The organism is Paraburkholderia sp. Cy-641, from assembly GCF_011752945.1.
Taxonomy (GTDB): domain Bacteria; phylum Pseudomonadota; class Gammaproteobacteria; order Burkholderiales; family Burkholderiaceae; genus Paraburkholderia.
In genome coordinates this window covers 1-115,343 of sequence record NZ_VWWM01000018.1, presented here as the reverse complement: position 1 = coordinate 115,343, position 115,343 = coordinate 1, and the positions used below count along the sequence as shown (strand labels likewise).

The 115,343-nt window shown below is 58.5% G+C and carries 100 protein-coding genes, 2 tRNA genes and 9 pseudogenes (1 of these 111 running past the window's edge); 60 read left to right on the top strand and 51 right to left on the bottom strand.

Features of this window, described 5'->3' with window-relative positions:
• A protein-coding gene (locus F3J20_RS12205) for an undecaprenyl-phosphate glucose phosphotransferase (protein WP_167283487.1) crosses the window boundary here: on the top strand, positions 1-1,362 show its 3' portion. It extends 48 nt beyond the left edge of the window; 1,362 of the gene's 1,410 nt are visible here — the last part of the coding sequence; its start codon lies beyond the left edge, outside the window; the stop codon is at positions 1,360-1,362.
• Positions 1,363-1,706: 344 nt separating this feature from the next.
• Here the strand turns inward: F3J20_RS12205 and F3J20_RS12200 are convergent, their stop codons facing one another.
• Together F3J20_RS12200 and rpiA are read right to left on the bottom strand one after the other, a co-directional pair.
• Positions 1,707-2,129 (bottom strand): transcriptional regulator, encoded by a 423-nt coding sequence (locus tag F3J20_RS12200; RefSeq protein ID WP_167038636.1) that lies wholly within the window; start codon positions 2,127-2,129, stop codon positions 1,707-1,709.
• 1,015 nt (positions 2,130-3,144) lie between these two features.
• On the bottom strand, positions 3,145-3,840 hold the full coding sequence (gene rpiA, locus F3J20_RS12195) for a ribose-5-phosphate isomerase RpiA (RefSeq protein ID WP_167283486.1): 696 nt from the start codon (positions 3,838-3,840) through the stop codon (positions 3,145-3,147).
• Between the two features lie 211 nt (positions 3,841-4,051).
• Here rpiA and F3J20_RS12190 point away from each other — a divergent pair.
• The 4 genes and pseudogenes from F3J20_RS12190 (at position 4,052) to F3J20_RS12175 (ending at position 6,252) form a co-directional block, all read left to right on the top strand.
• A pseudogene (locus F3J20_RS12190) lies at positions 4,052-4,890 on the top strand (RNase A-like domain-containing protein).
• Positions 4,891-5,184, top strand: a complete 294-nt coding sequence (locus F3J20_RS12185) for a contact-dependent growth inhibition system immunity protein (protein ID WP_240162771.1) — start codon at positions 4,891-4,893, stop codon at positions 5,182-5,184.
• Between the two features lie 221 nt (positions 5,185-5,405).
• Positions 5,406-5,696, top strand: a complete 291-nt coding sequence (locus F3J20_RS12180; protein WP_167283484.1) for a contact-dependent growth inhibition system immunity protein — start codon at positions 5,406-5,408, stop codon at positions 5,694-5,696.
• Positions 5,697-5,937: 241 nt separating this feature from the next.
• The gene (locus F3J20_RS12175; protein WP_167283483.1) at positions 5,938-6,252 is read left to right on the top strand and encodes a hypothetical protein; all 315 of its coding nucleotides are present in this window, start codon (positions 5,938-5,940) and stop codon (positions 6,250-6,252) included.
• Positions 6,253-6,356: 104 nt separating this feature from the next.
• Here the strand turns inward: F3J20_RS12175 and rlmB are convergent, their stop codons facing one another.
• Both rlmB and rnr read right to left on the bottom strand, forming a co-directional pair.
• Positions 6,357-7,100, bottom strand: a complete 744-nt coding sequence (gene rlmB / locus F3J20_RS12170) for a 23S rRNA (guanosine(2251)-2'-O)-methyltransferase RlmB (RefSeq protein ID WP_167038645.1) — start codon at positions 7,098-7,100, stop codon at positions 6,357-6,359.
• Positions 7,101-7,329: 229 nt separating this feature from the next.
• Positions 7,330-9,825 (bottom strand): ribonuclease R, encoded by a 2,496-nt coding sequence (gene rnr, locus F3J20_RS12165; RefSeq protein ID WP_167283482.1) that lies wholly within the window; start codon positions 9,823-9,825, stop codon positions 7,330-7,332.
• 374 nt (positions 9,826-10,199) lie between these two features.
• Here rnr and F3J20_RS12160 point away from each other — a divergent pair.
• From F3J20_RS12160 to F3J20_RS12150, 3 genes are all read left to right on the top strand, one after another.
• A tRNA-Leu gene (locus F3J20_RS12160) sits at positions 10,200-10,286 on the top strand.
• Between the two features lie 224 nt (positions 10,287-10,510).
• Positions 10,511-10,597: transfer RNA gene (locus tag F3J20_RS12155), tRNA-Leu, on the top strand.
• Between the two features lie 163 nt (positions 10,598-10,760).
• Positions 10,761-12,053 carry an integrase arm-type DNA-binding domain-containing protein gene (locus F3J20_RS12150; RefSeq protein ID WP_167283481.1) on the top strand — a complete coding sequence of 431 codons (1,293 nt, stop codon included), beginning with the start codon at positions 10,761-10,763 and terminating at the stop codon, positions 12,051-12,053.
• Between the two features lie 88 nt (positions 12,054-12,141).
• Here F3J20_RS12150 and F3J20_RS12145 read toward each other — a convergent pair whose 3' ends face one another.
• Positions 12,142-12,408, bottom strand: a complete 267-nt coding sequence (locus F3J20_RS12145; protein WP_167283480.1) for a hypothetical protein — start codon at positions 12,406-12,408, stop codon at positions 12,142-12,144.
• A gap of 152 nt (positions 12,409-12,560) precedes the next feature.
• Positions 12,561-13,505, bottom strand: coding sequence for a LysR family transcriptional regulator (locus tag F3J20_RS12140; protein ID WP_240162770.1), 945 nt, complete (start codon positions 13,503-13,505; stop codon positions 12,561-12,563).
• Between the two features lie 460 nt (positions 13,506-13,965).
• Between F3J20_RS12140 and F3J20_RS12135 the strand changes: the two genes are divergently transcribed.
• Together F3J20_RS12135 and F3J20_RS12120 are read left to right on the top strand one after the other, a co-directional pair.
• Positions 13,966-15,690: a carboxylesterase family protein gene (locus F3J20_RS12135; RefSeq protein ID WP_167283479.1), complete on the top strand. Its 1,725-nt coding sequence runs from the start codon at positions 13,966-13,968 to the stop codon at positions 15,688-15,690.
• Positions 15,691-16,984: 1,294 nt separating this feature from the next.
• A protein-coding gene (locus tag F3J20_RS12120; RefSeq protein WP_167283478.1) for an IS5 family transposase occupies positions 16,985-17,802 on the top strand; the annotation gives its coding sequence in 2 pieces (ribosomal slippage) (positions 16,985-17,333 and positions 17,333-17,802; 819 coding nt in all).
• A 15-nt stretch (positions 17,803-17,817) separates the two neighbouring features.
• Here the strand turns inward: F3J20_RS12120 and F3J20_RS12115 are convergent.
• The 7 genes and pseudogenes from F3J20_RS12115 to F3J20_RS12085 form a co-directional block, all read right to left on the bottom strand.
• Positions 17,818-18,468, bottom strand: a pseudogene (locus F3J20_RS12115) (transposase).
• Positions 18,469-18,605: 137 nt separating this feature from the next.
• Positions 18,606-19,703 carry a porin gene (locus F3J20_RS12110; protein WP_167283477.1) on the bottom strand — a complete coding sequence of 366 codons (1,098 nt, stop codon included), beginning with the start codon at positions 19,701-19,703 and terminating at the stop codon, positions 18,606-18,608.
• A 292-nt stretch (positions 19,704-19,995) separates the two neighbouring features.
• Entirely contained in the window at positions 19,996-20,637 is a 642-nt protein-coding gene (gene maiA / locus F3J20_RS12105; protein WP_167283476.1) for a maleylacetoacetate isomerase, read from the bottom strand.
• A 33-nt stretch (positions 20,638-20,670) separates the two neighbouring features.
• Complete coding sequence (locus F3J20_RS12100) at positions 20,671-21,369, bottom strand: fumarylacetoacetate hydrolase family protein (RefSeq protein WP_167283475.1); 699 nt, start codon at positions 21,367-21,369, stop codon at positions 20,671-20,673.
• A gap of 75 nt (positions 21,370-21,444) precedes the next feature.
• Entirely contained in the window at positions 21,445-22,491 is a 1,047-nt protein-coding gene (gene gtdA / locus F3J20_RS12095; RefSeq protein ID WP_167283474.1) for a gentisate 1,2-dioxygenase, read from the bottom strand.
• Positions 22,492-22,577: 86 nt separating this feature from the next.
• Positions 22,578-23,936: an MFS transporter gene (locus tag F3J20_RS12090; protein ID WP_167283473.1), complete on the bottom strand. Its 1,359-nt coding sequence runs from the start codon at positions 23,934-23,936 to the stop codon at positions 22,578-22,580.
• 344 nt (positions 23,937-24,280) lie between these two features.
• Positions 24,281-24,784 carry a MarR family transcriptional regulator gene (locus F3J20_RS12085; protein WP_167283472.1) on the bottom strand — a complete coding sequence of 168 codons (504 nt, stop codon included), beginning with the start codon at positions 24,782-24,784 and terminating at the stop codon, positions 24,281-24,283.
• Positions 24,785-24,969: 185 nt separating this feature from the next.
• On the opposite strand from F3J20_RS12085, the gene F3J20_RS12080 reads away from it, so the two are divergent.
• Positions 24,970-26,220, top strand: a complete 1,251-nt coding sequence (locus F3J20_RS12080) for a flavin-dependent oxidoreductase (RefSeq protein WP_167283471.1) — start codon at positions 24,970-24,972, stop codon at positions 26,218-26,220.
• Between the two features lie 143 nt (positions 26,221-26,363).
• Here the strand turns inward: F3J20_RS12080 and F3J20_RS12075 are convergent.
• Positions 26,364-26,561: pseudogene (locus F3J20_RS12075) on the bottom strand (transposase); the annotation flags it as partial.
• Between the two features lie 128 nt (positions 26,562-26,689).
• Positions 26,690-26,892, bottom strand: a pseudogene (locus tag F3J20_RS12070) (LysR family transcriptional regulator); the annotation flags it as partial.
• Positions 26,893-27,199: 307 nt separating this feature from the next.
• On the opposite strand from F3J20_RS12070, the gene F3J20_RS12065 reads away from it, so the two are divergent.
• Positions 27,200-27,412 carry an AlpA family transcriptional regulator gene (locus F3J20_RS12065; protein WP_167283470.1) on the top strand — a complete coding sequence of 71 codons (213 nt, stop codon included), beginning with the start codon at positions 27,200-27,202 and terminating at the stop codon, positions 27,410-27,412.
• Positions 27,413-27,427: 15 nt separating this feature from the next.
• On the opposite strand, the gene F3J20_RS12060 is transcribed toward F3J20_RS12065, so the two are convergent.
• Genes F3J20_RS12060 through mobH form a run of 4 tightly spaced genes read right to left on the bottom strand, consistent with a single transcriptional unit; the run spans position 27,428 to position 32,968 of the window.
• Positions 27,428-27,874 carry an SET domain-containing protein-lysine N-methyltransferase gene (locus tag F3J20_RS12060; RefSeq protein ID WP_167283507.1) on the bottom strand — a complete coding sequence of 149 codons (447 nt, stop codon included), beginning with the start codon at positions 27,872-27,874 and terminating at the stop codon, positions 27,428-27,430.
• Between the two features lie 55 nt (positions 27,875-27,929).
• The gene (locus F3J20_RS12055) at positions 27,930-28,628 is read right to left on the bottom strand and encodes a DUF4400 domain-containing protein (RefSeq protein ID WP_167283469.1); all 699 of its coding nucleotides are present in this window, start codon (positions 28,626-28,628) and stop codon (positions 27,930-27,932) included.
• A gap of 11 nt (positions 28,629-28,639) precedes the next feature.
• A complete protein-coding gene (gene traD / locus F3J20_RS12050; protein WP_167283468.1) occupies positions 28,640-30,781 on the bottom strand; it encodes a type IV conjugative transfer system coupling protein TraD in 2,142 nt (713 codons plus the stop codon).
• Positions 30,782-30,805: 24 nt separating this feature from the next.
• Positions 30,806-32,968: a MobH family relaxase gene (gene mobH, locus F3J20_RS12045; protein ID WP_167283467.1), complete on the bottom strand. Its 2,163-nt coding sequence runs from the start codon at positions 32,966-32,968 to the stop codon at positions 30,806-30,808.
• Between the two features lie 703 nt (positions 32,969-33,671).
• Here mobH and F3J20_RS12040 point away from each other — a divergent pair.
• Genes F3J20_RS12040 through F3J20_RS12025 form a run of 4 tightly spaced genes read left to right on the top strand, consistent with a single transcriptional unit; the run spans position 33,672 to position 35,957 of the window.
• Positions 33,672-34,118 carry a lytic transglycosylase domain-containing protein gene (locus F3J20_RS12040; protein WP_240162768.1) on the top strand — a complete coding sequence of 149 codons (447 nt, stop codon included), beginning with the start codon at positions 33,672-33,674 and terminating at the stop codon, positions 34,116-34,118.
• The gene (locus F3J20_RS12035; protein ID WP_167283465.1) at positions 34,115-35,164 is read left to right on the top strand and encodes an ATPase, T2SS/T4P/T4SS family; all 1,050 of its coding nucleotides are present in this window, start codon (positions 34,115-34,117) and stop codon (positions 35,162-35,164) included. Before F3J20_RS12040 ends, F3J20_RS12035 begins: the two co-directional genes overlap by 4 nt.
• Positions 35,157-35,579 (top strand): hypothetical protein, encoded by a 423-nt coding sequence (locus F3J20_RS12030; protein ID WP_205299270.1) that lies wholly within the window; start codon positions 35,157-35,159, stop codon positions 35,577-35,579. The genes F3J20_RS12035 and F3J20_RS12030 overlap by 8 nt, the downstream gene beginning before the upstream one ends.
• A gap of 12 nt (positions 35,580-35,591) precedes the next feature.
• Positions 35,592-35,957, top strand: coding sequence for a VirB3 family type IV secretion system protein (locus F3J20_RS12025; RefSeq protein WP_240162767.1), 366 nt, complete (start codon positions 35,592-35,594; stop codon positions 35,955-35,957).
• 233 nt (positions 35,958-36,190) lie between these two features.
• Here F3J20_RS12025 and F3J20_RS32105 read toward each other — a convergent pair whose 3' ends face one another.
• Positions 36,191-36,430, bottom strand: coding sequence for a hypothetical protein (locus F3J20_RS32105; protein ID WP_240162766.1), 240 nt, complete (start codon positions 36,428-36,430; stop codon positions 36,191-36,193).
• Between F3J20_RS32105 and F3J20_RS12020 the strand changes: the two genes are divergently transcribed.
• From F3J20_RS12020 to F3J20_RS12005, 4 genes are read left to right on the top strand one after another with little or no spacing between them, the layout of a single operon-like run.
• Positions 36,422-38,635 carry a conjugal transfer protein TraC gene (locus F3J20_RS12020; protein WP_240162765.1) on the top strand — a complete coding sequence of 738 codons (2,214 nt, stop codon included), beginning with the start codon at positions 36,422-36,424 and terminating at the stop codon, positions 38,633-38,635. The genes F3J20_RS32105 and F3J20_RS12020 overlap by 9 nt on opposite strands.
• Entirely contained in the window at positions 38,628-39,428 is an 801-nt protein-coding gene (locus F3J20_RS12015; protein WP_240162764.1) for a conjugal transfer protein TrbJ, read from the top strand. The genes F3J20_RS12020 and F3J20_RS12015 overlap by 8 nt, the downstream gene beginning before the upstream one ends.
• Before the next feature lie 11 nt (positions 39,429-39,439).
• Positions 39,440-39,721, top strand: a complete 282-nt coding sequence (locus tag F3J20_RS12010) for a hypothetical protein (RefSeq protein WP_167283463.1) — start codon at positions 39,440-39,442, stop codon at positions 39,719-39,721.
• 34 nt (positions 39,722-39,755) lie between these two features.
• Entirely contained in the window at positions 39,756-40,784 is a 1,029-nt protein-coding gene (locus F3J20_RS12005) for a type IV secretion system protein (protein WP_167283462.1), read from the top strand.
• A 2-nt stretch (positions 40,785-40,786) separates the two neighbouring features.
• Here the strand turns inward: F3J20_RS12005 and F3J20_RS12000 are convergent, their stop codons facing one another.
• Complete coding sequence (locus tag F3J20_RS12000) at positions 40,787-41,053, bottom strand: hypothetical protein (protein WP_167283461.1); 267 nt, start codon at positions 41,051-41,053, stop codon at positions 40,787-40,789.
• A 75-nt stretch (positions 41,054-41,128) separates the two neighbouring features.
• On the opposite strand from F3J20_RS12000, the gene F3J20_RS11995 reads away from it, so the two are divergent.
• From F3J20_RS11995 to F3J20_RS11980, 4 genes are all read left to right on the top strand, one after another.
• A complete protein-coding gene (locus F3J20_RS11995) occupies positions 41,129-41,875 on the top strand; it encodes a VirB8/TrbF family protein (RefSeq protein ID WP_167283460.1) in 747 nt (248 codons plus the stop codon).
• A gap of 116 nt (positions 41,876-41,991) precedes the next feature.
• Positions 41,992-42,903: a TrbG/VirB9 family P-type conjugative transfer protein gene (locus F3J20_RS11990; RefSeq protein WP_345889877.1), complete on the top strand. Its 912-nt coding sequence runs from the start codon at positions 41,992-41,994 to the stop codon at positions 42,901-42,903.
• 2 nt (positions 42,904-42,905) lie between these two features.
• Complete coding sequence (locus F3J20_RS11985) at positions 42,906-44,240, top strand: TrbI/VirB10 family protein (RefSeq protein ID WP_167283458.1); 1,335 nt, start codon at positions 42,906-42,908, stop codon at positions 44,238-44,240.
• On the top strand, positions 44,237-44,662 hold the full coding sequence (locus F3J20_RS11980; protein ID WP_167283457.1) for a TrbG/VirB9 family P-type conjugative transfer protein: 426 nt from the start codon (positions 44,237-44,239) through the stop codon (positions 44,660-44,662). Before F3J20_RS11985 ends, F3J20_RS11980 begins: the two co-directional genes overlap by 4 nt.
• Before the next feature lie 583 nt (positions 44,663-45,245).
• Here F3J20_RS11980 and F3J20_RS11975 read toward each other — a convergent pair.
• Positions 45,246-46,190: a reverse transcriptase domain-containing protein gene (locus F3J20_RS11975; RefSeq protein WP_345889876.1), complete on the bottom strand. Its 945-nt coding sequence runs from the start codon at positions 46,188-46,190 to the stop codon at positions 45,246-45,248.
• 89 nt (positions 46,191-46,279) lie between these two features.
• On the opposite strand from F3J20_RS11975, the pseudogene F3J20_RS31840 reads away from it, so the two are divergent.
• Positions 46,280-46,598, top strand: a pseudogene (locus F3J20_RS31840) (IS5/IS1182 family transposase); the annotation flags it as partial.
• A 116-nt stretch (positions 46,599-46,714) separates the two neighbouring features.
• On the opposite strand, the pseudogene F3J20_RS31835 reads toward F3J20_RS31840, so the two are convergent.
• The 7 genes and pseudogenes from F3J20_RS31835 to F3J20_RS11945 all read right to left on the bottom strand — a co-directional run.
• A pseudogene (locus tag F3J20_RS31835) lies at positions 46,715-46,810 on the bottom strand (IS5/IS1182 family transposase); the annotation flags it as partial.
• Between the two features lie 148 nt (positions 46,811-46,958).
• A complete protein-coding gene (locus F3J20_RS11970) occupies positions 46,959-49,112 on the bottom strand; it encodes an alpha-amylase family protein (RefSeq protein ID WP_167283456.1) in 2,154 nt (717 codons plus the stop codon).
• 72 nt (positions 49,113-49,184) lie between these two features.
• The gene (locus F3J20_RS11965) at positions 49,185-49,970 is read right to left on the bottom strand and encodes an N-acyl homoserine lactonase family protein (protein ID WP_167283455.1); all 786 of its coding nucleotides are present in this window, start codon (positions 49,968-49,970) and stop codon (positions 49,185-49,187) included.
• A 9-nt stretch (positions 49,971-49,979) separates the two neighbouring features.
• Complete coding sequence (locus F3J20_RS11960; protein ID WP_167283454.1) at positions 49,980-51,332, bottom strand: MFS transporter; 1,353 nt, start codon at positions 51,330-51,332, stop codon at positions 49,980-49,982.
• A gap of 216 nt (positions 51,333-51,548) precedes the next feature.
• Positions 51,549-52,877 (bottom strand): histidinol dehydrogenase, encoded by a 1,329-nt coding sequence (gene hisD, locus F3J20_RS11955; protein ID WP_167283453.1) that lies wholly within the window; start codon positions 52,875-52,877, stop codon positions 51,549-51,551.
• A 533-nt stretch (positions 52,878-53,410) separates the two neighbouring features.
• Positions 53,411-54,499 carry a LacI family DNA-binding transcriptional regulator gene (locus tag F3J20_RS11950; RefSeq protein ID WP_167283452.1) on the bottom strand — a complete coding sequence of 363 codons (1,089 nt, stop codon included), beginning with the start codon at positions 54,497-54,499 and terminating at the stop codon, positions 53,411-53,413.
• Between the two features lie 543 nt (positions 54,500-55,042).
• The gene (locus F3J20_RS11945) at positions 55,043-55,462 is read right to left on the bottom strand and encodes an ACT domain-containing protein (protein ID WP_167283451.1); all 420 of its coding nucleotides are present in this window, start codon (positions 55,460-55,462) and stop codon (positions 55,043-55,045) included.
• 172 nt (positions 55,463-55,634) lie between these two features.
• Between F3J20_RS11945 and F3J20_RS11940 the strand changes: the two genes are divergently transcribed.
• The 15 genes from F3J20_RS11940 (at position 55,635) to F3J20_RS11870 (ending at position 69,726) form a co-directional block, all read left to right on the top strand.
• Positions 55,635-55,865, top strand: coding sequence for a helix-turn-helix transcriptional regulator (locus F3J20_RS11940; protein WP_167283450.1), 231 nt, complete (start codon positions 55,635-55,637; stop codon positions 55,863-55,865).
• 436 nt (positions 55,866-56,301) lie between these two features.
• Positions 56,302-56,961: a DUF3577 domain-containing protein gene (locus F3J20_RS11935; RefSeq protein WP_167283449.1), complete on the top strand. Its 660-nt coding sequence runs from the start codon at positions 56,302-56,304 to the stop codon at positions 56,959-56,961.
• A gap of 262 nt (positions 56,962-57,223) precedes the next feature.
• Positions 57,224-58,447 (top strand): IS110 family transposase, encoded by a 1,224-nt coding sequence (locus F3J20_RS11930; RefSeq protein ID WP_167283448.1) that lies wholly within the window; start codon positions 57,224-57,226, stop codon positions 58,445-58,447.
• Between the two features lie 543 nt (positions 58,448-58,990).
• Positions 58,991-59,458, top strand: a complete 468-nt coding sequence (locus F3J20_RS11925) for a hypothetical protein (RefSeq protein ID WP_167283447.1) — start codon at positions 58,991-58,993, stop codon at positions 59,456-59,458.
• Positions 59,459-59,926: 468 nt separating this feature from the next.
• Complete coding sequence (locus tag F3J20_RS11920; RefSeq protein ID WP_167283446.1) at positions 59,927-60,157, top strand: hypothetical protein; 231 nt, start codon at positions 59,927-59,929, stop codon at positions 60,155-60,157.
• Between the two features lie 154 nt (positions 60,158-60,311).
• Entirely contained in the window at positions 60,312-60,731 is a 420-nt protein-coding gene (locus tag F3J20_RS11915; RefSeq protein WP_167283445.1) for an antirestriction protein, read from the top strand.
• 75 nt (positions 60,732-60,806) lie between these two features.
• Positions 60,807-61,349, top strand: coding sequence for a hypothetical protein (locus tag F3J20_RS11910; protein WP_167283444.1), 543 nt, complete (start codon positions 60,807-60,809; stop codon positions 61,347-61,349).
• A gap of 98 nt (positions 61,350-61,447) precedes the next feature.
• Positions 61,448-61,996: a hypothetical protein gene (locus F3J20_RS11905; RefSeq protein WP_240162763.1), complete on the top strand. Its 549-nt coding sequence runs from the start codon at positions 61,448-61,450 to the stop codon at positions 61,994-61,996.
• A gap of 117 nt (positions 61,997-62,113) precedes the next feature.
• Entirely contained in the window at positions 62,114-62,674 is a 561-nt protein-coding gene (locus tag F3J20_RS11900) for a DUF3275 family protein (RefSeq protein ID WP_167283443.1), read from the top strand.
• A 69-nt stretch (positions 62,675-62,743) separates the two neighbouring features.
• Positions 62,744-63,850 (top strand): DUF6094 domain-containing protein, encoded by a 1,107-nt coding sequence (locus F3J20_RS11895; protein ID WP_167283442.1) that lies wholly within the window; start codon positions 62,744-62,746, stop codon positions 63,848-63,850.
• Between the two features lie 86 nt (positions 63,851-63,936).
• Complete coding sequence (locus F3J20_RS11890) at positions 63,937-64,389, top strand: hypothetical protein (protein ID WP_167283441.1); 453 nt, start codon at positions 63,937-63,939, stop codon at positions 64,387-64,389.
• 301 nt (positions 64,390-64,690) lie between these two features.
• Positions 64,691-65,302 (top strand): hypothetical protein, encoded by a 612-nt coding sequence (locus tag F3J20_RS11885; RefSeq protein WP_167283440.1) that lies wholly within the window; start codon positions 64,691-64,693, stop codon positions 65,300-65,302.
• A gap of 133 nt (positions 65,303-65,435) precedes the next feature.
• Entirely contained in the window at positions 65,436-67,733 is a 2,298-nt protein-coding gene (locus F3J20_RS11880) for a DEAD/DEAH box helicase (protein WP_167283439.1), read from the top strand.
• A gap of 123 nt (positions 67,734-67,856) precedes the next feature.
• The gene (locus tag F3J20_RS11875) at positions 67,857-68,204 is read left to right on the top strand and encodes a DUF3085 domain-containing protein (protein ID WP_167283438.1); all 348 of its coding nucleotides are present in this window, start codon (positions 67,857-67,859) and stop codon (positions 68,202-68,204) included.
• Between the two features lie 250 nt (positions 68,205-68,454).
• Positions 68,455-69,726: a conjugal transfer protein TraB gene (locus tag F3J20_RS11870; RefSeq protein WP_345889875.1), complete on the top strand. Its 1,272-nt coding sequence runs from the start codon at positions 68,455-68,457 to the stop codon at positions 69,724-69,726.
• 9 nt (positions 69,727-69,735) lie between these two features.
• Here the strand turns inward: F3J20_RS11870 and F3J20_RS11865 are convergent, their stop codons facing one another.
• From F3J20_RS11865 to F3J20_RS11855, 5 genes and pseudogenes are all read right to left on the bottom strand, one after another.
• Positions 69,736-70,020 carry an HU family DNA-binding protein gene (locus F3J20_RS11865; protein WP_167283437.1) on the bottom strand — a complete coding sequence of 95 codons (285 nt, stop codon included), beginning with the start codon at positions 70,018-70,020 and terminating at the stop codon, positions 69,736-69,738.
• Between the two features lie 257 nt (positions 70,021-70,277).
• Positions 70,278-70,400: a hypothetical protein gene (locus F3J20_RS32380; protein WP_275691456.1), complete on the bottom strand. Its 123-nt coding sequence runs from the start codon at positions 70,398-70,400 to the stop codon at positions 70,278-70,280.
• Positions 70,401-70,486: 86 nt separating this feature from the next.
• Positions 70,487-70,530, bottom strand: a pseudogene (locus F3J20_RS32550) (hypothetical protein); the annotation flags it as partial.
• A 4-nt stretch (positions 70,531-70,534) separates the two neighbouring features.
• Positions 70,535-71,074, bottom strand: coding sequence for a DNA methyltransferase (locus F3J20_RS11860; RefSeq protein WP_275691452.1), 540 nt, complete (start codon positions 71,072-71,074; stop codon positions 70,535-70,537).
• Positions 71,075-71,224: 150 nt separating this feature from the next.
• Positions 71,225-71,521 carry a hypothetical protein gene (locus F3J20_RS11855; protein ID WP_167283436.1) on the bottom strand — a complete coding sequence of 99 codons (297 nt, stop codon included), beginning with the start codon at positions 71,519-71,521 and terminating at the stop codon, positions 71,225-71,227.
• A gap of 86 nt (positions 71,522-71,607) precedes the next feature.
• Here F3J20_RS11855 and F3J20_RS11850 point away from each other — a divergent pair, with 86 nt between their 5' ends.
• On the top strand, positions 71,608-72,357 hold the full coding sequence (locus F3J20_RS11850; RefSeq protein ID WP_167283435.1) for a hypothetical protein: 750 nt from the start codon (positions 71,608-71,610) through the stop codon (positions 72,355-72,357).
• A 206-nt stretch (positions 72,358-72,563) separates the two neighbouring features.
• Here F3J20_RS11850 and F3J20_RS11845 read toward each other — a convergent pair whose 3' ends face one another.
• Positions 72,564-73,442 carry a hypothetical protein gene (locus F3J20_RS11845; protein WP_167283434.1) on the bottom strand — a complete coding sequence of 293 codons (879 nt, stop codon included), beginning with the start codon at positions 73,440-73,442 and terminating at the stop codon, positions 72,564-72,566.
• 69 nt (positions 73,443-73,511) lie between these two features.
• Positions 73,512-74,318, bottom strand: coding sequence for an adenylate/guanylate cyclase domain-containing protein (locus F3J20_RS11840; protein ID WP_167283433.1), 807 nt, complete (start codon positions 74,316-74,318; stop codon positions 73,512-73,514).
• 742 nt (positions 74,319-75,060) lie between these two features.
• Between F3J20_RS11840 and F3J20_RS11835 the strand changes: the two genes are divergently transcribed.
• Positions 75,061-75,882 (top strand): TIR domain-containing protein, encoded by an 822-nt coding sequence (locus tag F3J20_RS11835; RefSeq protein ID WP_167283432.1) that lies wholly within the window; start codon positions 75,061-75,063, stop codon positions 75,880-75,882.
• Between the two features lie 346 nt (positions 75,883-76,228).
• Here F3J20_RS11835 and F3J20_RS11830 read toward each other — a convergent pair whose 3' ends face one another.
• The 10 genes from F3J20_RS11830 to F3J20_RS11785 form a co-directional block, all read right to left on the bottom strand.
• Positions 76,229-76,489, bottom strand: coding sequence for a hypothetical protein (locus F3J20_RS11830; RefSeq protein WP_167283431.1), 261 nt, complete (start codon positions 76,487-76,489; stop codon positions 76,229-76,231).
• A 64-nt stretch (positions 76,490-76,553) separates the two neighbouring features.
• The gene (locus tag F3J20_RS11825; RefSeq protein WP_167283430.1) at positions 76,554-77,126 is read right to left on the bottom strand and encodes a single-stranded DNA-binding protein; all 573 of its coding nucleotides are present in this window, start codon (positions 77,124-77,126) and stop codon (positions 76,554-76,556) included.
• A gap of 132 nt (positions 77,127-77,258) precedes the next feature.
• On the bottom strand, positions 77,259-77,735 hold the full coding sequence (locus F3J20_RS11820; RefSeq protein WP_167283429.1) for a hypothetical protein: 477 nt from the start codon (positions 77,733-77,735) through the stop codon (positions 77,259-77,261).
• Between the two features lie 16 nt (positions 77,736-77,751).
• Positions 77,752-78,813 (bottom strand): PFL_4669 family integrating conjugative element protein, encoded by a 1,062-nt coding sequence (locus tag F3J20_RS11815; protein ID WP_167283428.1) that lies wholly within the window; start codon positions 78,811-78,813, stop codon positions 77,752-77,754.
• Between the two features lie 225 nt (positions 78,814-79,038).
• Positions 79,039-80,592 carry a hypothetical protein gene (locus tag F3J20_RS11810; protein WP_167283427.1) on the bottom strand — a complete coding sequence of 518 codons (1,554 nt, stop codon included), beginning with the start codon at positions 80,590-80,592 and terminating at the stop codon, positions 79,039-79,041.
• Positions 80,589-81,053 (bottom strand): hypothetical protein, encoded by a 465-nt coding sequence (locus F3J20_RS11805; protein WP_167283426.1) that lies wholly within the window; start codon positions 81,051-81,053, stop codon positions 80,589-80,591. The genes F3J20_RS11810 and F3J20_RS11805 overlap by 4 nt, the downstream gene beginning before the upstream one ends.
• Complete coding sequence (locus tag F3J20_RS11800; RefSeq protein WP_167283425.1) at positions 80,995-81,717, bottom strand: hypothetical protein; 723 nt, start codon at positions 81,715-81,717, stop codon at positions 80,995-80,997. Before F3J20_RS11800 ends, F3J20_RS11805 begins: the two co-directional genes overlap by 59 nt.
• Entirely contained in the window at positions 81,714-83,417 is a 1,704-nt protein-coding gene (locus F3J20_RS11795) for a ParB N-terminal domain-containing protein (RefSeq protein ID WP_167283424.1), read from the bottom strand. The genes F3J20_RS11800 and F3J20_RS11795 overlap by 4 nt, the downstream gene beginning before the upstream one ends.
• On the bottom strand, positions 83,414-84,292 hold the full coding sequence (locus tag F3J20_RS11790) for a ParA family protein (protein WP_167283423.1): 879 nt from the start codon (positions 84,290-84,292) through the stop codon (positions 83,414-83,416). Before F3J20_RS11790 ends, F3J20_RS11795 begins: the two co-directional genes overlap by 4 nt.
• Positions 84,293-84,327: 35 nt before the next feature.
• The gene (locus F3J20_RS11785; protein WP_345889874.1) at positions 84,328-84,588 is read right to left on the bottom strand and encodes a helix-turn-helix domain-containing protein; all 261 of its coding nucleotides are present in this window, start codon (positions 84,586-84,588) and stop codon (positions 84,328-84,330) included.
• A gap of 220 nt (positions 84,589-84,808) precedes the next feature.
• Here F3J20_RS11785 and F3J20_RS11780 point away from each other — a divergent pair, with 220 nt between their 5' ends.
• Entirely contained in the window at positions 84,809-85,174 is a 366-nt protein-coding gene (locus tag F3J20_RS11780) for a helix-turn-helix domain-containing protein (RefSeq protein ID WP_240162762.1), read from the top strand.
• A 129-nt stretch (positions 85,175-85,303) separates the two neighbouring features.
• The gene (locus F3J20_RS11775; RefSeq protein WP_167283421.1) at positions 85,304-85,513 is read left to right on the top strand and encodes a hypothetical protein; all 210 of its coding nucleotides are present in this window, start codon (positions 85,304-85,306) and stop codon (positions 85,511-85,513) included.
• Between the two features lie 412 nt (positions 85,514-85,925).
• On the opposite strand, the gene ltrA is transcribed toward F3J20_RS11775, so the two are convergent.
• Complete coding sequence (gene ltrA, locus F3J20_RS11770; RefSeq protein ID WP_240162778.1) at positions 85,926-87,170, bottom strand: group II intron reverse transcriptase/maturase; 1,245 nt, start codon at positions 87,168-87,170, stop codon at positions 85,926-85,928.
• Between the two features lie 761 nt (positions 87,171-87,931).
• On the opposite strand from ltrA, the gene F3J20_RS11760 reads away from it, so the two are divergent.
• The 11 genes and pseudogenes from F3J20_RS11760 (at position 87,932) to F3J20_RS11710 (ending at position 100,906) form a co-directional block, all read left to right on the top strand.
• Positions 87,932-89,134: an aromatic ring-hydroxylating dioxygenase subunit alpha gene (locus tag F3J20_RS11760; protein WP_167283418.1), complete on the top strand. Its 1,203-nt coding sequence runs from the start codon at positions 87,932-87,934 to the stop codon at positions 89,132-89,134.
• Between the two features lie 3 nt (positions 89,135-89,137).
• Positions 89,138-90,586: an aldehyde dehydrogenase family protein gene (locus F3J20_RS11755; protein ID WP_167283417.1), complete on the top strand. Its 1,449-nt coding sequence runs from the start codon at positions 89,138-89,140 to the stop codon at positions 90,584-90,586.
• Between the two features lie 30 nt (positions 90,587-90,616).
• Complete coding sequence (locus F3J20_RS11750) at positions 90,617-92,023, top strand: FAD-dependent oxidoreductase (protein ID WP_167283416.1); 1,407 nt, start codon at positions 90,617-90,619, stop codon at positions 92,021-92,023.
• Positions 91,990-93,357 carry an FAD-binding oxidoreductase gene (locus tag F3J20_RS11745; protein ID WP_240162761.1) on the top strand — a complete coding sequence of 456 codons (1,368 nt, stop codon included), beginning with the start codon at positions 91,990-91,992 and terminating at the stop codon, positions 93,355-93,357. Before F3J20_RS11750 ends, F3J20_RS11745 begins: the two co-directional genes overlap by 34 nt.
• A 29-nt stretch (positions 93,358-93,386) precedes the next feature.
• Positions 93,387-93,764, top strand: coding sequence for an ethanolamine utilization protein EutQ (locus F3J20_RS11740; protein WP_345889873.1), 378 nt, complete (start codon positions 93,387-93,389; stop codon positions 93,762-93,764).
• Between the two features lie 185 nt (positions 93,765-93,949).
• Positions 93,950-94,846 (top strand): LysR substrate-binding domain-containing protein, encoded by an 897-nt coding sequence (locus F3J20_RS11735; protein ID WP_167283414.1) that lies wholly within the window; start codon positions 93,950-93,952, stop codon positions 94,844-94,846.
• A 266-nt stretch (positions 94,847-95,112) separates the two neighbouring features.
• The gene (locus tag F3J20_RS11730; protein ID WP_345889872.1) at positions 95,113-96,495 is read left to right on the top strand and encodes an MFS transporter; all 1,383 of its coding nucleotides are present in this window, start codon (positions 95,113-95,115) and stop codon (positions 96,493-96,495) included.
• Positions 96,496-96,626: 131 nt separating this feature from the next.
• Positions 96,627-97,976 carry a Xaa-Pro peptidase family protein gene (locus F3J20_RS11725; protein WP_167283413.1) on the top strand — a complete coding sequence of 450 codons (1,350 nt, stop codon included), beginning with the start codon at positions 96,627-96,629 and terminating at the stop codon, positions 97,974-97,976.
• Between the two features lie 72 nt (positions 97,977-98,048).
• A complete protein-coding gene (locus tag F3J20_RS11720) occupies positions 98,049-98,291 on the top strand; it encodes a cyclic nucleotide-binding protein (RefSeq protein ID WP_167283412.1) in 243 nt (80 codons plus the stop codon).
• Positions 98,292-98,508: 217 nt separating this feature from the next.
• On the top strand, positions 98,509-98,877 hold the full coding sequence (locus tag F3J20_RS11715; RefSeq protein WP_167283411.1) for a cupin domain-containing protein: 369 nt from the start codon (positions 98,509-98,511) through the stop codon (positions 98,875-98,877).
• 350 nt (positions 98,878-99,227) lie between these two features.
• Positions 99,228-100,906 (top strand): annotated as a pseudogene (locus tag F3J20_RS11710) (phage integrase family protein).
• Between the two features lie 499 nt (positions 100,907-101,405).
• Here the strand turns inward: F3J20_RS11710 and F3J20_RS11700 are convergent.
• Positions 101,406-101,957, bottom strand: a complete 552-nt coding sequence (locus F3J20_RS11700; RefSeq protein ID WP_345889871.1) for a hypothetical protein — start codon at positions 101,955-101,957, stop codon at positions 101,406-101,408.
• Positions 101,958-102,613: 656 nt separating this feature from the next.
• On the opposite strand from F3J20_RS11700, the gene F3J20_RS11695 reads away from it, so the two are divergent.
• The gene (locus F3J20_RS11695; protein WP_167283409.1) at positions 102,614-103,561 is read left to right on the top strand and encodes a fatty acid desaturase; all 948 of its coding nucleotides are present in this window, start codon (positions 102,614-102,616) and stop codon (positions 103,559-103,561) included.
• A complete protein-coding gene (locus tag F3J20_RS11690; protein ID WP_167283408.1) occupies positions 103,558-104,796 on the top strand; it encodes a sodium:solute symporter in 1,239 nt (412 codons plus the stop codon). The genes F3J20_RS11695 and F3J20_RS11690 overlap by 4 nt, the downstream gene beginning before the upstream one ends.
• Before the next feature lie 6 nt (positions 104,797-104,802).
• Here the strand turns inward: F3J20_RS11690 and F3J20_RS11685 are convergent, their stop codons facing one another.
• The 3 genes from F3J20_RS11685 to F3J20_RS11675 all read right to left on the bottom strand — a co-directional run bounded on the left by F3J20_RS11685 (position 104,803) and on the right by F3J20_RS11675 (position 110,732).
• Positions 104,803-105,702 (bottom strand): HTH-type transcriptional regulator ArgP, encoded by a 900-nt coding sequence (locus F3J20_RS11685; protein WP_167283407.1) that lies wholly within the window; start codon positions 105,700-105,702, stop codon positions 104,803-104,805.
• Between the two features lie 243 nt (positions 105,703-105,945).
• Positions 105,946-109,491, bottom strand: coding sequence for an indolepyruvate ferredoxin oxidoreductase family protein (locus F3J20_RS11680; RefSeq protein ID WP_240162774.1), 3,546 nt, complete (start codon positions 109,489-109,491; stop codon positions 105,946-105,948).
• A 281-nt stretch (positions 109,492-109,772) separates the two neighbouring features.
• Positions 109,773-110,732 (bottom strand): LysR substrate-binding domain-containing protein, encoded by a 960-nt coding sequence (locus F3J20_RS11675; RefSeq protein ID WP_167283405.1) that lies wholly within the window; start codon positions 110,730-110,732, stop codon positions 109,773-109,775.
• A 536-nt stretch (positions 110,733-111,268) separates the two neighbouring features.
• Here F3J20_RS11675 and F3J20_RS11670 point away from each other — a divergent pair.
• The 3 genes and pseudogenes from F3J20_RS11670 to F3J20_RS11660 all read left to right on the top strand — a co-directional run.
• Positions 111,269-112,150, top strand: a complete 882-nt coding sequence (locus tag F3J20_RS11670; protein ID WP_167283404.1) for an alpha/beta hydrolase — start codon at positions 111,269-111,271, stop codon at positions 112,148-112,150.
• A gap of 631 nt (positions 112,151-112,781) precedes the next feature.
• On the top strand, positions 112,782-114,530 hold the full coding sequence (locus F3J20_RS11665) for an alpha/beta fold hydrolase (protein WP_167283403.1): 1,749 nt from the start codon (positions 112,782-112,784) through the stop codon (positions 114,528-114,530).
• Between the two features lie 680 nt (positions 114,531-115,210).
• A pseudogene (locus tag F3J20_RS11660) lies at positions 115,211-115,343 on the top strand (dihydroxy-acid dehydratase); the annotation flags it as partial.

Genomic DNA, 115,343 nt, shown 5'->3' with positions numbered 1-115,343 from the left:
GGCGGCCTGCTCGCACACTGGATGCGTTTTTCGTCACCGATCGCGTTGCCCGATACCGAGCGTCTGCTGATCGCCTTCAGCTGCGTACTCGTACTGCTGCTGTTTCCGGCCTTCGGCGTCTATGAAACATCGCGCGGCAAGGCGCTGACTCCCGTGCTCGGGAGAATCGCCGCCGCCTGGTTCATGGTGGTCGCCACCACGCTCATGCTCGCGTTTTCGCTGCATCGGATGGACGCGGTATCGCGCCTGTGGTTCGGTTATGCGACGCTGATTTCCGGCGCGTTGATCATCGCGACCCGCTGCATCATGCACGTGGTGCTGCATAGCGTGCGCCGCCGCGGCATGAACACGCGCACGGTCGCGATCGTCGCGACTCCCGGCTTCGCGCGCATGCTGCTCGCGCATCTCGAACATGCGCCGCAGGCGGGCTTCAAGCCGGTCTGCGTGTTCGATACCAGCATCGACACCAGCCTTGCCACGAACGTCGAGCACGCCGCTGCGTCTTGTGCGCGTCTGAAGCGCCTGCCGGTGCTGACCGATCTGAACCTGTTCGCCGACAAGGTGCGAGACGAACGCGTGAGCGAAGTATGGCTCGCGTTGCCGCTTTCCGAAGAGCATACGATCTATCGCTTCACGCGCATGTTCAGACATGACTTCGTCAACCTGCGCTTCATTCCCGACGTACGCGGCCTCTCGCTGTTCAATCACGCGCTCGTCGACGTCGCCGGATTGCCGACACTCAATCTGAGCGCGCCGTCGTTTTCGCCGCCGCAGATGTGGCCCAAGCTGATGTTCGACCGCCTGTTCGCGGCGCTCGCGCTGCTCATGCTCGCGCCGGTGTTCCTCGCGCTCGCGATCGGCATCAAGCTCACCTCGCCCGGGCCGGTGTTCTTCCGCCAGGTCCGCAAGGGCGTGGACGGCCGGCCGTTCGCGATCTACAAGTTCCGCTCGATGACCGTGCACAAGGAAGCGCACGGCCAGCTGACGCAGGCCACCCGCAACGACAAGCGCGTGACGAGGCTCGGCAGCTTCATGCGCCGCACGAGCCTCGACGAGCTGCCGCAGTTTCTCAACGTGCTGCTCGGACAGATGTCGGTGGTGGGTCCGCGTCCGCATGCGATCGAACACGACGACCTCTATAAAGACCAGGTGTACGGCTATATGCACCGTTACCGTATCAAGCCCGGCATCACAGGCTGGGCTCAGGTCAACGGCTATCGCGGCGCGACCACCAAGGTCGAGAAGATGGAAGCGCGCGTGAAGTTCGATCTCTTCTATATCCACAACTGGTCGTTCTGGTTCGACATGAAGATCGTGTTCATTACGATCTTCAAGGGCTTTGTCAGCCGCAATGCGTTCTGACCAAGTCGATACGGAAACGGCCACGCGTTTGCGTACACGTCTTCGGGTCGGCGATTCGCCGGCTATTCATGCGGTGAATGCTTCAAGCTTGAATGTGGAGTAGAAAAAAGGCTGCGCCTCGATCGGGGCGCAGCCTTTTGTTTCGCAGAGCATTCATTTAATTTAGTCGGCGCCGCCGCGGTAAGCGCGAAAGCAAGCGCATGCATGCAGGTACAAACGCCAACGCGGGCGGCTGGATCATGAGCCGCCCGCGTTGGCGCGTAGGGACAGAACCTTCCGCGAACCGCGGTCACCGGTCAGCCCTGCAACGCAGCGCACGGCCCACGGCCGGCGCCGCGCCGTTTTCACAAAAACGCGCTGACGTCGGTCTGAAAACGCACCGCGAGTGCCTTGGCGACTTTTTTGCTGATCGCGCGCCGCCCCGCGAGAATGTCGCTGACGACGGTCGGTGACGCGATTCCGGCGAGGTCCTTCTGCTTGAGTCCGTGCGTGACCAGCAGATGGCGCAGGACCTCGCGCGGCTCCGCTTTCGGCAGCATCACGTTGTGCGCTTCCCAGTGGCGGATCAACTCCCGCACGATCGCATGCAGATCGACGAGCGGGTCCTTGTCGGTGCCGTTCAGACGTTCGGCGAGCGAGTTCGCGACTTGCAGCATCTGCTGATAGTCCTCTTCGCTGTGAATCGGCTTGATCGGCAACTGAGCCTGCAACGCAGCCCAAGCCTCGGAAATGTCGGGAAAAGATCCCGCTAGGCGATCGGCGTTCATGAGTTTAAATTCGTCCTCGTCCAAGATCGCATTCGCAATACGTCAGCACCTGACGAACGAATGGCGACTGCCTGTTGTAGTGAATCGCCGTCGCACCCTGTACCGTCTACATCTAAAACGATACGGCGAAGTAGCCCAGAGTCCTTGCCGGCGAGCCGTCTGCTTCAGGTCGTTATGGCCACGCGAGGCATGCCGGCGCCGATGAATCCCACTTCAACCGCGCACGGCGCGCCTCTCAATGCTGGCTGATGCAATCCAGCCATGCTCTCTCTTAAAGGGTCCGCCGCGGATGATCCCGCGCGTGAAGCGCACATCGACGATGCGCGCCCCGCGTGCAAGACCACACGAAACGAACCGGCACATCAATAGCCGCCCAGACACGCCGGTCCGAACGGCTGACTGCTACTCATTGCGAAGTCACTGCGTTACGACGAAACCGATGTGCGGCCGGCACGCTTCTCACGCGCGTGGCGCATCGGCGAATGCACAGCATCGACGGCAGACAGGCGCAATCGCATCTGTGCGCAAACAGCAGACGCGAGATCGACGACGTGGTGACAGGTTTGCCGGCAAGCGGTGCGCGATCTTCGAGAAAATCGGCGAGACTGGGAAGGCCGGTGTCGAGAAGGCACTCGATGATTCTGTCGAGTCTCTTCCTGGCACCACCGGGAGCGACGAACCGGTTGCACTCGATCGCCGCTCATCTCGCGTCCTGCCTGTCAAAAACGCCACCTGTCACTAGCAAAGAGTGTAGGTGGCGCGTTCATCGCTGTGCGTGCGGGTGCCCACATTCGACGCCTGACAGTACGCGAATAATTCAAAGTGCCGGTTCACGGCCTGGAGCCGATGGGCCTTGATTGATTCGACTGCTTATTTTCAGGTTTATTTGCGGGTTTATTTGTAGGTTTATTTACCCGCTCATTTGCCCGTCCGATCCTTTCCGGAAGAGCCATAAAAAACGCGTGTGAGCCGGCTGAACGGCTCACACGCGTTGGAGCGAATAGAAACGCTTCGCTTACTTCTCGCCGTACGTGATCGTCTGCACGCCGGTGTCGGTGCCGAGCAGGCACAGGTTCGCGCCACGGCCCGCGAACAGGCCGACCGTAACGACGCCCGGCCATGCGTTGATGTGTGTTTCGAACGTACGCGGATCGCTGATGCTCAAGCCCTTCACGTCGATGATCTCGTTGCCGTTGTCGGTGATGAACGGCACGCCCTCTTTCGTTACGCGCACGACCGGCACGCCGCCGAGCGCCGTCACGCGACGGCCGATCGCGGTACGCGCCATCGGCACGACTTCGATCGGCAAGGGGAAGTTGCCGAGCGTGTCGACGAGCTTGCTCGCATCGGCGATGCAAACGAATACGTCCGACACCGACGCGACGATCTTCTCGCGCGTGAGCGCGCCGCCGCCGCCCTTGATCATCGCGCCGCTGCGGTCGATCTCGTCGGCGCCGTCGACGTACACGGGCAGCGAATCGATCTCGTTGAGATCGAGCACCTTGAAGCCATGCGATTGCAGGCGCTCGGTCGTGGCGAGCGAACTCGACACCGCGCCGCGATAGCGGGATTTGACGGCGGCCAGCGCGTCGATGAAGCAGTTCGCGGTGGAGCCCGTGCCGACGCCGATCACCGAGCCTTGCGGCACGTTGGCGTTCACGTAATCGGCGGCGGCCTGGCCGACCAGTTGCTTGAGTTCGTCTTGAGTCATGAGAGAGGCGGGAAAAGCGTGAAAAAGCGTTAGTTTACCGGAGTGGCTCGGCGAGCACCCGTTTGGGCCACTTGCGCGCCGCGCATCGAGCGAAGCTGTGTCGATGCCCATGATAAAAAGCAACGGAAGCGCAGAATCATCCCCCGCCCATTCCGCATCCTCCTGTCGCTTGCTAGTTTCGCAGGTCCACTCAATGACAGAGGACTTTCGAATGTCGCAAGAATATGGCTCGAATGGCGTGCGTGTGGTGCTCAGCGCGCCGCAACTGGCCGCAATACTGGCCGCGCGTCGATCAGCCACGCGGAGATGCTTTCCAACCGGCTTTGGGGCGGCCTGCAGGTCGCCGCCGGCGTGGTGGAAATGATCGGAGCGAGCACGCCATGCGTGCTGCCGGAGCCGACGATGGCAGGCAAAGCCGGCTGCGTCGTGTTCGGCGTGCATGGTTCGGACACCGCAGCGGCCGGACTGCGTCAGGTTTTGACGGGGCTGAACATCGCCACGCTAACGCAGCAGAGTGCGACGAAACTCGCCGAAACGCTCAAAGCCCGCCCGGACATAGCGAATCAGATCGGTCTGTCGCTCGATATCGCTGTACCGTTCGGATTCGCCAGTTCGATCAAGGCGGCGCGGGCGGCGCGGATTACGATCGGGCGTATTAATCTGCATGCGCATGAGGCGAAAATGGGTAGTTCGATTGGCGGGCATACGATACTGAAGCACGTTGAAAGAACGGAGGCACAGTTGCGGGAAAGGCTGCAGCTTGAGCCAAGGCGGCAAGTCGTATCGTCTTTTGCCAGTCTGGAACGAGCCGAATGGGCGATATCGGAAGTTATAAGCGCCAATACGACAAGAATCCAAACCTGGGCGAAGACCGCAGTTCGAAATTCGACGCTCGATCTCGTTAAAACAGTTCCGGGGGAAATTGGTTACGGAATAACAAGATCGACGGGGAAGCTGACATCAATGAATAGGGTGATCGTCGTTTTGAAATACCAGGTCTACAATGGCATGCCATATTACATTTTTACTGCCTACATCAATGAAAGGTGAATGATGCCTTCGGAACACTACTCACAGATGAGCCTTGTTTTTCGGGCCTACTTCGGTCAGGACTTCGATTTGTTTGGCAATACAATCCCGGAAATTGTTTCCTGCTATAAAAAAGATAATCCACAAGAACGCCATAACGAACTAATCAATGAAATAAATTATTTTATGGACGAACACCCGAATGATCTTGATTCTACATTTGAAACTAAATATGGCACGGAATTTGATCCGGCATTGTGGGGTCATACAACCGCTTCTTTTCTGGATGAATTAAAGCGGCTTTTGAACGAGTAACCTGTCGCTTATCATATCGCTCCCAACCCGCCCGGAAACACTAGCATGACCCGGGCGCAATCAATTAAATGATCGACAAAACACCATACCCGCAGTCCCAGATTCTATTTAGTAAGCATCTCGATTAGGATTCCGACCTGCGGAGTGAAACTGTGAAAATTGTCTCCTTTTTCAAAATAAACCGAGAAAGACAGGTCGCATGCATTGATCAAAGGTAAAACATGCTATCAGATCACTATCCACGGATGCATGAACTCTTTGGAGCATATTTTAATCAGGATTTTGATTTATGTGGAAATACAATTCCGGAAATCATTTCATGCTACAAGAGAGATAGCCCACGAGATTACCATTACGAAATGATCAAAGAGATAAATTTATTCATGGATGAACATCCAGTGGATCTTGATTCAGCCTTTGAAAAAAACTATAACAATGGCTTTTATCCAAAACTTTGGGGTCACACAACTACTTCTTTTCTCAACGAATTAAAGTGGCTATTGAGCCAATAGTCAACTTGCCTGCCACTTTGGCAGGCAAGTTGACGCGATAATAAGGAGTAGCTGAGCCGCCGGATTATCGCCTACGATGCGTATGCAGGGCCGATGGCTATGGTGTAGTCTGCGTAACAAGGATCGGATAACGCAGCACAATCTAAAAATTTCTCGTTAACGCGGCATTACACCATGACGCAACATTTTACATCAAATAAAAATCATCTTTTACAATAGATATTTTTCAAATAACATATCCATGCAAGTAATATCAGCACGCCACATCGACAGCAGCGACTCCGATGAAAATGAAATGTACGATTATTATTACGAATACGACATTTACGAGTTTATCGACGAAAACGTTCACTATATAGCCAGAGCCTACGTGGACGAACCATTCAACGCTCATTTTCTGAAAATGAAATCAGAAGGCGAAGATCTGTGGCGAATAATAGAAGAACAGGATATGAATAATCCACTGTTCAGAAACGCAGTCGCCTTCCTGAAAGAAAAAGGGAAAACCAATATCCAATATCTGAGCAGTGGCCCCCGAGGTTATCTGGATATTTAGAATACGTCATTACCCACATCAATCAACAGAATCTCTCGCTACATCACGAGCAACCCGCCCGGAACACCAGTGCGCTCCGGGCGGAAGCCATTGACCAACAGGAATTACTTCTTCACCGCTCTCTGCCGCACCGCCTCGAACAGACACACGCCGCTGGCAACCGAAACATTCAGACTCTCCACCGTCCCCGCCATCGGAATGTGCATGATCACGTCACACGTTTCGCGCGTCAGACGCCGCATGCCCTCGCCTTCGGCGCCCATCACGAGCGCGACCGGACCGTCGAGTCCGGTTTCGTAGACGCTCTTCTCTGCCTCGCCGGCCGTACCGACCACCCACACGCCCGCATCCTTCAGCTCGCGCAGCGCGCGCGCCAGATTCGTCACGGTGATGTACGGCACGGTATCGGCCGCCCCGCTCGCGACCTTCGCCGCGGTGGCGTTCAGGCCCACCGCGCGATCGCGCGGCGCGATCACCGCATGTGCGCCGGCCGCGTCGGCGACACGCAGGCACGCGCCGAGATTGTGCGGATCAGTCACGCCGTCGAGCACGAGGATCAGCGGCGAACCGGTGATGCCGTCGAGCAGTTCGGCAAGGTTCTGCGCGAGCGGCAGATCGCCGGCGCGCGCGACCACGCCCTGGTGGCGCTCGGTATGCGCGAGCCCCCACAGCCGCGTTTCGTCGGCGGCAATCAGGCGCACGCCCGCTTCCTTCGCGGCATGCAGGAACTCGGTCATACGACGGTCCTTGCGCGTCGCGTCGTAATAGACATCTTCGACCGTCGACGCATCGTGCCGGATACGCGCGGTCACTGCGTGGAAACCATATAAAACCTTGAGACGTGCCATGACTGAACAACCTTTGATTGGGCGCGCGTCAAACGCGCCGCTGTGATGAAGATAAAAACCTGTGTCGTGCCGAGGTCGTACTGCGTAGTGTGCACGCGCGCCACCGCGCGTACGGCGTTGTTGCGCCTCGCACTTCAGCCGCCCAAACCGCTGCCCGCCCAAATGCAGACCGCGCGCAACCGGCACGCTTCACGTGCCCGCTGCGCGCGGCCCGGACACTGCGACGACCTCAGCGCTTCTTGCGTGCCTGCTTCGACGTCGCCTTCGTCGCGGCGCTACGCTTCTTCGCCGCGCCGCGCGCCGCGCGCGCTTCCTTGATCGCCGCGCTCTGCGCCGGCGCGGCCTTCTTGCGCCGCGGACCCGGCACCGGCACGCCGTTGTCCTCTGCCGGCAATGCACGTACGCGCGGCCCGCCGCCTTCGCTGCGGTCGGCCGATGCGCCGCGCGACGCGGGCGGCTTGATCGGCGTGTCGCGCACGAGGCGGAAGTCGATCTTGCGCGCGTCGAGATCGACGCGGCTCACCTGCACACGCACGCGATCCGACAGGCGATAACGAATACCGGTACGCTCACCACGCAGCTCGTTCTTGATCTCGTCGTACTGGAAGTAGTCCGAACCGAGTTCGGTCACATGCACGAGACCTTCGATAAACAGCGAATCGAGCTGCACGAAGATGCCGAACGACGTCACGCCGTTGACCATGCCGCCATACTCTTCGCCGAGCTTGTCGCGCATGAAATAGCACTTGAGCCAGGCTTCGACGTCGCGCGATGCTTCGTCCGCGCGACGCTCGTTCGCCGAGCAGTGCAGACCGAGTTCCTCCCAGATCGCGACGTTGTTCGCCCGCGCGCGGGTGCCGCGCTTTTCCTCGTCGGCCTGCTGCATCGCGCGGGCACGCGGCGAGAGCGCGGTATTGAGTTCGACGCCGTGCGGCGGCTCGGGCTGATACTTACGGCCCTGCAGAATCGCGTAGATCGCGCGATGCGTGAGCAGGTCCGGGTAACGGCGAATCGGGCTCGTGAAGTGCGCATAGGCCTCGTACGCGAGACCGAAGTGGCCGATGTTGTCGGGGCTGTAGACCGCCTGCTGCATCGAGCGCAGCAGCATCGTCTGCAGCATCGGCGCGTCGGGCCGGTCGCGGATCTGCGCCATCAGCGCCGCGTAATCGCTCGCGTGCGGCGTGTCGCCGCCGCCGAGCGTCAGGCCCATGCCGCGCAGGAACGTACGCAGATTCTCGAGCTTTTCCGCGCTCGGTCCCGCATGCACGCGGAACAGGCCAGGATGTTTGTTGCGCTTGAGGAAGTCGGCCGCGCACACGTTCGCGGCCAGCATGCATTCCTCGATCAGCTTATGCGCGTCGTTGCGCGTGCGCGGCACGATCTGCTCGATCTTGCCCTGCGCATTGCAGACGATGTACGTCTCGGTCGTATCGAAGTCGATCGCGCCGCGTTTCTGGCGCGCCGCGAACAACGCCTTGTACACGCCGTACAGATTCTGCAATTGCGGCAGCAGCGTAGCGCGGCGCGTCGCCTCGGGGCCCTTGGTGTTCTTCAGCACCGCGGCGACTTCCGTATAAGTGAGCCGCGCGGCCGAATGCATCACGCCGGGATAGAACTGGTAGGCCTTCACGTCGCCGCGCGCGGTGACGATCATGTCGCACACGAGCACGCAGCGGTCCACTTGCGGATTGAGCGAGCACAGCCCGTTCGACAGCTTCTCCGGCAGCATCGGAATCACGCGGCGCGGGAAATACACCGAGGTGCTGCGCTCGATCGCGTCGGTGTCGAGCCCGCTCTTCGGATGCACGTAGTGCGACACGTCAGCGATCGCGACGATCAGGCGGAAACCGTCGCCACGACCGACCTTGACCGGCTCGCAATAGACCGCGTCGTCGAAGTCGCGCGCGTCTTCGCCGTCGATCGTGACGAGCGGCACGTCACGCAGATCGACGCGATGATGAACGTCGGCCGGACGCACTTCGTCGGGCAGGCGCGCGGCTTCGTCGAGCGCGGCCTCGCCGAACTCGTGCGGCACGCCGTACTTGCGCACCGCGATTTCGATTTCCATGCCGGGGTCGTCGATATCGCCGAGCACTTCGACCACGCGGCCGAGCGGCTGCGAATGACGGCTCGGGAAATCGGTCAGCTCGACCACCACGACCTGGCCGACCTTGGCCTTCTTGGTGTTCTGCGTGATCAGGATGTCGTGGCCGATGCGCTTGTCTTCGGGCGCGACGATCAGCGCACCGTTCTCGTTGAGCAGACGCCCGATCACGCGCTTGTTGGCGCGGTCAGTGACCTCGACGATGTGCCCTTCCGGGCGCCCGCGCCGGTCATAGCCGACGATGCGCGCGAGCACGCGGTCGTTGTGCATGACCTTTTGCATTTCGCCGTTGGGCAGGAACAGGTCGTCCTGGCCGTCGTCGCGAATCAGGAAGCCGTAGCCGTCGCGATGACCCTGCACGCGGCCCGCGACGAAGTTCGACGGATGGGTGAGTTGATAGAGGTTGCGCTGATCGAGCCGGATCTGGCCGTCGCGCTCCATCGCGCCGAGACGCTTGAAAAATCCTTCGCGCTCCTGGCGCTTGATCGACAAGGCTTCGGCGATGTCGTTCGCGGCAAGCGGCGTTTCACTCGTGCGCAGCACGCCGAGGATTTCTTCGCGGCTTGGAATCGGATACGGAAATTTGCTCAAGGGCTTGTCGATGATTTTTTCTCGTTGCATGGACGTCGGCCGACGTGAGGGCCCGGCCTGTTAGACGTTTGCGATATGCGCTCGGTTGCAAGCTGCAACTGCACAGCGCCTCTCGTTGCATCGGTTGTTGCGCCTGCCGTGCTCTACTGCGACTGCGTTGCAAACTCACCGGAGACGGCGAAGCGCCGGCTCCCGCTCGAGGCCCTGCCGATATGCCAACGAACGACAGAGGCCAACGCAGTACTGCGAGGCATTCTAACACCCGTGCCGCGCGCCAAGCGGGGCGTCTGCGACCTCTGCCGGACATGGCGCGACAGCTTGCGCCGGGCTTCAATCGACTTTGGTGCGATGCTTGACAGACCTGAATCGGTCGCTATAATGGCGTTCTTTGCTGTTCATCACCTGCCCAGGTGGCGAAATTGGTAGACGCACTAGGTTCAGGTCCTAGCGGTGGCAACACTGTGGAGGTTCGAGTCCTCTCCTGGGCACCAGATTCAAAAGTAGAGCCGCCTTCTGGGCGGCTCTACTTTTTTGTGTAAGACCCGGTAGTCCGACAGGCTGTTTTACGATCAGTCGGCCGGATGAGCAGGACGGGGGATCGGTCGCGAAAGCAACTTCGCTGCGCGATTCGACCGGGCGGACAGGAAAGTTTGTTTGAAGCAGGGATTGACAAACTTGATCGTCACGCTAAAATAGCGGTCTAGCTTGAAGACGTGCCCAGGTGGCGGAATTGGTAGACGCACTAGGTTCAGGTCCTAGCGGTGGCAACACCGTGGAGGTTCGAGTCCTCTCCTGGGCACCACAAAGCTGTTCAAGGTAGTACAACGCAGTCCAGCAAGACCCCGCAAAGCCTTATCGCAGCGGGGTTTTTGCTTTTTGCGGTCCATCCTGATCCAGTTGAAGCGCGTGTCAAAGTAGTACACTGGGCAGTACATCGAAAGTTCGAGCTGACTGGATGTACTACCATGCTTCTGACTGCCCGACAGGTCCAGCTGGCCAAGCCTGCCAGCCGTGACCACACGCTCAAGGACGGACGCGGCCTGTTCCTTTTTGTGCCCACCGACGGCCCTAAATGCTGGCATTTCCGGTACAGCTTCGCCGGGAAACAGCGGCGCATCTCCTTCGGCACCTATCCGGCGCTTTCGCTTCAGGATGCCCGCGAACTCACTTCTACGGCTCGCACACAACTGGCGCACGGCACCGATCCAGGCCAGCATCGACGCACAGCAAAAAAGCTCTCGAAGGAAACTGACGAGGAGAAGCTCTTTCGTTCGGCTGCCGAGCGGTGGTACAAGCGCAAAGAGGTTGCTGGTCGCGCAAGCTCAACGCTTGGCAAGATGCGTGCGTACCTCGACAAGGACATCCTGCCCGTGCTCGGTTCGATGATGCTCCAGGACATTACCCGTGGAGACTGCGCTCGCGTCCAGGAGCGCTTCGAGAAACGGGATGCCCTGAACGTGTCGAAGAAAGCCCGGGGCTGGTTGCGTGAGATTTTCAGCCAGGCCATCGCTGAGGGGCGCTGTGAATTCAACCCTGCCTCAGAATTGAAAATCATCGCGCAAGCGGCACCGAGGTCTAAATCGTACCCACACCTGCTCGAACCTGAACTCCCCGAATTTCTTCGCTCGCTCGAGAAATCAACCAGTCGCCTCATTTCCTACACCGCAGCCTGGATGACGACTTGGACGGCCAGCCGACCCGGCATGGTGCGCTACGCGGAATGGGCTGAAGTGGATCTGGACTCCGCCCTGTGGACGATATCGGCAGAGAAGATGAAGATGCGGCGTCTGTACGTCACGCCCCTGCCCTCGCAACTGGTTAGTGCGTTGCGTGAACTCAAGAAGCTGACCGGGCGCCACCGCTACCTCTTTCCAGGTATCGGAACGAAGAACGAAGTCATCAGCGAAAACACCATCAACCTCGTGTTCTCGAAGATTGGCTACAAGGGCCGTATGGTTGGCCACGGCACCCGCCATACCGCGAGCACTCTCCTTCGCGATCACGGCTGGAAAAAAGACCATGTCGAAACTCAGTTGTCGCACCTTGAAGGAGGCATCGCAGGCGACTATAACCACGCAAAATATCTCCGACAACGTCGCGCGATGATGCAGTGGTATGCGGATTATCTCGACGGGCTGAAAAACGGGATGTCTCCAATCCAACAGGCAACGTTTGCCCGCCGGGTCAATAGAATGCTCCCTCATCAGTTAGCATCAACTCCGCCACCTCACAACGAAACTGATGAGATTGCAGCCTAAAGCACCGGCCGTCACGTAAGCGTTCGATTGTTAATAGCACCAAGCAAAATCTGACCCAGGGGAAACTGGCCGCATTTTTCCGCCGATGCTAACCCAAAAGCGAGCAGTAGAAATCAATGTATTGGAAAAGCTCGTTCAGGCGTGCCACCACCTCGGACATCGCGCGGTCAGGCATGTCGATGCAGAACTCATTGACCTGACGCTTGACCTCATTCGAGGCGGCCAAGCCAGCGAAGACAGCGTCCCTCCAGAGTTCCTCAGAGCCACGAACCCGCTCAGGCCGACCAACGGGCGCAGTACGGGGTTCGTCAAGAACGGTGATGGTCGCTGGCGACCCTCCCAGCGCAATCACCAACTTTCAGGCTCGGCAACAAGTTGATTCAGCGAATCCATCGCGATGGGCATGATCATCCAACAATGCGAAAACTAAGGCCTCAATCTGACCCCGCACACAGCGGCCCGCCCATGACACATACATCGAAAAATTGCGCGACCTCCATTCGTGCTCTACGGAGACGCGGGCTTCGCCACCATTCTCGCTGCGGTGCTCCTGAGCACCTGGGTAAATTCGGATGCGATAGCCTTCGGCTCGACACCCCGACGTGTGGCACCGATTAAATCGATGCTGACGGAAGGTTCGACAAGCATCGATACCATCACTTGCCGCCTCAAGCATTCTGGAAGCGCAAAAGATGGAATAATGGCATTCCCGAGTCCGGCTTCAACCATCCCCACTAAGGTTCCTATGAAGTTCATGGTCGGGCGTCTCTCATTGGCCCGATTGATCCGCTTCAAGTGGGTCTCGATCAAGTACTGAATCGGGTTGTCGGGCGGTAGGCTAATCAAATCCAATCCTGACAGGCTATTCCAGTTTCGAGACTGTCCTAGCCCCGCACGACCAGATACTGACGAGCCGAACGATTGAACCGGACTGATCAACATCAGTTTGAACTTGCAGATGGGCGTTCTGCCCAATCCGACTGCCGGCCTGATAAAGAAACCCAAGCCGATGTCGACGTGCCCCTCCAGGACTGCTTGACGAACGCCTGTCATCTCCACATCTTCCAGTTCGACCTTCACTCCCGGGTGACTGCTCCGAAAGTCATTCAATGTCGCAGGCAGAAGATTGGCAGACACCATCGGAGTGGCCGCTAGCGAGAGTCTGGATGTGCGCTCGACACGAGTACCCGCAAGAGACTCTTCGAGGTCTGCGTAGTCGAGCAAGATCTGCTTAGCGGCGACTTGGAGCTTTCTACCAGCGTCGGTGGGTACGACCAATCTGGTTGTTCGATCGAACAGGCGCGCGCCAATGGTTGTCTCGAGATCCCTGATGAGCATGCTAATGCCGGACTGCGACATTGGAATCTTCTCGGCAGCCTTCGAAAAGCTCTGCAGTCTACAAACTTCCAGGAAAGCATGCAATTGTCTCGGTTGAACGTTCATCAGCGACATTTGAATAATCTCCATCATAGGGCCTACGCGCCAAACATGACTCAAAAAATCTGCCGTAGGCCTCTTTCGGTGTTCATGAGTTTTCGCTTCCAGCGTTTGAGCGGAGCGAACCACGAACAGGTACCACGAATTATCGGAATCAGAGTCTCAGTTCAATATCAAAGCTTGCTTCCGGTTTCGTGCAACTGTAAACCCGACACTCGTCCGAGGTCAGCTGTATGAGCTGAGTCTCAGAACATCTCCCTCGAATTCATTTATCAGTGTATCTGAAGAATTCATCAGAAAGTTCCGCTTGCTTGATGCAATCAGAATCGTTTCAATAGCGTGACGAGGCTGATATCACACTGCATGAATTCCTGTGCCAAGGGGGATTCAGAGCCTCTGCGGGTGACCGCGTAGTAGACAAATCATTGGAGCGGGAGCAGCCGTTGGCATCAGTTGCAACCTGCCGCACTCAGCCTTGAAAGAGGCTAAATCACGGAGACATTCCTTAATGACATCAATTCGCCGCAGCATTCGTGCTTCGGGCAATGCCCGATTCACCGCTTCCCTCCCTTTCAAAAGTGGATGTGGTTTCTCTGTTCGCCTTTCGTCCGCGCTGGCGAGCTGCGCATTTTTGTCTCTCACGGCCTGCGGAGGAGGAGATATTGGTTCGCAAGCTGCTTCCCAGGCGCCTGACCCGACCATTGCGATGACACAGCAAGGTGAAGTCACCGGCACGGCTGCGAACGGCGTTATATCGTTTCAGGGTATTCCATACGCGGCCCCTCCGGTTGGAGCGCTGCGCTTTCAAGCGCCGCAACCTGCCGCACAGCGTAGCTCTACGCTGGCCGCCAGTGCTCCCAACGCCGGCTGTGCCGTACAGGAGGATTGCCTCTACCTGAACGTGTGGAAGCCAGCTGATGTGGTTGCTGGCGCAAAGACCCCCGTGTTGTTCTGGATTCACGGAGGGGGGTTCGCCAACGGTTCCGGAGGGATCTGGGACGGTACCGCCTTAGCAAAGGAAAATCGTTTCGTCTTGGTAACGATCAACTACCGACTGGCTGGGCTTGGCTTCTTTGCCCACCCCGCACTGACCGCCGCCAACCCGGCCGCAGCCACTGACTTTGGCCTGCTCGACCAACAGGCCGCAATGAAGTGGGTTCAGGCGAATATTGCGGCATTCGGAGGTGACCCTTCGAATGTGACCGTCTTTGGCCAGTCGGCTGGTGGAATGTCGGTGACCACGCACCTAGCGTCGCCGTCATCTGCTGGACTGTTCCAGAAAGCTTTGGTGATCAGTAATGGACCAGTGCGGCTCGATATCCCTCTTGCCTCAGCCGAGCAGCAAGGCGTGAAAGATGCCACCGCACTCGGATGTCCGGGCACAGACTCGTCAGTTCTCGACTGCCTTCGCAAGATCCCGTTTGCAACTCTTCGGGCGGGAACCCATGCATCGACAGGCGGAAGTGGCTGGCAACCCATCATCGATGGGCATTTCTTGGTCGAGTCGACATCGGACTCTTTCGCTGCTGGCCGCTTCAACAAGATGCCAATCATTTTTGGCGGCATGCACAACGAACGGAGCCTGTTGGCGAAGAACTACGCATCGGCACCACTCACGGATGCTAACTATGCGACTACTGTTGCGACACTCCTCAATTCCGTGTCGCCAGTCACGACGCCGTCTGATGTCCAGCAGTTGTACCCGTCAGGCAACTTCGTGAATCCCACCCATGCCGCAACTGAAGCGGTTGGAGACTATGCCTGGTATTGCGGAACGATGATCGACGCGGCAAACCTTTCGAAATACTCCGCGTCAATCTGGCGATACGAGTTCGCGGAGCAGAATCAGGCACAGATCATTCCCGATGGTTCTGCGAGTTACCCCGGCCCTGTTCTCCCGTTCTACGGACCTTGGGGGAATTTCCATTCGGCTGATAATCCCTACTGGTTCAGTCAGTTCGGAAGCACGGAACGCACGGCATCAAATCTGGCCCTGTCCTCAACCATGCGACAGTACCTTCAGAACTTCGCCGCAAATGGTGATCCCAATGGAGGAACTCTTCCCAATTGGGCCAGTGTGAGTGCCGGCGGCGGCACGGGAATGCAATTCGCAACGCCCATCCGACCAAACGTCGACATTACGACTGCACATCACTGCGACTACTGGGCTACCAAACCTGCCAGTGGACAATCGTACTAGTACTCCTCTCTCACGTCGCCGTCAGCTTGCACTCGAAATGCTAACTGAAGCTGCGACTGGTACGCTCGGGCGCGTCGGCGACGTGTGAGGGTAGCTCCATCCATTAGGATAGCGTAGGTGCGACAATGCTCCTCGCAAAAACGTTACGGCCTCGTCCAAATATTCAGGGTCTCCGCTTCTCCTTTGATCCAGCTCGATCCGTGGGTCGCCCCGCGCGACCCAGCTTCCTCGACACGTCGAAGAAGCTGGTCAGTAAATCAAAGCCGCCTCACTGTAAGCGTCCGGCGGACCTTGCAATTATCCACTTCTCAGCCACGAAACCTAGTAACCTGGCTTACGTCATGACCAGTGCTCAAGAAAGATGGCGGGAAAATAGCAAACGGACGAGCGAGCCTAGCTTGAGAAGAAGTCGAGACAAACGAATTTCTGGATACCAGATTACGCCAGCGTTTTGACATAGTACTGGAACAGTTGTGGTCAGGCATCGGCCAAACGATTCCCTTCACATGTCTGGAATGGTCCTCCGTCAAATCCGCTTACCTTGTACACGAAATGACATTGATCCACGTGTCTATTTGGACTATGTACTAACTCACATTACCGCTCACAAAATCAATTGCATCAGCGAACTCCTGCCCGGACGTGTAGCCAACAACCTGCAGACGCCAGCCAAGCTGTCGAATCCTGCTGAGCAACCGGCAACTCCAGTTCACCATCATATCTCTCGCACACACGAATGGACGAACGGTCCAGTTGAGTCGCTTACGATGGACGGAAGTGCGAACGTCCTCTATTGTCTTCTCGTTTTCAATCTTGCCGTCGCAAAGAACGACATATTAGCCAATTGCGTCCGGCAGCGACCGGCGCATTGGTATCCAAAACAATTGAGGCGGTTACCGATGACTTCGGCATACGTTACACAGATCGTACAAAATTATCTGCTGGGTGTGAACTGAACGGCCGCGATTTTCGCGCAAGCGATTAACGAGTGGCCTGTGAAATGGATTCCGTTAGCCGAACATGCCGGCGATCGTGTCCTCCAGCGCCCACCATGCCATCCGCTACGACTGGTGCGATTCGATAATCGTAGCATGGCAGGCCTCGCGAATTAACATCCGAAACGCGAGCGAAAATCGAACTTCAACTATGCAGGCGACTTACGCGTCCATCGGATCCGAGCTCGTCAACATTCATGAGGAACGCTTAAGAGACAGTTTCAAAAAGAGTTCATAGAGGCTGTTAACCCATAACGGAACCTGTTAACCTCGATCGTCGTATCCACAGAATCGAGGAGATGGGCCAACCAATCATCGACGACGAACTGTGGGCACTGATCGAGTCACTGCTACCACCAGCGAAGCCACGGCGCTTCAAGTATCCGGGCCGCAAACCAGTACCGGATCGGGCTGCGCTGACCGTCATCTTGTTCGTGCTGAAGACGGGTATCCGCTGGCGAGATTTGCCAGCGGAGATGGGGTGCGGCTCCGGCGTCAGTTGTTGGCGCAGGCTACGCGATTGGCAGCAAGCCGGTGTATGGGATCGATTGCACGTAGTGCTCCTGGCGAAGTTGAGGACGGTCGACAAGATCGATTTCTCGCGCGTGATCGTCGACTCGTCGTCGATTCGCGCAGTTGGGGCGGGCGAAAAACTGGCCCGAATCCCACCGATCGAGCACGACCCGGATCCAAGCACCACCTGGCCACCGACGCCCACGGAACACCGATCGCGGCAATCCTGACTGGCGCCAATCGTAACGACGTCACCCAGCTTGTTCCGCTGATTGAGGCCATCGTACCGAGTGGCGGCGTGCATGGGAGGCCTCCGAGCCGTCCCGGCCGCGTTTACGCGGACCGGGGTTACGACCACGACAAATACCGACGCATGCTTCACGAGCGCAGTATTCCCACCAGCATCGCGCGACGCGGCCGCCCCCACCGCAGTGGCCTTGGAAAGATCCGTTGGGTCGTCGAACGCACACATGCCTGGTTGCACAATTTCCGCCGTCTGCGTATTCGCTTCGAACGTCGCGCCGACATTCACGAAGCGTTTCTCAAGCTCGGCTGTTGCCTGATCTGCTGGAACACTCTTCAGCGAGCTCAACAGTCTTTGTGAAACCGTCTCTAAGCCTCAAGCGGCGTACGGATTGATCGACGCGGACTCGAGTTTACCGGCGGCCAGGAACAGAACTGTGCGCATGGTTTCGAGGTTTACGTAGCCACGAATGCGTCGCTTGGCCACGTGGAACAAGCCGTGGAGTGCTTCCAGAAAGCCGTTGGTTTGGTGCGTCTGGGTCCATGTAACGATACCGTCATGTTTGCAACCACCTTCGTGGGTTCAACCTTGGGGCACATCACGTTGGCACACCGTTGATCTAGCATCTCACTGACAACATTGATCTACTTGCGATCAAGGGCGTCTCGCAATTGCTCGCGATAGAGCTAGGCGCGAACGGTACGCTTGGTCGTGACGTCGGCGACCTGCGAATCGAGGTTGACCGGCTGGGCCACGCTCAGCCGGTCGCGGTCTTTGAGCAGCGGTCAATACAGGCTTTCGAGCTCCGGGCTTGATGCGCAGCGCTCGGACTTCGAGGTAACAATCGTGCTCGAAGAAGTTCAGGTGCCGATAACGCTTGACGATGGTGTCACGCACGGGATGCACGCCAGTCATCTCAGTATGTGTGAAGCTGCTTCCAGCCGTGACGTCGATCTGGACGGTCAGCCTCTTGGCGGCCACGTCAAAATCGACGCCGCTTAAGGACCATTGATCCCTCACACCCAATTGTGGCTTCGAGCAGCTTGCTGAGCGTGACCTGCCTTCGTCTTGTTTATGCAGAACCTATGACGATACCATCCACTCGAAATTCAACCGAGGCATGATTTACACCACATCCAGAGCCAATTTTCAAATGCTCTCTCTCAGAACTTGTGCATCACACCGATCGCAGCCGCCAACTGGTTCGCGCCAGTGGCAGTGGTTGTTGTTGCGATTGGCGTGCCCCAGCCCGTCGCGCTCATCGCGGCTTTTGAACTGTTGATGACGTAGATGATGTTGATGTACAGCGCTGTACGCTTTGACAGCCAGTAATCCGCATTGACACCAGTACTGAGTGCGTGCGCGGAAACGTCGCGATACGAATGATAATAAGATGCGGCTGCCACATCGAACGCTGGGGTTACCAGATAGCGTATGCCCGCAAATGCCATGTACTGCGGCGGTGAGGCGACGAGCGTCGTCTTGATATCGTTCAACAACAATTCGTAGCCGCCATATAGCGTCGCTTTGTCGATCTTGTACGAACCGCCAAGCAGATAACGACGCTCACTGTTGTCAGCAGATGCGACAGCCAAACCTTGCCGCTGTTCATACGTGAAAGTCAGGTTGAGCGGTCCCTGAACGTAGCGGGCACCGATGTCAAATTGCTTGCCAACACGAAACGCACCAGGCACCGGCACACTAGCTGCAACAGCTTCGTAGCCAAAGCTGTATAGCGCGTTCAGTTCGAACGGACCGTAGTGACCAAGATACGACACCGCATTATCCGCGCGGCCAACGAACTGTGCATCCTGAGCAGAGAAACCGAAACTCGAATAATTCAACGGATCGAGCGCGAGGCCGTAGCGATACATGGGTACCTGCTGACGACCGAACATCAGCGCGCCGTAGCTGTTCGATTCCAGGCCGACAAACGCCTGACGACCAAACAGGCGCCCGCCTTGCTGCAACGCGCCCGTATTCATTGCCATGCCAGATTCAAGGGTGAAAATCGCGCGCAAACCGTTACCCAGGTCTTCCTTTCCGGTAAAGCCCCAGCGTGAATTTTGACGATTACCTGTGCCGAGGGCGAACTGCGTTCCCGACGATCCTTGCGGCACCGCGCTATGGTTAGCGAACGTAACCCCCGAATCGACAATGCCGTACAGCGTAACGGATGATTGTGCATGTGCTACGCCGCAAAATCCGATGCCACACGCAAGAAATGCCTTGAACGACCACGTGGAAGACTGGTTCTTCATTGGATATTTCCTCCTGTAATTTTTTTGTACTGCGAAATAAACTTTCACTAACTGTCATCACGCGAGGGATGACGCGTAGACTTCCCAGCTTTCCCGACGTTATCTCGAAATCTTTCCGACTTCGGATTACGCTACCTGTTATTCGCGCGAAACGGCTTGCCCGCTAATGGCAACTCCACCGCGTGGGCACGCGAGTCAATCGTTTAGTTCGTCAATCTGCGTGATGCGGATCCGTCATACCTGATGGCACCTGCGGGATCGTCTTTCCGTCCAGCGATCCGCCAGATGGCTCCTACTCAACATAGTCAGGCTGCATTGCGGGTGAGGCGCGTATAAACGCAGGATGCTCGGCGGCTTGCGAATACACCGCCAGGCTTCGTGGAAACGCGCTCAAATCGCAACCCATGCGCAACGCGTTAGCAACCTGTGGCACGAGGCACACATCGGCGAGCGTCGGCTGTTCGCCGAAGCACCAAGGTCCGGAGTTGCTGTGCTCAAGAAGTCGCTCGACGCCTATCATCCCTTCGGCAATCCAGTGTCGATACCATGCGCTTTTTTGCTGCGGTGTGATGTTCAACTCCGTATCCAGATAGCGCAGCACGCGCAGGTTGTTAATCGGATGCATGTCGCAGGAAACCAGCATCGCCAACTCGAGCACACGAGCACGCATGTGCACCTCGATCGGAATCAAACGCGGTTCAGGATGCAGGTGGTCCAGATAATCGATGATCGCGATGGACTGGCCGAGCCTAAAATCCTCATCGACCAGAGCAGGCACCGATGCCGATGGATTCGTGTTGGTCACATAGTCCGCCGCTCGATGCTCGCCGACTCTGATGTTGACGGGCCGCGTCGCGTATGCGAGCCCCTTGAGGGCAAGCGCGATGCGGACGCGATACGAGGTCGAACTGTTGAAGAAGCTGTAAAGTTGCACGACGCGATGTCCCTTCAGTATCAGAGTGTGCCGTTAAACGACGCGCACCGTAAGCTCGCCAAGTCGGTCGACACCGACCTTCATAGTGTCGCCTGTCCCTACCGCTCCCACTCCTTCCGGCGTTCCGGTGAAAATTACATCGCCCGGCTCGAGACGAAAGAATTTCGACAGATAAGCCACTGTCTCGGCAACCGACCAGATAAGGTGCGAAACATCGCTCGTCTGTTTGGTCTCGCCATTGACGGTTAGCCACAGCGCTGCTTTTTCGAAATGCCCCACCGTGCTCGCGGGGTGGATCGGGCCCATTGGAGCGGAGCGGTCGAATGCCTTGCCGATTTCCCACGGACGCCCCATTTCGCGCATCTTCATCTGCAAATCGCGGCGTGTCATGTCGAGCCCGACGGCATACCCCCACACGTAGTCGTTTGCCTGTTCAACGGAAATATCTGCACCGCTCTTGCCGATTACCGCGACGAGTTCTGCCTCGTAGTGGTAGTTCTGCGTTTGCGACGGATACGCGAGATCGAGCGTTTCGCCATAAGCGACGGGCACAACCGCATCGGTGGGCTTGCAGAAAAAGAACGGCGGCTCGCGATCTGGATCGAAGCCCATTTCGCGCGCATGCGCGGCGTAGTTTCGGCCCACACAATACACTCGGCGCACGGCGAATTGAGCGTCGCTTCCGGCAACAGGAACAGCGACAGGTGTTTCGGGGGGGAAAACAAATGACATGATGGAATCGCTTGAATAGATGGAAAAATGGAACGCAACCGTTGCTGCGACGCACTGCAACGAAATCAGGAAGCCTTAGCTGCGTTCTTCGCGCAGCAGATTCAGCGCGGCAAGAACCGGGCGATCCGAATAACTGAAAAGCACGCTTTCCGCCGATGCTGACAATTGCACTGGTACCCACGATGGCGTGACGAACACATCGTGCGGTTCGAAGGTAAATTTGTCTTCGCCAATCTTCACGGAGCCTTTTCCTTCGACGACGCAATAGACCGTTGCATCTGTGCTGCGGTAGGTGCGTCCCTCGAAGCCGGCAGGCAGGTACTGCATGAACGTCGCGATGGTAGGCATGGGCCAGCCTCCCGTCGCAGGATTAACGTAGCGGAGTTTCACCCCATCCCACTGGTCCAGTTCGCCACCGCGGTACAATGCCTCAAGCGCCGCGCGGCTGCGCTCATAGGGATAGCTGAAGATTGGCGAAGTAGGATCGGACACGCGATGCCGTACTGGTACCATGTTGTGCCCGAAGCGTGCAAAGCTATCACCCTCCGGACGGGCAACCGGCTGCGTAGACTCGGGATAATTTTCGGCAAAGCCGGCGTCCATCTGCGCCACAAGCGGAATATCAAGGCCGTCGAGCCACACGACCGGCTCACCGCCGTCTTCGATCGAGAGATTGCCGTGGTCATGCCACGTCCACGATGGCGTAATGATGAAGTCGCCGGGATGCATCGTCGTACGCTCGCCATTGACGGCCGTCCACGCCCCTTTCCCTTCGACGATGAAGCGCAAAGCCGATTGCGTATGCCGATGGCTCGGCGCAATCTCTCCAGGTAGAATTAATTGCAACCCAGCGTATAGATTTGGGGTCATGCTGGACTTCCCAGGAAGACCCGGATTTTCGAGCACAAGTACCCGACGTACGGCTTCTTCGGCGCTGATCACGTCACCTGCCTGCATCACGAGGTCGCGCACCTGCGAGTACTTCCAGATTGCAGGGCACGCTTTCGGTTGCGGTGACTTTGGTACGAGGTTGTGCAGCGACTCCCAAAGCGGAGCCATGTCGCTGCGCGCGATCTTCTCGTAATAAGTCACGCGTGATGTGACGGGATGATTGATCGTCATGTACATTTCCTTTTGGTGCTTCGTGGTTCGCACGCACTACCCGTCACGTAAGACAGATCGGTAACGCCCACTGGAGTCGAGGTCATTCAGATATTTCGCGACTGCAATGTCTCTTGCGCCGGCGCTGCGTCATGTATCGCACTGCGCGAATGAAGCACCATGGCAGCAACGCTGGCGACGAGAGCTGGAATGCATCCGAGAATGAACACGTGTGCGGGATCCCACTTGAGCGCGAGCAGTGCGCCACCAAGGAGTGGCCCGACGATTGAACCCAGTCGTCCGACACCGAAAGCCCAACCTACGCCGGTTGCCCGAATCGCGGTGGGGTAAGTGCGAGCGGCGAGTGCGTTGGCGGCAATCTGACCACCAACGATGCAGAATCCCGCGGCCAGGATCGCGAGCGCCGATGCCACGTATCCGCCCCGCACGCTCAAACCAAGTAGCACGACCGAAGCCGCCGCTCCCAGATACACAACCGACAACATGATGAAGGGGCGGAGTCGGTCAATGAAGCGCCCGAGCAGCAATGTTCCTGCCGTACCACCGATCTGAAAGAAACTGCTCGTCGTAACCGCTGCGCTGACAGTAAGACCGCTCTCGTGGAGCAGAATCGGTAGCCAGCTGGAGAACAGATAAAGCTGCAGGAGACTCATAAAGAAAATGAGCCAGAACATCAAAGTGGTTGCTGCGCGCCCGTTTGAAAAAAGCTGGGCTACGGACGATACAGGCAGGTCTGTCGTATGACGAATAAAGTTTGCGTCCGGCGTGAGCACGGTTTCCGGAGCAATGCGCGCGATCGCCGCCTCGATTCGCGTACGCGGGACGCATTTCGCTACCATGAAATCAAGCGACTCTGGCAGGTAAATCAGCAGCAGCGGCACGAGGACAAGAGGGGTGAGCCCGCCGACGATCAGCACACTGCGCCAACCCAATTCGTCGATCAGTGCACCGGCTGCGATTCCACCCAGCGCGGCTCCCAGTGAGAAACCGCAGAACATGCACATCACGACGGTGCTGCGGATACGCGCAGGTGCGTACTCAGAAGTAAGTGCGACTGCATTCGGCATTACGCCGCCAAGACCCAGACCAGTGAGAAAACGCATCGCGAGAAGCGCTTCGACGGAATTCACGGTTGCGGTGAGCAAAGAGAACATGCCGAATATGGCGACGCTGATGATCAACGCGGTTTTGCGTCCCTTCCGATCGGAAAAGGGGCCGAAGATCAATGCACCGAACATCAGTCCGATCAGGCTCGATGCAAATACCGGGGCAAGTACTGGCTTCGCTATGTGCCATTCGGAGACCAAGGCTGGTGCAATGTAGCCGATAGCCTGGGTATCGAATCCATCGGTAAAGACAGCAAGACAGCAAAGTAGCGCGACAAGAAAGCGTGTCCTTCCGAACGGCCCTTCATCGACAAGCCGTGTGATATCAACGTATTGCATCAGGTCTCCAGTAACGCGATCAGGTGCGTTTTCTCATACCATTTGATTTCGATCTCTTCATTCGCTTCGGATAACGTATGGTTCTCATCATTCGAAGCAGGCAATGTCAGCCATATGTGACATGCCTAATGATCGACGTTCGAATCTTGTCATTTAGACAGACGTCTGTCAAATGATATGCACCAAGGTTTACCCGAGGAGTCGCGCAAACTAGGTGCTAGCTGCTATGGAGTTTGATGTATTGAGTGGAGGCTCTGCAGGAGTGACGTTGAGGCGCCAGCTCCCGTTGCATGATCGATTGGACCGAGGAAGTATCGATAATCTCTGGTGCTAGGAGCTGGATGCTACGAATCGATCGATCCCGCGATAGTAACGCGCGTATTTGCATTGTGATAGCTGACGAACTTGTCCAGCAGCGAGAGAAATATACGGCTTTCCTCTCCAGAGAATGGCGCGAGAAGTGACTGCTTCTCGCTTTCGGCCAGTGCGGAGGCTTGCCGAAGCACCTTTTTCCCCTCAGCAGTTATCAGAATTTCGACTTTGCGCGCATCGATCGGACTGGGGGATTTCATCACGAGGCCGCGCTCGGTGAGCAGTTTGATTACGAGCGCCGTGGTCGAACGGTCGAGGCCAATGAGGCGGGAGACGCCGATCTGACTGACTGGACCAACCAGATTCAGGATGTACAACGCACCGTACTGGCTAGGCGTGAGATCGAGAGGCCCACATGCCTCGATGAACATATGCATCGCGATCTGATGTGCCCTCCGAATAAGGAAACCCGGACGGCGGTACAGTTCGTCCAGCAGGAGGTTAGAAGGGGACTGAAGAGTGTTCTTTTTTACCATACCCGGTCAGGACTCGAGAAAGTTTATCCCAATCGATTTTAGCTCAGCTCGGCCGCCCCTTCTTCTGTCACCCCGACTATATTCATTTGCATGATTGACAGTCAGCGTTTTGGGCCATAATATTAGACAGACGTCTGTCAATTATTACGGAAATTCTTAATTGCACGCAGGTGCAGGAGGCTGGGATGTCGAAAGAATGTGAAGTGTTGGTGATCGGTGCCGGCATCGGTGGACTGACACTGGCGCTTGCGTTGCATGAAGCTGGCATTAGTTGCCGGGTTTATGAATCAGTTCAGGAAATTCGTCCGTTGGGTGTAGGGATTAACGTTTTGCCACACGCGACACGCGTGCTGGGACGTCTCGGCCTGAATGACCCTCTAGGCAAACTCGGGGTTACAACCGAAGAAGCGGCATTCTTCAATCGGCATGGGCAACTCATCTATCGCGAACCGGCAGGAACGGCAGCAGGCTATAGCACGCCTCAGTTCTCGATTCATCGTGGCGATCTCCAGCTCGCTCTGCTCGATGCGGTGCAGGAACGTCTCGGCCCTGACGCCATCGTGCTTGATCGGCGATGCGTTGGTGCGACGAGTTCGGATACTGAAGCCTCCGTCAGCTTCGTCGATTCAAATGAGAACTCCTATACGGTAAAGGCCTCAGTCGCAATATCATGCGACGGCCTTCATTCGGCCCTTCGCAAACAGTTTTACCCGAATGAAGGCATGCCCAGATACTCTGGCGTTAACATGTGGCGTGGCGCGGTTCATTGGAAGCCCTTCCTGAGCGGCGCAACCATGGTACGCGCGGGTGCACTGGTACCGGGTGTCGGCAAGATGGTAATCTACCCCATTAGGGACAATGTAGATGAACAGGGTCGGCAACTGGTGAACTGGGTTGCGGAACTCGATTCGCCGCAACCGGCTCGCCGCGACTGGAATGGTGCTGGCCGTCTGGACGACTTCTTTCCGGCATTCAAAGACTGGCACTTCGACTGGCTCGATGTCGCAGCAATGATCGAGGCAACGAGCGGGATACTGCAATTTCCCATGGTTGATCAGGATCCACTCCCTCGCTGGACCTTTGGCCGTTTGACCTTGCTCGGCGACGCCGCGCATCCCATGGTGCCTCGCGGCTCCAACGGCGCAGGTCAGGCAATCGTGGATGCAGATGTGCTCTGCGCATATCTCGTCGAACTTGGCGTTGGACCGGACGCGCTTCTGGCTTATGACAAGGAGCGCGTCAAGGCAACGGGTGACGTCGTACTCACCAACCGGAAGGCGCCGCCAGACAAGATCTTGCAGATCGTTCATGAGAGGACGAACGGTCAACCATTCTCGTCACTTTCGGGCATCATTGATGAAGTGGAGTTGCAAAGTATCACTGCAAGTTACAAGGAAGTCGCAGGCTATACCGTGGAAGGGCTCGGAGCCGAGTGACACGCGCAACGACATTACTCCTCGCATGCAGTTCGTGGTGGTGCAATATTTCGCGGATCGGCCAGCGAGGCTAAATCAGGCCTGACCACATCAAGTCGTCTCAGAAACGTATTCACCATACACAAACCTTGACTAGATCCTGTTCACATTCTCACGAGCGGCCCAAAGGCGCAGGCAAGCACCGCGAAGGCGAGATAGTTGCGGGCGAGCTTGTCGTAACGAGTGAAGACGCGACGAAAATGTTTGATGCGATTGAAGAAGCGTTCGACGATGTTCCGAGTTCGATACAGCAGGCGGCTGTATCGTCGCTTGGTCTTTCGATTCGAGCGCGGCGGGATAACGGCCTTCGCACGCGCAGGTGGATGGTGTTCACGAAGGCATCCGAGTCGTAGCCTTTGTCAGCAATCACAGCACCTGTGTGCAGATGCTCGACCATGATGCATGGGTGCCCGGTAAGGCCGTTCGGCGTTCTCGGTGCGGGTGCACCGCAAGATACATGGGCGACGCCACCACCGCCAGACGCATCGGCGGCCCGATCGGCACCGCGATCATGTCCCTGTCGATGTCGCTCCCGAGACGCACGCCCGCGTCGAACCGGTCCGCCACGATGTCGCGGAATCCGTAATTTGCGTCGAACTCCAGCTTGATGTCCGGGTATTCCGGAAGTAACGGCCGATGCGACCACAATCCGCCGTGCAAAACGCCTCTCGCTGAAGCGTTCCCTGCGGCTGAAGACGCCGCAGGCCTTCGTGTCGTTCAGCCCTGTCAACCGGATCTGTTTGAGACGTCTTTATCCCGAGCTCTGCTCAACGAAGCGGTAACAAAGTGTAAATCCGAACTGTCACAAGGCGCGATCGATACGTTCAGCAAGCTCATTGTTCCACCTGTTCCATCACGATGCTGATTTGGTACATCCATTGCGGCGAGACGGCCTCTATGGATAATCGAACATGACTAGGGCATCCCGGAGTCGTGCGAAATGGACCAGATAATGCGGATGAAGGACGTCGTCAAGAAAATCGGCCTCTGTCGAGCCACCATCTATTCGATGATCAGCCGCGGAGAATTCCCGCGCCCTATACGCATCGGTGAGCGTGCGACCGGATGGCGTGAGTCCGAACTGGAAGCATGGCTTGCCAGGCGATCAGCGGCGAGAGAGCAAGCGGGACGGACGCTCCACCGAAGTCACTGATTCCCGCTGCTGGAATTACGGCTCATCGACCGCCAGCATCGTTCCCCTGCATCCGGGAGCGCCGCATCGACAGACATAGCCCAGCCTGATCTCGTCGTCGGCCGGTTCGTCTGTGACCAGTTGGTAATCGAGGAACAGTTCATCGCCGGGCAAAATCACGACCGACGCGTGAATGAATACGCGATCGCCGATCTCGATGGCCTCGCAATTCGCATCGCACGAGTGATTGAGCCATCGCGCGCTGTTTCCCCGTTGGCCGCCATCAATCACGCGTCCGTCAGATAGCCCGAAGAAGTAAGTGTGACCAGACACGCCCGACTTCCGGTGCTGCCTGACCGCTGTTTGCCATCTGATCAGATCACCCTTGTATTCGAGAATCCGCTCGCCGGGTTCGAGCGCCTGAAGCGCGAATACGCCTCGCCCGTGCACGGGCGAACGCCGAACCACCACACGTCGCTGCATCAACTGTCTTTCCCCTCTTCCATTGTTGAAGCGAAGTATAGGGGGCCCTTACTGCCTATGTGTATTTCTTGAAGTACTTGGCCATGTTCCATACCGCGAGCAGCATCAACATAGACACCGGCCAGAACAGGAGATACACCGGCAGAGGCAACGGTACCACCAGCCAAACGGTGGCCGTCAACGGAATCACGCCGAATGCAAGCACGTGTTTTGCACGGTGATAGCGGGTCGCAGACTCGTGGCCACCCTGTGCCCGCCTGATGTGGCGCGTCACCAGCCCATCTGTGAGTGCGATAGCGATCGCCAGCACAAACTGCGGGATCGTCATCAGCAGCATCGAGACGCGAATGCCGAACAGCTTCATTCCGACCATGGCCACGATCAACACCTCGCGTGTTGATCCGGTAAATGCGGGCCGCAGCATGGAGCCGAGGCCCTCAGCCGGTAATGCCCCGGCCTGCCAGGCACGCGCGGAGGCATCGACACCCGTCCAGCCGAACCAGCTCCAGTACGCGAGGTCTGCGGCACACCTTGCGAGTTCGCGATCCGATGCCTGTTCCAGGTAGTAACGGAGCAGCGCCTCGATCCCACCCACCGGATCGTCCCGCCAGAAAAAATGGGCTGCCGCGATATCGGCCAGCACCGACAGGAGCGATGCCAGCAGCAGCCACAGGAACGCATGGATCGCCAGGTCGACGATCCAGAAGAACGACTTCACGCCATCCGCGTTATTATCCCGACGCGTCGCGTTCATGCCCGCTCCTCTCAGAACCCGGCGCCCTTGCCTTCGACCGCCCAGGGGTCACTGGCCGACGGCTGGGCGGGATTGCCGACCGGCAGGAAACTGCCCACTACACCTCCAATAGTGTCCGGCGCCACGCCGCCGCCATCGTCGAACGGCGACACGGCTTGCACGTAGGACGCGTATTTCGCCCGCATATCGGCCACCACCTCGTCCAGTCCTGGCAACATGATGGGATCGTTCTTCTCCAGCAGCGGCAGCCGTACCTTGACCAGTTGACCGCCTTCGATGAGCGCAAACGCCTGCCCCTTCGGCAACTGCGTGAGATCGGATGGCTGTAGCATCGGCACAGGGCACACCGAGATCTGGTCGTGGGTCTGCGCCGTGAAATGCACGCCCTCCCCGCGTTTCACTGCATCCGTCGCCGACGACGCCAGTGTCAGCGTCTTCACGTCGACCATAGGCAACTGGTCGGTGAGGATTTTCGCGGTCGTCACGTATTTCACACGCAGCATCACGAGCGTGTTGAAGTTGCCAAAAATCTGTTCGGCCTTGGCCCGCGAGCCGGTCTTCGCCTCCAGATCGGCGCTGGTCTGCGTGTAGGCCGTCACCTGGTAGCCCGCGCCGCCCGCCTTGTTAACCAGTGGCACGAACTCGTCACCCACCAGTTCGTTGAACTCATCCGCATGGATCGACACGCGACGCTTTCCGCCAGCGGCACTCTGCCCATAACCGTGCCCGTACTTGTAGATCCGGCCCGCGGTCGATGTGAGATCCGCGAACATCGCATTACCCACTACGCCCGCGACCTCGAAATCGGACAACGCATCAAGACCGACGTACACAATCCCACCGCGGTCCATCACCCGGTTCCAGTCGAACACGGGGCGTGGGTCGCCCGGATCGCCGTAGTCAGGCGACAGCAACTCTGACGTACGTCCCGTGGTGAGCTTTTCCAGGAGAGGATAGAGAGACGAGATCAGCTTGTCGAAGTACGAGCGCTCGTTGCTGATCACCGAAAGCAGGCCGTTCGCGATCGGATCGGTCCAGCCCTGCTGACGGATCAGGTTCGCGACCTGCAGCACTGCCTGGTTGCGCTGCAGTCGCATTGCCTGCTTCGCCTCTTCCCTCTCGAGCGCCTCCAGCCCATCTTCCCAGCCCGGGTGATCCCGATTGAGCCAGAAGCGGAAATACCGCAGTGCCAACCCGTCGATGTTCACCGCATTCTGGTAGATCATCTCGTAGGTCGGACGGATGCCGAGCGCGCTCATCGCACGTGCCATCACATTCACAAAGCGCCAGACGAAATCGCGAAACGCGGCCGACTGCCCTTCTTTCGGCAGATTACCCGCGATGCGGGTTGCGACCTCCGTGATCCGCGAGTAGGTACCGATCGGGCTGTACCGTGCGGATTTGTCGGGATAGCCCAGATGGAAGAACGTGAATTCGCCCTCGCGACCGCATCGCCTCGCCTCCGCATACATGCGCAGCAGCAGATCGACGTCGCCCTTCGGATCAAACACGATCACGACGTCGCCCCGGCGAATGTCCTCGGCAACCAGAACCTCGCACAGCCGGGTTTTGCCCACACGCGTGGTGCCAAGCACGGCCATATGGCCGACGCGCTCGCCAAGGTCGAACCAGACATCACGCTCTTCGGGCTCGACACCGTGCAAGGCGGGATCGCCCCCAACGGGTGGCAATGGTGCGACGGGATTCCACCAGCCCTGGCGACGTGTGATCTGCGCGAGATGGCCATCGGGATGCCGCCGCTCGTAATCCCGTGCGTGATCGTAGAAGTCGTTGCGGGCAAGCAGTCGCCGGTTCTCGGGAAGACGGGCCTGATACAGGCGCTGCGTGTGAATGCCGCTCCACCGGAAACCGCGACCGAGAAACACCTCCCTGTTCGAGCACGGAATCGCGTCGGCCGGAATCACGTACTGCGGCAGACGCCGCAGGTTGCGCTGGAAGCGGATCAGTTGCCACGCCTGCCTGGCGCGCACCCCGGCCAGTACGAGCAGCCCGAGGGTTGTCACACCACCTGTCGCGGGGGTGACCAGAAACAGCGCGGGATGGGACCAGAGCACGCCCGTTGCGGCAAGCGCGACAACGGACGACAGCAGTTCGACAGGTCTGCGGAAGCGGTTCTCGACTGGATAGCCCATCGCCTGTCCGCTCGCACCCAACGTCTATGGCCGCGACGAATGCGGCACGCCGTCGGCGTCCTGCACCGGCTTCTGCTTAGACTGGATCATCGCGTTCGGAGACGGAACGGGATTAAAGAACCGCTCGGGCTCGGGCACGAGCATCACGGACAGTTGCCGTCCGCCCGCACCCTTGATCGTGTAATGAAGCAGGTAGGAGCGCGCGGCGCCGCCCGAATCCACCACCACCGGATAGCCCGACTTCTGGAAATCGCGCTGCACCTGCTTCCACGGCTCGGGCGTTCTGCCATCCTCAGCAGGCGTCTGTTCGATTGCCTCGGGGTGCGCCTGCGCGAAATCACGGAAGACCGCAGGTGTCACGAGCAGCATGCCTTCCGGCACGAAATGCACTCGCGCCATTGACTCGTTGTACGGCAGTGCGCCTGTTGCAATGCCCTCCTGCACCCAGGCCATGAAACGCTCGGCGTTTGGTCGCGGCTGCCGGCCACCCTCACGCGAAACCACGGACCGTACCGGCGCCTTCGTTTTCTGTTTCGGGCGCATGGGTGAGGTGACTGCGTCGGGCACAGGGCGATCTGCCGTATGCGCCTTCCCGTCGCGAACGGCTTCGCCCTGCAACGTCGATGCGCTTTCGACGTCAGGCAGAAAATCTGGCGAATTGATGTGCGACACCGGCTGCGGGACATTTGCGGTTGACGCCTGTATGGGCTCATCGATCGCCGCGCCAGGCAGATCAGGCATCACGAGCAGCATAGACACCGCTGCATCTGGTTCTGCCGGGGGCGCATCCCCATCGACTGCCATCGCCGCCACCGGTCCCAGTTGCTCCGGCTCGCCCGCGTCCGGCGAAGCGGACTGGACATCTATCGTATTGCCAGGCGGTGGCGGCGACATATCCCCGACCGGCGGCGGCTCCGCGTCCATTCCAGCCTCGACGACCTCGACCACCTGCACTGCGCCAGATGGGAGCGAACGAGGATACTGGCGTGGGTCAGCGTACATCCTGTCGAGTGGAAAACGCAGGACCGTAAAGGTCTGCTTCCAGGTCCCCACCGTCACCTCGACGGTCCAGATCGCACCGCCTTCCGGTGTGGGAATAAGCGCACCGTACTCCTGCCAGGTGTCGAAAAGCCGGTTGTTATCAGCCGGGATACCAGCCGCACCAGGCTGCTGCTGCTCGTTGCGGGCCAGCCACGCACGCACGGCCTCGGCGAGCGTCTTCGCGACGCACCACAGGAATTCGCCATCGCAGTATCCGGTGGCGCCTGCACGGTTCATCGGCAACTCGCCTTCGGCGAGCAGGCGGCGCAGCCCACCCATCAACCGCTCGATCAGCGGAACCGTCCGGGCCGTCGCAAACCGGGTGCGTGGCCCTGCGAGCAGATTCTGTGCAACCGAGCGCCGGTCTGCCTCGCCGACAATCTTCGCGAGCGCCCCGTCCTTTGCACCGGCGTCGCCGGATAGGTACGCGGCAAGTTCATCGACGACTGGCGGATACTGCGCGAGCCAGCCGAGCGATGCGGATGGAACCAGGCGCTGGAGCAGCACGATCGACAACCGCGCGTGTGCACCATAGTCGCGCTGGGTCGGCTCCGGAAAATCCACCCGGTACCACTCGCCACCCTGCCCGTTCATACTGCCCGCCAGCGGGACCCATGGCCGCGCCACCATACCGCTCACGAGCTCAACCTTCAGGTCCGCCAGGGGTTTGCCGATGTCGTGCAGCAATGCTGCGACCAGCACGGCATAGCTGCAACGCGCACCATGCTGCATCTGGTCCTCGGGACTCGCGCCAAGCGGCAGGCGGTACCCCTCGCGGAAATGCAGCGCATACCGCGCCACCTCAAGCAGATGGATCAGCAGGCCACCGGACTGCGCGTGGTGATGGGATTCCGATGCGGGCAGCAGTTGAACGAATTCGGAGAGTTGCTGGATCAGCGGTTCGACGTCCCGTCGCTCGCTATCAACCGACAGACTCAGGCTGCTTCCAATATGGCGGACGGCGCCCTGCATACCGGTTCGCGCAATGAGCTCACCGGACCCGAGTACCGGCAGATGCTGGGCAGACGGAGGCCGCCGCCGCGATGTCTGAGCGGCAACGGATGCAGAAGGTGACGCTGGCTGGGACGGCCTCGCAGACGCCGCGGAAGAGAGTCCCAGCCAGGTCAGAGCAGTACTGAGTGCCATGCAGGGTTGCCGTGGTAATGGGAAATCGGGAAATCCGGTCGAGTGGACTGCGCAACGCCCCGCTTCATGTCCCCACAGTACGCAGCCACCCTCACTCACGGTCCGGAATGACTGCATGGCAAGCGGTCATCGCATGCAGTCATGTCGCACGTGCGGATACTGGAAATTACGGTCAGCCAGGCAGTCCTTTTCTGGCCTTGTGCGGCGCGCGCCGCAGCGTTTTTCCCCTTTGCCACAGCCCCTTTTTTGCCCTTGGCTCTTTGCGCCTTTCAGCGGGTGAAGCGTCTCATTCCAGGCTTCACCCGCGGCCTTTGGATAAGGCCCTTTCCTTTTCGCAATCCTTTATTCCCCTTGCCTTCGCAGCCTTCTCCAGACCCTTTTGCATTTCACTGGACAGTCCACATGGAAATGATCGGACTGCCGGGCGGTTCGCAAAAAAAAAGCTGCACTGCTCGCGCACGCGGGCAGGTATCCGGCCCATCCGCGAACCGTCCCTGTCTACAGTGAACCTGTCGGTCCGCTCCCCCAGGGCCGACGCGCGCTGTTGGCCTGCCGGGATGCTCCCCGCGCCCGGCAGGCTCTTTTTCCGGTGGCTGGCGCAGCCGCGACATGCGAATGAATGAGGTCCAGGGTGACGTCTGCAGGGATCGTTCTGACTGGTGCAGTGATGTGCGGGCTGGCCTTCAATTGCCGGGCCGACTGCATGGACGACGCCGCGCGCTTTCATCACGTGAGCGTGCGGCTTGTCCGTGCAATCGCCACCGTCGAATCCGGACAGCATGCGAACGTCATCCATCTGAATACCGACGGCAGCACCGATATCGGTCTGATGCAGATCAACAGCCGATGGCTCACGACGCTCTCGCACTTTGGCATCTCACGCGCGGACCTCCATGACCGCTGTACCAATGCCTATGTCGGTGCATGGATCCTGTCGCAGAACCTCCATCGCCTCGGCCTGAGCTGGGATGCTGTCGGCGCATACAACGCTGGAACACACGGGAAGCGCATGGCTTACGCGCGCCGTGTCTATCGCGCACTCAACATGATCTCGCCCTTGCCGACCGAGCCTGCCACGCCTCGCACGACACAGGAGCCAGGACTGATTGCGAAGCTGCTCCGGCCTCTCACATGGGAAGGCAATCAATGAGCCGGCTGACGTACGAATACGCGATCGAGGTGCTGAACGACTATCTCGGTCCGCTACAGCCGATGCTCGCTGATCCCGACGTGCAGGAGATCATGGTCAACCGCGCCGACGCAGTCTTTGTCGAGCGTAACGGAAACCTGACGTACGTCGCCGGTTGTGACCTCGATCCGGACGCACTGGACCGCGCCATCACGATCCTCGCCAACGTCAATGCGAAGGAGCAGACGCCGTTACTGGATGCCCGGCTACCGGGCCTACGGATCGCTGCGGCCCGGCATCCCGTTGCCGTCCACGGCGACATGATGTCGATCCGCAAGCACACGCGCCGCCGGATTGAACTCGCTGACTACGAGCGCAGCGGCGCATTCGACGTGCTCTCCGGTACGCAGTCACCGGCTGCGCGACGCCGCAATACTGCGCTGCTGGAACGACTGGCTTCGGGCGGCGACGCGCTGAGCGAGTTCTTCGAATGGGTCATGCGCGAGCGCATCAACGTTGCATTTTCAGGTGGCACCTCGTCCGGCAAGACCACGCTGCTCAACGCCATGGTCGACGCGATGCCGCAGGAAGATCGCGTCATCACGATCGAGGATACGGCCGAACTGCAGGTGCACGCGCCCAATCACGTCGCCTTCGAAACCAACCTCGGCATCACGGTTCGCGACCTCGTGCGCTTCTCACTGCGCGTGCGCCCGGACCGGATCATCGTTGGCGAGGTCCGTGGCGCCGAAGCCTTCGACCTGATGGAAGCGCTGAACACCGGACATCCTGGCTCCATCGTCTCGTTCCACGCCGACTCTTCTGACACGGCGCCTGCCCGTTTGGAGTCGCTCATCCGCATGAGCGACGAAGGACGGCTCCTGTCGATCGACGACCTGCGCCAGAAAATCGCCTCCACATTCCGGTTCTTCGTCCACGCCGAGCGTCAGGGTGCAATGCGCGGCCCGGTCGGAATCCGCGAAGTGCTCGGCGCGCGGAACGGACGCTACCAGACCCGGTGTCTCTTCTCCCGATATGCCTCCCACGAGGAGCTGGTCCATGCATGAACGAGATCAATACGGTCGCGTCGCCCGCATCACGGGCCACGTCATCACTGCACTCCATCACCACTGCGTGGATCTGCGCACTGCATGGCGAACCCTTTCCGTCCGCCATCACCGCGCGCTGCGCCTGTTCTTCGCTGCCGTCTGGCTCGGCACACTCCCGGCCATCGCGCACGCCGGCATCTGGAACGGCGGGCTGTGCACGGTGTATCAGGACGTGCTCGACAACGAGCTCCTGGAGGTCGTATCGCTCTCCGCGCTGGTTGGGTCGATCGTGTTGTGGCTGCTCGATGACGGACGCAGCAACATCAAGACGCATGTGCTGCGCGGTGTACTCGGCACGCTGGCTGTTCTGAACATGCCGTTGCTCTGGGCGCAGGTGTTCAACCACGGCGCCGCGTGCACCGGAAGTATCTGACGGAAGACCCGCATGGAATCACTTCGCTCCGATAGCCGTGATGCATCCGGTGAACCCGTTGATTCGCCGGATCCGCTTGCCGCACGCATCCGCAAAACCATGCTCGAACCGTTCCTGCTGCTCGGTATCGACCGCAAATGGTGTATCGCGCAAGGCGCGATCGTCATCACGTTTGCGGCCGGCCTGCGAAACGGCTGGGTGCTGCTCGCGGTGCTGCTCACCCATCCCGTGTTGTGGCTCGCGGCACGCCGCGATCCGGACCAGATCCGCTGCTATGTGAAATACAGCCGTCAGGGCGACTACTACGAACCGCGCCAGTTGCTGCGTCAGAAAATCAATGCCCGTCCCAAGGGATTCGCCCGGGGGATACCGTGCTGAAGCCAACTATGACGCTCTCGCCGTTTGACGCTGAATCGCTTGCGCGCGTCGCGCAGCGCATGGACGGTGACCGTCGTTCCACGGCCGAAATGGTGCCGTGGCTCTTCCGCTTCAGTGATTCGCTGATCGTCAACAAGGATTCGTCCGTCATGGCAACCTGGGAGTTCTCGGGACCGGACGCCGATGCGCTGTCAACCGGTCACGTGCTCGAGCTAATGGAGAACCTGATCACGTCACTGCGCGACATCGCGCGCCGCCCCGTGACGATGTGGTGGACAGTGCACCGCCGCCGCAGTGCCCGATATCTGAGCGTGCCGATGCCCGACCCGGTTTCGCAACGCGTCGACGATGCACGACGCGATACGTTCGAGCATGGCGCGAACTATACGAACCGCCACTTCGTCACGTTCACGCTGGCTCCCGAGGTCGGCATCGACCGGTTTGCGGGCAAGGTCGCGCATGGCATGACGCATGACCGGCTGTCGATTGTGCGGGCTCTGATGCAGGCCGTGCGCGGCACGTTCTCCGATCAGTACCTGTTCGCCTATACGGCATCGGAACTGGCCACCATCGTCGAGACCTTCGAGAATATCCTGTTCGGCTTCGTCGCGGGCAATCCACGACTCGCCTGCCGCCGACTTCGGGATAACGAGTTGGGCGCATTCATGCACGCCTGCTGCTCGCCGCCCAGCGATCACGTGCCAGCCGTGCCGATACCCGACATTCCCGCGCTGGACCTCGCGATGTGTGATACCGAGGTTCGTCCTGGTCACGATTATCTGCACTTCTACTCGCACGGTCGGCAGCGATTTGCGATCGCCACAGGTATTCCGGTGCGCCGCGACTTCTGGCCGGACAGTGTGCAGCCCACGGGTCTCGACGGTCTTCTGAAAGTGCCGGGCGAGCTGACGGTCAGTCACTGCTTCCGGCTCACCACACCGACCGCCGCGATGCGCTTCATCGACAGCGTACGCCGCTATCACGAGGGGCGACGGCTCGACACACGTTCGCTGCTGGCGGCCACGCTGCGCAGCGGCGACACATCCGGTGCGCGGCAGAACCAGTCCCGCTCTGCCGCGGCGGACGACGCCAACCGGCGCGCCGGCAAGGTCGAGATGGCCGAGGAAATGTATGGGTATTACAACCTGTCGGTGCTTTCCTTCTCGCCCGTTTTCGAGACCACGCCGTTCAATGGTGATATGCCGGTCGAAGCGGCGTGGACACAGGCTGTCGCGACGCATCGGGCCGTCGAGGAAGCGCTGCGCGCGGCGCACTTCACGCCGGTACGCGAGACGCTCCACGCCTTTTCCGCCTTCGCAACCAGCATCCCTGGCATGTGGCGCGAATGCGCGCGTTGGTCGTTCATCGACACGGCAGCGCTCGCGCGCCTGCTGCCGTTGCGCGGCGTCTCAGACGGTCACCGCATCAACGCGCACCTGACAAAGGAAACCGGTACGCTCTGCCCGGCGCTTGCCGCCTTTCCGACCGAGTTCGGCACGCCCTACTGGTTCACCGCGTTCCTCGCCGACGTCGGGCACATGCTGGTGTGCGGACGTACCGGGTTCGGCAAGACGATCTTCATGCTGCTATGCGCGACGCTGTTCCGCAAGTATCCGAACGCGTGGCTGTACGGGTTCGACAAGGACCTGTCGATGCGAATCCCGACGATCCTCCAGGGCGGGCGCTATCTGCAGTTCGATCATGATGCCGCCGGGGCTTCCGATGAGGAACGTGCACAGATTAACCCTCTCGCGCTGCTCGCGGACCTCCGGCACCGGGAATTCCTCGTCGAATGGATCGTGATGCTCGTGCAGGAACGCGACACGTATCAGGCGACGGCGAGCGACCGCCGCGAACTGGAGAAGGCACTCGCGGCCACACGCAGCCGCACCGACCGGCGGCTGTGGCGGCTGCGCACGGTCCACGCATCACTGCCCGCCGGTCCGCTCGCGGATGAACTCGCCCTGTGGGTCGGTTCATCCGTTCACGCCCACTACTTTGACAACGTCAGCGACAGCTTCGACGACACGCAATGGGTGTCGATGGCCACTGACCGGATTCTCGCGAATCCCGTGATCGCCCGGCCTTTCCTGTCGTATGTGACGTACCGCATCCAGGATTCGCTGGAGCAGCGGCGGGCACAGGGCGTCATCGGACCCACGCTCGTGATGCTCCCCGAGATCTGGAACCTGCTGGACGATGATGCGTTCGCTGCGCAGATCGGCAACTGGATTGTCACGATGCGCAAGAAGCTGGGTTGCGTGTGGATGGATGCGCAGTCTCCCGAGCAGGTCTCGACATCGAAAATCTGGCCGCAGATCCGTGACAACGTGCTCGTGCGCGTCTTCGTACCGGTCGAGAACTTCACGCCATCCGCGAAAGCTGCCTACCAGCGCGACTTCGGGCTGTCCGATGGACAGATCCGCACGATCCAGCAGCTCGTCGCCAAACGCGACTACTTCATCACCGAACAGGGCGGAGCATCGCGACGCGTCTCCATACCGCTCGATCCCGCGTCGATCGCCATCCTGCGCTCGGAGATGAGCGCGCAGCTCATGTTCGAGCGGCACCTGCACTCCGGTCACCCCGACTGGAAGGACCGCTACATTGATGAAGCGATGGGCGAGGCCTGCACGGGTGCAGCTTCCGCATTGGAACAGGAGGTCCGTCATGCGTAAGCCTGCTGTTCACGCCACGGCCCTGACTGCCCTCGCCCTGATCCTGCACGCCACCACCGTTCACGCCGGCGGCGGCCTGACCGGCGGTTCCACCGAGATCACCCAGTTGCTGAACCACGCCGAGCTGGCGTCTTCGGTCGCCCAGCAGGCGCAAATGGTCGAGCAGAACGTTCAGGCGCAAATCACCCGCCTGCAGCAGTACGTCACGATGGTCCAGAACCTGAAGCAGGTTCCCACCTCACTGATCGATCAGACCATCGCCCCGTACCGCACGCAGATCGCGAACTTCCAGTCGCTCTCGACCGCCATCACGCAACTACAGCAGGCAGCCAGTGCAACGAACGGGCTCTTTGGCCGGAGCCTCTCCGAGATGAACACAACAGGCATGTCGCCCGCACAGTGGCTGTCGGCCTACACGTCGCTTGCGTCAACGCGCGGCGGCCTCTACCAGCAGCAACTGACGCAGGACACGCAGAACCTGGACACGCTCGCGCAGCGTGCGCAGAACCTGCAGCAGATCCAGTCGCAGATTCCCGGTGTGACGGGCACCGTACAGGGGCTGCAGATGCTGAACCAGCAGTCGAATGTACTGGCCGGCGAAATGGTCGACCTGCACGCACTCGTGCAACGCCAGGTCACGCAACAAATGCAGGACCGTATTACGCAGTCGCAAGCCCAGGGCAATGCGGCACAGCTTGCCGCCGCTCGTGCCGCGGCGCTCGGACAGGCCAACCAGCAGGAACAACAGACGACGCAGGGTGCACCCGACTTCGAGCTGTTGCAGGACCAGTAGGAGCACAAGCGATGCTATTGCGCTGGCTGATCCGCCATCTCTGTACGACACCTGCCGAGCAGCGTGTGGTGCTGCATGCGCTTCACCAGTACCGACTGCGCATCCTGGTGCCGTTCGGGGAGCGTGATCCGCACTGGTCGTTCGACCGACGCATCACCCGCAGCGTGCGGCTATCGCTGCTCGTCGGACTGCTGGTCGTGCACGTCGAAAGTCCGCAGGTTTTTGCAGCGGCCTGGATCGCACTGCCGCTCGCCCTGCTCCTGGCGTTGCTGCGACTCAGCGGCGCCCTGTGATAGCGAACCGCTCAACCTCAATCAGGCCACGTTCATGAACGACGTCATCTCCGTGCTCAATGCGCTCTTCGCTGCAATGCAGGCGAAGGGCACGAGCCTGCAGACGCTCTTCCTGTCCGACGGCATGGATCTGCTCGCTGCGCTGGGTCTCGTCATGGCGACGTGGCATGTGTTCCTGTGGCTGCTCGAAGGCGACTTCCCCGGCTTCTTCGCGAACATGTTCCGGCATCTGATCCGGTGCGCGGTAATCCTCGTCATGCTCACGGCGTGGTCGGGCACAGTACACGGCTATTTCGTCGACAACATGCAGACGATGGCATCACGTGTTTCCGGTGGCGAGGGCAATCCCGGCGATCTGCTGCGCGCGCTCGTCAATGCCGCGTCGACCATCATGCAGGGCGTGCGGACCGAAGCCGCCCAGGTGTGCGAACAGGTGCCGGACATCTCGCCTGACGGAATTGTGATCCCGAACACTGACCATCAGGTGTGCGGTACGACAAGCGACGCCGGAGCGAATTCTGCGGGCCTGAACTCCATCTGGACACTGGTCAAGAACCTGCCGCTGATCCTGCTCGCGTTTCTGGCAAAAGCACTCGCGGTCATCGCGATCGCATTGATGACGATGATCTTCGTGGTAGTCGTGCAGTTCGGCTCGTTCCTGCTCGACATTGCGTTCTGCCTCGGGCCGGTGCTCATCCCCTGGTATGTCCTGCCAGTTGGTGAATTTCTCTTCGACGGGTGGCTCCGCTTCACGATTTCAGCAGGACTTTTCAAGGTCGTTGCATGGCTGATGATGGCCATCGTCAATGGCGGCGTACTACCCGGCATCCAGAGTCTCGTGCAGCAGGCCGCCGCGCAGAACGGGACGAACAGCGATGCCTATTACGCGACGAACTACCTCGCGATGCTCGCGCTCGCGCTGGTCTGCGGTGTTGGGGCTTTCATGATGTGGCAGGTACCCGACATCGCGAAATCGCTCGTGTCCGGCGGTGCCGGCGGCGGATTACGTGGCTTCGGGAAAGGCGTCATGGGGAACAAATTGACGCCCAATATTCTGAAATGAGGTCAGCGATGTTGACGCTCGTTGTGCTGGCTTGCGTAGTATGCGTTCCACGATGCATCGGCGTCTCGATAGTGTTGCTCATCAGCTTCGCGGGATTGCGCACGGTCCATCGGCGTCCGGCTAAGCGCAGCCCAAGCAAGAAATACTACTGCGCCGGCAAGCATCATCGCCACACCGAAATGCAGTGCGCCGACCTGATAGAGGACAAACGCCGAGAACAGCAGGATCGGCAGTACGAAATAGAGCAGGATGATTTTGAGCTTTGCCATGGCTGCACCCTCGCAGCAGGTGAACTGGATCCCAGTGTAGCACCGTGGGCATGCCCTTGCCGGAGGGGTTAGGTTATGCGCAAACGCCTGCTCTCTCGTAGCTCTTCTGACACTGAAATATCGGGTGCTGATCTTGCGCCTCCGCCCAACACGGGAGAGGCGGTCTCAGCCTGGTTTGCGGCGTTCCAGCGCCCCATCTGGGAAAAGCGTCTCACGGTCAAGGTGGCGGCGGCATTCGCACTGATTGCCGCTGGCGAATGCGCCGCGCTGATCGTGCAAGGTGCACATAGCGGCCCCCGCCCCTATTTTGTTGAACATGACGAAAAAAGCGGCGCGGTGTGGGTCTCGGACCGCTACGCGGAAACCTACTCGGTCACCGCGGCGAACAAACGCTATTTCCTCGTGAAGTGGGCCTCACGCGCGTTCACGATCGAGGCCGACAGCCAGGACACCCTCACGCGCCAGATACCGGCAGCCTTCGGCTGGACGTCGGGTGCCGCCACGCAGGAACTCGAAACCTACATCACCGTGACCGACCCGGTCGCACAGCGCGTTGTGCAGACACCCGGGCTCACCCGCGAATTCGTTGAGAACTCGACGTCGTTCTCGCCGGACGGCCAGGTGGCCTATCTGATCTTCACGCTAATCGAGAGCGTGAACGGCAAACCGTCCCGACCGCAACAGATGCTGCTCACGGCCAGTTTCCTGCTCGCACCCGAAACGCTGAAACCCGGTGAAGAGAAGGACAACCCGATCGGGCTGCGCATCACCCACTTCAGCCTGACGCCCTATGCAGGCGTCAATCCGGGAGCAACGCAATGAAGCCCGTCATACCTGCCGCGTGCATTGCCGCGCTGTTTGCCACATGCATAGGGACAGCCCGGGCCCAGGTCGCAACGTCTGGTCCCGTCCCCACCGCTCCATTACCAGCGAGTACAGTGACCGCCATCCCGCCGCCGTCATCCGTCGATGCGCGGCGCGCGTTAGCGCAACATCCGCGAGCCTCACACCCGTCCACATCCCGCACCCACATCAATGGCCCATACCCGGCGCCCGACGATTCGTCGCTCGTCGTCTATGACTATGATCCGGACTATCGGTATCCGGTACTCGTACGCACGAACGAGGAGACCCACCTGGTCTTCGGGCCAGACGAAGAGGTTGTTGGCGTCTACCTGTCCGATACCGGCAAACGATGGCTCGAACATACCGCGCTCACGAAGCGCGATGTGTTCATCGAGGCGCGCCTGCCAGCGCTCGACAATGCCGCCACGGTCATCACGACACGCCGACGCTACGAGCTGGACCTGCGCTCATCGGACAATAAAAGAGCCTGGCAACGCGTTTCCTGGCACTACCTGGATACCGATGCGCAGATGACAGCGGGACAGGTCTCGCCTTTCGGTCTCGAATATCCGGGCAACGCTCCAGCAGCAAACACGATCGGACAACCGGACGAAAGTACGCAAACGAGATCGTCCGCACCAGGTCAGATGCACCCGGGCCGCCCACGCATTGCGCTCGATCATGCGAACTTCGACTATCGCGTCGAGGGCAACACGCCCTTCGCGCCTGTGACGGTCTTCGACGACGGACGGTTCACCTACCTGCAGTTTCCTCAACACGCCGAACTGCCGGCCATCCTGCTGATGGACGACAAGGGACAGGCTGAGATCGCGAGCTGCATTCCACTTGGTAACGACTTCTTCGAGGTGCAGCAGATCGCAACATACGGCCTGCTACTGGAACGTGGCAAGGAGGAAGTACGGGTCTTCAACGGCCGCGGTCACGGCTGCGGACTGTTTGGCTGTGACTCGGCCCACATGAAGAACATTTACGGAAAGCCGTAACCATGCCCGCCCCGGAAAACAGCAGTGTTCCGCTCACGCCCGAGCCAGCCAGGCTGACCCGCATCCGCCGCAATCTCGCGAAAACACTGGTCATTGCCCTGTGCTCGGCGTTGCTTGCAATCGTTCTCGTCCATGCGCTGTCTCACCCGCACGAGACGGCTGCTGAACGGCGCGAGCGTGAGCAGATCGAAGCGGATGCGCGTCAGCCGAAGGCTTCGCCTGACGCGATCCGAAAGCGCCTCTCAGATCAGCACAGCCTGGCGCTGGCACGCGCGGGTAATGCGGCGTCGGGCGCGAGCGCCCCGCTCGGCGGCACACCGCTTGATGGCATTCCCAAAGGTGCACCCGGAGACGAGACCGGACCACTCCCCCGAAACTATCGGACTGCCGGCCAGTCGTCCGGCACGGGAGATGCCGATCGTCTTGCACAGCAACGGCAGATCGAAGCCATGCAGAGCCAGTCACTTGTCGCTTACGAGGATACGGCCAGTAGCGCAACCAGTAAGGCCAACGGGAATGGTCTTCCGCCCGAGCACATCGCGAACAGCCTGGCACAACTCTCCAGCAGCCAGGCCGCACCAGCCAGTTCCCCACCGGATGGTACGTCCGGCTCAATCACCTCAGGTTCGTCACCAGGCGGCGTGTCCAGCGCCACCGATCGGCACAACGCAGACTGGATCAGACAACAGGGAGAGGAACCCGACGACGCAAGGCCATTGATTCCGGTCCCTATCAGTTCGCCCTACATGGTGATGGGCGGTACGCCAATACCTACTGTGATCCTGCAGGGCGTGAAGAGCGATATGCCCGGCACATTCCGCGCGATGGTCGATCGGGACATCTACGACGGCATCGATGGAAGCTGCAGGCTGATCCCGAAGGGTACGCGGATTCTGGGCCATACGAATAATGACGTGGCGATCGGCCAGGATCTGATGCTGATGGCCGCGACACGGATGATTTTTCGCCACGCAACGATGCGTCTGGACGGACTGACCGGCAATGATCCCGATGGCGAAGCCGGCGTCACTGCCGACGTCAACAACCACTTTTTCAAGATTTTCGGGTCTACATTCCTGATCGCGGGCGTCGCCGCCTGGATCGGCCACAACCAGAGCCAGCCGGGCGGCACGACCATCAATGTCAATGGCGGTATGTCGACCGATCTGTCAGGGGCGGCAGCGCAGTCGCTGTCCCAGACCACACAGACCATCCTTCAGCGCAACATGAACATCCAGCCGACGTTGAGGCTGGAACCGGGTCAGCGCATTACGTTCATCACGCAGCGCGACATGATGCTGCCACCCAACATCACCGATGGGAGCTGCAAACGATGAAACATCCCACCACCGTGCTTTCTGCGGCCGCGCTGATTGCTGGCTGCATGCTTCAGTCGGCTTGTGCCGAGCAGCCCCCCGTATCGGGACCGGTTTACGACTTTGACTGGCATTTGAGCGGCGCTGCCGAAGCCCGGCCATATCAGGTATTCGACGACGGACAACGAATCTATTTGCAGTTTGACGATCCGAAACACGTGCCGGCGGTTTTCGCGGACACGCCGGCGGGTCTTGTACTACTGCACTGGCATCCCGATCCACCTTACGTGATCGTCGACCAGATGGAACCGGCGCTGGTGTTTCGTGCCACCAACCAGGAAGCCCGTGCGGTACGTGTCGCGCCGCACGGGCCGCCGCATATCGCCCATTTCGGCGATGCTTCCCCTACGCAGACTCCGCCTCCTCGTACAACCGCTCCATAGTTTTCGGCGTACGCGTTTTTCGACAAGGTCATCCGATACCGTCGCCGCTGAACTGCTTGCGCGGCGTGATACTTGCCGCAAGTGGAAAACAGCAAGCAAACGGCGCCTACCAGCCGCTTTCCGCTGCACGCCCGAGCCAAGTAACGCTCCCCCGAACGACTGGTCCACTCCGAAACCCGCCCGATGCTTAACGCGCACACGTCAGCCTTTGCGGACGTTCGCCGAGGGTCACGTTCGGATCAGCAGTATCGCGGATTGCAGACGTTGGCGGCATCGAGTCGTGAGACCAGCTTCCTGCATCGATTAATTCACACCTTCGGTAGAGTCGAGATGTGGCGCGGTAGCAGTAGGTTCGGTTTGTCTGTTGCCGCCTCTTTCGTCTGGCGGTGCCCGAATAGCTTCCCCTTAACCCCGTTTCCACACCCCGCTCATCGAACCGGACGTGCAGATCTCCCGCATCCGGCTCTCGGACAGGACATCACGCCTTCGTACACGGCAGGTTCACACCCATGGTCCAGTCAGACGCACGAGACCGAAGTGCCCGTAGAGGTGCGAGGATGGATAACTCCCGCCCCTGCGACGCCTAAGCTTGTACTTGTTGCGTAACCACCGACGCAACCGCGCAGCGGTGTAGTTGTCGAGCGCCCGATACGCGCCGGTCCGTGCCTACGTTGAAGTAGTTCGCCCAGCCGCGCAGCGTGCGGTTCAATTTGTCCGCCAGTTGCGTGGTCTCTTGCCATACCGTCTTCAGAGCGGTCATTGCATGAATCTTTTCGACCATGCGCCGGATACTCTTCTTCGACGGGCGCATGCCCATGCGGGCCTGCCCAGTCGTCGCCGAGTACAGCCGCCCAAACGTATACTCCAGGAAGTCGAATTCACCTTCCGGCATCTTACAGATTCGCGTCTTCTCCTCGTTGACCGTCAGCTTCAGCTTGCCCATGATCTCACGCAGTCGCAGCAAGGCCTCTTCGGCCTTTCCTCTCTTGCACAGGATCACGAGATCGTCCGCGTAGGTCACAATGCGACTGCCAAGACTGCGCTGAAGTCCGAGCTTCTTCCACGCCAGCACAAACCGACGCATATAAACATTCGCCAGTACAGGTGAAATGGGTGAGCCTTGCGGAATGCCCCACCGGCTGTCCCGGGCCTCCGTCGTCCGATTCTTCCGGCCTCGGTCATCGGTTTCTTCCACGGGACATTCCAGCCACATCTTGATCAGATGCAGCACACGCCGATCAACGATGCGTCGCGCGAGCGACAGCATCAAGTCGGCGTGTGGAATGCTGCCGAAGTAGTCCGCGAGGTCGGCGTCAACAACGTCCGTTTGCCCCCGGTGCAGCCGTTCCTCCACCGCGATCACCGCCTGCTGGGCATTACGGCCCGAACGGTAAGCGTACTGCTCTGGCGGAAGGTCCGCTTCGAAGATCGGTTCGAGCACCAGCATCGCTGCCGTCATGCACACCCGATCACGCAAGGTCGAGATGCCCAGCGGCCTCAGCTTGCCATTGGCCTTCGGTATGAACACTCTTCTGATAGGGTCCAGCCCCAATTAAATCGGACCGAGCTCAGCCGGTTTCTGCCACTCGCCTAATAAGCTTTAACAAAATGAAGATCGTTGTGCAGACGAGCCTGCGGTGGGACCTGCTTCCTCGCGAGATGGGCTGCGGCAGCGGCATGAGTTGTTGGCGTCGCCTGCGTGACTGGCGGAAGGCGACATCTGGGACGAGTTACACGAGGTACTCGTTGCGCGGTTACGCGCTGCCGACCAAATCGATTGGTCTCGCGTCATCATCGACTCCTCTTTAATCCGTTCTGTGGGCTCGGGTCAAAAACGGGACCGAATCCCACGGAACGCGCGCGCCCCGGTTCAAGGCATCACCCCATCACCGAAGCGCAGGGTATCCCGCTCGCGGTGATACTCATTGTCGCCAATCGCGACCACGACAAATATCGACGTTCATTACATGCCGTCGGCATTGCAACTGAAATCGCTCGGTGCGGTCGGCCTGGAGCGAACTATCTCATGACTGCACAACTCGCAGCCTCTGTCGCTTGAACGACCCGAGGTTTCGATAGTGGTTTACCACGCTTGCTGCTCGTGCTCGGGATAGCCTCGACCAGAGGGTTGAGTTGAGTGACGTCGTGACGCTAACTAAGTCTTCGTCGTCTGACGTGCCCAAACTCCATACTTGCAGACGTTAGCGAACTACACCTTATCGGAAGATAAGATGTAGTTCAACATGTGGAGAACGGAGAGATTGAAATCTACATCCTCGGTCGACCTGCGTAGTGCTTAGTCAGCCGCGATATAGATACTAATCACATCCACGAGCCATTCAATCTTGATGTTCAACGCAAGCGTATTCGCTTTCGGCGCCGCCTCTCGGGACACTTCAACATCGGCCGGTTCGCCTGCGACCACTTCGAACGAATGGAAGGTTTTCGCTGGCAGAGTCAGCTCGACCGCTATGTCGTAAACAGGCAGGACATTTTTGATCGGACGGCGCGGAGCCGACGACACATTGATGAGATGAAGCATGAAACCCTTCTCGTTCCCACTGTTGGTACGTGTCAACGAAATCTGCACAGAAGGGGGCGCGTTTGTGACTACGGGATTTTTTCCTTCAAGAAGGTACTCCACGGCGTTTCCTAGAAGCGTGTCGAAGTCGAGATGGCCATGTCTCCTGATATTCCGATCAATATCACCAGGAAAATAGATCGACCGCCCCCTTCCAAACGTATTTTCCACAGCCGTTGTATAGGGAGATTCCATTGACCTGAGCCACGACTTTTCAGGTGGCTGCGGAAAGATGGGCGGTAGATACGTCATTAGGGATTTCGCATTGCTTCCGGCTTCCACCTTCACCAACGGGCATTCCCCCCAATTGGCGGTAAGGTTCGTTCGCTCAAATCCTTGAAGTACCGGATGGTTAGGTTCCGAGACCCATTGATACCCCCAATTTGAGACGTCGATCGAAAGTCCCGTATACGAACAGCCGAATACATCGTTCAGTTCAAAGTCGTCACGTGCTTCGCCCGTCTCCGTGCGGAGAGACGTTCTCCCTGTCGCGAGCACGCGGCCTCCGTCCTTCACGAACGAGCGCACGACCTCGGCGTGATGTTCCGAAAGAAGCTCACCGTTGGGGATGATGAGAAGGGTCTTTCCTTCTAAACTCTCCGGCGTCAGATCTACGTCCAGAACGAAATCGTACTGGATATGCCGATCTTGGAGACATTGCTCAAGCCCGAGCAGATGAGAGAGATAATGATCTTTTGCACGGCCTCCATCATCGCCACGGAAAAAGTTAGTCCGCTTTGAATAGAAAATGGACGTGGTGCACATCGAAGTCTGATTGTGCAACTTGTCATCGTGCCGCTTTATTAACCGGAAAACGTCACCTACTGCGGACTCGTTGCGTCGATCATAGGTCACACCCGGATGCATTCCGTTGAAGGTGCAATCCCAAAGAGACGCACCTGTGCTGATAGCTTGCCACATCCAGATCCGCAACTCTGCTGGTGAGTTTGATACATACCTCAGCTCGTTATCTGTGCCAAGATGTCCGAACAACATTACCGGTGTTTTCTTGGGTGCAAGGGATTTCATGAACTTGCCGAGCATGGAAGGCGCACTAAGCGGTTCATGATTCGAGACAAACATAGGCGTTACCAGAAAGTCCATTGAATCACGGATCTGGTAGATGTCTTGACTCGCATTCAAGTAGTAGTCGTAGAACAATCCCAAAATCTCAGCGCAGAATATTTTGTCCTCTCCGAACGCCTTGATCTCTCGCTGAAAATTTATCAGATGCTTTTCTAGATTCCCGGCCTTCCACGTTCGATACTCATCGTATTTTATGTCCTCGTAGTCACCTCCACGCGGGAGTTCCTTTCCGGTGTCACGCAGATACGCGCTACGGCAACTTTTGCAATAGCACGCACCGTACTGCATCGGCGCGTTCTCCCAGATACCATCAATCTTGTAGTTGCTGAGAAGATATCTACCAAACTCGAAAGCGTGCTCGTTCCTGTACCAGCTCAGATAGCAAGGCATGTAAAGCGGTTCGGGCAAAGCTTTTCCCTTATAGCGGAAGGTATGCGGATCGCCGTTCTCGTCGAGCGCGAACACATCGGGCCGCTGTTCATATCTGTGTCTCTCTACTCCGCGGAAATCAACCCGAGCAATAACTCGAATTCCACGCGCGTGGCACAGTTCCGAAATTTCTCCGAGAATATCTCGCTCTCCGAGCAGCCGGTTATGGTTCTTAAGATCCAACGGATTCTGAAATAAATCGATGATCCCGCCGGCATTGATAACGAAGCAGTTCGCTTCAATGGATTCCAAATATTCAACGACTGCTTTTGCGTCGTATCTCTCAATGTCCGGTTCGCGGAGCACTGTCTGACAAATCCGGAGCTGTCGGTTGAACCAGAGTTGCTGTTCCATCGTCTACTATGCCTCAGAGAAAGTTTAGGAAACTGAAACTGCATCTGCTACCGGGAAACGTGCCTCTTATTTTTAATCGAGGCGTAAAACGTTCGGGTTGGTCGAAATTGCGGGGAATCTTTTAGAGATTAAGGGATCGTGGCCAGGGATTATCAGATCTGGGCCATCTGCCAATTGTTCAATTAGTTCATAGCCTCGTTCAACATCGCGCTCGCTACTGAGAAGTGGAAAAGGATTGCGTGTTCGTATATTCGCCCATAAGTGCGATGCGTCACTGGCCAGTACGAGCCAACCTTTTCGCGTACGTACCCGCACAACCTGCATTCCAGGGGTATGACCTCCGACTAGGTGGAGATAAATACCTGGGACCACCTCATGGTCGCCTTTCAGGAACACGACACGATCAGAATACGTCGCTTCTACGACGTCTTGTACGTGCTTGACCCGATACGGCCGCTGGTTCGCCTTAACGCACATGCATGCACCAACGCAATAGTGCATATCTGCTTCCTGCAGAAGGAAGCGGGCCTTCGGAAAGAAGCCGATGCCGCCAGCATGATCCCAATGCATGTGGGTCAGAATGACGTTCGTAATGTTGTCCGCATTGACGGCCAGATCTTGCAGTAGGTCGCGTGGAGAGGTAAACGGAGCAACATTGGATTGGGCGCCCGCCTCCATGTCGAATCCCGTGTCGACCACAAACTGATGATCGCGGTTCCGAATCAGGAAGACGAAGAAGTCCAAATCACTTACAGCACCACTTACACGATCTGGATAACGGAAGTTCCGCTGTTGGCTCCGGCCCGTTGAACGTGCAAAGCGAAGAGCGAAAACTTCAAAGACAGGAACGTTGGACACTTCTCCTCCTTATTTATCGAAGCGTGACGGGCCGGCGTCTTCATCGAGGATATCGCTGATAGAAGCTTCGGTAACAGGTGTCCTGATCATCAAATACGTGATTACGGCACCGAATGCGCTCATCGCAGCACCAAGCAATAATGTCGCGCGGAATGATCCGGTGATATCCACGGATATTCCTGTGGCCAGAGGGGACAGCGTAGCGCCGATAAAAGCCATGAAATTGAACGTTGTGACTGCCGACCCGACCAAGGCCTTTGGGAACAGGACTGTGGGAGCCGCCCATTGTCCGACGACTATCACCATCAAGAAGAATATTGTCGCGAAGCTCGCAATCACTGCCACATTCGCGGTTGGAGCTAGCGCTACAACAATGTTCGAAAGAGACGCACCCGTAGCACCTACAATCAGCGGCGCCTTTTGACTGTTAAATGGACTCCAGCCCAAGCGCTGCAACCACTCCGAGAAGAACCCTCCCGCGAAGGTCCCCAAAAGCCCACCCAGAAATGGCACTGCGGCGTAGATGCTAGTTTTTCCAGGATTGAAATGAAATTGGGTTTCGAAGTAGAGCGGTAGCCAGCCTGCGAAGATCCAGAACGTCCACCCAGTCGCAAAACTGCCCAGCATAAGCCCCCATGTCGTTTTGAAATGAAACAGTGAACGCCAACGAGGGAACGTAATCGGTCTTGAAGGGCTAGTCATTTCGTCGCCAGCAATCCGAGACCTTTCCTCATCGGTGATCTTCGCTTTCTCAACTTCGCGATATGTAATGAAATAGATAGCTGCGATAAGCATTCCTACCATACCCATGAAGATGAACATCCATCTCCAACCAAATTCGAGCATCAATGGAGTAAGCAGCAACGGAGCGAGCATCGGTCCCAACGGGCTCGCCGAGACATAGCAAGCGCTTGCGAGGGCACGTTTGCGAGGCGAGATCCAACTAGAGACGACCTTCGCGTTGCAAGGAGGAATCGGCGATTCAGCCATGCCAAGAATCAGCCGCGTCAACAAAAGTGGGAAGAACCCTCTTACCAAACCTCCGGCGGCTTCAGCAAGAGACCAGATAAAGATAGCCGGCGGGGCAAGTTTTCGAGGGCCGAACCGGTCGACTAAGAAGCCCGAAGGCATGTTGCAGAGCGCGTAAGTAAGCGACCATACCGACAGCAGAACTCCAATTTGGGTTGCATTGATTGCTAGGTCAGAACGAATTTTCAGCGCGCCAACGCTTATAGTGCTTCGATCAAAGTAGTTGATCAAATTAGCGACGAAGATCAGAAATACATACCAGATTTGCCTGCGTCGAAGTTTTCCCTCTGCAGCGTCGTGAAGTCCGGCGCTTTTTGCGCTTAAATCGCTCACGTCTCGTCTCCTCCTTTTGACGCAAATCCGAGAGTCATTTGACCCAGATATATCTGCGCATTGTATGACCGTGTCTTCCTGGACTACCTGCCTTCTCTTTAGTTACTCGTTCGGTGCCTCTCGTGAAAATGTTTCAACTCACTTCTCGTGCTAATAGATTAGCAATGCAAATTACTATTCTCGATATATCATCGAGGATGAGCGGTGCAACTATAATCAACCCGTGGTAATTAGGAGTGGTTCCGCAGCACCACCATACGGCACGTCGCGATGTCCGTATCGGCGCACACGCAGATTGGCCTGCTCTCCGTGCCCAGCGAATCCTTCGAGCGCGCATAGACGAGAACAGTATTCGCCGACCAATGTCGATGCCTCGTTGGTCAGCACCTTTTGATAGGTACACGTTTTGATAAATTTCCCGACCCACAGGCCACCTGTATAGCGCGCTGCCTTGCGAGTGGGCAGCGTGTGGTTTGTGCCGATCACTTTGTCGCCATATGCAACGTTCGTCCGGGAACCTAAGAAGAGTGCGCCATAGTTGGTCATCCGCTCAAGGAAATATTCGGGGTCCCGCGTCATCACTTGAACATGCTCCGAAGCAATCTCGTCAGCAATACAAATCATCTCATCGTCCGAATCAGCAACAATCACTTCGCCGAACTGGGACCACGATTTTTGCGCAATTACTGCGGTCGGCAAGATAGCAAGCAGCCGTTCAACTTCAACCATCGTTTCTTCGGCGAGCTTTCGAGATGTGGTCAGCAGAATGGCGGGCGAATCAGGCCCATGCTCAGCCTGTCCTAATAGATCGGTCGCACACATTTCTGCATCCACCGACTCGTCGGCGATCACCAGGGTCTCGGTCGGGCCAGCAAAAAGGTCAATGCCAACTCGACCAAACAATTGCCTCTTTGCTTCGGCGACGAATGCGTTTCCGGGGCCGACAACGATGTCGACGGGTGCGATGCTGGAAGTGCCCAGCGCCATCGCTCCAATCGCCTGAATGCCGCCCAGACAGTAAATTTCATCCGCACCGGCCATGTGTTGAGCTGCAACAATTGCGGGAGCCGGCTTCCCGTTGAAAGGTGGCGCGCATGTCACAATACGGGGCACGCCCGCAACACGCGCGGTAATCACTGACATGTGCGCAGACGCCAATAACGGGTACTTTCCCCCGGGCACATAGCAGCCGGCGGCATTGACCGGGATATTGCGGTGCCCAAGAATGACGCCTGGCATCGTCTCGACTTCCACGTCCAGAATGGAATTGCGCTGATGTTTAGCGAAGTTTCCCACTTGCTTCTGAGCAAATTCGATATCCTTAACATCTCGCTCAGAAAGTTGACCAAGGCAATCGTCAATCTCGATTTGCGTCAGACGATAGCTTTTCCGGTCAAGCCCATCGAAGCGGATTGAGAGATCCCGTACCGCAGCATCGCCGCGTGCTTCGATATCTGCAAGCGTCGCCTCTACGATGTCACGAACCTGTTTTGCCGCAGAACGAAGCACTGCCGCTTCGACGCCGCGTTTAAGCCATGTCGCCATGCCAACTCCAGTGCAAAAGTTAGATTAGAAGATACGCTCCTGCATACGTATGCAAACCATTGCGCATTGCATTCGTATGCAGCTCCATGTTTAGGATCTGGCTTCTATGTTTAATATCGAATCACGAACTCGGGATCAGATCTTGAAAGAGTGATCCGGACGGGCAGTTCGAATTCCTCTCCTTATGGCGCCCGGATTTCGCCCGGATTTCCCACCCGGCAACGCACGACGTGGTCGAGTTTTGGCCTTCTTCCGTTTTTCTTACAAACACTCCGACATTTTCCTTAAGCCCTCCAGTGGGGCCATGGAATCTGGGGACGTGGCAATAGTGCATAGGACCGCCTAGGATCGCCTATGATCGCATCGCGTGGTTGCCAAGGTAGTGCCTCCCAGTTCGGCATGGCGTGATTTGTAGTGACGATTACGCTTCGAAGAACGTTGCCGAAACGGTAGGGGGAAGTGTATGAGTTGCCCGCGGGGGCGAGGAAAGACGACTTTTGGCTACCGGATATAAAGAAGCGTTCTGTCAACGTTTACCCTTGAGGCCCGCTTTCCGCGACGGAATGCCAGTAGCTGTAGCCATTCCCGTCGATCACACCCGTTTTGGGTCGACGCGCCGAGTTCCGCACTATGAGTTCGCCAACGACCTCGTCATGAGATGGTGCCTCATGCATTCCGTTCAATTGCGCGAGCACCTTCGAGACTGCTCGTTTGAGCATCGCATCAAGGGGCTGACTAAATGAGGTCAAAGAAAAAATTGGCCAGCTTGCCATTTCGATATTGTCGAAACCCACGATTGATAGATCCGTACCGATTTCATATCCGTATCGTTTGCTCGCGATGCTAATCGCCGCCAAAGCCATGTGATCGTTGGCGCAGAAAATTGCATCCGGCGGCTTCTTCAGCGAAAGGAGTGAGATAACTGCCTCTTCCGCACCCGCTGCCGTGTACTGGCCGACACGCCGCGTGATGTTTCTCACACCCTGCTCTTCAAGATATTCAACGAAGCCCTCCTCTCGGTCGCGACTTGTCGACGAGCCCGGAAGCCCAGCGACATAGGCATAGCGATGGTGTTCTCCTGCGTGCAGAAACGCAGCTATGGTACGCGCCCCGTAGACGTTCTGACCGGTGACAGTAGACACCGCCTCGCTGTCGGTCCTGCGATTCACCATCACGACAGGTAGTCCAATCTGCATGCATTCATCTGCAAATCGCGATGACAACTGGATTGAGATCAAAACAAGCGCGTCCACGCGGTAGCGCAACACATCTTCCAGAATCGGATCCGTTCCTAGCAGTGGATCGCTGGGGAACATCAGCATGCCGTAGCCAACTCTTGAAAACGCCGTTGCCAGTGCATTAAGTGCCGCAAGATAGAATGGGTTACCGTTAGCTGGTACTGCCACGCCGATTAGATGAGAGCGACGCGTAATCAGCGAACGCGCCACGAGGTTAGGCCGGTAGCCTAGTTGGTTCGCCGCTTTCAGGACCCGTTCTCGAGTACCAGGCGATACACTAGCGCCTGGGGTGAATACGCGCGAGACGGCAGATTGAGAAACACCCGCAATCTTAGCGACGTCGTGCGCAGTCACGTCGCGGCGTTTTAATTGAGTGTCAGACATCGTTGGCCGGAGAGGAACATGGGAACGCAGCATGCTGCGGCATCATTTAACAGAGTATGCCTGATTGGCTCAGACAACCGGCCGGATCTTGCAAGGGTCGAGGTATCAGGTCTTTCAGCTATTAAACGTTGGCATGAAGCAAACAGGAGAGCGTAGTGCCCTAAAACGGCTCGCTGCATTCGACGTGGCGGGAGCTGGAAACGTGACTATGGCGCCGGCTTCCGCTTGATCGGGCTGTGTTTGGTTAATGAGGGCGTAAACAGTCAATTCTGTTGCGTCGTGCCTAGCCTCGTCCCGTGCTCTTTCTCGATCGTCTTTCAACGCGACCCACAGCGCAACAATGGTCGCAGCGGCGGTCGCCAAAGAGCCCAATATCGTCCATACGTCCGGCGCGGAATGACTACCTCGAATGATGTTGGACGCGACTTGCGCAAGCAGTCCAACCAGAAATATCGCGCAAGACGCTCCCACAAAGTCCCAAATCGTCGTGCGCATCACCGTGGGGGGTGCGGCTAAAATCTTGGCCTGGCGTTGCCACGCGGTTCAGGCTGTGGCGTCGCGCACCGCGCTCGCCTGAAGTCCGGCAAGCTGGGCGAGCGCATCGGCCGCGCGCTCGAACGGTACGAAGATGTGATCGTGGAACGCAGCAGCAACGACGTTGCAACTGATGCTCGCCTTTGTCAGTGCCTGCGCCACCGCAGCGGTCAGCCCCACCGCCTGCAGATCGGAATGGACGGTCAACGTAATCCAGGCTGCCCGGAACAGCACGGGCAGTCCCTCACGCAGAGCCGTTACTTCATCGACTATGACCGTCATCCCCTCGCGCTCACGAAAGGTCGCCACGGGCATGAAACGCGAAACGTCCGTCCCCGCCTGCACCGAGGAAAAAACGTAGGCGCCGTCATTCAACTCGGGTTGCATCGACGCCAGCAACTGCTCAAGGTTTGAAATCGGTTGACTCACTATGTCCCCTCAGCCATATGAACGTTAGCCTGGGCATCCTTGCCGACGGCCGGCAGCAGGATGCTCGCATTCGCATCGGTTAAAATTGTCACTCATAGTACGTGTCATCATAGAGCGTGGCCCCAAACAGGTCAAATCCGTACGCTTCGATATCTTCACGTTCGAGATGTCGATGCAGTACGACCCCCTTGCCCTCTTTGGAAAACGCCTGATCGAGCTCCGGAAGGCGCGTGGCTGGTCACAGGAGCGACTTGCGCTCGAAAGTGGCCTCGCGCGGTCGTACATTGGTGGCATCGAACGCGGTCAGCGCAATATCGCCCTCTATAATATCTGCGTGCTCGCCGCCACACTCGGGGTTTCACCCGCTGCCCTGCTGGATTTTGATGGCTACGCCAGTTCGTAACCGAAGCTGCCCTCTGCTCACTCGCACCGGTACCCGCAACTCCGTCATGGCAGCAGAAAGACCACTGACGCATCAATCGATCACCTCAGCACGTCACCTGTCTACCGTCCCACTCTCCGTGATACATCATGACAAGTCATGCGGAAAATCCGTCCATCGTGATATTAATATGGATTCCTTATTTTTTGATCTAACCGAATCTTGATTTCTGCCCGGCGTCGCCTATGATGCGTAGGTGAAGTTGCCCGCTGGAGCCCATCCAGCATCCTTTGCCGTACCGTCGCTTATGCGACTCCTTTTGCGGTTGTGCTTCGTCCCACTGTCTGGACCACCGCAGGTCAGTTGACCCGAAGCTTCCTTGCTGACCCGTCTGGGGAATTGTCATTCCCCGACACGGGCACTGGCGATTCCCTTTTTTCGTTTCTGGAGAATCGTCATGAATCAGTCTGTCGAACCCCGCAAGTATTTCGATCTTCACCTGCGCGGCCTCGGGTATCTGTCCCGCGTTCGCGATGTCACTGCCCGAGGCAATGGCCGCAGCAAGGCCAAACCCTTTCTCGCTTGTGCGATCTCCGCATTTCATGGCGATCCAAACGTCGAAAACGGCATCGTCTACCTGCCCCTTGACCTGATCGTCTCCGGCGAAAAGGCGAAGGATGCAGTCCGCTCCGTCATGGATGATGCCAACGATCCCGATGTGAAAGTCCTCGCCGCTTTCCGCTCCGGCGACCACTATATCCGCACGTTCGAGCGCACCGGCAACCGCGCTGGCGAAACGGGCGCCGTCCTCAAGGGACGCCTCCTCAAGCTCTTCTGGATCAAGGTCGACGGCCAGGAGGTGTATCACGACGAAGGCGACGACACCGAAGCCGGTGCCGACACCTCACGCGAGATCATCGACGGACACGAGATATCGCAACAGCACGACGATCACGACACTGCGTCTGCCGTGGAACAGGTCAGCGACCATGACACCGGATCGTCCAGCGAGAACGCTCTGGCAACCGGCCGCTCCGCACCTCGCGCCAACCGTTATCCCCCACTGCGCCGTCAGGGCAACGGAAACGTCCGCCAGCCTGCTGCCGGTAACAGCTAAACAGTTGCTCATCGGGCCTGGCCCGACCCCGGAGGATGAAGCGGATGTGGCGAATCTATAGCCCACGTCAGAGTTAACATGGATGCGCAGCGGCATAGAAGGTCGGCGTAGGGGAATGGTGCCCTGAGCCCGTTAAACAGTTGGACCCGCAGCCCTGCGCGCACCCCGGAATGTGACGGCGGGCAGTTATGCCCCCAAGCACGGTTACCAGAATTCGATCACGAGGGCTGCTGCCGCTGCCATCAATCTGGCAGGAGGTACCATGCAAGTTCTCTATCCCCGCTGCGCCGGACTCGACGTGCACAAGGACACCATTGTGGCCTGCGTGCGCTGCGTGTCTGCCCCGCAGCATCGCGAAGTGCGCAGCTTCGCTGCCACCACGAGTGGACTGCTCGAGCTCAGCGACTGGCTTGCGTTGTATGGCTGCTCGCACGTGGCCATGGAAGCGACCGGCGTCTATTGGAAACCGGTCTGGCACATTCTCGAAGGGCGCTTCGAGCTGGTCCTGGCCAATGCCCGCCACATTCGCAACGTTCCTGGACGCAAGACCGACGTCAACGACGCGACGTGGATTGCCGATCTGCTTGCGCATGGCCTGATTCGCTCCAGCTTCGTGCCACCCGCTGCCACCCAGGAGTTACGCGATCTCACACGTACGCGCAAACAACTCGTACGCGAGATCTCCCAGCACAGCCTGCGCATCCAGAAAGTGCTCGAGGACGCCAATCTCAAGCTCAGCAGTGTGCTGTCAAACGTGCTCGGCTGCAGTGGCCGCGCCATGCTCGAGGCCATCGTCGCCGGTGAAGACAATCCCGAGCGGCTCGCCGCACTGGCTCAAGGCAACGCACGCAAGAAGGCGCCCGAACTGCGCGAGGCACTGCGCGGCCGCATTACCGCTCACCATCGGACGCTACTGAAACTTCATCTGGAGGTCATCGACGCCCTGCAACACACCCTCGCTGAACTGGACGCGACCCTGGGAAAAGCGCTGGCGCCAATCCGGCAATGTGTCCGCTTGCTGAGCACTATCCCTGGCGTGAGTGACGTGACCGCCCAGGTCATCCTTGCCGAGGTCGGCGCTGACATGACGCGCTTTCCTGATGCCGCCCACCTGATCTCTTGGGCAGGTCTCTGTCCGCGCAATGATGAGAGTGCCGGCAAGCGCCGCAGCACCCGTGTGCGCAAAAGCGGCACATGGCTGAAGACCGCGCTCGTTACCGCCGCATGGGCCGCCGTTCGGGTGAAAAGTACCTATCTGCATGCCCAGTTCCTGCGAATCAAGGCAAGACGCGGCCCCAAGAAAGCCATCCTCGCCGTGGCCGCTTCTATGCTCACCGCCGCGTGGCACATGCTATCCGGCGGGGTCGTTTATGCAGACCTCGGCGCCGAATACTTCAGCAGGCTCGACACCGGAAAAACCATCCAGCGCCTGCTCAAGCGGCTTGCCGACCTCGGCTACCACCCTCAGCCGGCTGCTTCATCATGAGCGCTTCTTACCAGCCCCTCACGTCCCCTGCTCCATGCAGGGGCTTCACCTTCACGCCGGGCCGTATCGCCGGCTTTCCGGAGCGACGCACTGCGCACCGCTCCGGAAAGTCGGTGTTCACCTATAGACTGTCGCCCGGGCCCACGGTGGCCCAGTTACGCCGTGCCGTTTGTGCCGGACTGATCGTACCGGTCCAGAGCGGAGCCTGGCGGCTCGCTGCCTGCCAGGCGTTATCCGTGATTCACCCTTCTGGTCAATGACGGATAACCGTTTCACTGCCGGCCTGCCAGTTGCAGGCCCGTCCGTCGTCACGTCAGGCGACACGTTTTGCAGTCCTGTCCGGTGCCTCTGTCTGCGCGACTGCACCTGGTGAATCTGCCAGGCCTGGATTCCTTCTCCCCGTTGGGGCGTTCGCACGCCCCAACGGGCCCGGATGCCCCTTTTTTTCTTCAAGGAGCATTCAATGTCCATCCTGCAATCTGCCTGTTCCCGTCCGTTACGGAGATATCCGGCGGTCTTCTCCCTCTCTTCGGGAGCATGACCATGGGTATGGACGTCATTGGCCGCTCGCCAGTTTCCAGCACAGGCGAATACTTCCGCAACAACGTCTGGTGGTGGCATCCGCTCTGGCAATACTGCGAACTGATCGCACCCGATATCATCCCGCGAAACAATCTGGGACATTCCAACGACGGCTGGGGACTCGACCACCAGGCTTCCGCCGCACTGGCCACCCGTCTGGATTCAGCTATCTGCAAAGGGCATACAGCAGCTTACGCGCAGGCAAGGGAAACGCATCTCGCGTCCCTGCCGGCGGAATCCTGTCCTATCTGCGGTGGCTCCGGCATGCGCGCCGAACCACCCGCTATTGGTCCCGGAACACTGACCTGCAATGGGTGCAACGGGATGGGCCACCGGCCCAATTTCGAAACGAACTATCCGTTCAGCGTCGAGAATGTGCGCGAGTTCATGGCATTCCTTCGCGACTGCGGTGGCTTCCGGATCTGCTAGCCACCACTGCAGTGCCTGGCGAACCCGGACCTGCATCCGCGCTTGCTGCACCGATGGTGTTCAACCCACGCAGGGAATGTGCTTCCCCGCCGGAGCAGTCGTCCTCCACTTCTTCCTGGAGGAAATCATGAGTCAGGTCCCGATTCCCTCTCCCGCTGGGGCGTTCGCACGCCCAACCGGCCCGGATGCTTTTTTTCAGGAAACGTCCGATGCCCACCCTGCAATCCATCACGCCCTGTCCAGCACGACATTCCTGGCCGCTCACACCAACTCTGCAGGCGTGACCATGGGTATGGCTCCATCGGTCCCAGTCCCGTTTCCGGGACAGGCAGATATCTGCGCGAAACAGGATGCCTGCACGAGACATGACAACGGCCGGATGACCTAGCAAGTCCAGTATTACCCATCTTCGAATCGCCCGATGCCTGCAACGCATCGAGCTCCTTCAACCCTTCAAGAGAGCAAACCATGAAACATCCAGTACAGCCCCGCGACCCCTCTTCGGATCGCCGTGATGAGATCAAGCAGGAACTCGCCGGATATGGCTACCGCATCGAGTATGACGCCGGAGCCATCCCGGGCGAAGCGCACAACCTCATCAGCCTCGACACGGGAGAAGCCGTCGACGACGTGCCCGAACCAATCGCGCAACTGGCAGCGGAATGGTCGCAACTGACCGACGACCTGGAAAACCCCTGATACCAGCCCACGTGCCGATTGCCACTGTGACTGCCACATCGGGAGTCTTTCGACTACAGACTGACCTTCACATTGGCGTTTATGCCGTTCAACCCACGCGGGGAATGCGTTCCCCGCCCGGGAAACCGTCCTCCGCATCTTTCTGGAGGATGTCATGAATCAGACTGCTGAAACACACACCATCTCCGCCACCCTCGTGCCCGAGGAGTGTCGCATGGAGATCCTGCCGCGCTACTTCGGCAAACACATGATCCGCGGCGAAATTGCCGTCTACACCGCGATGGAATCGCTTTGCGATACCTATCGCGGAGGATTCTGGGACTATATCGAGCTATCCAACGACGCGTTCTACATGGCACCCCGCCTGGATGGTCCGCTGACCATCTGTTGCGATGGCAACGGCTATGCCGGCGAGATGAGCAACGACGCGGCCGGCATCGTAGCCACGCTCTTCGCACTCAACGCACTGGCGTGGTCAATGGAAGACACGACCTTCACGGAACTCTACGACCGGCTGCTGGCTTTCGTGCCGTCTCATCCCGAGGCGCGCGAGATATTTGCAGCTATCGACTGACGCCCGGCCATTCCCTCACTCCTTGCGGAACGCAACCCGCAGGGGAGCGTCTCCGCACTATTCACGGAGACAATCATGTCAACCTGTGCGCTTCTTGCCCCCCGGTCACGCGGCACGCAAGACGTTTTTCGCAAACCTGACACGCTGGGCCACGCGGCAAACTGGCCTGATGAGGACAGCGATTCACTGCAGCCGGCTTTTGAGTGTCACGACGGGCGATCGCTGCCGCGCCATACCGACCGGAATGTCAATCTTCCCGATGGTCTTTATCTGGGACTCTTCAACGGCCGCGATACAGCGTTCACCGCATCGCCTGCATGTGGGTTCGACGGCCCGCTGATCGGCCGGCTGCGATACTGCCACACGGTCGAGGCGCGCGAAATAAGGCTCGAATTTCTCGATCCGTTCGAAGGCCACAGGTTCTTTCCCGACATGGAGGTGATCACCGGACCTGACGGCCACGTCCCTACAGGCAGGATCACGCTACCCATCCAGCCCGGCCTCAGCTCGGGCGCGATCGTGTTCGATGACCGGTACTTCGCCGACTGGACAGTTTTCATCATCAGCTCAGTACGGACCGTCATCGGTCGTGACCTCCGGTCGCAGCAACGGGTGTGACCGCGGTCCTGCCGCTGACTCACATCCCAGCACCGGTTCAACGGTGCATTCCCCGCGGGGCATCGTACCCGCCCCGGGACGATGCCCCGCTTCACTTCATGAGGTGCATCATGGGATGGCTCTTTGGCCATGGGCAGACGCGTTCGCAACTGATCGATCGCCTGACCCGCAATGAGGAACACAACGGCACAACGCACCGCTGCCTGCGTCACTGCACCAGCGGCAATGTGCTCTGGACCGTATGGGAAATCACTCGCCCCGCAGAAGCGCCTTTCCGCTATATCGGCTGCGATCTGCTTGCATGCGATAAAGGTTGCGACGGCTGGGGCTACAAGGACATGTGCGAGGAAATGGAACCCTTCCATTACTCGTGTCCGCTGGCCTACCTCGACATGGTTCCCCCTGCTGCGCCTGAATGGCGCGAACAGGTCCGAGCCTGGCACGCCGCACGTTCACGCGCACTCGCGCCGGGCGACATCCTGACGCTCAGCGGGCTGTCGATCAGCGAGGCCATGGTAGTCGGCCGGCGTCAGCGCACGTGGATTGTCGAAAGCGATGGCCGGCTTTTCCGGTTTCCACCGCGACTCTTCCGTCACATCGTCGAACAGCGACGCGCGAATCAACCCGTCGCGTCATCCGTAGCGTAGTTCGTATCGAACGCCTGGCACACACGCCGGACGTCATTCCCTTGCGCATCCGATCTTTCCAACCGGCGGGACGCCATGCCCGTCAGGGACGATCCCGCCTCACTTCGTGGAGGCATCATGATTTCCCTCTCCGGCACGCTCGACGTGCGAACCATCAAGGGCAGTAACGGCCCGTTCCAGGTCGGTGAACTCACGACGTCTGTCGGCGAGTTCAAGGTCAAGGACAAGCTCCTCGAGCAGTTCGAGCCCGGAGCCTACACCGGCACCTTCCTCATCGACAAGATCTATCCGCACAGCTACGTGTGGTACGGCAAGGTCACCGTCGAGATCCGCGCGAGGCTCGCCGACGTGCAGCTCGACAACGACGAGCCGTTCAGCGAGACAGGACAGACGCCCGCCTCGACCGAACCGGACCCCGCCGATGAGGAACGCACACCGGGTACGGCTACAACGGCGCCCACCGATGAAGCCCCCGTCACCGCTCAAACAGGAAGCGACTCCGGTGAACTGTATCTGCCCGACCTCTTCGGGACTGAACTGGCCGATGCCATCGTCGCCGGTGACCCTGTGAAACTCGATCCGACCGTCGACCGCGCAATGCTCCGTCGACAGCGCGACCAGCTTCGCGCGTTCGGCTATGCGTTGCAGGCCTCCACCCAGACCTGGCTGAAAGCCTGAGTCCTTCCAGTTGCGGCGCGCCGGGTCTTCCAGACCAGCGGCTCGCCCTGCCTCTCCAGGAGATTCAACATGGCCCTGATCTTTCCCCGGCTCGCCAGAAATTTCGTGAAGAATGGCTATTTCCCGACCGATGCCGTCACGCTCGGACGGATCATTCCGGCTCTTGCATTGGCCGATCCCGATCGGCCCGCCCGGCTGCTTGACCCTTGCTGCGGCGAAGGCGCCGCGCTGCACGACCTGAAGGATGCACTCGCAGGATTCCCTGTGGCACCCGACACCATTCGCGCATTCGGCGTCGAATATGATCGCGAGCGTGCGTGGCACGCGAAGGAAGTCCTGGACACCGTAGCGCATACGGACGTCCACGACATGTTCATCACCGCACGCAGCATGGGGCTGCTGTTCCTCAACCCACCGTACGGTGACGTCGTATCGGACAAGGCACAGACGGGCGAGCGCCAGCCCAATCGCCTCGAGAAGCTCTTCTATCTGAAGACGGTCCCGTGGCTCGCATTCGGCGGTGTGCTCGTGCTGATCGTGCCGCATTACGTGATGGATCGCGAATTCGCCACGATGATCGCGCGCAACTTCAGCCACGTCGAGGTGTTCCTTGCGCCCGACCAGACGTTCAAACAGATCGTACTCTTTGGCATCAAGCGCAGAGCGGACGGTGTCGACAGCGCAATGGCGACACGACTCGCGCGCATCACCGAAGGCGAGTTGCCACCGGAGTTGCCTGAGCACTGGACCGCGGCTCCTTACCGCATTCCTTCGACAACCGGCGAACATGCGTTCATGTCCACGCGGATCGACGCGCCGCAGCTCGAGCATGAACTGGCGCGGCTGCAGAACGCCACGCTCTGGCCGCAGTTCGCCACGATGTTCGCGTCGAAGGCGGTGGTGCCGCGCCGCCCACTACGCGACCTGTCTGACTGGCACCTTGCCCTGGCACTTGCGGCCGGACAGATCACCGGTGTGGTCACCGGCGCTGACGGCACGCGCTTGCTCATCCGCGGCGACACCATCAAGCAGAAGGAGCAGGAAATCCAGATCGAGGAAACCGACAAGGGCGACATCCGGACCACGATCCTGATGCGCGACCGGTTCGTTCCGACGATCGCGGGCATCGACTTCACACCGGGCCCGAACCTCGGCCGTATTGTCACGATCCGGTGACGCGAATCACTTAATGCGGATCACTTCTCCAACCCTGCGGAGCCTCGCCCCGCAGGAGCGGGTTCCGCGCTGACAGGACACGCACCATGACTGATACATCCCTCACTGGACAGCCTCTTCCCGCCTTCATGGTTGGCTACAACCTTGATCTCACTCACCGGGTCGTTGTCGGAATCCGGGCAGCCAGCGCCGACGCGGCCCGTGCTATTACACACGCTGCGTTTGACGCAGGCACGCTATGGGAAGACACGGCCGACCGCCCACTGCTCTACGACAGCGATGAAGAAATCGATGGGCAAACCGTGCAGTTCGACGCAACGCCGGTTACGACCTGGCCGACGGCCCACGAATCCGTTGCCACATCAAGGCTGCGGACCGCTGCGCCACGCCTGCTCACACTGGCTCGCCTTGTCGATAACCGCCTGCCGCTGGAATCGACGATCGCAACGTGGCATCCGGAAGCGCTGTTGACAATGACACTCACGGTCGGACAGGTGCGTGAGCTTCGCGCGCTGCTGGCACAGCTGGCTGCCTGTTGACCAGCCTATCCTCTTTTCAATCCCGTATGCGCCCTGTTCGGGCGCTTTCCCGGACCGTCGAAACCGACGTTCGGGGAAAGCGGCTCCCGCTACCCCTTGCCACGCCCTTACCCCCGCTGGTCGGCCGGCAGCCGACCCGTCGTCGCCCGTTACGCGACACCTTCCGCAGTATCGACGCAGCTTCCTTCCGGCGCCTTCGTCTGCGCGGCTGCGACTTCCTTCGGGAAGCCCCGGAACTTTCCTTCAACCCGCCCGGGCCAGCACCCGGTGGGTGCCCCGGACATTCATGCAGGAGCACCCTATGCTGTATCCCGTCAAGGAACTGCAGGACATCTTCGCCGATGCCTGCGTGCGTGCCCCCGGTGGCGAACTTGCCTTCATTTCCGTCTTCGGTCGTGACGGCGCCGTCCAGCAACTGTACGCGTCGCTGCACCTGGGCATCCAGGAAGGCGGTATCCGCCAGATCACGCTGCTTGATCCAGACAGCAGCCAGGCGCTGGCCGTTGTTCCCGTCGGCGATCCCCGACGGCTGGACAAATACAGCGGTCGCCTGCCGAAGGACAACCTGTTCGGCAATCTCGTCCATACGTGGATCTATGACGAATCGCTTCTGAACCCGTCGAAAGCAACCGGCTCAGCCTGGTTGCTGGTCGACCGTGAAACGCAGGCGCATGACGTCGAGTCACTCGAAGCCCGCACCTGGTCGCTGATCGAACAACTCAGCCCGATACCGCTTCTGCCGCACTGGCGCAAACGGGTTCTCGACACGCTCGGGGACCAGGTGACAGGCAATCTGGATCAGACATCCCATGCGCCCATCGGGCGTATCCACGCCTCCCGGATCGTACTTCCTGACTCGTTCGGCGAAGCGATCTCCGGCTTCGTTCGCGACGGCTCACTCGGGCTCGACTGACTCACCCGTGTCCGATTACGGACACGCAACCGACCTGGCAGGTCTTCAGTTGCACCTGCCATCCACCTAACCGTGCGGGACATCCGGCTTCCCGCACGGGAACCGTCGCGCCCGCACCTTCCGGAGACCCATCATGGAAGCTGTGCAATCCGATGTCGTCGACAGCAATGTCATATCCGATGAAATCCCGTCGGACACCCAACCTGGTGATGTAATCGCCCTGCCAGAGTTCATCTCGAACTTCGGAGCCGGACTGCTCGACGCCGTGCGACAGCAGAATCCGTCGATCTACGACGGCCAGCGTCCATCACGCTGGGACGCCCTGCTCGACGGTCTCTCCCGTCAGCCATTCCCCGCGCAGCGCGAGGTCATTCACGCGATCACGACGCTGCTCACACAGCACGCACCGGGCGGCGTCATCAATGCCGAAATGGGAACCGGCAAGACGCTGATGGGCATCGGCGTCGCCGTCCTGCTTCATCACTGCGGTTTTCCGCGCACGCTCGTTATCGCGCCACCCCACCTTGTCTACAAATGGCGACGTGAAATCAGGACCACGGTACCCGGCGCGCGCGTCTGGATCCTCAATGGCCCGGACACACTGCGCAAGCTGCTCCAGTTGCGCGTGATGCGCTCGAAACCTTCGGTGCCGGAATTCTTCATTCTCGGTCGCGTTCGCATGCGGATGGGATTCGACTGGAAGCCCGCCTTCGCACGCCGTGTCGCCACACTCGATATGGAAACCGATGCGGTCACGCGCGTCTTTGCGTGCTGTCCTTCATGCGGTGAATTCATCTGCGATGAGGACGGCAATCCGCTGACGCCTACCCTGGCTCGCCCCGCACTCAACGAAAAACGGCGTGCATGCAGTTGCGGCGAGAGGCTGTGGACCCTGGCGCCCAAAGGCCAGGGCACCCGGTCGATGCGTGAGCTGGTCAAGGGCGCATTGCTGCAGATGCCCACGGTCGGCGAGAAAACCGCCGAGCGCCTGCTCTCACGTTTCGGCGAATCGATGCTCGCTGACATGCTTCAGGACAATGTGTTTGAGTTCATTAACCTGATGGACGACAGCGGCGAACTCGTGTTCTCCGACCGGCAGGCCAGACGCATGGAGCGGGCGCTGGCCCACACCGAAATCTCGTTCGGCCAGGGCGGCTATCAGGCCTCGGAATTCGTGAAGCGCTATCTGCCACAGGGCTACTTCGGTCTGCTCATCGCCGACGAAGGCCACGAATACAAGAACGAAAACTCCGCCCAGGGCCAGGCCATGGGTGTCCTCGCCCGCAAGGCGTCGAAAACCCTGCTGCTCACCGGCACGCTGATGGGCGGCTACGCCGACGACCTGTATCACCTGCTCTATCGCCTGAATCCGGGCATGCTGATCGAGGACGGGTTCAATTACAACAGCAATGGCTCGATGGCCGCCGCCACGATGGCGTTCATGCGCGAGCATGGCGTACTCATCGACATCCACAAGCAGGTGGATGAAGGTTCGCACCGCACGGCGAAGGGCGATCGCAGGAGCGTCTCGACCGTAAAGGGTCCGGGCTTCGGCCCCAAGGGCATCATGCGATACGTCGTGCCCTACACGGCCTTCCTCAAGCTCTCGCAGATCGGCCAGAACGTCCTGCCGCCGTACGACGAAGCCCTGTTGCCGGTCGCGCTCACCGACGAGATGGCAGCCGCCTATCGAACGCTCGAATCGACGCTCACATCGGAACTGCGCGCCGCCCTGCGCTGCGGCGACAAGAGCCTGCTCGGCGTGGTGCTGAACACGCTGCTCGCCTGGCCGGAATGCTGCTTTCGTCCGGAACTCGTTCGGCATCCACGCACAAAGCGGATTCTCGCCAGCGTGCCTGCCTTGCTGCGCGACGATCAACCCGGACCGAAGGAAGCGGAGCTGTTGCGGCTTGTTCGCGGCGAACTGCTGAACCGCCGGCGCACGCTGGTCTACACGACCTACACCGGCACACGTGATACGTCGGTGCGACTGAAGAATCTTTTCGACGCAGCCGGTGTCCGGGCATCCGTGCTTCGCGCAAGCGTCCCTGCTGAAAAGCGTGAGGACTGGGTCGCCGACCAGCTGGAGCGTGGCGCCGAAGTCATCATCACGAACCCCGAACTGGTCAAGACCGGGCTCGATCTGCTCGAATTCCCGACCATCGCTTTCCTTCAGTCCGGATACAACACGTACACGCTCCAGCAGGCCGCGCGCCGGAGCTGGCGTATCGGCCAGACACTCGATGTCACCGTGCGTTTTCTTGCCTATGAAGGTACAGCGCAGATGCGGTGCCTCAAGCTGATGGGCCAGAAGATTGCCGTCTCGCAATCGACTTCCGGCGACATGCCCGAGTCCGGTCTCGACATTCTCAACCAGGGCGGTGAAAGCATCGAGGTCGCTCTCGCCCGTCAGCTCGTGAATCAGGAATAACCAGAAGCACTGGCTCCGCTACCGCCGTCGGCCTATATGAATCGGCGGACGCAGCGGTACTTCCCTTACCCGCATGCGGGCCAACAGCCCGCTTCGTTCTTTCCCAAACTGGAGGTCATCACCATGATCTGTTTCAACGCTTCTGATCTGCGTCCGGTTCTCATCGAAGCCCGTACGCATGCCAGCCCCGTTGTCCTCGTCAAGGACCAGGGCGTGTACATGCTGTCAGAGAAAAGTGACGCCCCTGATAACGGTCAGCCGCGACTCATTGCGTACGCCGTCGGATGCAACCCCGACACGGTGCCATTTGATGAGTGGTGGCACCGCTCACGCGGGGAGTTCGGCGGTGACGATTTTGTGGAATACCTCGATCAGGACAGCGCCATCTTTGACCGGGTTATCGACGACGGATGGAACCTGGAAATCCGGGCGGACGCAACCTGCCTTTATATGAATGCGGTCGAACCGTGAGCATAACCCTGATCATTGCATCGGGTCTGGTTGTTGAAGAAGTCCCACGCTGCCCCTGTTCTCGCAAGAGCCAGGGGCATTTTCTCGTCTGTGCGTCGGGCAGGTACGCGCTGGTTGCCGATGAATCTCCTAAGATATAGACGCATACCAGAACAAACTCCAGCACCGGCGATGACATGATCCAGTCGGTGCAGTTGGCCGGCAGCGCGATTCATCACTGCGATGACACCCGCCATCGTCGCATCGCCGCGTGCTGACCATCATGCCAAATGTTCCGCTTTTGTCGTCGCTTCGCGCCATAGTTGTGCGTCATGCGGCAACACCACCCGGGCATAGCACCCTCGCAGCCTGCACCGGAACGATGGTCGCAGTATTGGTCTGGTATCCCGGGCATCACGCTCTCATCCTGCTTGTGCTGCCAGCCGCATGGTCAAGGCTCCGTGGTCGCGTGACCGGCTTTGCGATCTGGGCGAGTTATTACCTGATGGGTGCCCGCGACATACCGATCGTGTGCGAACGGTTCTTTGCCGACTACCAGGAATTGACACGGCTCACCGCCCTTGCGCTCGGCGTAGTGTTCTGGCTGCTGCAGGCCATCGTGCTTGCACTCCCGTGGATGATACTGAAGCCCGGTCCGGCGGCATCAGCATGGAGCCATGCGTGGCGTACGGCGCTGGCGACAGTAATCGTCACGATTCCGCCAATCGGCATCATTGGATGGCTGTCGCCCGTACACGTGGTGAGCGCGCTGTACCCCGGCTGGCAACTTGCGGGCATGGCCCTCGGTATGGTCACGTTGTGTGCAATCACCATGCCTCGATATAGCCCCAAGGCATGGCTCGCATGTGCTGTTCTCGCTGCACTGTCTGTCTGCGCTCATTGGCAATGGACGCAGCCCGCCGTGCCTGTCGGATGGAAGACCGTGGACACAGCGCTCGGTCGCTTCGATCAATCAAGCTACTCATCACTCTACGCGCGGACCATCCAGCTTCAGGTAATCGTTCGGCGAACGTTCGCAAGCGGTGCCGGCGTGGTGATCCTGCCCGAAGAGATCGCCGGTCTATGGCGCCCGGCCATGTCGCTCTGGTGGCGTCCCGACATCGAACACATGCGAGCGGCGGGACAGACGCTCGTGATCGGAATGGATATTGGTGTAACAACGACGCCCTTCCGGTACACCGACAGCGCGATTATCACAGGTGCGGAACGTGGCCGGATGGACAGCCGGCAACCCGTGCCGGCCGCGCTATGGAAGCCCGGCGGACAGACCAGCGCAATCAGGGGGAGCGTGGATCAGCCTTATCTGACGATCGCAGGCCGCCGTGTTGCCATGTCACTCTGCTATGAGGATCTGCTGTGGTGGCCGCATTGGCGAACGCTACTGGACAGACCCGACGTCATCGTCAGCCAGTCGAATGGCTGGTTTGATGCAGACCTCGCCGTTGCGGGAATCCAGCAGCAGAGCATCGCATCGGTGGCGCGCCTGGCAGGCGTTCCGCTACTGCGCGCCACGAACAGATGACCGGACCGCTTATTTGCCGGCGCCGTTCACGGCATCCTTGAATGCCTTGCCCGCGGTGAACTTCACCGTCTTCGCGGCAGCAATGCTGATCTCCTCACCGGTCGCCGGATTGCGGCCTGTACGGGCAGCGCGGCTCCCCTGACTGAATGAACCGAAGCCGACCAGTTGCACAGCATCGCCCTTGACCACCGCGTTCGTAATCGCTCCAATGACGGCATCGATGGCCTCGCCCGTGACGGCCTTGCTCGCGCCCGTCGACGACGCGACGGCATCAATCAGTTCCTGCTTGTTCATGTATGGATTCCTCTGTCGATGAATACGATGGCCCGCCCGCTTGCCAGAAACGGCTACCTCGGCAGTGACGGCTCTAATGCAAGCGCGTACCGTACCGCGAAGCAGGCAGACCGCGCAAGCCCCCGCTCCGCACTGCCGGGAAACGTGACGAGAGCAACAAGCACAGAAGAAGATCTGCATCGCTAACGGCATGCCCTTGCTTGCACAGAAAAAGCCCGGACAGTGACGGCACGAACCCTGGTCCTATTGATTTCGGTTCAGATATCTCTTTCATCGACGTCATCTGGCGCGATCAGGCGCGCCGCGAGGAGGTTGCGCAGCCACTGTGCAACGTACCGATGGTGCTCGTTGTACCAGGCGGTCTGGCATGTCGTCGTCATGTTCCGCTCGCGCGAGGCGTTCGCGCTGCAACGAAGCATAGGTAGGATTCAGCTCACAGCCCACGAAATGCCGCCCGAGTTCCGCAGCCACTGCCGCCTTCGTGCCACTGCCTATGAACGGATCGAGCACCACGTCATCGATGCGGCTGCCAGCGCAGCATGCAACGTCGCGCGATTTCCGGTGGCATCACAGCCAAATGTGCACCACGATAGCCTGCCGGTGCAACAAACCAGACGTCGCGCATCATCACCGGCCGCGTCGCCGCCTGTTTGTCCCTGGCGCATCGTTCGTTAAACCCAACATACAGGTGCGAATGTCCGTGCTGTTTGTCGGAGACGATTCCCCTGCGGCCATCACGCGTCGTCCAGCGATGTTCGCCACGGCTTCCGGTCACGGCCCGCATCGGACGGGCCACGCGCGTACCACCGTTTGCGCGATAACTGCGGGCCTGCGCCTGTACATCCTGTGCGAGAAGAACGAGTGTCGATTCGCGCGGTGGCGTCCTGATCGCATCGAAGTCGCTGTAGTACCGTGCCCGCCTGGACAACAGGAACACATACTCGCAAAAAGAGGTCGGACGATCGAGTTGGCTACCGGGCATCCCATTGGGTTTCGCCCAAATGATCGCCGAGCGCAGATACCACCCGTCGTCTCGCAGCGCAAACACCAGCATCCAGGGAGTTCCGATCAGATCCTTCGCCTTCGGGCCACGCGAAACCGCGCTGGCGCGCCCCGCCCCCCTGGACCGGTCCATGTTTGCGTCCACCGAGCGTGCTGGAAACCTGCCAGGCGCGGGTTCCCTGATCCGCGGGGCCTTGTTCAGCTACTCTCGGATGACGGCGATAACGGCGTTCGTGGCAAGAAGCAACTGCCGTCGATCCTCGAGGATCGCGTTTTCTTCCATTTCACGCGCACTGCGCTGATCGCCGAGCATGACGAGGAGCAGAACAAGTACCGGCGCCGCGTCGTGAAGGTCGCTATCGATCAACACTTTGCGTACGCGTTCATGCTGCTCAACGTTGCATGGACGCGCGCACGGCACGACGTCCTTCGTATTCGCCGATGAGGTAGATGAACGGCCTGCGCTCGAGGTAAAGGGGGAGGTTGCGGTGAATGACATTCTCAGCCGTATCCTGTACGAAAGAGACGACGCCGGTACGTCCACATGCGCGGGCTGCGCGTCCTACGACGCGTCTCGGACAGTGCATGGACCGATATGTCGCCGTGCGCGCGAACGACCCGGCATGCGCACTGTTTCTAGCCGAGGCTGAGGTACACTGCGCATCTCATCTGCGTTCTGGATTGGTGCTCGAATGTCGCAGAGCGACTGTAAAACAAGTCCCAATCGTCCTTGCGCCGGTCAGCCGATCTGAAGATTCTATGCTATTTGAATCGAATCCAACTCCAGCAGATAAGGCCGCAATGCAGGCCATCGACGACCTTGTAAACGCAAAAAAGCTCAGCGACGTGAAAAAGATCTGCAAGAAGGCAGTGATTACGCAGACCGCGTTCGCTGACTTCATAATGGCGTGTGACTCAGGCGTACTGCGTCCGTGGATACACCAGATTTCGTATCGAGACTTTATGCCAAACTGGCAGTGGACTGACGAAGACGCAAAAAAGATCGGAGACGTCAACAACGGCCCGCTGACCGAAACGCAAACCAAGGCAATGCGAAAGTGGTATCAGCTTCTCAGCGAGCGCCGGTATCTCGTGGGACACATTTTCTATCTGCCGGATCATTCGAATTGGCAGTTCTTCTACTTCGACAACCGTGACCTGTGGCAATACGAAAACCACTTCATAGGTGGGCCACACGTCCACCTCATCAACCATCTGTGGCCCAACCGAACCGCGGAGTCCGTCTGGAATGAGTTCAGGAACGGCAACCCCGATATGAAGGGTGCCGAGCACATTCGCTTCGACCGCCCCTACGAAGGACCGCCACAAATCTGAACCTTCGCTCGGGAGCAGGTCATCTCGCGCATCGCATTATTCGGCACGGCATTCCATCGCGGCACACTCTTCACCGACATCACGGTTCGGCGCCTTCTCGAAGAAGCTTCTCGCGTGATCTCTTGCTCATGCTTACGGCGCGTCAGACTCTACTATTGCCGGTCACCATTCAACGATGAAGCACCACGAGCTGGGTGACGTGAACGCTACTTCATTACCACGACCGTGACGAATCCGGCATTGTTCCCTTCAAGATCAGACTTTAGGGCCACCGGGTTTTTGAGGTGATGTTCGGTGTCCCAGATTGCACAGACCATGTGCTTCACGCCAGGATAGGGCTTGTATCGCGCAATGTCGACGATCAATTCCTCGGTAATTTTCGTCTGAGCTTTGGCATTCTTCGTGTGTTTTGCTTCGATGATAATGCCTTCAGCGGGAAGAAGAAAATCGGTCCGCGTGTTGGTTCCCGCATAGTTTGGGCACCACACTTCTAGCCGGATATCATCAAAATCAAGATGGAGCACGCCGTACAGTAGATCTTGGACGTCGTACTCGTCCGTTATGTCGAGGGTGTGCCTCGATTCACGTCGGTTTTCCTTGGCTATCGCCCGACTGACTGTCGGCAGGCGTTCGAGTAATTTCAAAAGCCGCTTTAACGGCATAGATTCGACGCTCAAATCGGCAAGTTCAAGCGCGTGCACAATGGCATCACGCGTCTTGGTACAGATTCTGTACGCGTAGCTCAGCACAGTCGGCCAGTTTCCGCCGTGCAGAACGTTCAGTTCTTTCACGCGCGCGGCGTGAGTGTCTAGCATGTCGCTGAATCCTGTCGCTGCATGCACGAAACTTTGGGGAGTCGCAAAGCATTCCGGAATCCGCAGGTCGCAGAAGGTGTCCTCTGGAAGCAGGACCGCATCCCGCAGGTAATCGATCGCTTCATTGTATCCTTCGTATGGCTCGCGCCCGGGTCCGTAGAGGGCGCCTCCAGCATCGCGCATCATCAAACGATGATCTCTATGATGTGCGTCAAAGAACCTTTGTAGATAATCAAGCGTCGGCTGGAGTTTCTCTGCAGTCAGAGTCATGGTTTTATTTCAATCGATAATTTTTCAATAATTTCAATAACATTGACATCAATTCGCATGGCAATGAAATTAGCTTACGCTAACCATTGTGCCATACGAAACCTGGCCGCCTTTTAGGCTGCATTTACTCTTAGAGAGATAATTTGAAAACCACTCAATCTGCGCTGTTATATATTCATTTTCTTTGTGTTTGATGAGCTCTGCATCAATGTTTTTCACCAACACTTCCCTTATTCCTTCCAGGGTAAGCTGATCGCCGTCGTAGTTAAAAGTACTATCCATTTCCAACATGTATAAAATATTCAGGTAGAAATTTTCGTCGTCGTCGCGATGAACAATTCGCGGCACCCAATCGCGCATCATCCTGTTTGCTATCGCAACATTTTCCAACGACTGCATTTTCGTTTCGAAATCGTACTGTAAATCTCCTATGTCGCTAGACAGCAGGATTCGAGGGAACTTGGCTACTTTAGACTCTAGGCGGTAAGCTTCGTTAACTGCCGGACCAAAACATCCGTCTGAGTCGACAAATGCCTCACCAAAAGTAACCCCACCTCGAACGCGGTAACCGCGGCTTGCTAGTCGCAATGCCAAGATGGAGGTGTTGAATAGGGCAACTTGCATCAAATGCTCGGTGTTCCTCCTTTCAGGTTCAATATCGGGTTTGTAGAAGTATGTGATGTATGCACAGTCGGAGAAACTGAAGAGCTTGCGATCGTAAGCGACATGCGAGTGCGAGTCAGATTGTTGGCGCCGTTGGCTCTCCCGCACACTGGAGTGAAAAAGCTTATGTATCTCGTACTTCTTTTCAAAGTCTGTGATTTCCTTTGACCCGATAATGTCAATGAAAATGATGACCATTTTCTCGTATTGCATGATTTCCCCGGAATTCCTAATCAGCACCTAAGAAGACTGCTTGCATGAGCAAGTTCGAATTGCGCTTCGGCAGAATGATACAATCGAACAAGAGCAGGTCGGCATTCGCTGGACATCCCGTCGATACCGCTATCGCATACATTGCGCACATCGCCGACCAGGGGGTAGTGCGAATACCAGAAGTCTTGGCTATGTTTTGCGGAATATACCGCTCGCCGATCCTTTACTGATTTTGCGCCTTGCCATCCGGTGGCGGTATGACGCTAACGGCTAGGTTGTGTGTAGACTCCCTATCGTATGGCCTCCGCGGTAGCCTGTCTAGGATCGTTGCGCGCCACCGGGAAGGTCTCGCTTCCGCGAGACATCGTGACGATGCAGCGTCGGCTTCACTCCGGAAACCGACGTTTAATCGCTAGAATGCGAGAGGTTGGAGTGGGTCGACTCCTGCCGACCACATCGGGTAGGAAGCGGCCGCTCAAATGCGCAACGCCGAACGAGTCTTCGAAGGCTAAAGTCATCGCTCAGCACTAGTATCGGGGATGTCTTGTTCCTAGTGATGAACCGGCGATCGCGCCCGAGCTGCCCCTACATCGGCAAGATGCGTTATTCTCATAGTGCAGGGTCTCTAGGTGGAGGTCAAAATAAATCTACATATCGTTGCCGACCAAAATCGGATGCACTATCACTTTCAAGTTGCGAACTTGAAAATCCAAAAAATGAAAAATAAGAGTAGTAAATAGCAATGAAGAACAGTTTTTACAAAGAGCTTTCAGAAATGGCTCAAGAGGCCATCGAGGAATTGAATAGGTTCGAGCAAATGGGGAAAAATCCGAAAGTTTTTGACTGCATACGAAGAATCGGGGTTCCTTGCTTTGACGGACAGTCGGTTAAGCGGTCGTTGCTAGACGATTTACCACTTAGAGAGCAGATTAATTTTAGCAGGGCAGTGTCAGCCTTGATCAGTCTTAATACACTGTCTAGCTCTAGCGCGAATATGGGAATCCGCTCTCATATCGAATACGTTAAGCACTGGGCGACTGAATTATCAAACCGCTCTAAGCGTATCGGCACACCGAAGGTTTTCTATTCGTGGCAAGCAACCTTACCTGGCAGCGCCAATCGCAATCTAATCAAGGCAAGTCTAACCAAAGCTATCGACGAGCTTAACAAGGAATTTGCCATTGAGGACCGAGACGAGGCAACGCTTGATTCTGATACCGCGAACACCCCCGGGGCTCCGGATATTATTAGAACTATCTTGGCAAAGGTAGATGCGGCAACAATTTTTGTTGCTGATATTACGTTAGTCAATGAAACCCAGCCTAACGCCAACGTCATGTTTGAGTTGGGTTACGCCATTAAAGCCATCGGTGAGTCAAATATCATCCTCCTCTTCAACGAGCACTATGGCAGCACTAAGGACTTGCCTTTTGACTTGGGGCTCAAGCGAGCGATGCTCTACCGTTGCGATCCTGAGTCGGAAGACAAAGCCTCCGTCAGAAAAGAGCTAGCTGGCAGGCTTGAGAATGCAATAAATGTCATTCTTAAAGAGCCAGCTGATTGAAGTCCAAAGGCAGACGACCCGTCGTACTTGCGAGAACGTGAGCGGCCGATGCACTTTCGAAACGGCCGCTCCGCCTGCATCGGTCCGAAGGGCCGCAGTGGGTTGCGGATTCAGCCGGTCGACGCAACGGTTTGACGAAATCGTTCGGCCGGTGAGCTATCAATGGCTCAGACTAACCGTCAATAACAATGCCCGGAGCTCCCGGGCGCCTTGACCGTCACTAGCTGCCGGATTTTTTTATTATCTGTGTCAGCAGTTTTTCACTTACCTGGCACAGTTTTCACTTTCCGTGTCATTCGATAGCAGTCGCCGAAATGGCATGCATCGATCCAGCGTGTCGCGTCCATCACACCACCTCACCGTTGACGCAGCCGATTGTCCACCAGACATCCGGTACCCGCACCGAGCTGTCGCGAGAACGAATATCGACGTGTATCGAATTCTCCGACGGACTGTCACCGCGACCAACACGTACGTGCCAACCATGAAATTGGGCGGTGTATATACCATGCCGGGCCGCTACGATGCCCTCGTGCACCAGCGCCCGCAACATCCTGAGTTCCTGTTCGTCCGGCCATACCGGACACATCACATTCGTGACCTCCACGTCATCCTCCTGCAGGTATGCACGCACGGAGTACGAAGCCACCGTGCACGGAATAGCTGGCGGATTACCGGGTTGCGGCACCGGATGTTCGTCGCGCGCGACGGCCAGAAGATTGCGCCGACGAGGTCTGATCTTCCGAGCGCGTGTCGCCCTGCGGTGGGTCAGGTTCCGGTTGATCGGCGTCTTCGGCAGAATCGTTGTCCGGCGTCGGGCTATCCGATGCAGGCACGCCGTCCTGCATCCGATCGCCACCGTCCCTCGGCTGACGCGGGCGATACACCACCTGGTCGACTCGCACGAGATTCAGGGAGATGGATTCCGCGTCGATGTGCGCGCCGGCATCGGCATCGTTCTCGCGGGTGATCCACGGACTGACGTAAAAGTCACCCCGCACAACGACGCTCGCTCCGGTGCGGATATGCTGCATGACGCGATCGGTAAGGCGCTCGTTCCAGATAGTCACGTCGACGGGGAACGTACGCCCGTCACGCTGCTCCAGCGTGCCATCGTCGAGCCGACGGTAGCTGGCCGACATGACACGCAGCTCGACGATGCGCCGCGCGCCGCTGGCGGTGTTGACCTGTTTCATCGTCGGCGACGCCAGCACGTTGCCGACCAGTTCTGCGTAAATGCCCATTACGGACTCCGTTCATCAAGGGGTTGCCCCGGTATGTCGAACGCGCTGTCCACTACCTGTTGTTGTCAAAGGCCACTCAGCGTCAGCCTGATGGTCCCGCGATTGCCTCATCGGCGAATCCCGTGGTCCGGGTCAGGTGTTGTCGGTGCGACGAACCTTGACCGTGCCGTGTTCCAGATACATCGCGAGCTGGCTCGCCGCATAACGGAACACCGATTCGAGCGCATTGAGTTCCTTCGCACGCGAATGACATTGCTGCAGGTACGCGCGCAGCGGCGCCGGTATGCGGCTGAAACAGGACTGCACTCGGGCGTACGGCACCGCATGAGGCTCGCCGCGCAGGAACCAGTCGAGACGGTGACGTGTCGCGCCGCTCGCCAGCGGGACGCGCACGCAACGCAGCGACGCGTCAAGTCCGGCGGTTGCGCTCTCCTGCGCCAGTGCCTGCATCTCGGCCACCGTCTCGTCACGCCAGTGTTCATATGAGCGCAGCAGCACCCTGAAACCGGTTCGTCCTGCCACGTGCGATACAGGCAGCTCGACCACAGGCTCCCCCTTACCCTTAAAGGCCTTTGAACGTCGATCCAGATGTGAAGAGCGGTCTGTCATTGCCGCAGCCCTCCCGTCATTGCACCAGCGTGTCTGCCGCAGCTTTCGCGTTGGCGTCATCTGCTGACAGCGGCACGCTGTCGAGCAGGCGCAGTTCCACCTCCGACAGGCGGCTCACGCGCCGGCGGCTATGGCGCGGTTCGCGCTCGCCAGTGAAAACGTCCCGCGGGATGACGCCAAGCAGCGCCCGTGCTGCCTCAACCCGCTGACCTGCGGCAGTGTCTGCATTGGGCAGGAAATCGATGCGCGAAAGCGGCAGCAATTCGGGGCGGGTGAGTACGCGCTGGCAATGCACCGCGAAGTGGAACACGGACAGGCACCGGTGTTTCGCGGAACCGATCCGCCGCACGCCTTCACCGGATGCCATCAGATCCCGAAGGACAGCGGAGCGCACAAGCCGCACCAGCCAGTCGATCTCGACCAGCAGCATCACGATCATGTAGCCGTAGGGCGAGCCAAATCCCAGCGACATCTGGGCAGGCTCGCGCGATTGCAGCACTGCGAAATACAGCCCCTTCTCGCGCGCCTCGTCCAGCAGTTGCCCCGCGTGCTGCTGCTCCAGCTCGTTGGCGCGCCGGATGCCCGCGATCCGCTCGGCGATCTCGATGAGCTTCCAGTCGGCATAGGGGTTGTCGTTGCCCGACAGAGACCAGAGCGCGCGCAGCGCCGCCGCCACGCGCCGTCCCCCGGCCATCGCGTGACCGGACTCACCTGGTGCAATGGAACGCCCGAGAAAGAGGCGCATTGCATCACGCGTATGCAGACGCATCCGGTCGCCACCGTCGCTCGTGAGCTGCCCGATCCGGATAATCTCGCGGGCTTCATGCGGTCGGACGAGGGGATCGCTGCCCTGACGCAGCGCGTGGTCCTGCTGCCGCTGCTCCAGTGCGTCTTCGCGTTCGAGAAAGAGCTGGTATCGGCCGAACAGTGGATCAGCCGGATCGGGATCGTCTGAAGCAATCAGGTGGGCGAGCATCGTTCGCTCGGCCTCCAGATCGTAGCCATCGGCAAAGGGCGAAGACGCTGAACGTGCGAAGGCATCAACGGACGGGTCGGCATCTGTGTGTTGCGTATCCATGGACAAGCTCCTTACGGCCGGAATTGACGGAACAGGAACCGCAATCGCGGTGTGTTACCCCGGGTAACACCTCCGCATTCCGCGCAGGAACCGCAGGCCACACAACGTCTGTTACCCGGGGTAACAGCGTCAGCGCTCGTCCACAGGTGAGCACCGGTGCAAGCACTGTTACCCCGGGCAACACGACTTCGGAAAGCTGGATGCAATACGCGGGAGGGAATGGCGTCAGGCATGGCCTGCTCCGTGCTGGATCAATTGCCCCTGCCGCAGCCGGGACCGGATGGCGGCGAGGTGCAGCCGCGCCGTCTCGGCCGTCGAGACACGTGTCCGTGGCGGACCGTTATCGTGGCTGTCGCCACCGGATGCCACCGCCCCTTCGGCTGCGTGCGCTCGCTCGCGTGCAGCGCGCTCGAGGTGGGCCCGTGCGGGCACGAAGTCACCTGCCAGAGACCGGCGCACGAGCCCGGCGATGTATGCCACCGGCGACTGCACGGGTCGGTGCCGGTGGCAGGCGGCCATTTCGTCGAGCAGCACCTGGCGCTCAGGAATGGCAACGCGTTCGAGGTGCGCCGCAACCAGCGGGCGCTCTGCTGCGGACAGCATGGCAGGCCAGTCAAACCCGTCGGCACGGAGATCGCTCACTGCTGCACAGGCATATCGCTCCGCCCCGACAACAACCAGGCTTGCGAAGCGGCTCATGAAGGCAGGCCCCGTGGTTGTCGTAGTCGAATATGTAATCCTCGTATACGCGCGCGCGTTGGGAACGTGTGTTTCCCGCCATCGGTAACGCACGAAAGTCCCTGACGGTAACCGCGGTCCCGGAGCCGGGTCCAGTTGGGGACTTCGGGTTGGCGAGTCTGGCAATGCAACGGCAACACTGATACAGGGCATGTGGATCGCCCCCGCCATCGCCGGACTGTTACCCGGGGTAACAGCGACGAGCGCCTCCACGCCTGGCGCCGCCCTCTCCTCACGCAGGCTGCGCGCAATCAGCTCCTTTCGGGTGGCAAGCCGGTCGCGGACATCGCCCCGGGAAACCAGGCACTCGATCTGGCGACGCAGCTCAGTCGCATTGACCTGCGTGAACACCCGTTTGCCGGTCCGAGGGCGAGTCAGCTCGCGGATCAGCCCCTGCCGGACCAGCCGCCGCCGCGCGTTCTCCTGCTGTACCCGGTTCAACCCGAGCGTACGCTGCCACTCGATCCCGGTCTGCGTGAACCATGTGCACTGATGGTCCGCTTCCCGGCGCTGGAGCTGCACCATGCGCGAGAGCAGCAGTGCGGCGTTCACGTTGCCGACAAGATCAACGAAGACGCGTCGGAATGCGACGGTAGGCCCGAGCAGTTCCTGCATTGCGACTTCGTCCGTGCGGATCGCCTCGATCGACCGCGGCAGTGGACCGACCATCCGGCAATTGGCCCGCACTGCCGCCGACATCGCAACGACATCCAGCCGGTAGTGCAGACACGCCGGCCGGCCACCCCGCCACTCGATGACAAGATTCCTCTCACGCAGACGACGGCGCACGTTCTCCTGCTCCTCGCGTGACAGCCCCGTCTCGGCGAACCAGTGCTCCCGTGTCTTGTGAACCCAGCCACCGTTACCTCCGACGTCGCGACCACGCCGGGTCCAGTAAACGAGCTGCGAGAGCAGCATGGCATCTTTCGGATGACCCGTGATCCGTGCGAGACGCGTGCCGAATGCGATGGGCCGGTAAGGTTTCAGGGCGAACCACAGATCCTCGAAATCCTCGATATACGGCAGCGATCCGTCCATCATGGCTGCACTCCTTCCGGCCGCCGCGGTGGCCATGCGATGTGCGCCGTACGCTCGGTAGCCTTCTGCCGCAGCAGCGTCATGATCGCGGGCCAGAGCACACGATATTCGTCCGTACGCGCAGCTCCCGTCCTCCGGTGTCCAACCAGTCCCTTCGCACGTAGCACGCGACATGCGGCCCGCTGCTGCCGATCCGACAGGGCGAGGCGGTGCTCCAGTTCGCGGGACGTGACGGGCAACCACTGGTCGCGACGGCCGGTCTCGTTTTCGATCGTCGAGAACTCGGTCAATACGGCTGCCGCCGCCATGTCTCCACAAATCTCGACAAAGCAGCGGTCGATCGTGACCGGCATGTCGAGTATCGACAGCATGAGTTCCGTTTCGGCGGGCGGCGGCCCCGGTGGATCATTCCAGCTCTTGCCCGGTAGCAGGTTGCCCTCCGGGTCGAGGCGCATGTCGTACATGATGAGACTCCCTTGAGTTCGAGGAAGGACGGGTGCGACGCGGAGATGTCACATCCGGATTAGCTGCGCTGTCCAGTGCCGCAAAGAGCGAGGCGAGTGACCACGTACCACAGCACTCGCGATGCAGCGCCAGATAGCGCTCGCGCGGATCGGAGATTTCCCGCAGGCTATGCCAGCGCTCCAGCAACGCGTCGGTCTCACGGAACGTCGGCATGCGTGGTTTGGTCGGCGCCGGAACGCCCATCTCCTGTCGAAGGCGCACGACGACGGAACGCGTCGCGGTTCTGAAGAACTGCCGGATCATCGGCACACTGGCCTGTGCCCTGATAAACGCGCGCAGCAGACACTCGTCGTGCCACTGCCGGCCGATCAGTTCGCAGCGCCGCTGCAGAACATCGAGATCAACCAGCACGCGCAATGCACCACAGCCGACCAACGTGTCGGCCAGCGCCTCAATGCGAGCGTCAGACAGAACACACCGGATCTGCTCAGGAAGCCCTGTTCGTTCTTCGATTTCAGGGTTACCGAGTGTTTCACATGAAACTTTGTAGTCCATATTAATATAGTGAAATCCATTGCCGTTGGTACGCGACAGTCGTATCAGCTCCAGCAGCACGAAGTGCGCAATCGCAACACCCGGCACGGAAAACAGCACCGGCTTCATGCTCCCTCTCCCCGCACAAGCCGCTCGACCGCATCCAGCTCGTTCCATCGCGGTGGGCAGAAACGTTCGGGGTAGGCAATCCGGAAAGCACGGGCAGCCTGTGCAAGTTTGGACCACCACAGGCCAATCGGTCTGTCGGGGTTGAGCATGACGGCGAACATCACGTCCATGCGGTCTCCCAGCAGCGGCTCTCCGACACAGGCGTCACACATCCGAGCCCAGTAATCGTCATCGCGCGCCATGCGCGCGTAGACACTCTGTTTCGGTACGTGGTCGAGGCCCGATGCCGTGTTCTGCCGTGACAGACTGACCAGCCACCACCAGCCGAGATACCGGTTCAGCCCATCGGTCCCAAGGCGTGCCTGATCATCGAGCGCCGGTTGCGATGCTTCCAGCGTTGGCGGCTCGACCATGAAGCCGTAAGGCAGTCCCGGTGCGTCCCGCACACATCCATCCAGTCCGCACGTTCTCTCAAAAACATGCAATGCCTCGCGGAACGCGTCGGCAGCCGTGTCCGACGTTGGCTCCGGAGCCAATGTTGTACTGGTTGGTCGTTCGTCTCCCCAAGTGGCGTTTGGATGGGTCCCTTCAACCGGGATGCCAGCATCGGGAGCCACCAGAGTTTCCGGATCGGCACCCTTCTCAAGTCGTGACGCGCTTGCGAATCCTGAGTCGCCATCCAGCTCCGTGATGGGTGCCGCGCCTCCGCCGTCGCCGGTCAGACGGGAGTCTGCACGCACGGCGTGCAGCCCGATTCCAGAAGGCTCCGCGGCTTGCCGAAGTTCTTTTGCGCCAATATCGGGAGTCTGTTCGAGGAGGCGGGTCATCCGGTTGATACCATCACTGGAAACACCGAGCACGTCCCCGCAGCGTGCCCGGAAGGCGCGAACCAGATTTCCGGCATCCAGCGGCACAGGATGGTGTCCAGCCTCCTCTGATACGAATCCCGCTGCCACACGCAGCAGTTCCGGATCGATCACGTGTTGCTGCAACCAGGCGTCATCGAAGCCCAGCCGGCGCGCAAGCCGCATCAGTGCTCCCATCGCAGGCTGGATCACGTCGACCAGCGCACGCCGGCTCAGGTATTCCGTCGCCGGACCCAGTGCTGCAAGCCGGTCGACAGCGAACTGGAATAGCGCAAGCAGAACATGACTGACCGGCGTTCCCTCCTCTTCCAGCAACCTGGAGAACTCTCGCAGCGACAACGCTGCCCCCTTCTCCTGTTCCATATCCGCCTTGAGCGCCAGATAACCATTCGCCTTGTCCCAGAAGCACAGATCCGCACGCTGGTCGTTTTCGCGCAGATGTGCGGCGAGCAGTCTGGCTTCGCCGGGATACGGAACGCAGACGAAGTCGTAATAGAGAAACCGTTCGTCGCCAGTCTCGTCGTAAAGTGCCGTTGCCGCCGTCACCCGCGAGTTTCCGCCTTTCGCGACGACATAACGTGTTTCGCCGGGTCGGCGTGTCACAGTCACGATCTGTTCGATGCCGTTTGCACGGATCGACTCCTTCAGTTCAACAACGCGTTCATGGGATACCCGCCGCGGATTGCGTTCATAGACCATCACATCGGTGATCTTCAGCCGGATAACCGATGCCAGCTCCGGCTCGGGTGCCCGTGGTCCCGGCGCAGAAACGTCCAGCCGTCGCGCGGCAATGCGCTCCCGCTCTGGATCAATTTCGGCCTCTGACGCGCTCATGCCACCGCCCCTCGAACGCTCTCGGCAAGAGCAGGATTACCGGCTACAGTTCCTGCTGACCCCGCATACACATTGGCCAGCGACGGGAACAGTTCCCATGCCAGACGGTGCATGATGTTCCAGGCTGAATTGTCGAACCGGCGACGACGGTCGAAGTCGTGCACGGGAACACGCGCCGTCGCCGCTGCTGAATACGCCGCGGCCGAAGGAACCACCGTATCGAGCACTCTGACCTTCTGATGGCCAGCGAAGCGCTGCCGAAGGACGGCTGCGAGCGCCCTGGCGTTGACGGTCCGCTCATGTGCATTGATCAGTGCGAGCAGGTCACCGGAGCGGAAAGATTCACCAAAATCAGCAAGCCGGTTCAACTCGTCGAGCATCGCGATCGTGCCTGTTGCGAACTCCCCCGCACTCAGCGCATCCGGTTTCACCGGCGACACCATGAAGTCCGCAGCCATCGCAGCGGATTTCTGCAACTCACCCACCGCCCCCTGTGTATCGATCAGCACAACGTCATAGTTTTCCAGCAGCGGACTTCGCATCGCCCGGCGCATGATCATCAGCCGGTCCTCGCGGCGGTTAAGCCAGGACTGCAACCCGGCATCTGGTGTATCGGAATAGATGAGGTCGAGATTGGAGAAGATCGTGCGGCTGATACAGTCGGCGGACGGATTGCCACCGGAAGTGATAACCGCGCTCAGACCACAGGGTGAACGGTAATGGACAGGAAAGAACTTGCTCAGACTGGGCTGGACATCTGCATCGATCTCGAGAACCTTCATGCCGAAGGCTGCGAGCAGGCCGCCCAGATTGGCGGCGACGGTCGTCTTACCGACGCCGCCCTTGGTGGAAACGAAGGAGATGACAACAGGCACGGTAGAAAATCCAGTGCAACATCATGTGTATGAACTCAGGACTCTGGTGTTGAAGTGCCGCGTGCAACGAAAAATTCCGGAACGGCTGCTTCGTCCGCTGGCGATGCGGCGCCGGCATCTGGCTGAAACAGTTGCGATGCGATCCACCTCTCGAATTCCTCGGCCGGAAAAAGGCGTCGCCTGCCAATGCGGATTGATGGAGGCATCGGTTGCCGCAGCGTCAACCGGTTACGTGCGGTGGCCGGCGCAATATGCAGCTCACTCGCGATCTCCTCCAGCGTATAGAAGCGCGTCACCGTCAGAACCTCCTGGCAGTACAAAAATGCATGTCCTGTCCATCAAATTCCCTACTGGTCCAGGCACGTCCAGACTTGTCCAGTACTCAAGCGTGCCTATAATCAAGGCACGAAATCACTCTAGAAACGTAGGGCAAACATGTCAAGCGCTGACGATCACGCGGACTACCATCAACGCCTTGCGGACATACGTGAGCACTTTGAGGTATCCCAGGAAAAGATGGCCGCACGACTGGATGCATCGCTTCGCGCCTATGCGAATTACGAGCGCGGCGAGCGTACCATTCCAATCGACATTGTCCGCGCCCTGTACGAGCAGTTTTCGGTAGATCCGGTATGGCTGCTGAGCGGCGAAGGCAGCATGCTCGTCGACCGCGACGTCCGGTACCGCCTTGACCAGCGGACGCTTGAGGCCGTCATGGCCACCATCGAGCGCATCGAGCGACGGCTCGAAGTCCCACTCGCAACAAAAAAGAAGGCAAGACTGATCGGGCTGCTGTACGAGCAATGCCAGCTCGTCGGGGACAACGCGGAGGACATCCTGAAAGACGCCAGAATCGATCGGCTGACACGACCATCACGCTGACTTGAGCAGCGCGCAAAAATACTAAACAGAGGCCGGCAATCCACTGCGACGGGCTAATCTTCGGACGTGGTGGTTCCATTACACACGCGGTAATTCCGGTCACGCTGTCTATCAGCGGTGAGGAAAATCATGAGTCGTCTGGACGAGGTGCGAAAGGAAATCGAACAGATCTGTGACGAAATTGAGCAGGATGCGTTGCGTTCACGCCATGACGCCGCAACCAGCCACGGGAGCGAATCCGTGCGTCCTGTCTGTATCCATCTGATCGTGTCGGGAGAGGTATCCCATATGTACCTCGACATTTCCTTTCAACATGACGACGATCACGACCATCACTAGCGTCACCTGTTTTAATCCCTTGAAACAACACATGTCATTCAAAACAGAGCTAGTTTTTACGTATGTCGAAGGGTTGCGAAAAGGTACACCAACTCCCGTAGACCGCAAAGAATCTGTCACCATTGCGTCAATAATTGTGTCACCACGCGCCGGACGATCGCCCAGAGCCCGACGAGCATGACTGGCGGCGAAGGATTGCGGCCTGACTGAAGCTATGCTGGCACGCCCGCCCTGCGTCGACAGTGCGATCATGAACCGCCACTTTCCCACCACATGCGTTGGACAATCACGCAACGAATCAATGGCTGCAAGCGCGTATACCAATCGGGATAGGGGCGGCCAAGAGCCTAGCCGATCCCCTCCCACACCACCCGGCATGCGGGTCCGCACCGGGCGGTTCGAGCAGTTGAGGTTATGAGAGGCGAGGCACGCCAAGTCGGTCGAAGTACGCGATGGGCAGTGCTCGGTTCAGCAGCATGGCGCTATTGCGCCACCAGCGACGATTGTTCACCGCCACCGTTCCAGCGTCTGCTTCCGAGGCGCCCTGCGCCCGCAACTCTCGGTACATGGTCGTTCCCCGCCGCCAGTGCTTTAGCTGCAGCGCGCGCAGCCGGTGTCTGATCCACTCGTCAAGGTCGCGGAACACCCTCGGCGTCTGCGCCAGTTGGAAGTACGCCTTCCAACCTGGTACATAAATCCGCAACCGTTCCACGACCTCCGGTAGACTGCGCCCGCACGAACGGCGCGTCAGTTCCCGGATACGTTGCTTGAAGCTCGCCAATGCCTTGCGGGCCACCGCGCATTTGATCCGATCGCCCTGACTGCGCCACAGTTCGTAGCCCAGGAATTTGCGACCGGTCGCTGGCGCGACCGCCGTCTTGGCCTCGTTGACCTTCAGGTGTAATCGCTCATAGCGCTTTCGCAGGCCTGCCAGCACCCGTTCGCCCGAACTCCGACTACGCACATACACGTTGCAGTCGTCGGCATAGCGTACGAAGCGGTGGCCCCGTTTCTCTAACGCCCGATCCACCTCGTCCAGCAGCACATTGGCCAGTAGCGGCGACAGCGGGCCGCCTTGCGGCGTGCCTTCGTACCGCTGCGTGAGCACCCCGCCATCCATGATCCCGGCCACAAGGTAATGGCGAACCCGCCGCAGTACGGCCCGGTCGTCTATCCGTCTGGCAAGTCGTTCCATCAGAATGTCGTGATTGACCCGATCGAAGAACTTCTCCAAATCCACATCGACCACCACCCGGTAGCCGTCCTGCACGTGGCGCTGTGCCGTCAGCACCGCGTCACGCGCACGCCGTCCCGGCCGGAAACCGTAGCTGTGTTCAGAGAAGGTCGGATCAATGATGGGCTGCAGGATTTGCAGCAGGGCTTGCTGGATCAGCCGATCCGTCACCGTCGGAATCCCCAGTTCACGCATCCCGCCACCGGGTTTCGGGATCTGGACTCGCCTTACCGGCTCAGGCCGGTAGCTACCTTCCAGTAACGCTTCCCGTATCCGGGGCCAGTGCGTTTTGAGCTCGTCCGCCGTCTCGGCAATCGTCTTCCCATCCACCCCGGCACTGCCGCGATTGGCTTTGACGCGTTTCCACGCCATCACCATATTCGCTTTCGCGAGCGCCTGCGTTAGCAGGCCGTCTCGCCCCAGGCTTGCGGTTTCGTCGTGCGCCGTTCGTGCTTCATCACGTGACGCTTCCGGCTTGGCTTCACCTCGCCTGCTTTCGTCACGCTCCGCTTTCGCGGACTTCTGATGCGTTACACGTCCAAGCACCACGGCCTTCGGCCCTCCTACTCGTTCAGCCCTTCGCCCTTAACCGGCAGCTACTACGGCCTCTGCTGACTTCTCGCTCCGGCTCGGCACCGTCGCCCTTTCAGGCACAAAACGAGATCTCCCCAGGTAAGAACGCACTCCTTCATCGCACAACCGCCGCATCTACGCCGCTTCGCCTTGGTCACGAGAGCTTTGCGGTTCTTTGCCCGCTCGCCCTGCTCGGCAGCGCCTTCTATACGGTTCTTGTTCATCGGCTCACGATTTACGCTCCGCGCTTCCTCCCCACACTCAGTCGCCCTCGTGCAGTTGCGCTTCACTTCATTCGCTGTGACCAGCTTATGACGGGACTTGCACCCGCAGGAGTGCGCCCATGCTGGGCGCACAAAGGAGTAGGCCCCTCACATGGGCCTAGTGCTCAAGGCGCAACTGTACGGCAAGCCTTGCAAACAGCATATGCCCGCCTCCTTCCGAGACATCTGTGACGGTGCGATGAATCGAATACATGAGTTTTTCTGATTAATCGGTAGCCAAAACATCGTTTGTTGTCCGCGTCTCCCGCTTCGATAATTTTCACCAATCCCGGCCTTCCGAGGGCCTTGGCGAAACAAGTCACGTGAGCGTGCAAAGGAGACAACACGATGAACGCCCCTACCGAAACCCAATACTTCCCGCTCGTCCAGCTGCAAACCGTGCTCAAGCCGATTGATCAGGCTACCGGTCTCGGCAACACCTTCTACACGGACGACCAGTACTTCAAGGTCGAACGCGACGCCGTCCTGAGCAACGATTGGGTGTGTGTTGGCTTCGCGGACGACCTCAAGCAGAATTCCACTGTTCAGCCCGTCGACTTCATGGGTTTGCCGTTGCTGATCACGCGCAACCGTGAAGGCGCGCTGCAGGTCTTCCATAACATCTGCAGCCACCGTGGCATGAAGCTCGTCCAGGAAACCGGAGAGATCCAGGGCGTTATCCGCTGTCCCTACCATTCGTGGACGTACGATCTCAACGGCGCGCTCAAAGGCACGCCGCACGTCGGCGGCGTCAATCAGCACAAGGATGAGCGCGTACCTTGCGAAAAGCATGGCCTGAAGGCGCTGCGCAGTCACGTCTGGATGGGCATGGTGTTTGTGAATTTCTCCGGCACTGCCCCGGAATTCGACGAAGTCATCCGGCCTCTGACCGATCGATGGGCCCAGTTCCTCGGCCCCAACGGCTATTCGCTCATGAATGTGCCGCGCGAAGGCGGCTCCTGGTCGGTCGAAGTCAACTGTAACTGGAAGCTCGCGGTGGAGAACTACTGCGAGGCCTATCACCTGCCCTGGGTTCATCCGTCCCTGAACTCGTACTCGCGCCTCGAAGATCACTACAACATCATGTTTAGTGACCAGTTCGCAGGCCAGGGCAGCTACGCGTACAACCTGGCCGACATCGAAGGCACGTCGCTGCCGACCTTCCCGGCATGGCCGGCCGACCGCATGCGCAATGCCGAATACGTCGCGCTCTTTCCCAACGTGCTGCTCGGCATTCAGGCAGACCACGCCTTTGCGATGATGCTGCAGCCCCTGGCAGCGAACCGGACGGTGGAACACCTGCGCCTGCTTTTCGTCGGCAAGGACGCAGCGGACGCACCAGAGTATGCTCCGAGCCGCCAGGCCGTGCTCAACGCATGGCGAGTGGTGTTTTCGGAAGACATTGGCGCGGTGGAAGGTATGCAGGCCGGGCGCCAGTCCCCGGGCTTCAAGGGCGGCGTTTTCTCCCCTGAGATGGACGTACCCACGCATTACTTCCACAAGTGGATGGCAGGCCGGGTTCTCGCGACCAGCCAACAGCACGCGGAGTGAAGCATGGAACACGCAACTGGTCGCCACTGGCTGAACTACATCGACGGCGAATGGGTGGACAGCCCAAACCGGCTTGATATCGTCAATCCCGCGAACGGAGAGCCCATTGCCACCATCGCTCGCGCAACGACGGGGGATGCGCAGCGCGCGCTCGATGCCGCGACGCGCTGTGCCGCAAGCGGCGAACTCACGCGTCAGCGACCTGTCGAGCGTGTTCGCTGGCTCCTTCGCATTGCAGAAGAAATTCGTGCGGTAACGGAGGAAGGCGCACGGATCCTGTGCCTCGAAAACGGCAAGCGCCTCTGCGACGCCCGCGACGAGTTCCTCGAAGCGGCGCGCTATTTTGAGTACTACGCGGGCCTCGCCGACAAGCTCGAAGGCATCTCCGTGCCGCTCGGCGACGACTATGTCGACTTCACCCGCTACGAGCCCATGGGTGTCTCGACCCAGATCGTGCCGTGGAACTTCCCGGTGTCGATCTGCGCCCGCTCACTTGCGCCAGCACTCGCGGCAGGCAACGCTGTCATCGTGAAGTCGCCGGAACTCTCGCCGCTCGGCATGTGCGTGCTATTCGAGGCGATCGAGCGCGCCGGCCTGCCGCGCGGTGCGGTCCAGCTGCTGTGCGGCCTCGGGCGCGATGTCGGCGCGCATCTCGCCGCGAGTCCGCAGACAAAACAGATCGTCTTTACGGGCTCGGTCGCGACCGGCCGTGCGATTCTCTCCGCCGCAGCGCAATGGGCCACGCCCAGCGTGATGGAGCTCGGCGGCAAATCCGCGGCAGTGGTCTTCCCGGACTCGGACCGCGAGGCGCTGCTGGCAAGCGTAAAGAGCGGCATTTTCTTCAACTCGGGGCAGGTCTGCTCGGCAATGTCGCGTCTGGTGGTGCATCGGGACATTTACGACGAGGTCGTTGCCGATGTCGCAAAGCTTGCCCGCAGTCTTTCCATCGGCCCGGGCGAACTCGACCCAGATCACACACCGGTGATCAGCGCGAATCAGCTCGAACAGGTCGCCGCCATGTGCAAGGCCGCGATCGCGGAAGGCGCGAAAGCTGTCACCGGCGGCGAGCGCATTGAAAGCCGTGGCGGTTTCTATATGCAGCCGACTGTGCTTGCAGGCGTGCATCCGCGGATGAATATTGCCAGCGAAGAGGTGTTCGGACCGGTGGTCGCCGTGATCCCCTTCGATACCGAGGACGAAGCCGTGGAGATCGCCAACGGTACGCCATACGGGCTCGTTGCCGGCGTATTCACGCGCGACATCAATCGCGCGCTGCGCTTTTCGCGGCGCCTGCGCGCCGGGCAGGTATTCGTCAATGAGTGGTATGCCGGCGGTATCGAAACGCCGTTCGGTGGTGTGGGCCTGTCCGGCTTTGGCCGGGAAAAGGGCCAGGAAGCAATCTACAGCTACGTACAGACGAAGAACGTGGCGATTCGCGTCACGCAGGACTAAGCGGTTTGAGCGGTTGGAGGGGACATTACGATGAAAAAGTGGCTCTGCATCATTTGCGGGCTGATCTACGACGAAGCCGAAGGCTGGCCGAAGGACGGGATCGCTCCCGGCACGCGCTGGGAAGACGTGCCCGAAGACTGGAAATGCCCCGACTGCGGCGTTGGCAAGGCGGATTTCGAGATGATCGAAATTCGGGAAGAAGCCGCGCCCACGGCCCCTGTCGCTCCGGCGACTACCGGGACGCCAACCGCGCCTGCGGTTACCGCGGCACGTCGCGAAGGGCCACTCGTCATCATCGGCTCGGGCCACGCCGGGTATAGTCTCGCGCAGGCTGTCCGGCGCCGCGACCCCAGCATCGAAATCGTGGTCCTGACCCGTGAAACCGGTCACCTCTACTCGAAACCGGCGTTGTCGATCGCGACATCACAGGGCCGCAGTCCCGAAGCGCTAATCGCAGAATCGACGCTCGAAATCGAGCAGCGCCTGAAAATCCGTGTGTATCCGCAATGCGACGTTCAGGCCATCGACGCTCAGGCGCATGTGCTGCGTACGAGCTATGGTGTCATGCCATATTCGCAGCTCGTTCTGGCGCTGGGCGCGAGCCCTGTCCGTCTCGACGTCACGGGGCGCACCGATGCCCTGCTGAGCGTGAACAACCTCGACGACTACCGCGTGCTGCGCCGTGAACTCGAAGGTGCGTCTCGCGTTGCGATCATAGGCGACGGCCTGATCGGCTGCGAATTCGCGAACGATCTGGCTGCCAGCGGCTTTGACGTGAGTGTGATCGGCATCGGCAGGTGGCCACTCGAACGCCTCTTGCCGCAGCAAGCGGGTACGCACCTGCAGCACGCTCTCACCTCGCTTGGTGTCAGTTGGCATCTTGAGAATTCGGTGACCGGAATTCTCGGCGAGCCCGGCAACTGGACGCTCGTCCTGGCCAATGGCGGAAAGATCCACGCGGACGTAGTGATTTCCGCAGTGGGTCTCGCACCGAATGTTGCACTGGCGGCCAAATGCGGCGTCGACGTCGGCCGTGGCATTCGCACTGATGCGCAACTGCGCACGAGCGTTGCGGACATCTACGCGATTGGTGACTGCGTGGAGATTGATGGTCGACCGGCGCCGTATCTCGCTCCGATCAATCACGGCGTGGAGGCGCTGGCGCGCACGCTAACCGGCCAGCCGACCGACGTGCGGTATCCGCCCATGCCGGTGCAAGTCAAAACGCCCGTCGCCCCGCTGATGCTCTTACCGACACCCTCTGCGCTCGCGTCGTGCGAATGGCGGGTCGACGAAACCGGAGATGGCTTCAGCTGCGGACACTTCGACAGCGCCGGCCGGATGCACGGCTTCGCGCTGATCGGTCATCAGGCACAGGCACTGCGCGGGCGCTGGATGGAGCAATGCAATTGCAGCACAACTCATCCGAATTCCTGAATAACAAGATGAACGATATGAATCTGCCCCATGATGACAAGACCTGTGGCTGGTATGCTGCGTTGCCGCCCCCAGGTCCCGCACGCCGCCTCAGTGGCCGCCATGTTGCTGACTATGCAGTGATCGGCGCCGGTTTCGCGGGACTCGCTGCCGCCCGGCGCCTCGCCGCTCACGAGCCTCATGCCCGGATTCTGCTGGTGGACGCCCAGCGCGTTGCCGAAGGCGCGTCAGGCCGCAATTCGGGTTTCGTAATCGATCTTCCCCACAAGTTCGCGCTCGAAAATCCGGATCCGGAGTTCAAACAGCGCCTCTTGCGTCTGAATCGCACCGCAATCGACCAGTTGCAGTCGCTGGTCAGGAAACATGACATCGCGTGCCAGTGGTCGCATGCCGGCAAGTACCAGGGCGCGGTCGGCGAGCGGGGACTGGCGTACCTCGCGCACTTCGAGAAGCTGATGTCGGCACTCGGCGAACCGTACCGCCCGGTCGAGGGCACGGAGCTGGCCAGGGTGCTGGGCACGTCCCACTACAGCCGTGCGGTGTACACGCCGGGCTGCTATCTGATGCAGCCCGCCGCACTGGTTCGCGGACTGGCTGGCTCGCTTCCCGACAACGTCGAACTGCTGGAGAACTCTCCCGTCACTCGCGTCGAGCGCGACGGGAACGGGGGTTACGTGCTGGATGGCGCGGACGGCCAGATCCACGCACGCCGCCTGCTGCTTGGCACGAGCATCTTCACCCGGGAATTCGGTTATCTGGAGAACCGCCTGCTGCCGGTCATGACGTTCGCAAGCTGGACAGCGCCGCTCAACGAAGATCAGAGCAAACGCTTCAGCGGAACGTTCGACTGGGGACTGACGCCGGCCGATCACGCCGGCACGACGCTTCGCATGACCCAGGACCGACGCATCATCATCCGCAACACGTACAGGCACGTGCCGAAGTACGGCCGCAGCGTCGACGACGGAACACGCGAGCGCATTCGCGCCGAACACCGCAAGGCGTTTGTCGCCCGCTACCCCGAGCTTGCGGATGTCCCCTTCACACACACCTGGGGCGGTGTCTACGCAATCTCGCGTAATTTCACCAACTTCTTTGGCCAGCTCGAGGACGGCGTATTCGCATCGGCATGCGACAACGGCGTGGGGGCGGCATGGGGCACGATTTCCGGCACCCTTCTCGCTGATTACGCGGTCGGCGCACAATCCTCGCTGCTCGACGATATCCATGCGGTAACAGGTATGCCCTCCCTCAATCCGCCGGAACCGTTTCTCGGTCTCGGCGTACGGACACGAATCAGGCTCGCAGCCTGGCAAAGCAGGGCGGAACTATGAGCGATACGTGTGTAGAGAAGACCGCTGGCGTGCGACTCGTCGACCACGCGGATCTGGGCTTTGTCGTGCGTGGAGGACCGCCAGGTGCGGCCTATGTGGCGCGAGCAATCCCCGACGAAATCTCGCCGAATCTCGGCGTTGGCTTTGCCCGGTGGGAAGGTGCGCGAGTAAGTTGGACCACACTGTATGAAGAGGTGATCTTCACTATCGAGGGTTGCCTCGAAGTCGAAGCAGATGGCGTCACCCACCAGATCAGCCCAGGGCAGGTGCTGTGGATCCCAAAGTGCACCGCGCTGGTCTATTCTGGCTTCGCGCTTTTTGGGTATGTCGTCTATCCCGGAAACTGGAAACAGATGTGTGATGAAACCTGCCCGGACGAAGCCGCAACCTGCACGCAGCGGCGCTGAAGGCAAGCGTCAAGCCGTGACTGGGCAGCTTGACGCCGCTTGGCGTTAAGGCACAATTTCAAGCCTAGCGATAGGCTGGACGCGTACGCGGCCAAAACGGAAGGGCTCGCCGCATGAGCGCCTCCGGCAGGGACGCGAATGCCTGAAATATCATATAAAAACAGTCCCCGGAGACACCCTTCCCCATGAGGATCCAGCCACTGCCGCCGTTCAAGGCACTGGTCGCGTTCGAGGCGACTGCACGCCTTGGCAGCTTCACGCGCGCCGCAGACGAGCTCAACGTCACCCAAGGTGCGATCAGCCGGCAGATCGGCCTGCTCGAGGACTGCTTGGGCGTCCATCTGCTCGATCGCACAACCCGATCAGTCCGTCTCTCGCCTACTGGCGAACAGTACTTCCAGGCTTGCCGTGAGGCCTTGCTATCACTGGCCGACGCCACACAGCAGATTCAGCGCTGGCACGGTGACCAGCAGGTGACCGTCGCCACCAGCACTGCGCTCGCTTCGTTGTGGCTGCTCCCGCGCATTCCTGAATTCAACGAAAGCCACGAGGGCATTGACTTGCGGATCGTGGCCTACGATCACGTCAAGGACTACCGCAAGCTCGAATGCGACCTCGCGGTGTACTACTGCAAGAGTCCACCCGAGCACATCAAGTACACGCCAATCTGCAGCGAGGAGATTTTCCCGGTTTGCAGCCCCGCCTATCTTGCCCGCCACAACAGTGTGAGACGGGCCAAAGATCTTGCCGCCTGCACGTGGCTCTGGCTCGACGAGTCGGAGCGGGACTGGGTCACTTGGGCCGACTGGTTTCGCCGCATCGGGCTCGACCCGGTCGTGCCACGCAACAAGATCAACCTTAACAATTATTCGATGGTCATTCAGGCAGCGCTGAGTGGACAAGGCGTAGCACTTGGCTGGAGCAATCTGATCGATCCGTATCTGAAAGACGGTACGCTTGTGCGTCCAGTACCCGAAACGCTACAAACCGAGGGGCAGTTCCTCGTGCTTGAGCCTTCCGGACCTCACGAGCGCCGCAAGAGCGTCGGGAGCTTCAGGAACTGGCTGCTTTCGCTCAAATAACCCATTCTGCAGCTGCATGACAAGGTGCGGCCTCACTGCGCCTTGTGCAACGCGCTAACGTCAAGTGCGAGGACCTGTCACACCCAGGCAAGGGATCTGCATCTCCCCCGTTAATGATAAAAATTGATGAATTGACGCACGAAATATCGTTTGTCCAGGACCTCTGATTTCCACACACTCTCCTCGTGGTTGATTCAGGTCAAGGCCTCACATTCCGGCAACGGACAAGGCCACTTGTTCCATACAAAACACAAGGAGACATTATCGTGCCCAAGACATCCCCGCGGCCCGCGTCACCCCCCATCCCTCACTCCCGAACGCATCGAAAGTTCCTCGCGAAGCTCACAACCGTCATATCCGGCGGTATGTTCATTGACGGCTTTATCCTCGGCTGTATCGGGATCGTCATGCCGGCCATCACCGCAGCCCTGCACCTCTCGGTTGCGTGGCAAGGACTGATTGGTGCATCCGCGCTCATTGGCATTTTCATTGGCGGTCCATTGGGCGGCTGGCTGGCCGACAAGGTCGGCCGCCGACCGATGTTCACGGTCGACCTGGCAATCTTCCTCGTCGGCTCCGTTGCGCAGTTCTTCGTGAAGGAAGCGTGGCAACTGTTCGTTGTCCGCCTCATCATGGGTATCGCGATCGGCGCTGACTACTCCATCGGCTGGCCATTGCTTGCCGAGTTTGCGCCGGCACGCGTGCGGGGTAAGCTGCTCGCAGCACTCGAAGTGGTCTGGTACATCGGCTACCTCGTTTCCTACGCGCTTGGCTGGGTGCTGACCATGTCATCGACAGCCGGATGGAATGTGATTCTCGGTCTGAGCACGATCCCCACGGTCATCGTCTTCCTGATGCGCCTTGGCACACCGGAGTCGCCGCGGTGGCTGATGAGCAAAGGCCGGCACGAGCAGGCGAAAGCGCTGGCTGCACAGCACATGCCGCACGACGAGCAGCTTGATCTGCACGCCGCCGGTGCTGCTGGTGGACAAGGGTTTGGACGTCTTTTCTCCCCCGAATACATCAAGAACACCATCTTCGTTTGCATCTTCTGGGTATGCAACATCACGCCCTACTTTGCGATCGGCGCCTTCGCACCGGTCGTGCTCGAGAAGCTCGGAGTCAAGGGAGGCCTCACAGGCGGCCTGGTGCTGAACAGTGTCGCCGTTCTCGGCACGATCGTTTCGGTTCTGCTCATCGAGCGGGTCGGGCGACGCAAACTCGCAATTCCCCCGTTTTTCATTTCAGCGATCGCGCTGATGTGCGTTGCCCTCTTTTCGCACGCATCGTCCACCATCGTCCTGGTCTGCTTCTTCACCTTCTCATTTGTCAACGCGGTTTCCACCGTACTGACCGGGGTCTATCCGGGTGAACTTTTCCCCACCGAGATCCGGGGTGTCGGCGTGGGGTTCGCGACAGCCTTCTCCCGTATCGGCGCCGCTGCGGGCACCTTCCTCCTGCCGCTGGTCATCACTTCCTTCGGTGTCGATACGGCCATGCTGATTGCAGCGGGAATCAGTCTGTTTGGCGGCATTGTTTCTTACGCTCTCGCGCCGGAAACCAAAGGCAAGATGCTGAGCGAAGCATCCGCTCCCAGCAAGAAAACTGGCCCGCTGACTTCGTCCAGCGACCTGGGATCCGCACGGTAAGCTCGCTCATGCGGCGATGGCAATGACAAATGCCATCGCCGCCGCTCTGGCCAGGCTGAAAGGGCCTGCTTCTGCAGGCCTGAATCATCAATCAAACTCATTTGAATCACTGTATTCAGGATTCGCAATCAATGAGCAACTCACAATCAGATGTTAGCGCGCTGTCTGGCGTAACGAACCCAACCCGAAAAATCGGGCCGACCATCTCCAACCGCGCTCAGGCAGAGCAAGCTGGATTGCTGAACATGCTTGCGCTTGGCCCAGACAAGGAGACGCTCGGCGAATGGGCGGCGGCCGGACTGATGCTTCCCGACCTTCCGGCAATGAGACGCTATCGTCTCGCGCGAGTGCGCCAGCAACTGGTGAACAGCGACTATGCCGGCATACTCCTCTACGACCCGGTGAACATCCGGTATGCGACCGACAGCAGCAACATGCAGGTCTGGGCGCTTCACAATGCCTGCCGCTACGCGTTCATTCCGGCCGAAGGCCCGGTCATCCTCTGGGAGTTTGACCATTGTGATTTTCTGAGCCATCACACCGAATCCATCGACGAAATCCGTCCGTGCGTACCGTGGTTTCATTTCTGTGCGGGAGACCGCGTGCACGAGCAGGTCACGCGATGGGCTGACGAGATTGCGGCGGTCGTGCGCAAACATGGCGGCGGGAATCTGCGCCTCGCGATTGACCATTGCAACCCCGAGGGAGTTGTAGCGCTGGAGCGGCTTGGCATCAGCGTTCACAACGGCGAAGCACCGATGGAAGAGGCAAGACGGATCAAGTGCGAGGATGAAATCCGTGCCATGCGATGCGCCATTCACGCCTGCGAAAAGGGAATGGAGGTGATGCATCGACATCTGCAGCCGGGCATTACTGAACAGCGCCTGTGGAGTTACCTGCACGCCGAGAACATCGCTCGTGGTGGTGAGTGGATCGAAACGCGCCTGCTAGCCTCGGGACCGCGCTGCAATCCGTGGTACCAGGAGTGCAGCAGCCGTGTGATCGAGGACGGGGATCTCGTCGCGTTCGACACGGATCTGGTCGGAAGTTACGGATTCTGTGTCGACACGTCACGCACATGGCTTTGCGGCGATAAGACGCCTACTGCGGCGCAACGGGAAATTTACCGTCTCGCACTCGAACAGGTTCAGCACAATATTGAACTGTTGCGCCCTGGCCTGACTCACCACGACCTGACCCATCGTGCGCTCCGTTACCCGCCGGAAGCGTTTCGTCACTACTCGTGCCTGTATCACGGAGTGGGACTGTGCGACGAAGCGCCTTATATCTACTTTCCGGAGTCCTGGCAGTCGTGGGGGTATGACGGCGTAATCGAACCCGGCATGGTCTTGTGCGTCGAGAGCTACCTCGGTCGGATTGAGGGAGGGCCCGGCGTAAAGATCGAGGAGCAGGTCTTGATCACGAAGACGGGTCACGAAGTGCTCACCCGCTATCCGTTCGAAGACCGGCTATCCGCCTAGTACGCTACAGGCTACCTGAACAGCGTCAGCAGAACGAGGCAGGTAGCCGGAGCTCGTCAATCCAAACCAGAAATGAATACCTCTGACTTGATCGGCATTTTCGGTGTCATCTGCTATCAAATCGCCTACGCGGGTCTGCAGCTTGACTTCCTGCAACGCGAAGATCGCAGATATGTGGTGTTGAACCTGTTGGGTCCGTGTTGCCTTCTCTATTCGCTGATCTTCCACTTCAACCTGGCGGCTGCGGTTAGCCAGGTGCTCTGGCTCGTGTGGAGTTTGCTCGGCATTGCAAAGCTTCGGCTCGTGCAGCGCTAGCCTCCCACGCAAGTTGCGGGAAGTTTCGCCCTTCCAGATTTTCTGCCTGCTGGATTGACGGCAAAGGTGGCGATATTGCCGCAACCACTTTTGCCTTCGTATGAGGAGGGACGCACTGGCTTCGCTCAAGAAGGCCACAGCGAAACACCTTAACCACCTCTCACCGGCTGGGATTTCGCTCCACGCGAAATCCAAATCGCTGGTTTCTGGAGCAAAAATGCAATTTGGCGTAGCGATCGACACTATGCGCTCCCGATACACGCTCGATGAGCGCGACTGGAAACCGATGTTGATCGGTGACACGCAACTGGATGGATTTTCGTGGATCCCTCTAGGCGCGGACGAGTCCGGCGCCTGGGAGAGCTACTGGATGCGCCTGGACGCTGGTGCGCGTTCTCCACTTCATTTGCACCATGCCACTGAGCTCCTATATGTCGCAGATGGCGTGTTCAGCGATTCTGATGGCGTTGATTACCGGACGGGCGACGTAGCATTGTATGCGACCGGTTCTCGCCACGCCTCCTTTTCGGAGAAGGGGTGCTTGGTGCTTGTCGTCACCAGAAAAAGCTCAGAGATCGATGAGTGAGAGCGCCACACCCACGTGTTTTGTCTCGTCGAGTTTATATGCTCGATGCGACCAGCGCACGTTCCATCTTGAGGCTTCCGCTGTTGCGCGTGCGTCCTTGCTCTCGGTGCGGTGACGTGTATTGCTCTACTGGTCGCACGTTAGCGCGATGTGTGCTTTTCCCCGTAGGGTCAACCGGTGCCTGCAACTGCCATCTGCCGGCACGGGCATCCTACGATGCGGCAAGGAGCCTAAGGCCTTTCGCTAAGCGTTATTAGCGATATAGCTACGTTTTTCGCCCAAACACGCAGCCTGGAAAACGCGTCACACCGACCGTCACGCGCCCCGGTGCCGTTGCCTATACTGGGGAGATGACGAACGCTTCCACGCCACCGTCTTTTCCTGGCCCCGCCTCACTCTCCGCACTGCGCGCGTGGTACGACGGTGCCGGCGCGCGTGACACAATCGGGCGATATTGCCCGCAGGCGCTTGAAGACGGTCATTCTGCGCGCGGCGTAATCGGTCACATATGTCGGCAGGTGGTCGGATTCGCCCTCAGCCGTCATCGCGCGGATCTGGCCCAGCCATTTCAGTGCGCGGCCAGCGAGCGCACCCGTTACCGCGCCGCGGCTAGCCACGCGCTCGACGTCCTGCCATTAGTTCCGATCCCGCAACCGCTGTGAGCGATGTGGTCGACACCTGGCTGCCGCCACGGATCATCCCCACATTGCATCGACACGGCATCAAGACGTTGGCCGACCTTACTGTACGGGTTCCGCGCCGTCGGAGGTGGTGGCTCGCGATCCCCGGTCTCGGTGAACGCAGCGCCCGCCGGATCGAAGCCTTCTTTGGCGCCCATCCCGCGCTCACTGAGCGGGCCCGTGCCTTGATCGTCATGGAATCAACCTCCCCCTTCACACCCTGGGAATACATCCGTGTTCCGCATGACGTGGACGGTTCATCCGGCCTCTTCCGCGCGCCGCGGCACCTGTGCGCCCTCGAGGCCGGTAACGACTGGCAGGCAATCAACGCCTGGCTTGAACGCCAAGAAGCGGCCGAAACCCGGCGCGCCTATCGCCGGGAAGCGGAACGGTTACTGCTGTGGGCGATTGTTGAGCGCGGCAAGGCGCTTTCTTCGCTGGCAAGCGAGGATGCGACGGCGTATCGCGCCTTTCTGCGTCATCCGGCACCGCGAGCCCGCTGGGTCGGACCAGCGCGGCCGCGATCATCCCCCGAGTAGCGGCCGTTCACGGGCTCGATGTCGCCGGAGTCTATCGCCTATGGACTGTCCGTGGTTTGCGCCATGTTCCGGTGGCTGATCGCGCAGCGCTACGTGCTGGCGAATCCGTTCGCCGGGTTAAAGGTACGCGGGGCGCAGCGTGCTGGCGAACTGGATGTCTCGCGCGCCTTCACGGCCAGCGAATGGGAACTGCTTCGTACGATCGCCGATGCCCTCGAGTGGTCACACGGCTGGGCGGCGCCCGCGGCCCAGCGCCTGCGCTTTCTGCTCGACTTCGGTTACGCAACGGGCCTGCGCGCGGCCGAACTGGTCGAGGTCAAGCTCGGCGACATTCGGAGTGGCGCAAACGGTGAGCGGTGGCTGCATCTCACCGGCAAGGGCGCGAAAGCCGGCAAGGTCGTGCTGCCACCCCTCGCGCGCTTCGCACTCGACCAGTACCTGATGCAACGCGGATTGCCGGTGAGCCCCAACCGGTGGGCGCCGGACATGCCGCTGTTCGGCCATCTCGACACCCCTGGCCCCATCACCACTCCGCGCCTGCGGGAAATACTGCGCAGGTTCTTCCATACCGCGGCCGATGCCATCGAGGCCGACGACCCGATATTCGCCCGGAAACTGCGTCTCGCGACGCCGCACTGGATGCGCCACACCCACGCAACCCATGCGCTCGCCAATGGCGCCACGCTGACCACCGTGCGCGACAATCTGCGACACGCATCGATCACCACCACCTCAATCTACCTCGATCACGATGAAGTTCAGCGTACGCGGCAGATTGAGCGGATCTTCGTGCGGCGACGTTCGGCATGAACGCATCTGCTCTGCTGCCGTGCCGGTCGTCGCGTGTCCAGGAAATGCTTATCCAAGGCACCGCTGGAAATACTGCCGTGTAAACGCCTTGCGATGTTCCGCTGTCATCCATGGATTCCGGCCTGGCGTCCACCCCTGTCCGTCCGTATTTATCTGCCCAAGCGACACCCGGCGCTGTTTCACCTGCAGCAACAGCCACGCGGCAAGCGTTGGGTAGCGTTCCAGAAGCTGGGAAAACGCACCTACTGTGCCGCGACTACCACGTTCGCCACGCACCACCACAGCACGCAACCTGACGTAGTCGGAGATCCTTGCGTACCTGACTAGGGCACGAAAGCCGAAGGGTCTGCCGTCCGGATGGGGAGAAAGGGCCCGTCGGAGGAGGCGATAGAGCTGGCGTCGGTCGACTCCCGTCGATTGCTCGAGCTGTACGAGCGAGTCGCCTCGGGCGTAACCCAGAACCGCCTGCATCCGCGATTCAAAAATGCGCCGGGTATCATCATCGAACTCCGTGTAAGCGACGGTCGGCCAGGTCGTGATGTCGATCACCTGCAATTCGGGTTTGCCGCAATTCATGGATGTGCCCCTTCGACCAGAAAGGTCGTGAGCAACGACAGCGGCTGCGTGCGCAGATCCGGCGCGATGCTTTGCCGGCGTGCAGCAGGCCAAATAGCGCGGCACGCATCAGTACGGGATCGCCAGTCGCAAACTCCCGCTCCACCTCAAGCAGTTTGTGCGGGTAAGCCAGAAAGCGCTCGATCGCGCGGGACAATGCCGCGGAAATGAGATCCCGGTTCGCAACGATGTACGGCAACATACGCTGCCAGTTTTCGATCCATGCCTGCGCTGCAGCGATCTCTGCTGACGCAACAGTCCGGATTGGCAGGGCAGCGGCGTCGAGATCGTGACGCGATCCGGCGGGTGCATTTTCCGCACTTACATCACTAAGGATGACTAACTCTTGTCGATCATAAAAACGAACCCAGAAATCTGCGAGCCGTCTCTCGTCCTCAACGACAACGTAGCCTGGGCGCTCGCAGAAGGTGATCACCGCAGGGTCTGCCTCGAGCAGAATCCACTGATCCAGCTACGCACGCCGGAAAAAGATCATTCGTCGCGAAAGCTTCGCACTGAATGCCTCGAGGCGGCGAGCGCCGCGAGGCCGGGCCAGCGCGACAGGCTCCGAGATTTTAAGGAAATTTTCCATAAGATCAGAACCTTACGGACGGGATTCGAAGTCTAGGAGGTGAAGTGACGAATTTAATGCGGACTTATGCGAATTGACGCTTTTATTGCGATTCGAAGGTAAATAAAAGTGTCACCGTGACGCCGCTTTGCCGCGCGCCATCGCACTGGTGGCAGTGACAAATTTATTGCGGTCTACGACTCCGGCAAACAGGAAATAGAGACGCCGCTCCCAAAACCATGACAAGCCCGGATTCAACGACGCACTGCGTGGTTTGCAAATTTCCACACTTGATAGTTATCCTGATCAATACGACCAAGACAGAATCACTTCGTCAGCCCGACGACGACCCACCTTGCATCCCGATTCCTGCGATTGAACATCGTGCAAATTATCTGAACAGACGGTCCAGCCGCCTCTCGTTCCCTAAGATGAAAGTTCGATTGGCGCCGGCGTTTCACATGAACAGGATGCACGCCTCCGCTACGGTTTTTACGATTAGTTTTCAGGCGAGGCTACCCATGACGAATCGCGCCGTCATCCAGGACCAGGATCTAGTCCGTTCAGCGTTTTCCGGGTGGAGCGCAGTACATGAAGCGATGACCGCTCCAAACGTATTCAGGGTCGCGGTCGATATCGCATTCGACTGGCTGAGCATCACAGGTGCAGTGCTTCTTCTCCATCGTTTCGGGTGGTATTTTTCTCCTGTAGTCATCACATGGATCGGCAACCGGCAGCGGGCTCTGGGCAATCTGCTTCACGATGCCGCTCACCGTAACCTCGCGACCTCGCGTCAACTCAACGACATATTAGCGAAACTCTTTATTGCGCCCCCGCTCTTCAACAGTCTCGCCACCTATCGTGAATCGCATGCACGCCATCACGCGTGGCTCGGTGACCCACGCGCCGATCCCGACTACATTGATGTTCCTCCTGCATCCGACGATGCCTGGTGGCAGCCGTATCTCCTCGTCCTGGCAACACCGCGCACATGGACAGCCTCGATCTTCGGGCACCTTCATTCCCGGCAGGTAACGTTCTTGCGGAAGGCAGGTATCGTGGCCTGGTGGATCGTCGTCCTGGGCGTCGTGACGCTTTGCTTCGGAACCCACGTCACTGCCATATTTATCTACCTGTGGATACTGGCAAGAGCCACCGTATTCCATGCGATTACCACCTTCAGGGAGTTCTGCGACCACTATGGTCGGCAGCCTGGCGGAGTGTTCAACTATACGCGAGACGTTTCCTCGCATGCCATATGGCGATGGGTCATTCATCCACACAACAATGGCTACCACCTCACACATCATCTGATGCCGTCGGTTCCCTATCATCGTCTGCCCGAGACGCAGAGGAGGCTGCTCGATCTGCCGTGTTTCTCCCGCGCAGCGAGGGTATGCCATTCATACTTCTTCGGCCCCGATGCGGTTGTGCGGGAATGGGAACTGAGCTCGGAAGGACAGATATGATCGACCATAGGCCAGGTGCCATTCGTGTCGCCGCGCTCCTCGTATCGGCGAGTTGCGGAATTGCTTTCATGCTAGGCTCAGGTGAAATGGCTGTTCATGACGGCATGGCCGGTAGCCTCTACGCAATCGTCACCGCATTTGGCATGTTCGCGCTCGGGCTCATCGCGCGAAAACTCTGGCGCGCAGGCAAGCCGATATGGGAAATCCTTGGAAACCAGTACGGCATCGTGGTCCGGAAGGCCGTTGCCCTCCTCTCGCTCGTGTGGATGACCGGTGTGCTAGCGGCGCAGATCCACGGCAGTATCGCCGTGCTTTCGATCGCAGGACTCACCATCTACCAGTCAGTGCTGGTTACCGCTGTTGCCTTACTGGCATTCGCGTCCATTGACCTTGGTGTAGCGGCCCTGATCTTCACGGTGTGCCTGCTCGCCAGCAATCTGGCGTTAGTGCATGCTCTCGTCATATCGGGTGGACTACCGGTCTACCTTCATGCGTGGCCATTGTTCATCCGCGAAGTGCGGTCTGCCCCGCCCGCCGAAACACTCGCGACCGTAATCGCCATTGGATTCCTGGTCATCACAGGATCCGATTATCAGCAGTTCGTTATCGCGGCGCGTCGACCGGCGGATGCCTGGTTTGGCTGCGTCCTTGCAGGCTTCTTTCTCATCGCCGCTGGATTCCTGCCCGCCGCTACCGTGGTTGCGGCACTGCATAGTGGAAAACTGTCTGGTCTCACTGACTACGCCAGTGCGATCCCCTGGATCATGCTTCACAGCAGCGCACGGGCGGGTCCGTTTGCTCTTGGCGTTATCGTGCTGGCTGCACTCGGATCGGGAACCGCGGTGACGCGTGCGATGACCAGTGCATTGATGGATTTACACCCCTTCGTCAGCCGCCACCCATTCACCTGGCGACTACTGATCGTAGCAACCTGCTCCGCCATCGCAATAGACGGCCAGTCCATCGTCTCAACCATCATCTCGCTGAACGCAGTCTACATCTCGGCCGTCGGGATATTGTTCGTCCTAGATCAGACCGGACACCGGATGGCGCCGCGCTGTGCGGCCTCGATGATAATCTCCGGTACCGTGTTTTCCCTGTTCGTCTCGGCGTCGGGCTGGGTGCATATTGCCAACTTGTCAGACTGGATGCCTCTGGCGGCAGGACTTTTCGCATCTGTCTGTCCTTTTCTGGCGTGGCATCTTGCCTCGAACCAGCGCGGCATCCGATCATAGCCGCGCTCAGCTGCTACTGACTTCCTGGACAAGACTTCGGTGTGCGTGATCCATGATCAATGTACTGATCTTCGCCAGTGGCTCGGGCTCCGATTCCCAGTGATGCCAGTAGAGATCAAGCAGGACACTGTTCGCCGGAGCAAGATCCACGAGCACTCCGGATGCCAGCAAAGATCCGATCTGCATCTCGGGCACAAGTCCGTATCCCAGCCCATTCAGGACCGCATTCAGCAATGCGGTTGACGACGGAAAATAGTGCTTCCGGTACCGCCCGACATCCACTCCAAAGAATGTAGAAAGAAATGTGTCGTGAATTGCATCCTTGCGGTTGAACAGAATAGCTGGAACATCCAGAATGGCCGGCAGCGCCATGCCCCTAGGTAGGTATGTCCCGACAAATTCGGGCGTAGCGACACAGCGATAGCGCATTCCACCGACCAGGTCAGCCCTGAAACCAACAAGCGGCTCCGGCTGTGTCGAGATGCATCCCTTGACATCACCACGCGCTAGGGCAGAGAGCGTGTGGTCCTGGTCGTCGGCAATAATCTCCAGCCCGATATGCTGCATGGCAAGCTGCCACGAAACAGGCTCAAACCATGTCGCAAGCGAATCAGCGTTGACCGCAATAGCAACGTTCACGGGAGGAAATTCGCCCGGCCTGATGACTTCAAGTGTTTCGTCCTCCAGCAGACGCATCGCCATAATGTATCGGAGTATCGATTCACCGGCGCGTGTGGGCACAATGGTCGGCTCACGCATTAGCAACACCGCGCCGACCGACGCTTCCAGGCTCTTGATTCGTTGAGACACCGCTCCAGGAGAAATATTGAGTGCTGCCGCTGCCTTTCTGAAATGCTGGAATTCCAGAACTGTGGCAAATGTCTCTAATTGCTGCCGGTCCAACATATCACAGGCTCCCACATTCACCTCGGATTCCCCGGACCCTTGCTGAATTAGTTCAAGGGATAGACAAATAAGAAAATTTATGCGGGGAAGCCAATGCAATCAGACTGCCAATTTGATCGGTAGTGGCGTCCAGCAGCGTAATTTATCCATTTCATCGTTTCGCCACGACTCCGGGAATCCAATACGCATACAAGATCAGGTTCAGAGTGTTGAGACGCCACCACCAATCGCGTACTCACACGCCTAGCCGACCGAACGCTTCTTAGTCACAGAACGATCCTCGCGAACAACATCAACCAGCTTTTCTTTAACCTCCTCGACCCTAGCGTCTTTTACGTGTCCGTACCCTCTAATCTGCTCGGGCCAACTTGCCATCGCAACAGCATCTTCCAAGCTTGATTCGTTAAGTGTTTTTAGCAAGCCTTCGACAGAATTTTGATAGTCGATAACAAGCTGACGTTCTATTTTTCGTTCATCTGTGTAGCCGAACACATCAAATACAGTTCCCCTCAAAAACTTCAGGCGAGCCAGCAAATGAAATGCGTACCACATCCATGAGCCGTATTCGCGTTTGATCAAGCGCCCGTTCTTGTCCTTTTTTGCAAGTAAAGGCGGAGCCAGATTAAAACGCAAGGACAGATTGCCCTCAAATTGGTCCTTCAATCGCGCCATAAAGCGACCGTCCGTGTATAGACGCGCCACTTCATACTCATCCTTATAGGCCATTAGTTTGAAGTAGTTTTTGACGACGGCACTTGTCAACCTCGTATTCTTCCCAATTCGTTGTTCAGCCGCCCTCACACGCTCAACGAGCTCACGGTACTTGCTCGCATACGCTGCGTTCTGATATGCCGTCAATTCCCTGACGCGCTCTTCGATTTGTTGATCGATAGACACAGGGAAATTCACCTGCACAACCTTGGGCGGAAAAGCGATCGACTTCACGCGATTCAAATCAACCGCCGCATGCCTGCCCCACATGAAACTCTTTTTGTTCGACTCGACAGCAACGCCGTTCAATTCGATCGCACGAGTGATGGCGGCATCGCTGACTGGCAGGCAACCACACTGATATGCATATCCCAGCATAAACAGATTTGTCGCGATTGAGTCACCGAGAAGTGCGGTCGCGATTGCAGTGGCATCCAGGAAGTGTGCACGCTCGCCAACCGCATCGCGAATGACCTGTGCCACTTCCTCGTCGGGGAATTGCCAGTCCGGTTGATTCGCGAACGGTCCAATCGGCTGCTGATGCTCATTGATGATCGCCGTCGTTCTGCCTTGGCGCATCTTCGAAACTGCATCATGCGCGCCGGCCGTAAGGAAATCACAGCCGAGGATCAAATCGGCCTCACCTGATGGAATGCGAGCAGCGTGAATGATCCCGGGCACCTTCGAGAAGCGCACGTGCGACGTGACAGAGCCATTCTTCTGCGACATGCCTGTCATATCCAGGATTGAGACGCCTTTACCCTCCAGATGGGCGGCCATGCCTAAGAGTGCCCCAATGGTGATAACCCCCGTACCACCAATTCCGTTAATCAGGACGTTGTACGGTTGTGGGCATGACGGTAGCTGTACCGGAGGTAGCGGCTGAGAATCCAGATTAGCACCCATCGCCGTCGACGAGACTTTGCTCTTGAGCTTTGCCCCCTTCACGGTTACGAAACTCGGGCAGAAGCCATTCACACACGAGAAGTCCTTGTTGCAAGATGACTGGTCAATGACCCGCTTACGTCCATTGGAAGTCTCCAGCGGCATGACGGATGTACAGTTCGACTGCACGCCGCAGTCCCCACAACCTTCGCAAACGGCGTCGTTGATGAACAACCGCTTGTCCGGGTCGGGAAACGTCTTCTTTTTACGCCGACGACGTTTTTCCGCCGCGCATGTCTGATCGTAGATCAGAACTGTTGCACCTTCGGTATCTCGAAGCTCGCGTTGAATTTGATCGAGATCTTTGCGGTCATTGAACGTTGTTATATCGGGAAACCCCATCTTCGACGTATAACGGTCCATGTCTTCTGTTACTACCGCGATCCGCTTCACGCCCTCTGCAGCAAGTTGGCGAGCGATTCGATCAACCGAAATGGTGCCATCAACTGGTTGACCACCAGTCATTGCGACAGCATCGTTGTATAAGACCTTGTATGTGATGTTCACCTTTGCAGCGACCGCTGCGCGAATGGCAAGCGATCCAGAGTGGAAATAGGTGCCGTCTCCGAGATTAGCGAACACGTGCGGCAACTTTGAAAAAGGAGCCTGTCCAATCCACGGCGCACCTTCCCCACCCATATGGGTAGTCGTTCTGTTGTGTTCAGGGTAGATCGCCGTCGCCATAACGTGACAACCGATACCGGCGAGCGCAACGCTACCGTCAGGAACCTTCGTCGAGGAATTATGCGGGCAACCGGAACAAAAATAAGCCGGACGAGGAGGAGCGTTATATGCTCGTGCGAGTGCCTCCTCCTTCTCCTCAAGGAAGCTCAATCGCTCCTCAATTGCTCTGCTCGAATGGAATCTAACAATTCTGCTTGCGATGACTTGTGCGATCTGCGCAACAGAAAAGTCTGCTTTTGAAGTGAGCAGCCATTCGCCGCGCGGCGCAACCCATTCGCCCTTCTCATCGAACTTCCCAATCACTCGCGGCCGGACATCATGATGCCAGTTGTAAAGCTGCTCTTTGAGTTGGTACTCGACAATCTGGCGTTTTTCTTCGACAACAAGGATTTCTTCAAGCCCGCCCGCAAATTCCCGTACGCCATCCGGTTCGAGAGGCCAAGGCATCGCAACCTTAAAGAGACGTATACCGATATCCTGCGCGTCCTTTTCAGTGATACCGAGTTCCTCGAGTGCCTCGAGCACGTCAAGATAGGACTTCCCAGACGCAATAATGCCGAGCTTGGCATTCGGTGAATTTATCGTGACGTGATTGAGCCTGTTGGCGCGAGAGTACGCCAACGCAGCATAGATTTTATAGTCCTGCATCAACGCCTCTTGCTTTCGTGCCTGAATGCCAAGCGGATCGAAAGACAAACGCGCATTCAGCCCACCTTCCGGCGTGTAAAAGTCCGCAGGGATGATGGTCTTTATAGAAAACGGATCGGCATCAACCGAAGCCGTAGCCTCAACAGTGTCGGCCAAGGCCTTGAAACCTACGGCGCACCCAGAGAATCTGGACATGGCCCAGCCATGCAGGCCAAGCGATAGGTATTCGTCGACACTGCTCGGATACAACACCGGAATCATAGCAGCAGCAAAAGCGTGCTCAGACTGGTGAGGCAAGGTAGACGAGTAGGCGCCATGGTCGTCAGCAGCGACGAGCAAAACACCACCAAACCGAGACGTTCCGGCGTGGTTCATATGTTTGAATACGTCACCGCAGCGATCAACGCCAGGCCCCTTTCCGTACCACATGGCGAACACGCCATCGTAGGCCGAAGGACCGACTAGGTTCACCTGTTGGCTTCCCCATACTGCAGTAGCTGCAAGATCCTCGTTGACACCAGGTTGGAACTTGACATCTCTTGCGGAGAGGTGCTTCTTTGCTTTCCACAGTGCTTCGTCGAATCCACCGAGTGGCGACCCGCGATATCCAGAAATAAAGCCCGCGGTCTTTATGCCCTCAGCTTCATCTCGCAGCTTTTGAATTAGCGGGAGGCGTACTAAAGCCTGAACCCCCGAAAGGAATACGCGCCCTGAGAACCTGGTGTATTTGTCATCCAGCGTGACCTCAGTGTTCAAGACCACTGCGTTTGAGTTCTCGACATCCTGGGTCGCCGCCTGCATTTCTTTCATTCTCGTCTCCATGAACCTTGTAGGTTTGAATGCGCTCGTCCTTCGGATGCCGGTATGGCCTCGAAGGAAAAATTGACGCGTGGCCGTGGATTTCGGCCTTCTCGCGACTGGATAAGCCGCAGAGCACGGAGAGAGTCTAACTGTTGATACGACAACGGAGGAAATACGTCATTGCGATATTTCCATATCGAAAATCTATGGCTCCCCCGTGTTTTCCCCGAACCAAATAAATTGAAAGAATTTTGAAATAGTAGTGAAACCTACCGGAGAAACTAGTTCTTCGTCATCGAAGCACCCAGTGGTTTGGCACAGACCCGAGCGCCCAGCCAGTGACCTTCCTCACCCAAATGACGAATCAAAGTGCAGACAAGCTCACAGATTGCCTTAGCTGAATCGGTAAGCGGAATGGTTTTCGACGAACAAAGCGTCATCGTGCGGAAAAGTCGAGTATCTGCAACCGGAACAGCGCATAAGGAGCCGTCGTAGAGTTCAGAAAAAAATGGTGCCGGAGGAACCAGCGTAGCACCAATATCTGCAAGCAATGCCGACTTTAAGATGGTTACGGAGTTTATCTCGACCACTTGTGTCAGCGACTTACCTGCCGCGCGCGCCTCCGCCTCCAGTAACTGCCGAACTCCGTGCTGGATTCCTGGCAGGATTAACTTATTCTCCAGTGCCACTTCGAAGTCAATCGCTTCGCCTACTGCACGGTACATTGACGATGGTGCGAAGATATACATTATTTCTTCTTCAAGTAACTTCGATGCGACGAAATCATTTAGCTGGCCGTCGTCGAAGAGTATCGCCAGATTGAGCTGACCGGATTTTAATGGCTCGACAAGATTGCCAGTCAACGCTTCTGTGAGCTGTAATGTGATGTCGGGAAACGCCGCGTGTACCGCCTTCAGCAGCGGCAACGCCAAGGGCGCGGAAACACTATGGGGAATCCCGAGCGCTACCGTACCTGAGAGAGTGCCCAACTGGCCCACGCTCGACTTGGCATCAAGCACCTGCTTCAAGATTGCCTGTGCGTGCGAATAAAATTTTTTCCCAGCATCAGTGGGAAGTACACCCTGTCGAGTCCTATGAAGCAACGACGCACCAAGCTCCTGCTCCAGAAGCTGAATCTGGTGACTAAGCGCGGGTTGGGCGACATGCAATGTCACTGCTGCTCGAGAGATCGATCCGTGATCGACTGTCGCAACAAAATACCTAAGCTGGCGAAGTTCCATATTTTGTACGGTCTATACACCGATAGATTCCACCGCGAAGAAGCAGTAGACGGTTATAGGTTAATTCTTAGGTAGTCTCGGATAAGTACCAGATCGACTGGATTCGCGAAATTAGCACATCGGGCAGTTGAATAAGGTCACTCACACTCCGAGTCATATGATACCGTGTACAAGTTCCCTTCTGTACCCAAGAGATACCCGATGATCAGCTGTCTCCAACCAGTTCATCGTGAGAAAAATAACGCTTCTATGGCAAATCCGCTCATTGAGATTTATTGCAAATCCGCTCATTAGCATCGAACGACTCGGGCATCCCATTTCTCTAAGCAAGCCGCTACACTCAACGATAAGACACGCCGAACAGGCTCTCATAATTATCGGAGTACGGCCAGCGAGAACAAAAAGGAAAAGAATTGACACGCACCATTACTTTGCGACATCTTACGTGTGAAGATCTCTATCTAACATCAATTCCCTCAAGTGTTCGTATCCACCTGCGACACAAGCGGTTGGCCTCGACTGCGGCAGGAGATTCTGTGGTGCTGTTCGTGCATGGTGCGACATTTTCAGGGCTATCCGCTTTTGACACACCACTCATAGGCGGCTCATGGCTAGAATTCGCCGCCATGCAAGGATGTGATGCATACGCCATCGACATCCGTGGATATGGGCTTTCGTCAAGACCGGAAAGGGGCAAGGGATGTCCTTGGCACGAAAAACCCTATGCGCGTACCGACGAAGCGATTCTGGACCTGAGCGCTGCGGTGGACTACATCCTGGCTCAAACTGGTGTCCGACGGGTGAACCTGGTTGGTTGGTCTTGGGGGACCGCGATCTGCGGAGGCTACGCGGCGGTCAACAAGTCAAAAGTTGATCGGCTTGTCATGTTCGCGCCCATATGGACGATCAAATATCCTCATCCGCTAGCGACCTGGTGGATGCCGGCGCTCGGCCCGCTGTATGCATCAACACTTACATCATTTCGTGAGGTTACCTTTGAAACAGCACGTCAGCGCTGGTTTCGCGGGTTGGATTCCGCAACTGCTGCATCTATGTGCTCTGAAGCAGAACTGAAGGCTTGGTGGAGTCATACCACTGCCACTGAACCGAACCCCGAAAGCAAGTTACTGCCCGTGCTGCGGGCACCGAACGGAGTACTAGCTGACATTGCCGAATCTTGGGGAACAGGAAATCCCACATACAATCCAGAAGAAATCGAAGCGCCAACGCTTCTTATACTGGGTGAGTGGGATGTGGATACACCTCTTTATATGGCTCAAGAGCTATTCTCCCGTTTGATCTCAGTCCCCTACAAGCGGCTGGAAGTTCTTCAACGAGGCACGCACGCTATGTCTCTTGAATGCAATCGTTTCCATCTTTACCGGCGCATCCAGCAATTTCTAACGCAAAACGACTGAGCCATGAGTTGATTTGTATCACCCTGTCGGTCAATTGAGCAAACTGAAATGCCAATAGGATCCAGCCCCTACTCTCTGCCACGACCAGTAAAGACCACGCGCCTCTTCTCGTTCCAGGGCGCTCAGCCATATTCCATTATCTTCCGAACACTGGAATCCTCGCACAGCGTAGCGATCAACTCACGGCTCCGCGGCAATCGCAGACGCGTTGACGGGATCCATACATTCTTGCCATACGCCATATGGCAAAAGCGCTCTTTCAAAATGAGCGCAGCGAGCATCCAAAGTTCCGGCACGCATCGATACACTAGGGAAGAATGACACTACCTGTATTTATTTTTTCGGGTTCTACGTAGTCGACATCGAGCTATGCAATGGCCTTGTCTCCACACAGAGACGCTCTGACGTTGTCATTCACGTCGAGCCGATTAATCCTCGTATGGAAAAATCTTACTTAATCGAATCGTTGCCACCAGACGATTACTAGAGGTAGTGGTAACTAATTATAGGCAATCACGCCGTTGCACCGCCCGGCGAAATAATGGCAGCGCTAACCATCTTGAGCTCAAGCGAAGGTCATAGCCGATGACAAGGCTATCACAGCCGCCGGGAGCAGAATAAAGGAAGATCCATGCCATCGGTCAACAAACGCACTGAATCTGCTGAACAGACACCCCAGGCGGCTGCCCCAACGCCTGAAAAGCCCCCAACGGCCGAATTACAAGGTACGAACCTGTATTCGGATCTGATGGGTAGCGACCCTACCGCAGATGCATTGCTTTTCATGCAGACTTGTGCAAAGGCTGACGCAACCCAGTTGGCGAAAATACATGGCGATCTACTTGCGAAGCACTGGAAACTCTTGACTGACCTATGGACGCCTGGTCTCAACGCTCCGGTTATTCAATCCGAAAACGGTGATCGACGTTTCTCCGGCTCAGAGTGGCAGGACTATCCGCTTTTTGACTACCTCAAGCGAGCCTATCTTCTTACATCCCAATCGTTGCTGGACTCGGTACTTTCCTCAAAAGTTGACGAAGAAACCAAACGTCAAGTCGAGTTCTTCACACGCCATTACATTGATGCAATGTCGCCAGCAAACTTCGCGTTTAGCAATCCAGAGGTTCTCAAACTTGCCTTGGAAACGAAAGGTCAGAGTCTCGTGCAAGGGTTTATAAATCTGTATGAAGACTGGGCCAAAGGCTACATCTCTCTTTCAGATGAGGCGTCATTCGAGGTAGGAAGAAACCTTGCCAACACACCGGGCGCTGTCGTCTATGAAAATGAGTTGATTCAGTTGATTCAGTACTCCCCCACCACAGATAACGTATATGCCATTCCGTTAGTGATAATTCCATCCGTAGTCAACAAATTTTATATTCTGGACTTATCACCGGAAGGTTCCTTTGTTCGATATTATGTGTCCCGTGGCTACACCGTGTTTATCGTCTCATGGCGCAGCACTATTCCTGCTCTACAAAACCTTACCTGGGATGATTATGTCGAGAAGGGTGTCATTACGGCCATTGATGTTGCACGAGAAATCACTGGCCAGCAAAAGGTCAATACGGTAGGTTACTGCGTGGGTGGCACGCTTCTAGCTTGCGCGTTATCTGCACTGGCTTCCAAAGGAGAATCACCGGCAAGCAGCATGACGCAGCTCATCGCGATGCTGGACTACTCTGATCCAGGGGAAATTGGCGTCTATCTGGGTCGCTTCATTTCCGAGCTCCGACTAAAAACCCTGGCTCACGGTGGAATTGTTTCTGGAAAAGAGCTTTCGCGCGTTTTTGCGAGTTTACGAGCAAATGATCTTATATGGTCATTCGTAATCAGCAATTATCTGAAGGGCAAGACGCCAAATGCATTCGATCTCTTCTACTGGAACAGCGATGATAGCAATTTGCCGGGACCGATGTTTGCCTCTTATCTTCGAGACTTCTATTCCGACAACAAACTCATCCAGCCACACGCCCTAACTGTCTGTGGAGAGGCTATCGATCTCAACAACATACAGTTGCCAATCTATATTTTCAATGCCAGTGAAGACCATTTGGTGCCGTGGAAATCTGGCTATGAGGGCATCAAACATCTTTCCGAGAATGTTCAGTTCGTACTCGGAGCAGGCGGCCATATTACTGGGCCTATCAATCCTGTTTCGAAGAATAAACGAAGCTACTGGATCGATGGCAATCTGGAAGGAAGCGCTGATGATTGGTTCGCCAGTGCTCGCTCACTGCAGGGAAGCTGGTGGCCACATCATGCAATGTGGCTGGAGAAATACTCCGGGAAGCAGATAAAGGCGCCAAATAAATTAGGTAGCGATAAGCGCCCAGTTATTGAGCCGGCACCTGGGCGCTATGCAAAAGAAAAAATCTGACTGCATCTGAGCTGAAGCCCCCCGATCTAAGAGTGTGCTGTCCGAACCCAGGACTTTGGAGTCACCTGCAGAGGATCGTCGACAGTCACTCATGCATGCGCTGGTAGCAGATCCCCGAAACAGCCCTTTGTTCAGGTTTACTACTATTAGCGGGGATCGATCAGGCAATCTACCGCCGCAATGCCGTTACCGTTCGACAACATTTGGATTCTATCTGACGATTGGAGCCTGTCATGGCAGCATTACCGAATTCATCATTCGAGGCGACCCGCCAAGAAGCAGCGAGAATTGCGAACGCGGACGACGCGCAGCTCTGGCGATGGTTCTGTGAACTGTTCGAAGAGGGACGGCTGCGTTGGTGCAAAGCTGCAGCGGGCTGGTTGGTAAGCGTAGACCACAGGCACTTATCGACAGAAGAAACCTTTTACGACGCTGTTCGATTAGCAAAAGCTCGTTTCGATTCAGGTGTCCGCCGAACGCCAGCGACAAGCTCGAACAAGTGATGATTCTTCGTCGCCCCTACTCATGCACACATGAGGTTCCCGTCCAGAGTCCATAGGTTACTGATGGCCAATACTGGGTATTTTTTTAACACTGCATTTTTATCCGACGCGCCCGAATCCGACTAAAGCTGAGTCGAACTAGACGCAAAGATTTAAACACACCGGATGGAGTTCTCCATGTCCTACAACCGTCGTTCGAAAAACATCACGCAAGGTGTAGCGCGCTCGCCGAATCGCTCGATGTACTACGCGCTCGGCTACCAGAAAGAGGACTTCGACAAGCCGATGATCGGCGTCGCCAACGGCCACT

Coding starts and splice junctions, on each gene's coding strand:
- F3J20_RS12200 (WP_167038636.1), bottom strand. CDS start 2,129: ATGAACGCCGATCGCCTAGCGGGATCTTTTCCCGACATTTCCGAGGCT.
- rpiA (WP_167283486.1), bottom strand. CDS start 3,840: ATGACTCAAGACGAACTCAAGCAACTGGTCGGCCAGGCCGCCGCCGAT.
- F3J20_RS12185 (WP_240162771.1), top strand. CDS start 4,891: ATGATGCCTTCGGAACACTACTCACAGATGAGCCTTGTTTTTCGGGCC.
- F3J20_RS12180 (WP_167283484.1), top strand. CDS start 5,406: ATGCTATCAGATCACTATCCACGGATGCATGAACTCTTTGGAGCATAT.
- F3J20_RS12175 (WP_167283483.1), top strand. CDS start 5,938: ATGCAAGTAATATCAGCACGCCACATCGACAGCAGCGACTCCGATGAA.
- rlmB (WP_167038645.1), bottom strand. CDS start 7,100: ATGGCACGTCTCAAGGTTTTATATGGTTTCCACGCAGTGACCGCGCGT.
- rnr (WP_167283482.1), bottom strand. CDS start 9,825: ATGCAACGAGAAAAAATCATCGACAAGCCCTTGAGCAAATTTCCGTAT.
- F3J20_RS12150 (WP_167283481.1), top strand. CDS start 10,761: ATGCTTCTGACTGCCCGACAGGTCCAGCTGGCCAAGCCTGCCAGCCGT.
- F3J20_RS12140 (WP_240162770.1), bottom strand. CDS start 13,505: ATGTCGCTGATGAACGTTCAACCGAGACAATTGCATGCTTTCCTGGAA.
- F3J20_RS12110 (WP_167283477.1), bottom strand. CDS start 19,703: ATGAAGAACCAGTCTTCCACGTGGTCGTTCAAGGCATTTCTTGCGTGT.
- F3J20_RS12100 (WP_167283475.1), bottom strand. CDS start 21,369: ATGTCATTTGTTTTCCCCCCCGAAACACCTGTCGCTGTTCCTGTTGCC.
- gtdA (WP_167283474.1), bottom strand. CDS start 22,491: ATGACGATCAATCATCCCGTCACATCACGCGTGACTTATTACGAGAAG.
- F3J20_RS12090 (WP_167283473.1), bottom strand. CDS start 23,936: ATGCAATACGTTGATATCACACGGCTTGTCGATGAAGGGCCGTTCGGA.
- F3J20_RS12085 (WP_167283472.1), bottom strand. CDS start 24,784: ATGGTAAAAAAGAACACTCTTCAGTCCCCTTCTAACCTCCTGCTGGAC.
- F3J20_RS12080 (WP_167283471.1), top strand. CDS start 24,970: ATGTCGAAAGAATGTGAAGTGTTGGTGATCGGTGCCGGCATCGGTGGA.
- F3J20_RS12065 (WP_167283470.1), top strand. CDS start 27,200: ATGGACCAGATAATGCGGATGAAGGACGTCGTCAAGAAAATCGGCCTC.
- F3J20_RS12060 (WP_167283507.1), bottom strand. CDS start 27,874: ATGCAGCGACGTGTGGTGGTTCGGCGTTCGCCCGTGCACGGGCGAGGC.
- F3J20_RS12055 (WP_167283469.1), bottom strand. CDS start 28,628: ATGAACGCGACGCGTCGGGATAATAACGCGGATGGCGTGAAGTCGTTC.
- traD (WP_167283468.1), bottom strand. CDS start 30,781: ATGGGCTATCCAGTCGAGAACCGCTTCCGCAGACCTGTCGAACTGCTG.
- mobH (WP_167283467.1), bottom strand. CDS start 32,968: ATGGCACTCAGTACTGCTCTGACCTGGCTGGGACTCTCTTCCGCGGCG.
- F3J20_RS12040 (WP_240162768.1), top strand. CDS start 33,672: ATGGACGACGCCGCGCGCTTTCATCACGTGAGCGTGCGGCTTGTCCGT.
- F3J20_RS12035 (WP_167283465.1), top strand. CDS start 34,115: ATGAGCCGGCTGACGTACGAATACGCGATCGAGGTGCTGAACGACTAT.
- F3J20_RS12030 (WP_205299270.1), top strand. CDS start 35,157: ATGCATGAACGAGATCAATACGGTCGCGTCGCCCGCATCACGGGCCAC.
- F3J20_RS12025 (WP_240162767.1), top strand. CDS start 35,592: ATGGAATCACTTCGCTCCGATAGCCGTGATGCATCCGGTGAACCCGTT.
- F3J20_RS12020 (WP_240162765.1), top strand. CDS start 36,422: ATGACGCATGACCGGCTGTCGATTGTGCGGGCTCTGATGCAGGCCGTG.
- F3J20_RS32105 (WP_240162766.1), bottom strand. CDS start 36,430: ATGCGTCATGCCATGCGCGACCTTGCCCGCAAACCGGTCGATGCCGAC.
- F3J20_RS12015 (WP_240162764.1), top strand. CDS start 38,628: ATGCGTAAGCCTGCTGTTCACGCCACGGCCCTGACTGCCCTCGCCCTG.
- F3J20_RS12010 (WP_167283463.1), top strand. CDS start 39,440: ATGCTATTGCGCTGGCTGATCCGCCATCTCTGTACGACACCTGCCGAG.
- F3J20_RS12005 (WP_167283462.1), top strand. CDS start 39,756: ATGAACGACGTCATCTCCGTGCTCAATGCGCTCTTCGCTGCAATGCAG.
- F3J20_RS12000 (WP_167283461.1), bottom strand. CDS start 41,053: ATGGCAAAGCTCAAAATCATCCTGCTCTATTTCGTACTGCCGATCCTG.
- F3J20_RS11995 (WP_167283460.1), top strand. CDS start 41,129: ATGCGCAAACGCCTGCTCTCTCGTAGCTCTTCTGACACTGAAATATCG.
- F3J20_RS11985 (WP_167283458.1), top strand. CDS start 42,906: ATGCCCGCCCCGGAAAACAGCAGTGTTCCGCTCACGCCCGAGCCAGCC.
- F3J20_RS11980 (WP_167283457.1), top strand. CDS start 44,237: ATGAAACATCCCACCACCGTGCTTTCTGCGGCCGCGCTGATTGCTGGC.
- F3J20_RS11970 (WP_167283456.1), bottom strand. CDS start 49,112: ATGGAACAGCAACTCTGGTTCAACCGACAGCTCCGGATTTGTCAGACA.
- hisD (WP_167283453.1), bottom strand. CDS start 52,877: ATGGCGACATGGCTTAAACGCGGCGTCGAAGCGGCAGTGCTTCGTTCT.
- F3J20_RS11950 (WP_167283452.1), bottom strand. CDS start 54,499: ATGTCTGACACTCAATTAAAACGCCGCGACGTGACTGCGCACGACGTC.
- F3J20_RS11940 (WP_167283450.1), top strand. CDS start 55,635: ATGCAGTACGACCCCCTTGCCCTCTTTGGAAAACGCCTGATCGAGCTC.
- F3J20_RS11935 (WP_167283449.1), top strand. CDS start 56,302: ATGAATCAGTCTGTCGAACCCCGCAAGTATTTCGATCTTCACCTGCGC.
- F3J20_RS11930 (WP_167283448.1), top strand. CDS start 57,224: ATGCAAGTTCTCTATCCCCGCTGCGCCGGACTCGACGTGCACAAGGAC.
- F3J20_RS11925 (WP_167283447.1), top strand. CDS start 58,991: ATGGGTATGGACGTCATTGGCCGCTCGCCAGTTTCCAGCACAGGCGAA.
- F3J20_RS11920 (WP_167283446.1), top strand. CDS start 59,927: ATGAAACATCCAGTACAGCCCCGCGACCCCTCTTCGGATCGCCGTGAT.
- F3J20_RS11915 (WP_167283445.1), top strand. CDS start 60,312: ATGAATCAGACTGCTGAAACACACACCATCTCCGCCACCCTCGTGCCC.
- F3J20_RS11910 (WP_167283444.1), top strand. CDS start 60,807: ATGTCAACCTGTGCGCTTCTTGCCCCCCGGTCACGCGGCACGCAAGAC.
- F3J20_RS11905 (WP_240162763.1), top strand. CDS start 61,448: ATGAGGTGCATCATGGGATGGCTCTTTGGCCATGGGCAGACGCGTTCG.
- F3J20_RS11900 (WP_167283443.1), top strand. CDS start 62,114: ATGATTTCCCTCTCCGGCACGCTCGACGTGCGAACCATCAAGGGCAGT.
- F3J20_RS11895 (WP_167283442.1), top strand. CDS start 62,744: ATGGCCCTGATCTTTCCCCGGCTCGCCAGAAATTTCGTGAAGAATGGC.
- F3J20_RS11890 (WP_167283441.1), top strand. CDS start 63,937: ATGACTGATACATCCCTCACTGGACAGCCTCTTCCCGCCTTCATGGTT.
- F3J20_RS11885 (WP_167283440.1), top strand. CDS start 64,691: ATGCTGTATCCCGTCAAGGAACTGCAGGACATCTTCGCCGATGCCTGC.
- F3J20_RS11880 (WP_167283439.1), top strand. CDS start 65,436: ATGGAAGCTGTGCAATCCGATGTCGTCGACAGCAATGTCATATCCGAT.
- F3J20_RS11875 (WP_167283438.1), top strand. CDS start 67,857: ATGATCTGTTTCAACGCTTCTGATCTGCGTCCGGTTCTCATCGAAGCC.
- F3J20_RS11865 (WP_167283437.1), bottom strand. CDS start 70,020: ATGAACAAGCAGGAACTGATTGATGCCGTCGCGTCGTCGACGGGCGCG.
- F3J20_RS32380 (WP_275691456.1), bottom strand. CDS start 70,400: ATGACGACGACATGCCAGACCGCCTGGTACAACGAGCACCATCGGTAC.
- F3J20_RS11860 (WP_275691452.1), bottom strand. CDS start 71,074: ATGCTGGTGTTTGCGCTGCGAGACGACGGGTGGTATCTGCGCTCGGCG.
- F3J20_RS11855 (WP_167283436.1), bottom strand. CDS start 71,521: ATGTCATTCACCGCAACCTCCCCCTTTACCTCGAGCGCAGGCCGTTCA.
- F3J20_RS11850 (WP_167283435.1), top strand. CDS start 71,608: ATGGACCGATATGTCGCCGTGCGCGCGAACGACCCGGCATGCGCACTG.
- F3J20_RS11845 (WP_167283434.1), bottom strand. CDS start 73,442: ATGACTCTGACTGCAGAGAAACTCCAGCCGACGCTTGATTATCTACAA.
- F3J20_RS11840 (WP_167283433.1), bottom strand. CDS start 74,318: ATGCAATACGAGAAAATGGTCATCATTTTCATTGACATTATCGGGTCA.
- F3J20_RS11835 (WP_167283432.1), top strand. CDS start 75,061: ATGAAGAACAGTTTTTACAAAGAGCTTTCAGAAATGGCTCAAGAGGCC.
- F3J20_RS11825 (WP_167283430.1), bottom strand. CDS start 77,126: ATGGGCATTTACGCAGAACTGGTCGGCAACGTGCTGGCGTCGCCGACG.
- F3J20_RS11820 (WP_167283429.1), bottom strand. CDS start 77,735: ATGACAGACCGCTCTTCACATCTGGATCGACGTTCAAAGGCCTTTAAG.
- F3J20_RS11815 (WP_167283428.1), bottom strand. CDS start 78,813: ATGGATACGCAACACACAGATGCCGACCCGTCCGTTGATGCCTTCGCA.
- F3J20_RS11810 (WP_167283427.1), bottom strand. CDS start 80,592: ATGATGGACGGATCGCTGCCGTATATCGAGGATTTCGAGGATCTGTGG.
- F3J20_RS11805 (WP_167283426.1), bottom strand. CDS start 81,053: ATGTACGACATGCGCCTCGACCCGGAGGGCAACCTGCTACCGGGCAAG.
- F3J20_RS11800 (WP_167283425.1), bottom strand. CDS start 81,717: ATGAAGCCGGTGCTGTTTTCCGTGCCGGGTGTTGCGATTGCGCACTTC.
- F3J20_RS11795 (WP_167283424.1), bottom strand. CDS start 83,417: ATGAGCGCGTCAGAGGCCGAAATTGATCCAGAGCGGGAGCGCATTGCC.
- F3J20_RS11780 (WP_240162762.1), top strand. CDS start 84,809: ATGGCCGCACGACTGGATGCATCGCTTCGCGCCTATGCGAATTACGAG.
- F3J20_RS11775 (WP_167283421.1), top strand. CDS start 85,304: ATGAGTCGTCTGGACGAGGTGCGAAAGGAAATCGAACAGATCTGTGAC.
- F3J20_RS11760 (WP_167283418.1), top strand. CDS start 87,932: ATGAACGCCCCTACCGAAACCCAATACTTCCCGCTCGTCCAGCTGCAA.
- F3J20_RS11755 (WP_167283417.1), top strand. CDS start 89,138: ATGGAACACGCAACTGGTCGCCACTGGCTGAACTACATCGACGGCGAA.
- F3J20_RS11750 (WP_167283416.1), top strand. CDS start 90,617: ATGAAAAAGTGGCTCTGCATCATTTGCGGGCTGATCTACGACGAAGCC.
- F3J20_RS11745 (WP_240162761.1), top strand. CDS start 91,990: ATGCAATTGCAGCACAACTCATCCGAATTCCTGAATAACAAGATGAAC.
- F3J20_RS11735 (WP_167283414.1), top strand. CDS start 93,950: ATGAGGATCCAGCCACTGCCGCCGTTCAAGGCACTGGTCGCGTTCGAG.
- F3J20_RS11725 (WP_167283413.1), top strand. CDS start 96,627: ATGAGCAACTCACAATCAGATGTTAGCGCGCTGTCTGGCGTAACGAAC.
- F3J20_RS11720 (WP_167283412.1), top strand. CDS start 98,049: ATGAATACCTCTGACTTGATCGGCATTTTCGGTGTCATCTGCTATCAA.
- F3J20_RS11715 (WP_167283411.1), top strand. CDS start 98,509: ATGCAATTTGGCGTAGCGATCGACACTATGCGCTCCCGATACACGCTC.
- F3J20_RS11695 (WP_167283409.1), top strand. CDS start 102,614: ATGACGAATCGCGCCGTCATCCAGGACCAGGATCTAGTCCGTTCAGCG.
- F3J20_RS11690 (WP_167283408.1), top strand. CDS start 103,558: ATGATCGACCATAGGCCAGGTGCCATTCGTGTCGCCGCGCTCCTCGTA.
- F3J20_RS11685 (WP_167283407.1), bottom strand. CDS start 105,702: ATGTTGGACCGGCAGCAATTAGAGACATTTGCCACAGTTCTGGAATTC.
- F3J20_RS11680 (WP_240162774.1), bottom strand. CDS start 109,491: ATGCAGGCGGCGACCCAGGATGTCGAGAACTCAAACGCAGTGGTCTTG.
- F3J20_RS11675 (WP_167283405.1), bottom strand. CDS start 110,732: ATGGAACTTCGCCAGCTTAGGTATTTTGTTGCGACAGTCGATCACGGA.
- F3J20_RS11665 (WP_167283403.1), top strand. CDS start 112,782: ATGCCATCGGTCAACAAACGCACTGAATCTGCTGAACAGACACCCCAG.